This window comes from Pseudomonas oryzihabitans, assembly GCF_007665395.1.
GTDB lineage: Bacteria > Pseudomonadota > Gammaproteobacteria > Pseudomonadales > Pseudomonadaceae > Chryseomonas > Chryseomonas psychrotolerans_C.
Window position 1 is genome coordinate 616,765 of the sequence record NZ_VDND01000002.1, and the last position, 106,630, is coordinate 723,394.

The following is a 106,630-nucleotide window of genomic DNA, read 5'->3' on the forward strand; positions in this document are numbered from 1 at the left end:
ATAGCCCATCATCACCTGCAACAGGTTGTTGAAGTCGTGGGCGATACCGCCGGTGAGCTGGCCCAGCGCCTCCATCTTCTGCGCCTGGCGCAGGGCATCCTCGGCGTCGCGGCGACGGCTGACGTCCAGCTGGGAGGCGAAGAAATAGGTGAGTTCGCCGGCATCGTTGTAGACCGGCGAGACGAACAGCGCATTCCAGAAGGACGAGCCATCCTTGCGGTAGTTGATGATCTCTACCGAGATCTCGCGTTCCTGCTCGACCGCTTCGCGGATGTCGTTGACCACCGAGCGATCTGTCTCCGGCCCCTGCAGGAAGCGACAGTTGCGCCCGAGCAGTTCGTCCACCTGGTAGCCGGTCATGTCGACGAAGGCATTGTTGGCGAAGATGATCGGGTTGTCGGGTTGCGAAGGATCGGTGACCAGCATCGGCATGCGTGTGGTCTCCACCGCGGCGAAGAAGATATTCTTGCCCTGGTGGGAAATATCGCCGGTCGCCGAGTTGTCTACTCGCGCCTTGCGGGAGGGGGGCATCTGGCTCACGGGTGCGGGATCCTTGCGCCGGCAAAATTGCTGTCTTGAGACTCAGACAGCCAAGCGGCGGAAAAACTTCATCCACATCGCACTCGAGCGGGTCTAGAACAGCCCCTGGGCGCCGCCAAAGCCAGGCGCTGCCTGGCTTTGGCGGCCAGTTGCCAGCGTACCATTCACCCGCCCCGAGCGACCGTTAAGGAGGTTCGGGGAGAACCACCTGAGCATCCGCTGTCAGAGCTGCGATGAAGTCGAGAAGCCTTGAAATGCAAAGACAAATTCTGGTTCTGGAAGACGATCTGAGCCAGCGCGAGCTGCTGACCGAATTGCTCACCGAACAGGGGCTGGACGTGGTGGCCGTCGCCTCCAGCGACGACGCCCTGGCGCACATGGACAGCCGCGGCAGCGAGACCAAACTGGTCATCGCCGACGTCAACGTGCCCGGCATGCTCGACGGCCTGGCGTTCGCCCAGCTGGCCGCCGTGAGTTGGCCAACGGTGCCCTTCATCATCATTTCCGGCTACATCGACCAGGACCTCGCCGTGCTGCCGCGCCGCGCCGCCTTCCTGCCCAAGCCCTGGGGCGTCGCCGATCTTCGGCAACTGGTGGAAAGCCTCCTTCCTCGTCGCTGAGGCCCGAGCTCGCCCAGGGGCCCAGCTCCCTGCAAGGCTCCTGAGGCTTCTCCACGCCAAACCGTCTATACCGCGCTTTTATGCCGCTCGTCGGCCAATGCCAGGCGCACCTGGCAAAATGATATGACGTCCGTCGGCAGGGCCCGCGGGAAGGGAACCAAAGTCGCTGAACGCTATCAATGTGCCATCTATAAACGACTGGCAAGGAGCGCTTCATGGACGCAGTCATCACCCAGATCAACCAGATCTCCGATTGGGAATTCCTCATCGCGCTGGAGCGCAGCCTGGAAAGTCGCGGACGCCTGGACATGGCTGCCCGGAACGCCCTGGAGCGGCAGGGGCATCTGCTTTCCCGGCGTTACCTGCAACAGAAGTGCAAACTCGGCAGTGGCCCCTTCAGCCCCCTGGAAGATGAGATCCTCGAGGTGCTGACCACCGCCACCGCCGCGTTGCGGCGGAGTCGCCGGCTGCCCCATAACATCGTCAAGAGCGTGCGCGCTGGCGGCCTGATCGAGGCGGTCGAGCGCAACGTCTGCCACGCCGGCGCCTTGCTCTGCCGCACCGACTTCGAAGCCGACGGCATCCCGCGCGGTACGCTGGAGCGCATCGTCGATCGCCATTCCCACGCCTTCCAGATCGATGCGCGCCGCGCCGCAGCGCGTTACATCGCCGAGAACGAGCCGGCCTTCCGCGCCGCGGGCTGAGGGCTAACGCCAGGCTGCTCCAAGGCAGCCTGGCGGGTGGGGCCGGTCGGCATACCGTGCTAACGTTTCATCGTCCATGACGAAACGAGCCCCGCATGCCCCTCGCCGAGAATCTGCTGGCCTTCACCCTGGCCGCCTCGCTGCTGACCATCACCCCGGGCCTCGATACCGCCCTGGTGCTGCGTACCGCCGCCGTGGAAGGCCGCGCCCAGGCCTGGCGCGCGGCCTTGGGCATCAATGCCGGCTGCCTGCTCTGGGGCGCCGCCGTCGCCTTCGGCCTGGGCGCCCTGCTGGCCGTCTCGGAACTGGCCTACACCCTGCTCAAGTACTGCGGCGCCGCCTACCTCGCCTGGCTGGGGCTGAACCTGCTGCTGCACCCTCGCACCGGCTTCGCCAGCGACGGGGCGGAGCAGGACAACCCGTCCAACTGGTTCCTGAAGGGCATGCTGGGCAACGTCCTCAATCCCAAGGTCGGCATCTTCTACGTCTCCTTCCTGCCGCAATTCATTCCCCACGGCCAACCCCTGGTCGCCTGGACCTTCGGCCTGGTCGCCATCCACGTAGTGCTGGGCCTGCTCTGGTCGCTCACGCTGATCGGCGCCACCCGCTCACTGGGCGAGGCGCTGCGCAAGGCTGCGGTGATCCGCTGGCTGGATCGGACGACGGGGGTGGTCTTTCTGCTGTTCGCCGCGAAGCTGGCGTTGAGTCGGCGGTAGGGGGAGGCCTGCTTGCTTTTCGGATAGCCGAAGCGAACGCCAGAAACGACAAGGCCCGCACTAGGCGGGCCTTGGGGTGATCCTTGCGGATCCAATTGGTCGAGCGACTACGTCAATACAAGGCGCTGCAGCCCGCTCTGTACCTGAATTTCGTCAAGGATCAAGAACGCCAGCATACACGTAGGCATACATGGTCAAGCCAAGGTCGATTTGAGCGTTGGTATCTCTGTCGCTTCTTGCTCTACTCATATTTAAGGGGAAGATAGCCAAGGACGTATGCAGGTAAGGTAGTGATGGATCTCAGCCTCATTCGACAGGATTCTCGCAGGCGGAGCACTGGGCATAAGGAAATCAGACAGAGTGAGCTGTCTAATCACAAATTAACGGGTTGGCGATTTTGGCCTGCTGCCTTGTATAGGCGTCAAACTTATTGACTGGGCTATTGCGGTCGGCTGTATATAGTTTATGGCTACCAGTCTCTAAAGCTTGTGATATTTTCGAGGTGGTCAATCTCTACGTCAGTATTCAGTTTCTGGTGCCAAAACCATGCTCTCATCTGCTGGTTTCCATTGCCAGCCCATTCTATGATTTTGATTCTTTTTCCAGTGGCGTTGTTGGAAATGATCAGGTTGAGATGGTCATCGCAACCAGAATAACCGAAAAGTAAAATTTCATTAACTTCGGTTAGGCACTTAAAAAGATAGTTCCAATAGGTCGATAGGATTGGTGAGCTATTTATGACAGAGCTTTTATATTTAACATGCGTTAGAACTAGGTGAGATCCAAATCTATCCATGTTCAAATTTAATTCATGGCGTTGCAATTTATAGATTGTTTCTAGGTGCTCCATGAATAAGGGGGAGCCGTGAAGGTGTAAATAGTATCCAAAATCCCTGCCCCGTCGCCGCTCTAGATTTTCCTGCGCAAAACCGGAGTTTAAAATTCCGTCGACCAACGTTCCACTATATCCAGATAGAATTCCTGCGTCGATAAAATGGGAATAGATAAGTCTGTCGTAGTTGAGCGTGGCAATATGGCTGCGTGTGCTTCTTACAAAGTTTGCTAATGAATCAAAAAAGTCCCAGTTTGTGGGGCCGTCATAGTTATGAAGGCGGGTAGCAATTTTATGGATGAATTTTGATATTGCTTCCGGAAATTCCTGCCCTTCTGGAGATAGCCAGTGTATATCATTTGGCCCAATATCGTTTAGGACTTTGCATGCTGCGACCGCTTGATGGAGTATTCCGAGATCTTCTTCTCCTGCGGGATGCTGGTCTTGCTGTCCTGTACATCTGCAAATCAGTGTTTTCTGATGTTCGTTCAATACGTTAGGCATCCCCCAGACGTCACGGATGGCGTTAGTAAGATTGAAATGGATAGGGTCTGTCGCCATGCCCAATCCATTGCCAAAAATAATCAGCTTCCTTGGCATATTTGCGATCCTGTATTCCTTGAAATCTCTTGTGCAATCCTAAGTTTCGGGGCTCAATCCTTAGTGGATTCTTCGATTTAAAGCCGCTGAGTCTCTGGTGTGCAATAAGGATTTAGGGTTTCTTTGTGGGGGTTGCTGTTTTCAAACGATAGATTTGGTTGTAGTGTTTCTTGAAAGACGGCCGTGGTTGCTATTCGTTAAATTGTCAATCTTTGATCGAATAAATCCTTGAAAGCTTTTCGGCGATCTTGTTGTATATATCAAACGACTTAAGCGTTTTCGCAGTAGGACTTTGATTTTCGAAAAACATTTCCCCTTCCATGACTAAAACATGTTTCTCCATTCGGGCATTGTAGATTTCCATTCCCGGTATGAAGGAGGGGTCCGCTCGCAGCTCTTTGTTAGCAATTGCTATCAGTTCGTCTTTTGTTTTGAAATTTTTCACTCGTTTTTCCTTATACGCATCCTTCGGAAAGTTTGAAGGGTTCACCTTTCCGAAGCTTATCTAGGACGTTTACCGTTGCGTCGGAATACTTCCTTGTAAAGCTGTTGTCACCCTTTCCTGTCTTGAGCTTGAAGTGATATGGATTGTCCGACTCTTTCATGTCGAAGCCGGTCATTTCGCACAGAAGTTCAATTAGTTTGTTAGCCCTGTGCCAAGTCGGATAACCAAGCTTTTCAGCTACAAGTTGAAGGGTGTATGGGTACTGCGCGTTTATATTGGCAGCGCCGTCAAGTGTAGTAATACCAAGAATCTTGGCGAAATTCTCATCGCTATCAACAGCGTGCTCTAGGGTTTGAAAATTTACTTCAATTCTTTTTGTCGGAATATCCCGGCGTACTAGGTTTATCGTGCGGGCCATTAGAGCGCGTAGGAGTTTTACATTTATCTTGTCGATTGCTCCATTATTTCCGAAAGCTTCAAACACCCAGCTGAATGATTTTGCAGTAATACTTTTTATCCGAATATTCACGCCGTCAGCCACATTTAGGATTCGGTCCCTGGCGGGATAGCTCTCATCGGTGATAGAGTCGTCCCACTCAAGTATATAAATATTAGGCATTGTTTCTTGAGCGGCCTTGAACATTCGACTGACGTCGTAAAGCACACTTTTCACATTAGGATCATTTGCGCTATACCCTACAAAAAGTAAAGGGTGTTCAGCAAAGTAAGTCAGGAGCTTGGCACTGAGGTAACGTTTGTCTTTTTCGAAATCTAGATAGTCTTCAGCCGTAAGAACAATTGAGCTTGGCGTTGAGCTGCATCCATGTATCTTGAAAATCTCTCCCACAGAAAGGTACGGTTTCGTTAAGAGCTGTTGGCCTACGATCTTTTCATATTCGGGAAATAGGTGCTCAAGGGTCTGATCGTAATTGGTAGTTATAATGGCGTGAGGGCTCATCGCCCTAAGTGCTTGGAGCTCAGCCCGTAGGTTTTCTGCGCAGCTCTCGATGATATCTTTTGGCTCCAGCTCTGAGATTATCCGAGCGGTTTCATACTTTATGAAACTGTCAGCTGCATGTTGCTCTGAGTATAGCTCTTGTGGGAAGTTTTCCTTGCCGTCTGTCCATGCCCATTCTCTGTAACTTTCCGAATAAAGGGAGCCTATTTCAATGAAGGACATTCGCTTTTGTTTGTAATATGCAAAGTCTTGAACGATTAGTGGGCATCGCTGAGCTAGAGTCTTTAAGAGCTCTTCCCAGTTAGGGGCGCCTATGTATCTTTTTGAGAATCCCGAACCTACGAATAAGATTGGCTGGCAAGCGGCTTGACCAAAGACATTCAAAATGTCCGCTCTTACCTCATCTTGGTACTTGGTGTAACTCATGGCTTCCGTTCCTTTTGGCTTCGCGCGGTCAAAGTTAGATCGACAGAGGGCTATCAGGTGACAACAGTCAGCGAGCTGTGCTGCAGGGATCCGCAGGCTTTTCTCTGCACCGTTTCCTGTCATATCGGCCAGTCCTAGCACGGCTTTAACGGCAGTGCAGGGGTGCAGAAAAACCGACACATTTAGCCCGCAGGTGTGGCGGGGGGACAACGGCGCGCGCTGGGGTAAGAGGCCCGCAGCAGCCGGAGACGGACGGTTGGGAACGAATCCCTGCAAGTGGTATCAGATCGCCATCTTGGAACCACTTGCAGGGATAGCAGCTATGGATCGTGTCGTCGCCCAGATCTCCCAGGTTCTCGACTGGGAATACCTCATCGCGCTGGAAAGCAGCCTGACCGCTCGCGGTCTCATCAACGGAAAGGTGCAGGCTGAGCTGGATCGCCATGCCTATACCCTTGCCCGGCGCTATCTGCTGAAAAAGGCCAAGCTGGGCAACGGCCCGTTCTCCGCCGCGGAAGAAGAAATTCTCGAGGTCCTGGCCGGCGCTGTGACTGCGCTGCGGCGTTCACGGCAGTTGCCGCACAACATCATCAAGAGCCTGCGCGCTGGTGGCTTGATTGCTGCCGTACAGCGCAGCGTCTGCCACTCAGGTGTTCTTCAATGCCGCACCGACTTCGAGGCGGACGGCGTGGCGCGCGGCACCTTCGACGCCATCGTAAATCGCCATCCCAGCGAGTTCGACGCTGATACGGTGGCGATGGCCGGCCTGCAATCAGCTCTGCCCATGCAGCAGCCTTTGCAGGTGGCTAGCTGACTCGTACGTGTGGAAAGCAAAAGGCCTCCCGTAGGCGGCCTGTTGCTTGCCAGGGAAGAGCTAGGCGCTATGCCGCTGACCTTGCTGCTCAAGTAGCGCCTGCGCCTCGGCCCGCTGGCGGTTGAGCGCGATAGGGTTGGTTGCGCGGCCTCTCAATTCGTAGGCGGTTATGTCCAGGACCTGCAGGTCTTGCTCGAGTGGATCCACGTCGGCCGGCTCGGCGGTTGCTGCGGCCTCGTCGACCAGCGTTGCCAGGGCACGCTCCAGTCGTCCCCGCGCAGCCTGTTTTCGCTCAGTCTGGCCAGAGACGGTGTAACTGTCGCCAATAACGTCCTCGCTGATCACTGCCTGTAGATGCTTGGCCTCCTGGCGCTTAACCAGCCTTAGCCAGGTGCGCCCCTCAACCGTGGCGAACAGCGCCGCCGATGCGACGGCCAGGCGATAGTCGCCATAGATCCCCACGGCCTTCTCCTGGGCAATGTCATAGGCCCGACGCGCATAGGCCGTTTCCACCTGGGCGAGCAGATAGCTCGGCTCCAGTTCGCTCGCCAGTTCCTCGTAGCTCTCGGCCAGCTCGCGCTTGTCCAGCTCGGCGCGCTTCACCTTCAAGATCTCCGGCTTCGGCTCGCCATCTGCAGCGCGGAAGGCCGCTCGCCATTCGGTGCCGGCCGTCTCCGATTCGTGCCGGGCGGCGCTGGCTGCAGCACGATGCTTTTCCACCCGCTTGCCAAGGGCGGTCAGCGTCTCGCGCTGGGCCAGGTAGTCGGCTTTCAGCCGGTCATGATTGGCCAGGGCAGCGGCGACGTCTTCTGGGAGGGCGGTGGTGTGGGTTTCGGTACTCATGGGGTGTCTCTCGTTTGGGGTTGGGGTGCTCGGGACCGACCTTGCTCGAGCATGGGCAGCCGTCGCGGTTGGGTTTGGGTGGATCAAGTGAAGCGAGTGGCGTCAAGCACTTTGTGCCAGAACACCCTTGTTCGTGTCTGAAAACGCAAATCGACCGGGAACGTGGGCACGCGGACAAAACCGCTCTGGAATGCGGGTTTGCGAGTGGGAATTTGATCCCACCCTTTTTCGAGCGGGAACAAAGGGAGGAGGGAGGCTATTACTTGAACAGAGTTGTGTTCCCACATTCCCACTCTCGTAATTCAAATGGGAACGCTGCAACCCGCGTCGTTGCTGGCCTGTTCCCAAGTTCCCACTGTTCCCGCTGAAAACAGTCAGCAAGGGGTTATCTACTAAGAGATTCATGCTTGACTCTCTCCCTCGGTTTCCAAGCGCTCGGGGTCGATGACGTAGAACCGAGCATTGCCTCCGCCTGGCGTGCGATAGCGTTTCGTGCGCCGGGAGGTGCGGGCCTCTTCATCCACCTTGGCCAGCGCATTGGCTTCCACCAGGGCGCGCAGGATCCGCTCCTTGCCATAGCCGGCCGCCGCTTCGAGCAGTGCGGGCGCGTTGAATAGGTAGAGCCGGCGATCGTCGATCAGCTCGTAGAAGCCGGCCCGATCGCGCACGGTCGACGCCGCGTGCTCGGCGTGGATCCAGGAGAAGCGGCTGTCGCCGTGCAGGGCGATGAAATCGCCGATACCGCGCAGGATCTGGCGCTCCTCGGCGTTGCCATCACCCATCCTGGCGAGCCATTCGCCGAACAGCTGGCGGCAGGCATTACCCGCCGCGCCGACCGGCCAGCCCAGCAGGCTGCGTTCCGCCGCCAGTTCGCCGGCCAGGGCGAGCACGGCGAACCGATCTGCCACCCGGCCGGCCTGGGAGCTTTCCGTGCGGAAGGTGGCGCGCACCTGGCGAAAGCGCTCGAGCAAGTCTTCAGGCGTCTTGAGCAGGCTTTCCACGAATGCCGGCCCTAGGTGGCCATAGTCCTGGCCGACGGCATCGGTCAGCAGCCGGTGGAATTCCTGACCGGTGAGGCCATGCACGTCGTCGAACGCCCGAAAGGGGCGAGTACCGGCGTTCACGTCCACCATGCGCAGCTCCGCGCCGGCATGGGCGCCGTTACCGGCGATGGCGGCGTGCTCGGATAGCGAGCGCTCGCCGCTGGACAGCGCCAGGACCCGCCAGGTCAGCTTGGCCCGGCCCTCACGCTCGCGGGTCATGGTGCTCTTGCCCATGCCGTTGGCGATGGCGTAGGCCATCTCCTGGACGCGCTTGGGGTCGGCGCGCTTGATCTCGTCCAGGATCAGCACCGTATCATTGCGTGAGGCTGCCTCGATTTCCACGCCGCCCTTGGACACGTCCCAGGACGCGGCAAAGGTGCCGGGGTTGCCCCAGACCGACGCCGCGAGCAGCTGTGCCAGTGACTTGCCGCTCGAGGAATCGCCGACCAGGTGGATGCCGCCGCCGTTAATGCCCAGCTTGGCCAGAAGCGGCCCGGCCAGGGCGCAGCACACGGCCAGGATCAGCACCGGGTTGCCCAGGCAGTACGGCGCGATCTGCGCTTGCCAGTTGGCCAGCGTGCCCTTGCTGGTGAACAGGTTCACTGCCCGGCCGGAGTCCTGATAGCGCACGTTGTCACCGCCGATCACGCGCGACGGCAGGACGAAGGCGCCGGACTCATGCCAGCCTGGCTTGGTGGTGGTGGCGATCACCCGCGCCGGGGCGTGGTAGCTGGCGAGGTACGGCGCGACGTGGCGGCGCTGGTGGTACTCGATGGCCAGCCCCTGGCGCATGAGTGCCTTGAGCACCTCGTCGGCCTTGCCGGCCAGGGCTTCCATGGGCATGACCCACTCAATGCGCTTGCCGCGATAGCGGAAGCTGAGCAGGCGGCCAATGCTGCCGTCCTCGGTGTTCACCGTCTCGGCGTCGACGTGCAGTGGCGAGCAAATCCAGTAGTCGAAGGGCACCGGCTTGTCTTCCGGCCCGCTGTGCTTCACCCCGTGGTACCAGGTGCCTTCGCGGAATTGCTTGCCCTCCTTGAAGACAGGGCGGTCGTAGACGGCAAAGCACGGCCGGTCGAGGGTGTCGCGGTCCGGTGCCTTGGGTTCACCGACCAGGCTCAGGCCGCTTTTCGCTTCGGGTGCGCTCATGCCGGCACCTCCCAGCGTCCGCTTTGCCAGAGGTGCAGGTCGTTGAAGTCGGACAGCTCCGCCGGGCCGTCATAGGGCCAATCGGGGAAGACCACGAGGGCTTCCGCCGCGGCTGCCGCCCGGTTCGCCGCGGCGCGGCCGGGATTGCCCAGGGTGAGCCGGTCGTCGTCGCCAGCGATCACCAGCTCGACGCGCCGGCCGAAGCGCTCGCGCATGGCCAGAGCCACCGGCTTGAGGTTGCCGGCGTTGAGCGCGCAGACCACCGGCGCGCCGGTGTGGTGGTGCAGGGTCGCACCCGTGGCCCAGCCCTCGCAGATGTACAGCCGGGCGCCGTCCTGGACCTTGCCCAGCGGGCAATAGCAGCCCTGCACACGACCGCCGGCGAGGAAGCGCTTATTGCCCTGGCCATCGATGATCTGCAGGTTGACCAGGCGCCCGCCTAGGACCAGGGGCACCGCCAGCCGGCCGTGCGAAATCTGGCGCAGTCCGAACGGTTCTACCTGCTTCGCCTGCAAGTAGGTGTGCAGCCGATCCACTGACTTGCCGTGCTGCCAGAGCAAGGCCGCCTGACGCGCCGCAGCGGCCTGCTTGTCCTGCAGCTGGGCCTCCGCGTCGCGTTGTTGCTGCTCAAGGCGCTGGCGGGTGGCCTGGGCGTCGGCCGAGGGTTGGACATCCCCCCTGGCGAGCGCTTCGAACAGCCCCAGGCCGAGGCGTTGATCGATCTCCCGCGCCGCGTCGCCCTGACGGCAGCCGCGCAGGTAGGCCAGCAGCGACACCAGGTCGCCGCCGTGGGCGGCGCTGTCGGCGAAGTCGTTCCACTTGCCGCTGTCCAGGGAGACGCCGAAGGAACCGGCCTGGCGGTCGCCGCGAGCGGCGTTGGGCGCGACCCATTCGCGACCCTGGCGACTGCCCTTCGGCAGCCACTCGGGGAGCAGGGTGGTGGCGTTGGCCAGGGCGTGGAGCGCGGCCTGGCGGATGAGGTCGGGAATGCGGCTCTCAGACATTGGCCACCCCCTCGCGTACAGCAGCGGTACGGGCGGCGCGGTACAGGTCTGAGGCGTCGGCCAGCAGCACGCGGACGGCCTCGGCGACGTTGAGCAAGTCCTGGCTGGCGGCGTCCTTCATGGTCATGCAGGTGAGGCTATCGACCAGGCCGTAGGCGGCGCTCAGGCGCACGTCGGCGCACTCGGACAGCGCGGCAAAGGGTTGGCTGCTGTCGAGCAGCAGCACCGGGTTGTGGCTGGGGTTGGTCTTCAACGGAATCAGCTCACTCATGGCCGGCCCCCGTCTGCACCATGGCCAGCCGGAGGCGTAGCAGGGAGAGCGGCACCTGGCGGATGTGGAGCTGGCCAGCCTGCTCGGCGGCATGGACCTCGGCGCGCAGCTGGTCAGCGACTCCCGGTTGATGGTTCAGCGCGTCAACGGCATCGAGCATGGCTTCGAGGGCAGGGCGCGAAGGCGACTGGCCGGCTGGGTTGGCCAACTCGGTCAGCAGCTGGTGGAGAGCACCGATGGAATCAGCCATGGCGCACCTCCAGGACGGCGGTGGCCACCGGGGCGACGGCGGTAGGCGTGGCAGGGGAAACGGAGAGGGTGGTGTCGGTTGCAGCGGCAGCCGGCGCGAGAGCGGCCTCGAGGGCGCGAGCGCGCTGCATGTGGTGGTTGTAACGGGCGAGACGGGTGGAAAGACTGGAATTTGCGTGCAGGGCAGCTAAGGCCATGGCCTTGTGTGCGGCAACGCGGATGCAACGGGGGGACGGATTGAGAGCGTGCGAACGCTTCATGGGTGGGGCTCCTAGAGTTGGGGAGCTGCCACGAACCGTCGCCAAACGATTATGGGTGGCAGCCGTGCGCAGGTTGGCGAACCGGGACTCTAGGAACCCGGCAGACCTTTCGGTCTCCCGCGCACGGCCGCCATAACACGGCATTGCGAGCACAAAAAAAGCGCCTGCAATGGGATGGTGGGCGCCTGTGCGCCTAGAGTTGATCGGGTCGCCAAACCCGGTCGCGGATTTTGCCGCGACGACATGACTATAGGGCGTCTCAAGGAGGCTTGGCAAGGCTTGAGCGTGCTTTACCTGTAACAGGCCGTGCTGCACCGCAGCGCCTGCCACGCGGGACGAACGGCTGAAAACGCCCAGGGCTGTGGTAGCCTTGCGGGTGCGGATGGAATGGTTCTGAGCCCTGGCAGCGTTGGCGCGCTTGCCGGGGCTTTGTCTTTTCTGAGACATGCAAAACTCCTCTCCGCCGGGCAAGCCCGGCGGCGTATGCGTATGGATTCAGGAGGGGAAGCGGGGCGAATCAGCAGTCGGTCAGGATGACCGGGGCGTCGGTGGTCTGGCTGAAGGTCAGGGCGCCGCCTGGCAGGCTGCCGGCGGTGTGCTGGGCGCCGTTGCCAGTGCCGGACACGTTCAGGTCGATCTTGGCGCCGACGCGGCTCGGGCCGAGGTGGCGGAAGGTTTGCTCGCCAGGCTTACGCGCCGCGTCCAGGAGGGCGCTTTCGATGCTGGCGATATCTTCCACGGCGAAGGTGATGGACTGGTTGTCGATGGTCAGGGTGCAGCGGTTCATGGTGGATCTCCGAGGGTAGGAAACTGCTAGGCCTAGGGCGCAGCGCTGATGAGCTTTCGCTCGGCGAGGCGGTCGGCGATCCACTGATCGATCTCCGCTTCCAGCCACGCGACGCTGCTCCGGCCGATGGGGACCGGCTCCGGGAAGGTGCCGGCACGAATGTCGGCATAGATCGCAGCCCGGCTTTTGCCGGTCTTGAGTTCCACCTCGCGGCGCCGCAGCAGGCGATTGCCCAGGTTGATGCGCTCGATGGGGCGGAATGCGCTCTGTGCCGGCTTACTCATGCACGTTGCTCCCTGGCAGCGATGCGACCTTCAATCCAGGCCTGCACCTCGCCCAGGACGAAGCCGACAGGAGCGTTACGGGCGGTGCTGTCGCTGAGCTTGACCGGCTTGGGGAAGGTCGGATCGGTCTTCATCAGGCGATGCGCCGTGGTGCGGGAAAGGCAGGTCAAGGCGAGCAGCTCGGGCATACGCACGAACCGGAGCGATTCCTGGCTGAGGCTGACGGGTTGTTTGCTGGAGTTCGTGCTCACGCTGCACCTCCCTCTACCTGGCCGGGGCGAGCCGCTTCGGCATCCTGCTCGAGGTCGTCCAGTGCTGCTCGGCGAAGGGCGCTCGGCGCATAGGGAAGGGTGACATCAGGACTCGGCTGACTGGATGGGCTCAGGCGATGGGTGATCTCGTCGATGCCCAGGAAGGTCGCGCCGCAGACCGGGTTCCGACAGATGAGGAAGGTGCGCGACAGAAGCGGGTGCTTGCTCGTCGAGCTGCGTTTCACCAGGGAGGCACCGCAGTCGGGGCACCGGCGCCGCGGCGTGTTGTTTCGGGTGGATTTGGGAGTGTTGGTCATGGGAGGCACGCCTTGGATTCTGGACGTGCCAAGCTTCCCTTGGACTGCTGAGGAACGATATGCGGCGGATTTGTAGCGAGCGCTGCCACAAGTAGTCAGAGGGGAGAGCTCGGTTTGCCAGGGGCTGGAGAGGGTCATTCGGCACCTCCCTGGCGGCGAGACTCCAGCCAGCGGGCGACGTCCTGCTCGCGATAGCGCACCAGGCGCCCAACCTTGAGGAACGGCAGGTCATGGCGACCGGTACTGCGCCAGGTGGCCAGCGTGCGAAGGGAGACGCCCAGCGCCTGAGCTGCGCGACGGGGCGTCCAGAGGTCAGCGCAATGCGCTGTAGGTGAGGGATGGTGCATCTTCGTCTCCGTAATGCGTTCTCGATGACGGAGCGAAGGGTGCTGGATTGCGATGTATGGTCGGCGCTTTTTCCGAATTCCGAATTCGGAAACTCAGGGTTGCAGGTGCTTGAGCGCTGCGCTCAGCGTTTTGCTGAAGCCGTCGTCTTTCAGGTCGTAGTTGTGATCAGCGGCCACGCGGGCAAGCTCTTTCGCTATGGTTGAGCAGTTGGGTCTGCCGCCACATGAGAGCCCTCTCTTGCGATTTCCCGCATTCTCGAGCTGATCGAGCTTATCTCCCAGTTCTGCAATCAAATGCGCAGCGAAGCCAATCGTTCTGAGCAGCGGCTCCGGCCTTTTGGGCGCGGCGCTTCTATCTGGCCTCACGTTGCTCGCTTCTGGACCGCGAGAATCTGGATACGCCATCCACGGTACGGGGCTGTGGATGAAGGGGGTTCCCTCCGAGACGTCCTGGTCCGGTGCCTTAAGAAGGTTCAAGTTGCAAAGGCAAGGAGGGAGTTGCGGTTTATCGGGTAACGTTGCTGCCAACTGCTCCAGGTCACTGAGATGGATGAAGAAGTCATATAGCCCTTCCTTTAGGCTGACAGCTTTACCGTTATCATCAACTCTATAGCAGCCGCCCGCAATTATCGTCCCACTATCCAGCGGATTGATTTGAATTGTGATGCCAATAGGCTGTTTGTGTCCTGCTTTGCAGTTTTTGGCGAAAATCTGATAATGGGTAATCGGCACTGGCCCCTCAAAATGAACAAGGTACTCTGATTGTTCAAGCAGTACCGGTACCGGTGACTCAATGTAGCGCTCAAAGAAGGGAGGAAGCTTCTTCATCCTCTCTTCGTCAAAGACGATGCTGAATACGCCGAGGTCTGCGTCATCAGTAGGCCAATAGTGTGCGCGTACTATATTGTTGGTCGCAGCTCTATCAATAGCGTCCGCATCGAACTTTCTTCCGGTCTTATCAGAGAGGTAGGCGGCTGCCTCGGAGTAGTTGAGCCACTCTTTGAATTCATAAGACGACATTGAAATTATCCTTTGGCTTGAAAGTCGATTGTGACGACGTTGCCTTTTTCAAGTTTGTCCAAATGATCTGCATACCACTGCATCATCACTCGTCGCTGATCGAGATAGATGGCCTTGTTGTAAACGCCCGCTACGCCCTGCTCGGCATGAGCAAGTTGCGCTTCTACATGCTCACGAGGAAACCCATGCTCACGCAGGGTCGTCGAGGCGATGTGGCGGAAGCCGTGACCCGTCTGCCTGCCCTCGTAACCCATGCGTCTGAGCGCCATGTTGAAGGCCATGTTGCTTCGGGGCTTCTTGCGATCGTTGCGTCCTGGGAAAAGCAATGGATAGTGCCCATTCAGCTCCTGGATGCCCTTGAGCAGCTCGAGCGCCTGGCGAGACAAAGGCACCAGGTGATCGCGGCGCTTCTTCATGCGACCGGCCGGAATGTTCCAGATGGCTGCCTCCAGGTCGAACTCCGCCCAAGGTGCCTCCCGCAGTTCGCTCGGCCGTACCCCCGTCAGCATCAGCAGCTTCAGGCCGAGGCGGATGTCATGTGCGTGGGGATAGGCGCTCATCGCGCGTAAGAGGTCCGGCAGCTCTTGTTGGGAGACGTGAGCGTAGTTCTCGGCTGGCTTGGTCTGGAGGAATCTGTGCAGCCCTTCGAGCGGGTTGTGCGTGGCCCGCCCGGTGACCCTGGCAAGGTCGTAGATCTCCTTGCAGAAGCGGCGCACGTTGCCCATCTGGTCGATGATGCCCTTGCGCTCCATGCCCCTGAGAAACTCCATCCACTCGATGGGCATGATGTCGGTGAAGGGGCGCGGGCCGAAGGCCGGGAAAACATGCAGCTCGAGGGCGCCGATGATTCGTCGGGCGGTGCCATCCTCCCAGCGCGGTTTGCGTGCGTCGTACCACTCGCGAGCCAGCTTTTCGAAGGTGTTGGTCGCGGCCAGCGCCTCGGCGGCCTTGCGCTCACGTTTGGTCACCATAGGGCTTTTGCCGCTGGCGGCCTCGGCTTTCAACTCGGCGGCCTTGGCGCGGGCGGCGGCACCGGTTACGGCTGGGTAGGCGCCCAGACCGAGCCAGGACCATTTGCCGTCTGGCTTCTTGTAGCGAAGCTCCCAGCTTTTCTGGCCGTTGGGTTTGACGCGGAAGTAGAGGCCGTTGCCATCCTGCTCGCGGTAGACAGCGGCTTCAGGCTCGAGGCTGGAGAGGGTGGTATCAGATAGGGGGCGACGCTTGATGTCCTGGCGCTTCATCCTTGTATGCCTTTGGTTCGAATTTTACCGCGGCATACACATCGGCATACACGGTGCGGTGGAATGACCAGAGACTACATGGAACCACCAGAAACAACAAAGCCCGCACTGGGCGGGCTTTTGAGGCTGTTTTTGGTACCACTTGGGGCAACCAGAAACAAGGTAATGGTCGGAGCGACTGGATTCGAACCAGCGACCTTCTCGTCCCGAACGAGACGCGCTACCAAACTGCGCTACGCTCCGTGATGGATGGCGCGCATTCTACCTAAAACTCATGCAAGCACAAGGGGTTAGGTAAAAAAATCGCGCCGGATCAGGAATCAGAGTTCCTTGATGGTACGAACCTGGTCCTTGTTGATGCGGGTCGGCTTGCCGTCGAGCTGCTTGAAGCTATAGAAGCCCGAGTCCTCGTCGTATTTCGGCGTGTCGGTGGCCTGGATCTCGCGGCCATCGTTGAGGGTGATGACGCTGGGCGTGGAGCAGCCGGCGAGCAGGGCGCTGGCAACGACCAGCAGGCAGGCGGGGAGCAGGTGCTTGTTCATGGGGCAGTCTCCTTTCTTGGCAACCAAGCGGGCTTAGGACCGCGGGTACGGGAACGAGTTCGTCGCGGAACCGGGCGGTCACGGTGCTGGATGCTACGGCTTGGGCCCTTCAGCGCGGTCTTGCCAGCGCCGCGGGGTCGTTGAAGTTGGCCAGGCGCGGATCGTCGTCGGCGAACTCGACGGCGGTCAGCCCCAGGGGCAGCAGGGCGCCGCGCGGGCTGCGCTCGCCCATGGCCCAGGCCTGGCGCAACTCGGCTAGCAGGCGCCGGGGCAGGGCGGTGAACAAGGGCTGCCAATAGCCGCCCTGGTGGGCCATGACCGGTCCCTGGCTGGCCTGCGCCGCCGCCAGCAACTGCTGGACGAGCGCGGCATCCAGGCGCGGCGCGTCGCAGGGCAGCAGCAGTACCCAGTCATGCCGCGCCACGGCGAGGCCGGCGAGGATGCCGGCCAGGGGACCCGGATAGTCCGGCTCCTCATCGGCCACCAGTTGGTCGGCCCACTGGGCGTAGCGCTCGGCGTTGCGGTTGCAGGAGATGACCAGATCGTCGGTGAGCGCCCGGACCGCTGCCTGAACATGGGCCACCAGTGGCTGGCCTTGCCAGTCCACCAGGCCCTTGTCACGCCCGCCCAGGCGCTGGCCGCGACCACCGGCGAGGATGAGGATGGAGGCGGGCGGGAGCGGCATGCAGGGGGACCTCGGAGGGGCCGTAGGGCGAAGGCCCGGGGCGGAATAGGGCGCCCATCCTAACCCAGGGTGGCTGGCGGCGGAGGGCAGGACGGCGGGTTGGCCTGGGCGGATGGCTGGGCTAGACTCGGGCGCGCCTGCCTGGAATGGGCGCGCTAGACACCTTTGATCCCGTCCGCCCCGCGGGTGGGAGTCCCTGACCCGAAGGAGTTTGGAAACGATGAAGACGAAGCTGTTCTCGGTGCTGGCGATGGCCGCGCTGCCGGCCTTTGGTGCGGGGGGCGGCGAGCCACCCGCGGTGAAGGTCACCTTTGGCAAGCCGACCGTCCGCCAGAAGCTGTTCTACGAAAAGCTCTACGAGAAGAAGCCCTATCCCGACGCCACCCTCTATTACTACAGCAATGGCGTCTACAAGATCATCTCCCCCGGCGAGGAGCACTACGGCGTCTACGTGGTGCATGGCAAGCTGACCGACGACCAGTACCAGGTCGACTTCATTTCGTTGCCCTCCGCGGACTGGGGCGGCAAGACGGCCCGCCACTTCCTCAAGTTCGACCGCAAGGCCGGCACCTTCACCCAGCAGGCGACCTGGGAAGAAGACCCGAACATCGCCCCGCAGCACGGCCGCTTCAGCCAGGACGACAACGACATCGCCGACCCGCGTCCGATCAAGTGGGAGACCCACGCCGAAGGCGAACAGCGCCAGCGCTGAGCCAGGACCTAGGCGTCCCTGGCGGTTGAAGGGGCGCCGGTCTTTCCTCTAGGCTGTGCTCATCCAGACCTTGCGGAGCTGTCGCCGCGCCGCGCGGGCCGGCGCCGACCGCCGCGCCGGAGCGGTCGTCGTGCCGGCGACTGTCGGCCCGGCGGCAGCTGCTGCGGGAAACCCGCCGCCCGTGCCGGGGTCTTCCGCTGCACTCCTTCTTTCCTTGCCTACTTCGGAAACCCAAGCAGATGAGCCATAAAGCCGAGGCGGTGTTCGTACCGCTGAACATCGCCGTGCTGACGGTGAGCGATACCCGGACCTTCGACAACGATACCTCCGGACAGCTGTTCGTCGACCGCCTGGAGTCCGCCGGTCACTTCCTGGCCGCCCGCGTGCTGCTCAAGGACGACCTCTACAAGATCCGCGCCCAGGTCGCCCAGTGGATCGCCGATGAGCAGGTGCAGGTGGTGCTGGTCACTGGCGGTACCGGCTTCACCGGCCGCGACAGCACGCCCGAGGCGGTCGCCTGCCTGCTGGACAAGCAGGTGGATGGCTTCGGCGAGCTGTTCCGGCAGATCTCCGTGGCCGACATCGGTACCTCCACCGTGCAGTCCCGCGCCCTGGCCGGGCTGGCCAACGGCACCCTGGTCTGCTGCCTGCCGGGCTCCACCAATGCCTGTCGCACCGCCTGGGACGGCATCCTCGGTGAGCAGCTGGACAATCGCCATCGTCCCTGCAACTTCGTGCCGCACCTCAAGCAGGCCGAGCCCTGCGGGCCGCGCGGATGAGCCTGCTGTCGCTGGAAGAGGCCCTGGCGCGCCTGCTGGCCATGGCCGCCGAAGACGGTCCCTTGCCGCTGGAACGCGTTGCCCTGGGTGACGCCGATGGCCGCATCCTGGCCAGCCCGCTGATCGCCGACCTCGACCTGCCGCCCTGGGACAACAGCGCCATGGACGGCTATGCCCTGCGCCTGGACGACTGGCAGGGCGAGCCGCTGCGGGTGTCCCAGCGCATCTTCGCCGGCCAGGCACCCGCGCCACTGGAGCCGGGGACCTGCGCGCGCATCTTCACCGGCGCCCCGGTACCGGCGGGTGCCGACTGCGTGGAAATGCAGGAGAACGTCGAGGTGCTGGACGACGGTCGGGTGCGCTTCCTGGAAGCGCTGCGGCCCGGTCGCAATATCCGCCGGCGTGGCAACGAGGTGAAGGTGGGTGACGAGGTGCTGTCCGCCGGTACCGCCCTGGGTCCGGCGGAGCTGGGGGTCGCCGCGTCCCTCGGTCGCGCCCAGCTCGAGGTGTTCCGGCGGCCCAAGGTCGCGGTGCTGTCCACCGGTGACGAACTCGTCGCGCCGGGCCAGCCGCTCGGACCGGGGCAGATCTACAACAGCAATCGGGCCCTGCTCATCAGCTGGTTGCGGCGCCTGGGCTGCGAGGTGTCGGACCAGGGCATCCTGCCGGACGACCTGGCGGAAACCCGCGCCCGCCTGGCCTCGCTGCAGGCCGATCTGATCCTGTCCACGGGTGGGGTCTCGGTGGGCGAGGCCGATTACCTCGGCCAGGCCCTGCGGGAGGAGGGCGAGCTGACCCTCTGGAAGCTGGCGCTCAAGCCAGGCAAACCCCTGACCTGCGGCCGCTTCCGCGGCATCCCGCTGATCGGCTTGCCCGGCAACCCGGCCTCGACCCTGGTGACCTTCGGCCTGCTGGCGCGGCCCTATCTGCTGCGGCGTGCTGGCAAGGTCGAGGTGGCCCCCCTGAGCGTCGAGGTCCCGGCGGGTTTCGACTGGCCGAGGGCCGGCGCGCGCCGTGAATACCAGCGGGCGCGCCTGGAGGAGGGGCGGGCGGTGCCCCATCGCAACCAGGGCTCCAACGTGCTGCAGACCGCGGCCTGGGCCCATGGCCTGGTGGAGATCCGCGAGGACCGTACCTACACGGTGGGCGATCCGGTGCGCTTCATTCCGCTGTCCGAATTGCTCAAGGCGTAGCGAGTCGGCGCGCGGGACTGAACGTGGCCGTCGGGGCACAGTCCTAGTCTGCAGATTAGCCAGCCGGGCAGCGCCCGGCGCCTGACGCGGCATCTCGCCGCGCAGAGCCAACCTCGGACGATAGACATGACGACTACAGGCATCCTGGATGACGCGGCCCTGGTCATCCTCAATGGCAAGGAAACCGGTAACGAAGAGGTCCGCGCGGCGATCCTCGAACGGCGTGAAGCCGGTCATCGCATCGACGTACGGGTGACCTGGGAAGAAGAGGACGCCGCGCGCTTCGTCGAGCAGGCCACTCGCGACGGCTACGGCACCCTGGTCGCGGCCGGGGGCGACGGCACCCTGCGCGCGGTCGCCGAAGCCATGGCGCAGAACCATAGCCGGGCGCGCCTCGGCCTCCTGCCGCTGGGCACCGCCAACGATTTCGCCCGCGCGGCGGGCGTGCCGCTGGAGCCCGCCGCGGCGCTGGCCCTGCTCGATGGACCGACCAGTGCCATCGACCTGGTCGAGGCCGATGGCCAGCTGTTCCTCAACATGGCCACCGGTGGCTTCGGTTCCCAGGTCACCGCCAATACCCCGGGTGAACTCAAGCGCCTGCTCGGTGGCGCGGCCTATCTGCTCACCGGCCTGACCCGCTTCGCCGAGGTGCATTCCGCCAATGGCCGGTTCCGCGGACCGGATTTCGAGTGGGAAGGCGAATTCCTCGCCCTGGGTATCGGCAATGGCCGCCAGGCCGGCGGCGGCCATGTGCTGTGCCCCACCGCGGTGGTCAACGACGGTCTGCTCGACGTGGGTATCCTCCCTGCGTCCCAGGACGTGCTCGGCACCCTCGGCGAATTCCTCAGCAAGGGCTTCAGCACCGAGGAGATGTTCATCCGCGCGCGGCTGCCCTGGGTCGAGCTGGAAGCCGCCGAAGGGCTGGACATGAACCTCGACGGCGAACCAGTCAAACGGGACAGGGTGAGATTCGAGGTCCGACCGGGTATCCTGCAGGTCTGTCTGCCGGTGGATTCGCCCCTGCTGGGTGCCACCGCCGGCACCCTGGCGACGCCGCTGGCGACGTCCTGAGCGGGAGCGTGCGGAGGTACCGTTGGAGCTACTGATCAATGCGGGAATCGTGCTGGCCACCGTGGCCGGCATGGAAGCCTTCGCCTGGTGGTCGCACAAGTACATCATGCACGGTTGGGGCTGGGGCTGGCACGAGTCCCACCACCGCCCGCGTACCGGCTGGTTCGAGAAGAACGACCTCTATGCCGTCGTCTTCGCCGGCCTGGCCATCCTGCTGATCGCCCTAGGCAATGCCGGCTACTGGCGCCTGCAGTGGATCGGCGCGGGCATGACCCTCTATGGACTGCTCTACTTCATCGCCCACGACGGCCTGGTGCACCAGCGCTGGCCGTTCCGCTACATCCCCCGACACGGCTACCTGAAGCGGCTCTACCAGGCCCATCGCATGCACCACGCGGTGGACGGCAAGGACGGCTGCGTGTCCTTCGGCTTCCTGCTGGCGCCCACCACCCAGCAACTCAAGCAGCAATTGCGTGAGATACACGGTGGCGCCCTGGATTCCTCGCGCGAGCGCAAGGTGCGGGATCAGGTGCAGGAAGGCGCGGACTAGGCGGAAGAGGGGAGCGCCTCCTGGGAGGCGCTAACTAGGGTCAGGCGACGGCGGGAGCGTCGTAGGCGGCGAACAGGGAGTGGGCGTACTGGCTGCGCTCGCTTTCGTTACGCAGCAGGTCGATGAATTCCTTGGCCGGCGGATTCAGGGTGCCGGCTTCGGCAGCCATGACCACCTGGGCCTGCTCGCCAGCGGCCAGCTCGGCGAAGCCGGCGCCGAGACGCTCGGTGCAATAGGCGTCCACCACCGTCAGGCCATCGCGCAGCAGGTCACGCAGGTTGGCGCCCTGCTGGATCTGCGCCTGTTCATCGAAGGGATCGACGATGTTGGAGCGATCACCGTGGGCATAGGGGGTCAGCATGTGGCGATCGATGAATTCGGATAGGCGGGTATCGGCCTGAGCGCTGTCGGCCTGCAGGTGAGCGCAGAGGGCGACCAGCGTGCGCCACTGGGTGGCGTTGAAGAATTCGGGCTTGTAGCCGGATTGCGCGTTAGCGGAAAGGCCAAGGGCAAGTAGTGACGAGGAGGCAGCGAAGCGATCGTGCGAAACAGCCGTTTCCGTCTTGTGCATGTGCAAATCCCATACTCGTAGGCTGACTACCGGATGCGGCGCTCTGGCCCAGGCATCCATCCATCTGCGGCCCGTACAGGGTCGCCTTAATCCGACTCGTTTATCGCATAAAAGTTTGCTGCTGCGAATCCCCGAGGTTTGCACAAATGTGACCGAGGCGAGATCGCCGACGTCAGCGGCGCGGCCGCGTCCAGAGCGCGGCTGGGCGGGGTTCGTTGCGCTGGTGCCGCGAGAGCATGGCCCGTGCCGCGCCGCGGCAGACCAGCCGTAGCTTGTCGGCGGTGCTGGTGCTGACACGCTGGTCCCAGGCGTGGGCGCCCAGTTGCAGCACCTGCACACCGATCTCGCGATAGACGCCGCGGGCGGTGGCGATGGCCCAGGCCGAACGCAGGGGCAGGGCGGCGATGCCCTGGCGCGCCGAGTCGTAGTAGGGCTCGGCCAGGCGCACCAGGCGTTCGGCCAGTTGCGCCACGGCTTCGCGGTGCCGGGCGTCGGCCAGCTCGCCGACCGGTATGTTCAGCTCGTCAAGCCATTGCCGGGGCAGGTAGACGCGACCGATGCGGGCGTCCTCGACGATGTCGCGGGCGATGTTGGTGAGCTGGAAGGCCATGCCCAGGTCGCAGGCGCGATCCAGGGTCTCCTGGTCTTCGGCGCCCATGATGAGCGCCATCATCACCCCCACCACCCCGGCGACGTGGTAGCAGTACTCCAGAGTGTCTTCCAGCTCCACATAGACCCTTTCCTCCACGTCCATGCGGAAGCCGGCGAGGTGGTCCAGCGGCAGCGCCAGGGCGATGCCGTGGCGCCTGACCACCCGTTGGAAGGCGGCGAAGGCCGGGTCGTCCAGAGGGTCGTCGGCATAGGCCGCCCGGGTCAGCCGTTCCAGCTGCGCCAGGCGTTCGCGCCCGGCACCGCGGTCGCCGTCGACCTGGCCATGGCCCAGCTCCTGGCCGTCGATGACGTCGTCGCAATGGCGGCACCAGGCATAGAGCAGCACCGCGCTTTCACGGGTCTCGGGCGCGAACAGCTTAGCGGCGGCGGCAAAGCTCTTGGAGCCGACGGCGATGCTCTGTTCGGCGTGATCGACGACGTCCTGGGTAACTGGCATGGCTAACCGTGCTCCTCAAGGATGACGCTGGCGGTGGCCTTGGCCGAGCCGACCACGCCCGGCACGCCGGCGCCGGGGTGGGTCCCCGCGCCGACCAGGTAGAGGTTGGGAATGACAGTATCGCGATTGTGCGGGCGGAACCAGGCGCTCTGGGTGAGGATGGGCTCCAGGGAAAAGGCCGAGCCGAGGTGGGCGTTCAGCTCCTGGCGGAAATCGGCCGGGGTGAAGATGCGCGAGGTGACCAGGTGCGCGCGCAGGCCCGGCATGTAGCGCTCTTCCAGGTAGGCGAGGATCTTGTCCCTCAGGCGCGGGCCCTCGACGCTCCAGTCGACGTCGGCATTGCCCAGGTGCGGCACCGGCGCCAGCACGTAGTGGGAGCTGTGGCCGGGCGGCGCCAGAGAGGGATCGGTCACGCAGGGCGAGTGCAGGTAGAGCGAGAAGTCGTCGGGAACGCCGGGGCCCTTGAACAACTCGTCGATCAGGCCGCGGTAGCGCTGGCCGAAGCAGACCATGTGATGTTCCAGGCCCACCGGCGGTTGGCTCAGACCGAAGTGGATGACGAACAGCGACATGCTGTGTCTCTTGCGCTTGAGGCGATTGGCCTCGACCACCCCGTGGGTGTGGTGACCCAGCAGCTTGCGGTAGGTGTGCACCACGTCGGCGTTGGACGCCACCAGGTCGGCGTCGAGGCGGGTGCCGTCGGCCAGGCAGACGCCGGTGGCGCGATTGCCTTCGGTGAGGATGCGCTCCACCGGTGCATTCAATCGCAGCTCACCGCCGAGGTCGGCGAAGAGGTCGAGCAGCCCCAGGACCAGGGCATGGGTGCCGCCCTTGGCGAACCAGACGCCCCACTTGCGTTCCAGCGCATGGATCAGCGCATAGATCGAGGAGGTGGCGAAGGGGTTGCCGCCCACCAGCAGGGTATGGAACGACAGGGTCTGGCGCAGTTTTTCGTTCTTCACGAAGCGCGACACCTGGGTGTAGACGCTGCGCCAGGCGGTGAGCTGGGCCAGCTTGGGACCGGCGGCGAGCATGTCGCCGACCTTGAGGAAGGGCTTGGCGCCCAGGCGCAGATAGCCTTCCTCGAACACCGCCTGGGAATAGGCGAGGAAGCGCTGGTAGCCGGCCACGTCGTCCGGCTCCAGGGCGCGGATCTGCTCGTCCAGCCGGGCCTGGTCGTTGACGTAGTCGAAGCGGGTGCCGTCTTCCCAGCACAGCTGGTAGAAGGGGCTGACCGGCAGCAGCTCCACATAGTCGCTCATGCGTCGCCCGCTGAGGGCGAACAGCTCTTCCAGCGCCGAGGGATCGGTGATGACGGTGGGGCCGGCGTCGAAGGTGAAGCCGGCGTCGTGGTAGACGTAGGCGCGGCCGCCGGGCTTGTCGCGACCCTCGATGAGGGTGGTGGCGATGCCCGCCGACTGCAGGCGGATCGCCAGGGCGATACCGCCGAAGCCGGCACCGATGACGATGGCCCGCTTGGGCGCGTTACCTTGGGTCATGTGGCTTCCTTGAACTGAGGGGGACGGGCCAGGGCGGCATCCAGCGCTGGCTTCAGCGGGACCGGCGGTTTGCCGGAGAGGATGCGCAGCCGGTCGAAAGCGGTGAGGCGGCCCGCGTAGAACCTCTGGATCAGGGGTTCGCCGAGGCCGTAGAACCTTTGCATGACGCGCACCCGGTGCTCGGGGCGGCCGGCGAGAAAGAGCATGCGATTGAGCAGGCGGAAGAAGCCCTGGCCCTGCCAGCGGCCCTGGGCGTACTGCCGCAGGCTGTCGCGCAGCACGGCGCTGGAGGTGAAGGGCTGGGCGGCCAGGTGCTCGGCCAGGCGGACGGCCTCGGGCAGCGAGTAGCCGGTGGTGGGGTGGAAGAGTCCGGCGGCGAGGCCGATGGGGGCGCCGGCGGTGACCCTGTCCCAGTAGCGGTCGGGATCGCCGCCGAGGGTGATGGGCAGCACGCCCTGTTCCTCGCGCACCACCTCGGCGATCTCCCAGCCCTGCTGGCGGGCATAGTCGGCCAGGTGCTGGCGCAGACGCTCGACCGGCAGGCTCTCGCCGTCGGCATAGTAGGTGTCTTCGATCAGCAGCCGGTCCGGCGCCAGCGGCAGGCTGTAGACGAAGCGATAGCCGTCCAGCTGGTCGACGGTGGCGTCCATCACGATGGGTTCGGCCAGGCCGTGGGGGCGCGTCACCCGCACCTCCTGGCCGAGGAATTTCTGGTAGCCGAGCCAGAGCGCCGGATCGGGTCGCGGGCCGCGGGCATCGATCACCGCGCCGGCGGCCAGGGTGTAGCCATCGGCGAAGACCACGCCATCGTCCTGCAGGCGCAGCACCTCGCGCCCGAGCAGCAGCCGTTCGGCGGGCAGCCGCTCGCTCAATACCTGGTGGAAACGTTCGGCACTGATGCTGGCGTAGCCGCTGCCGAGGCGCCGTTGCCGCTGGGGAAAACGCACCTCGTAGCCCGGCCAGCGATGGGCGACCAGCGGGTCGATCCAGGCGTGCTGCGGCGCCGTGAGGTCCGGCTCATGGAAAGACCAGGTGTGGTTGCCGCCCAGGCGTGGGCCGGCCTCGACCAGGCGCCAGTCCAGTTCCGGGCGGGTCTCGGCCAGGCGCAGGGCGAGCAGGCCGCCGGCCAGGCCGCCGCCGACGATCAGTAGGTCAGGACGCACGCTCGAGTCCTCGCCGGGCCAGGCCATCCACCAGGCGAGCGGCGGTGGCGACGCCGCCTGCCGCTCTCGCGATGGGCACGAAGCGTTCGGCCGCCTGGCGATAGCTGGGATCGGCCAGCACGGCGCCCAGCGCCTGGGTGAGGCGGGCCGTGCTGGCGAGGCGCGGCGCCAGGCAGATGCCGGCACCGACCCGCTCCAGGCGCCGGGCGATACCCGGCTGGTCGAACACCATGGGCAGGGCGAGCATGGGCTTGCCGGCCGCCAGGGCGTCCAGCACGGTATTGAAGCCACCGTGGGTGATGACCGCGGCGGCGCGGGCGATGGCCGCTTCCTGGGGCGCGAAGTCGGTGACCCAGGTGGCGCCGTCGTCGAGCAGACGGCGTTCGGCACCGGCATCCAGACGTCCGCAGTGGGCGATCAGCAGCTGCACGCCGAGTTGGCGACAGGCCTGGGCGATGCGCCGGAACAGCGGCAGCCGGCCACCCTGCAGGGTACCGAAGGAAGCGAAGACGAACGGTCGGCGCGGATCGATCTCCAGGTCCAGCCGTTGCTCGCGCACCGCCGGCGAACGCAGCGGCCCTACCTCGTGGAAATGCGGCGGCGGGGCGTGACGCGGAAAGTCGAAGCCCGGCAGGCACTGGCTCAGCTGCAGGTACGGTGAGAAGCAGTCGTCGAGGGTACGCCGCTCGCCAAGGCCAAAGGCCTGGGCATGGCGCTGGATGACCTTGCCCTGGCCGCGCATCATCAGGTCGAACACCTGGGTCGCGCCCTGGACGATCTGCCGGTCGCGCTCGTTGGCGGGATAGGCGAAGGGCAGGGTGGGTAACGGCAGGTACGGCTCGCGATTCATCGGCACGGCGCAGGCCAGGGAGGCATAGGGCAGGCCGAGGTGCTCGCCGAGCAGACCGCCGGCGGGTTCCATCTGGTCGGCGATCAGGCAGTCCACCCCGAGGTCACTCAGGGCCGCTGGCCCCTCACGGCAGAACAGCTCGGTGTTGCGCCCCATGTCGGCGATCACGCCGAACACCGACCAGGGTTGGCGGCTGGCGGTGCGGGCGAGTACCGGCGCCAGGCTGCCGCGCGGATGGCTGGCCGCCCCTATCGCCTGGAATTCGATGCCCGCCGGGCGTGGGCGGTCGCCGACGTCGGCCTGGTGCAGCAGGGTGACGCGATGGCCAAGGCCGACCAGGGCCTCGCCCAGCACCATATGGGTGGACAGGTGGCTCGGCAGCGGCGGCGAGATCAGGGCGACATGCATGGCGGCGTCCGGTCGGGTGTCCGCCACTATGGGCACCTGGGCGCGGTGGCGTCCAGCAGCTCTGCCCGGCGCAGTTGGGCGAGATCCGCCGAACCGGTGCAGAAGCAGGCGATGCGCAGCTGCTCGATCACCACGCGAAAATGCGCGATCACCGCCTCGGTCGATTCGGTGGCCCCCGGCAGCGCGGCGGCGGCCTGGCCGGCCAGGTCGGCGCCGAGGCGAATGGCCTTGGCCACGTCGATGCCATCGCGAATGCCGCCCGAGGCGATCACCGTCGCCTCGGGGCAGGCGGCGCGCACCTGGCGCAGGCTTTCGGCGGTAGGAATGCCCCAGTCGGTGAAGGCGCGGGCGATGGCGCGCTGCTGGTCGTCGCGGGCGCGCTCGGCTTCCACCGCGGCCCAGCTGGTGCCGCCGGCGCCGGCTACATCCAGCACGGCCACACCGACCTCCAACAATTGGCGGGCGACAGGGCCCGACAGCCCCGCGCCGACCTCCTTGATCACGACCGGCACGGACAACTGTGTAACCATGTGTTCTAGCGCGGCCAGGATGCCGCGCCAGTTGCGGTCACCGCCTGCCTGCACGGCTTCCTGCAAGGGGTTGAGATGCACGATCAGGGCGTCCGCGGCGATCATCTCCACCGCGCGCCGCGCCTCGTCGAGGCCGTAGCCGGCCACCAGCTGGGCCGCGCCGAAGTTGGCCAGCAGGGGCACGTCCGGGGCCAGCCGGCGCAATTCGCCGGTCAGTCCCTGATCACCGCCCTGCTGCAGGGCGATACGCTGGGACCCGACGGCCAGGGCGATGCCCAGCGCCTGGGCGGCCTCGGCGAGATGGCGGTTGATGACCGCGGCCCGCTCCGGTCCGCCGGTCATGGAACTGATCAGCAGCGGGGCGGCCAGGCGGCGGTCGAACAGGCGGGTGCTCAGGTCGATCTCGTCGAGATCCTGCTCGGGCAGGGCGCAGTGCAGGAAGCGATAGGCGTCGAAACCGGTGGTGACGGCGCTGCGCGCCTTGTGCGGATCCAGCACGATGTCCAGATGATCGTTCTTGCGACTTGCCAGTTCCCAATCCACCATGTCTTCTAGGTTCCGCCCTGAGTGACCTTTCGTCGGTCGTTGTGGTCTGGTAGGGGACGACGGGTTCGCTTTGCGAAGGACCTAATCCACCGAGGTACAACCGTTCGTCGGTTCCTCATCTGGAGTATCTCGACTCATGGCGACCGTATTAGTGCCGAACGCGACAGACAATTTTGCCGCCACCCTGCAATGGCAGCGTACCCGCATCGACGAGCGTCTGGCACTACTGTTACCGGCCGGTGACGATCCGGTCGCCGAGGCCATTCGCAGTGGCGTCCTGGCACCGGGCAAGCGGCTGCGTCCGCTGCTGATGATCCTGACCGCCGAAGACCTGGGGCAGCCCGACACGGCGGTGCTGGATCTGGGCTGCGCGGTGGAAATGGTCCACGCCGCCTCGCTGTTCCTCGATGACCTGCCGTGCATGGACAACGCCCGCCTGAGGCGCGGCCGGCCGACGCTGCATGTGCAGTTCGGCGAAGACGTCGCCATGCTGGCGGCCGTGGCCCTGCTCAGCCACGCCCTGCGCCTGGTCGCCGGGCTGGAAGGGGTACCGGCGGAGACGCGCACCCTCATGGTCTGCCAGCTCGCCGATGCGGTTGGCACCGCCGGCCTGGTCTGTGGCCAGTACCATGACCTGCATGGCGGACGGCAGTCGCGCCCGGCCGATGCCATCGCCCTGACCAACCAGCTCAAGACCGGCGCGCTGTTTTCCGCGGCGTTGGGCATGGTTGGCGCCACCCTGGTCACCACCGCGCAGCAGCGCGAGGCCTTCCATCTGTTCGCCTGCCAGCTGGGCCTGGCCTTCCAGTTGCTCGACGATCTCGATGACGGCAAGGGCCTGGGCAAGGACGCCGGCAAGGACGGAGACAAATCTACCCTGGTCAGCCTGCTCGGCCGCGATCATGCCCAACGCCAGTTGCAGGGCCACCTGCAGCAGGCGCGCGCCGCGCTGGCCGAGGCGGATTGCGCCGCGGGCGCCCTGGCCGGCCTGCTCGATATCGTCTTTCGCCCGCGTTGAGGCGAATTCCCCGGCATCTCGCCGTCTAACCTCTCACCAGCCCCGTTCCGTGAGAGGAGCCTAGAGATGTCGAAGTGGAAAATCGCCTACAGCAACAGCGACGGTAATACCTCGGTGGTAGCCACCGAGGCCGAGCAGAAGCCCGACATGGAGCGCATCGCCCAGATCGTTCGCGACGATGCCCTGGAAGAGTACGACGACAGCGAAGTCCCGCGCGATTACGACGAACCCACCGTGGCCCTGCTGGAACGCCACGGCATCACCATCACCGGGATCACCGAAGAAGGCTGATCGCCCGCGGCATCGGCCCGAGGCCCTGTCTGAGAAGTAGTCGAGCGAAGGTCAGGCAGGGCAGACATTCGTGAGGAAGCGGATCGGACCCGCGCTCGCGTGTACGAGCGGTAAAGGCGCATTCCGCGGGGGCCACCTAGGCCGGACGGGCGACCCAGCGGATTTTGACGCCGAATGACCGAGCGCGGGCCTTTTCAGATAGGGCCTAGCGCAGGGGCCAGATGCCGCCGTCCCCCACCACGAAGATCCGCCGCGCCGGATCCGCTGCCAGCAGGTGCCCACCGGTGAAGTCACCGAAGGCCGGCAGGATCAGCACCTCTTCGTTCTCCAGGCAGAAGCAGGGCAGGCGCAGCGCCTGGCGTCCGCGGCCCTGCAGGCGAAAGGCCGGATGGATGTGGCCGGCCAGCACGGGCAAACGCGGATGGGGATCGGGTTCGTGCTGCAGTGACAGGCCGTCCAGCTCCAGGGGTTCACCCACCACCTCGATACCCAGTGTCGTCGGCGGATCGCCCGCGCGTCGGTCGTGGTTGCCGCGGATCAGCAGCATCCGTAACCGCCAGTGGTGCTCGCGCCAGCGTTCCAGGGTGTCCAGGGTCAGGGGCGCGCGAGATTCCGGGGCGTGCAGGAAGTCGCCGAGGAAGATGATCTCGCGACAGTCGTAGCGCTCCAGCAACCCGTCCAGCCGGGCGATGTTGCCCGCCGTGGTGCCATGGGGCACCGGCTGACCCAGGGCGCGGAAGGCCGCTGCCTTGCCGAAGTGGATATCGGCTACCAGCAGGGCTTGGCGCGCCGGCCAATAGATGGCCTTTTCCGCGAGCAGCCAGAGTTCGGTGTTGGCGAGGGTGAGGGGGTGATAGGCGGGCATGACGGTTCCGGCACTGGACTTCCAATCTGATGATGACGGTCGCTCAGGGTTCAGCTGCGTTGCGTCCGGCGCAACACAGGCGCCGCGATTCTCTATTGGTCGGCGCCGGGGGGCGCACCATACTCCTGCGAGGTCACCCAGGACGAACCCGGAGCGGAGTCTATGACAGCACTGTGGACACGGCTGTACCAACAGGCACACGACCAGGCGGCGCGGACGCCGCGACTGGCCGCCTATCTCGAGCGCCGCGTCCTGCGGCACGACTCCTTCGCCGCCGCTATGGCCGAGCGCCTGGCCCAGGGCCTGGCGCAACCTGCGGCCGGCGTCGAGCTGCAGGACTGGTTCGTCGAGCTGCTCGATGCGGACGTGCTCGGTGCTGCGACCGCCGACCTCGAACGCCTGGCGCGGATCAACCCCGCCTGCCCGGACGAACTCTGTGGCTTTCTCGAATTCCGTGGCTTCCTCGCCGTCCAGGTCCAGCGCCTGGCCCATCGGTTGTGGCTGGCCGGCGAACATCATCCGGCCGTGCTGCTGCAAAACTGGAGTGCCTCGGCCTGGGGGCTGGATCTGCATCCGGCCGCACGGCTGGGCGCTGGCCTGTTCGTCGACCATGGCCTGGGCCTGGTGATCGGCGAGACGGTGGTGGTGGAGGACGAGGTCAGCCTCTGGCACGGCGTGACCCTGGGCAGCACTCTCAACGAGAGCGGTGACCGCCATCCGAAGATTCGCCGGGGCGCCCTGATCTGCGCCGGGGCCACGGTGCTCGGCAATATCGAAGTGGGCGCCGGTGCCCTGGTGGCGGCCGGCGCCGTGGTCACCCGGCCCGTGCCGCCGGGGCGCGTGGTGGGCGGCGTTCCGGCGCGTGACCTGGGGCCAGTCCCTGCGGCGCTAGGCGCCCTGCAAGCCGTGGAGGAAAGCTGATGGCCCTGGCGCAACGACGATTCGGTATCGATCACCCCCTGGTCAGCGTGCGGGACCATGCCACAGCCCTGGCCAACTATCAGCGCCTGGGTTTCGCCCCATCGCCGGTCAGCTACCACCCCTGGGGCACCGTCACCAGCCTGATGATGTTTCCCAGCAACTTCATCGAATTGATCGGCGTGGCCGATCCCGCCCAGTTCGGTACCGGCGCGGTGAATGGCTTCTGCTTCGGGCGGAGTCTCGGTGACTTCCTGGCGCGGGAAGAGGGGGTGTCCCTGGTGGCGCTGCACAGCACCGATTGCGACGGTGACCATGCCGAGCTGGTCGCGCGGGGGCTCGCCAGCCAGGGCCGCATCGACTTCCGCCGTGCCATGCGTCTGCCCGATGGCAGCCCCGGCGAGGCGGTGGTCTCGCTCGGACTCTTCCTCGACGAGCAGTTGCCGGACGTATCCAACTTCATCTGCCACCAGCACCGCCCGGAACTCATCTGGGTACCGGGTTGGCAGCAGCATCCCAACGGTGCCCTGGGGATCGACGCCCTGACGTACGTGGCGGCGCAACCCGAGCGCCTGGCGGCGCGTTGGCGGTCGATCTACGGCGCCGAGGCGGTCGGCCAGGTCGAGGGCGTGCTCCAGGCCGACAGCGGCTGCGGCCTCTTGCGTGTTCTCACGCCAGACCAGGCGGCTGCCGAGTACGGGGCGGTCGGCCTGCCCCAGGCCCGAGCCGAGCGCCCCCACGCCATCGCCATCCGGGTGGCGGTAGCCAGCCTGGCGCGGGTGCGCGAGGTCCTGGCTGACGGTGGCCTCGCCGCGGTTGATCGCGGCGACCGCCTGCAGGTGGCGCCAGAGCACTGCGGCAACGTGATCCTGGAATTCGCCGAGCGTTGAGGGCAGCAGCAGCGAATCGCGGCCATGGGCCGCTCCTACAGGGGTATTCGTTTCGTGTAGGAGCGGCCCATGGCCGCGATCCGCTCAGCAGCGAGCCGAAACACAACCTATGGCCGCCATTGAGCCACGCAAGGTGCGCCATCGCCGGTAGCCCGGTAAACTGGTCGTTCCCTAGAGTCCGGAGCGACCCATGTCGACGTCCTTCGCCCAGATGCTGGAAAACATCACCCCCGATATCTACGAGGGCCTCAAGCTGGCCGTGGAAATCGGCAAATGGCCCGATGGCCGCAAGCTGAGCCGTGACCAGGTGGAGCTGTGCCTGCAGGCGGTGATCGCCTACGAGGCCAAGCACCTGCCCGAGGATCAGCGGACCGGCTACATGGGCCCCCAGGAATGCGCCTCCAAGTCGGTACCCATCGAGAACATCCTGTTCAAGTCCAACGCCATTCACTGATTGTCCGCGCATTGCCCGACGAGGTGCCCTTCGGTGACGAAGAGGCGCCTCGCGTTTTTTATAGACTAGAGAAACACCACCGTGATGACCGAACTGGGCCGTGGCGCCCTGCGCAAGATGGCCGTGACCCTGGCCGACCCCGTCAACTACGCCTTTCGCCTCGACGACCGCGAGGTGCCGGTTAATCCGCTGATCGGCCGCCGCGTACGGCTCGAATACCTGGGCGCCATCCACTGCACCCACTGCGGCCGCAAGACCCGCAAGAGCTTCAGCCAGGGCTACTGCTATCCCTGCTTCACCGCCCTGGCCCAGTGCGACAGCTGCATCGTCAGCCCGGAGAAGTGCCACTACGAACACGGCACCTGCCGCCAGCCGGAGTGGGGCGAGGCCCATTGCATGGTGCCCCACGTGGTCTACCTGGCCAATTCCTCGGGCCTCAAGGTGGGCATCACCCGTGCCACCCAGCTGCCCACCCGCTGGATCGACCAGGGCGCCTACCAAGCGCTGCCGATCCTCAGGGTCGCCACCCGCCAGCAGTCCGGCCTGGTGGAAGACGTGCTGCGCAGCCAGGTGGGCGACCGCACCAATTGGCGCGCCATGCTCAAGGGCGTGGCCGCGCCGGAAGACCTGGTGGCAGTGCGCGAGCGCATCTTCGATGCCTGTGCCCAGGGCCTGGACGATCTCCAGGGACGCTTCGGCCTGCAGGCGATCCAGCCGGTGGTCGACATGGCGCCCATCGAGATTCATTATCCGGTGACGGTCTATCCCACCAAGGTGGTCAGCCAGGACCTGGAAAAGACCCCCGTGGTGGAAGGCACGCTGCTGGGCATCAAGGGTCAATACCTGATGTTCGACACCGGCGTGATCAACATTCGCAAGTACACGGCCTACCAGCTGGCCGTGTCCGCCTCCGCAGCAGAGATGTAAGGACGTAAGCCATGCGCACCGACCAGCCCCAGACCATCTACCTCAAGGACTACCAGGCGCCCGAGTACCTCATAGAGGAAACCCGGCTGAGATTCGAGCTGCACGACGACCAGACCCTGGTGCATGCCGAGCTGCGCTTGCAGCGCAACCCCGCGCGTGGCACCGGCCTGCCGCCGCTGGTCCTGCACGGTGAGGAACTGGAGTTGCTGGCGGTGGCCTTCGACGACCAGGCACTGGCGGCGGGCGATTACCAGGTCGAGGCGGGCAGCCTCACCGTGCACCCCCGCGGCGACGCCTTCGTGCTCAAGACCTCGGTGCGTATCCATCCGGAAAGCAATACCGCCCTCGAAGGGCTGTACGTCTCCGGCACCATGTTCTGCACCCAGTGCGAGGCCGAGGGCTTCCGCAAGATCACCTACTACCTGGACCGGCCGGACGTGATGAGCGTCTTCACCACCACGGTGGAAGCCGACAAGGCCAAGTATCCGATCCTGCTCTCCAACGGCAATCCCGTGGCCAGCGGCGACGCCGAGGGCGGCCGGCACTGGGCCACCTGGGAAGATCCCTTCCCCAAGCCGGCCTACCTGTTCGCTCTGGTCGCCGGTGACCTCTGGTGCGTCGAAGACAGCTACCGTACCGGCAGCGGCCGCGACGTGGCCCTGCGCATCTATGTCGAGCCGGAGAACATCGGCAAGCTGCAGCACGCCATGGACAGCCTGAAGAAGTCCATGCGCTGGGACGAGGAGGTCTACGGCCGCGAATACGATCTGGACATCTTCATGATCGTCGCGGTGAACGACTTCAACATGGGCGCCATGGAGAACAAGGGCCTCAACATCTTCAACTCCAGCGCCGTGCTGGCCAGCCCACGTACCGCCACCGACGCCGCCCACCAGCGGGTCGAGGCCATCGTCGCCCACGAGTACTTCCACAACTGGTCGGGCAACCGGGTGACCTGCCGCGACTGGTTCCAGCTGTCGCTCAAAGAAGGCTTCACCGTGTTCCGCGATGCCGGCTTCAGCTCCGACATGAACTCGCCGACGGTCAAGCGCATCGAGGACGTGGCCTTCCTGCGCACCAACCAGTTCGCCGAGGATGCCGGCCCCATGGCCCACCCGGTGCGCCCGGACCACTTCATCGAGATCTCCAACTTCTACACCCTGACGGTGTACGAGAAGGGCGCCGAGGTGGTGCGGATGCTGCACACCCTGCTGGGCCCAGAGGGCTTCCGCAAGGGCACCGATCTCTACTTCGAGCGCCACGATGGCCAGGCGGTGACCTGCGACGACTTCATCAAGGCCCTGGAAGACGCCAACGGCGCCGACTTCAGCCAGTTCAAGCGCTGGTACAGCCAGTCCGGCACTCCGCGTCTGGCGGTCAGCGACAGCTATGACGCCGCGGCCAAGACCTATAGCCTGACCTTCCGCCAGAGCTGCCCGCCCACCCCGGGCCAGCCGACCAAGGAACCCTTCGTCATCCCGGTCCAGCTGGGCCTGCTGGATGGCCAGGGGCGCGAGCTGCCGCTGCGCCTGGCAGGCGAGGGCGCGGACCAGGGCACCGACCGGGTGCTGTCGGTCACCCAGGCCGAGCAGACCTTTACCTTCCTCGACATCCCCGAGCGACCGCTGCCGTCGCTGCTGCGTGGCTTCTCCGCGCCGGTCAAGCTCAGCTTCCCCTATAGCCGCGAGCAGCTGACCTTCCTCATGCAGCACGACAGCGACGGCTTCAACCGCTGGGACGCCGGCCAGCAATTGGCTGTGCAGGTGCTGCAGGACCTGATCGCCGGACAGCCGCTAGATACCCGCCTGGTGGAAGCCATGCGCACTGTCGCCGCGGACGAGTCCCTGGACCCGGCCATGGTCGCCGAGATGCTGTCGCTGCCGGCCGAGGCCTATCTGGTGGAGCTGGCCGAACAGGCCGATCCGAGCGCCATCCACGGCGCCCGTCGCCAGGCCCGCAAGGCCATCGCCGAGGCCCTGCGTGACGTGCTCTGGCAGCGTTATCGCAGTGCCCGGGAGGAGTCCCGCGCCACGCCCTACCAGGCCAGCGCTGACAATATCGCCCGCCGCAGCCTGCAGAACGCCGCCCTCGGCTACCTGATGCTGCTGGAAGAGCCGGCAGCCCGTGACGCCGCCCTGGAGCAGTTCGACAACGCCGACAACATGACCGAGCGCCTGGCTGCCCTGAGCGCCCTGGTCAATTCCGGTTTGGAGCAGGAAAAGGCCGACGTCCTGGCGCGCTTCTTCGAGGAGTTCAAGGCCGATCCGCTGGTGATGGACACCTGGCTGAGCGTCCAGGCGTCCAGCCCGCTGCCGGGCGGCCTGGCGCGGGTCCAGGCGCTGATGGAGCACCCGGTCTTCACCCTGAAGAATCCCAACAAGGTGCGGGCGCTGATCGGCGCCTTCGCCAACGCCAACCTGGTCAACTTCCACGCCGAGGACGGCAGCGGCTATCGCTTCCTGGCCGACCAGATCATCACCCTCAACCGCCTCAACCCGCAGATCGCCTCGCGGCTGCTCACCCCGCTGACGCGCTGGAGGAAGTATGGTCCCGCGCGCCAGGCGCTGATGCGCGCCGAATTGGAACGCATCCTCGCCAGCGGCGAGCTGTCCAGCGATGTCTACGAGGTAGTGAGCAAGAGCTTGGCGTGAGGCCGCTTGGGACTGCCCCTTGTCGGACTTCGACGAGGGTGCCGTCTCAACCCAGCCTGCCGGGGGTACCCGTAGGTTGGGTTGAGCACAGCGAAGCCCAACAGCCAACCGCCCGGAAGCTCACTCGCAGCATGGAGCCCTCACCCCAACCCTCTCCCAGAGGGAGAGGGGGCGTCAGCGCAGGCGGCTTACGTAGGTTGGGCTGAGCACAGCGAAGCCCTACAGCCAAACGCCCGGAAGCTCACTCGCAGCACAAAGCCCTCACCCCAACCCTCTCCCAGAGGGAGAGGGGGCGTAAGCGCAGGCGGCTTTTACGTAGGTTGGGCAGAGCACAGCGAAGCCCAACAGCCAAACGCCCGGAAGCTCACTCGCAGCACAAAGCTCTGATCCCAACCCTCTCCCAGAGGGACAGGGAGCGTCAGCGCAGGCGGCTTTTGCGTAGGTTGGGCTGAGCACAGCGAAGCCCAACAGCCAAACGCCCGAAAGCGCAATCGCAGCACAAAGCCCTCACCCCAACCCTCTCCCAGAGGGAGAGGGGGCGTCAGCGTCGGCGGCTTTTAAGTAGGTTGGGCTGAGCACAGCGAAGCCCAACACCCCGACCAGACCACGCCGCCGCCCCGAAGCCCTGCCATCAACACGACCTACCTAGCGCCCGCCTTTCCAGGTGTCGTCCGGCCCAAACGGATACCCTCGAGGCGGAAACGCTGCTGCCGTCGCTGCGGCGGGTCGAGCGGGAGCTGCCCTTGCCGACCACCTGCCAGGCTGGTCGTCCGCTGGAATTCGCCGTTCGGCTGGCGGAGGTGCTTGAGCGGTCTTTTTGGATTCAAATCGACCTGCGGCTGCGGTCGATCCCGTTACGCCGCCTTCACCCTGCCAGGTACCTGTCATGAACACCGCTACGCATCCCCGGGCAATGAACGGCAAGGCGTCCCTGTACCCCGGGAGGAAGCGCTGATGGACAGGGCGCGCCTGATGGACTGGGGCTTCTTCCTCATCACCCTGTGCAACATCCTGCTGATCGCCCTGGTCATCTTTCTGCTCTGGCAGCGCTACTTCGCGGGCAATGCCACGGCGACGGGGGAGGGCGATACCGAGGACAAGGGACCGGAGGTGCCGGACTCGGGCAAGGCCCTGCTCGCCGATGCCCAGCAGCAGCTGTTGCCCATCGGCCAGGCCCTGAGTAGCAGCCTCGATCTGGTCGAGGGCCTGGACGGGGTGGACGGTGAGAGTTACCCGGACTGGAAGAAGACCAACCAGCCCTACATCGACGAATTGCTGTCCCATCGCGAAGCCCTGGAACTCAAGGTCGACAACATGGCGGCCAAGCTGGCCCGGGCGCACAAGGTGGTTGCCGGGCTGCACGTCCAGAATCGCGAACTGCGCGCGGCCGAGGCGCTCGCGCAGCGCCTGCAGGCGGACCTGACGCGAACCCAGACTACCCTGAGCCAGGTCCGCCAGGAGCGTGACGCCCTGATGGTGGAAGTCCAGCACGTGCGCAAGCCGGAGTGAACGTCGCGCGAGTCGACGAAATTCCTGTGCCGACTTCGGCGTTCGCGCGCGCCACCGCGGACACTCGAGTCTTTCACTGCCAAACGTCCATGAGGCTGCAGATCCCCAGGTAGAGCGTCTCGCCGCGTTTAGGTGCCCGTCGGACGCCCAGGGCTCTGGATTAGCCCCATGCTTGCCTTGAATGATGACCTGACATCGTCAAAAGACAGCCTTTTGGCGGTTAATGGCCCTATGACATCGTCATTTCCGAGGCAAGAGCGGTGCGCTGGCGTATGCTCGCCGCGGGAATAACGTTGCGACATCAAGGAAGGGCCATGAAATTCCTCGTGGTAGACGACAGCCGGGCAGTCCAGACCATCATCAAGCGGATCCTGGTCAGTACCGGCTACAAGGACATCGAGTTGCGGGTGGCGTCGACGGGCGAAGAAGCCATGGCGCTGCTGGAGAGCTGGACGCCCAACCTGGTGCTGACCGACTGGCACATGCCCGGGATGACCGGCCTCGAACTCCTCCAGGCGATCCGCCAGAGTGGCGGTGGCGACATCCACGTGGGGTTCGTCACCACCGAGTCTTCGGCGCGTAACGTCGAGGAAGCCTATCGCAATGGCGCGGCCTTCGTCGTGACCAAGCCCTTCACCCAGGAAACGCTGCAGCAGGCGGTGCTCACCGTGTTGCAGGACGGTGCCAGCGCCGAACAGGCCATCGAAACCTCCGGGCGCGAGAGCCTGCCGATGCCGACGCGCTTCCGGCCCGATCCGCAGGTCATCCAGCGGCTGCTCGGGCTGTCCTCCATCGTCTGCCAGATCGAGCCCATGGCGCCGATCCCGGTGGATCGCCTGGCCTTGCCCTATGTGATCGGCATCTATGGCCCGCCGCAGAGCCGGGCGCTGGAGGCCGTGTGCCTGCTGGATCTCAATGCGGCCTGCATCCTCGGTGGTTCGCTGGCCGGCTTTTCCCCGGCGGCCATCCACGCCGCCATCGCCAGCGCGACCCTGAGCCGGGAGATCTACGAGAACGCGGCCGCCTTCCTGGCCGATCTCAGCGGCATGATCGCCACCGGCATGGGCGGGCAACCGCTGGTGCTCAGCACCAGCCATCTCGTGCAGAAACCCTTCGAAAAGCTCTATAGCCTGTGGCGGCAGAACAATGGGCGGGCGGATTTTAGCCTGTCCTTTCCCGGCCTCGGCGACGGCTTCATCGCCTTCCTGCTGAGCTAGGCGCCATGGTGGATTCCCGATTCGTCGAATGGGGCTTCCTGCTGGTCACCCTGGCCAACGTCCTACTCATCGGGCTGGTGCTGATCCTGCTCTGGCGCCGGCTCTTTCCGCGGACCGAAGAGGTAACCGAGGAGGACGTCGCTCCGGGCGCGGCGAGCCCGGCGCAGACGGCAGCAGGGCTGATCGAAGACGTCCAGCGGCAGGCGGTGCTGCCGCTGGAGCGGGCCATGAGCGACAGCCTCGCGCTGGTGGGCAGGCTCGACGAGGTCGATGGCGCGGCCTACCCGGATTGGAAAAAGACCCATCAGCCGCAGATCGACGAGTTGCTGTCCCACGGTGAGGACCTCGAGTTCAAGCTGGACGATCTCAAATCCAAGCTGGACCGGGCACACAAGCTGGTCACCAACCTGCACGGGCAGAATCGCGAACTGCGCGGCGCCGAAGCCAGGCTGCAGCGCCTGAGCCTCGACCACGACCGCCTGCAGGCCAGCCTGGTGGAGACGCGCCGGGAGCGCGACGAGCTCGGCGCGACGGCGGCACGCCTGGGCGAGGAACTGGCACGCCTCCGCCAGCCGCCGATCGGTCCGGCCGCTACCGCGCCGGCCGGCGCGGACGATCCCCTGCAACAGGAGCTGGAAACCCTGCGCGGGCGTCTCGAGGAAGAGCAGGCGAAATTGTCGCGCACCCTGGTGGAAAAGGAATTCATCGAGCAGGTGTTCATCGACACCGACGCCGTCACCGACGACTACCAGGCCCTGCAGCGCGAGCATGCCGCCCTGCAGGAGCAGTTGCGCGCCCTGCAGACCCGCCTGGCCAGCGATCAGTCCCGGTAGAGGGCGTCGCGGATGGCGTCGGGGAAGGGGCCCGTCATGCCGGCGATGGCGGTATTGGTGAGGATCACCACGCTCAGCTCGCGGGCGGGATCGATGAACCAGGCATTGCCGTAGACGCCGCCCCACTGCAGGGTACCGAGGCTCTGCGGGGTGTTCGCCAGCCGCGGATCGCGCAGCACTCCCGCTCCCAGGCTGAAGCCCCAGCCGGGTGCATCCTCGCGTTGCAGGTGCGGGATCTGGTCCTCCATGAACAGCCGCTGCTGGGCCGGCGACAGCAAGGTGCCCTGGCGCAGCGCTTCGAGGAAGGTCAGGTAATCGCTTGCGCTGCCCTGCATGCCGCCGCCACCGGAGGGAAAGGCGGTGGCCGCCAGGGCCCGCGCGGGTGAGTAGAGGATGCCGCCGGTGGGCATGGGCAGCAGGTAGGGCTCGCTCATCGGCTCGGGGCATGGATAGCCGTCGCGATAGGCGGTGGCCAGGCGCGTCGCGTCGGCCACGTGGAAGCTCAGATCCCGCAACCCCAGCGGCGTGGACACCTCGCGCTGGACCACCGCTGGCAGCGGCAGGCCGGTGGCGGCGGCGAGGACGCCCCCCATGACATCCAGGCCCAGCGAATAGCGCCAGGCACGGCCCGGCGCGAAGTCCAGCGGCACCCGGGCCAGGCGGCGCAGATTCTCGTCCAGGGTCTGGGGGACGCTATCGAGGCCATCGGACACGCCGGCGCGATGATAGGGCCCCTGCGCGTCCTCGCCGAAGCCATAGTGCAGGCCGGCGGTATGGCTAAGCAGCTGGGCCAGGGTGGGGGCGGCCGGGGTGCCGTCCGCCAGCGGGGGAGTGAAGTAGGGCAGGTAGCGGCTGACCGGCGCCTGCAGGTCCAGCTGGCCCTGGTCCGCCAGGCGCAAGGCGGTGACGGCGACCAGCGGCTTGGTCAGGGAAGCGAAGCGGAACAGCTGGTCTTCCTGCATGGGCCGGCCCGCTTCCCGGTCGGCGAAGCCCGCGGCCCGGTGATAGACCACCCGACCCTGGCGGGCGACCATCACCACGGTGCCGACGATCCGCTGCTGGGCGACGGCGCGGGCCAGGATCGGATCCAGGCGGGCGGCGAGCCGGGCATCCTCGGCCTGGGCGAGGGGCGTGCTCAGGCCGAGGCCGAGCGCACTGGCGAGCAGTAGGGAAGACATCTGGTTTAAGCTCCTGGCGAACGCCGGCGGCTTGGCCGGCCAAGGGAGGAATCCTCGCATGATTCGTGACATTTTGAAGATGGGTGATCCACGGCTGCTCCGGCTGGCGCCGCCCGTGGCCGCCGAGCGCTTCGGCTCCGCCGAGCTGCAGGAACTGATCCAGGACATGTTCGACACCATGGCCGCGGCCGGTGGCGTGGGCCTGGCCGCGCCGCAGATCGGCGAGGATCTGCAGCTCATGGTGTTCGGCTTCGAGCGCAATGCCCGCTATCCGGACGCACCCCCGGTGCCGCTGCAGGTGCTGATCAACCCGCGCATCGAGGTGCTGGATGCCACCTAGGAGCTGGGCTGGGAGGGTTGCCTGTCCATCCCGGGACTGCGCGGCGAGGTACCGCGTCCGCGGCGGATCCGCTACCAGGGCGTGGATGGCGACGGCCAACCGGTGCAGCAGGAAGCCGAAGGCTTCCACGCCCGGGTGGTGCTGCACGAATACGATCATCTGATCGGCCGGCTCTATCCGTCGCGGATCCAGGACTTCGCGCGGTTCGGCTTCACCGAGGTGCTCTTTCCCGACCTGGCGCCGGCGGCGCAACGCTAGGCGTCGGCCGTATCCAGCTGGGCCCGGACCGCTGCCGCCAGCTGGACGAAGGGCAGGGCACCGTCCAGGACCTGGGCGTCTTCGATGGGGGCCTGCGCCGACCTGAGCAACAGGGCAGGGACGGCGGTGATGCCGAGGGCCTCGGCGCGATCCTCGGCGTGCAGCACCACCTCGGTATGGTCGCCGCGGACGAGGCTGGCACGCAGCGCCTCGCCATCGAGCCCGCTGCGCCGCGCCAGCTCCAGCAGCACCTCCTGCTCGCCGATGTCGCGGCCCTCCTCGAAGAAGGCCTGGAAGACCGCCAGGTGGAAGGTGTCGAAGCGGTCGTGCTCACGGGCGAATTCCGCCGCTTCCAGGGCCAGGCGACTGCGCGGCTGCACCGGCGGCAGGCGCAGTGTCATGCCGTACTCCGCCGCCAGGGGGTAGACAGCCCGGTCCCAGGTCCGGCGCAGATAGTCACCGGCAGGATCGAGCGTGGGCGCGGGGTAGGGGCGCAGCTCGAAGGCATGCCACTCGATGGCGAGACGGTCGCCGAATTCCTCCTGCAGTCGCTCCAGTTGGGGCAGTTCCAGGTAGCAGAAGGGGCAGACGTAATCGCTCCAGACATCCAGACGAACGCGCGGGGTGGCGGTCATGGCAGTGCTCCGGAAGGGCATGGTGTGCGTCGGACCGCCGCGCGGCGCGGATGTTCGCCAGGCGGGGCCCCGATCGCCGCCACGCTGCCCGCCGGGCGAATGGCTGCTAGCCTGGATTTCATAACCTTTTCACATTCGGAAACCGAATAGTCGTTGGCCAGTTGTCAGGATTGCGCGGCGATCCGCGTTCCAGACGCCTGCGGTGAACCTGTCCCGGCAACCGGGGTTCGTATGCCTGCCTCTTTTCTTTCACGCGCTAAGGACTATCACCGTGGGTTATTTCCACCGCATCCTGACATTCCTTCGGCAAACCTTTACCTACGTCGGCTGGTCGGTCTTCTGGCTGCTGCTGTGGGATATCGCCGTCACCGCCGACTACATGCTGCTGGTCGAGAAACGGGCCGAGCTGCCCAACATTCCGCTGACCCTGATCGGCTCGGCGCTGATCGTACTGACCAGCTTTCGCAACACCAGCGCCTATCAGCGCTGGTGGGAGGCGCGCACCCTCTGGGGCGGCATGGTCAACAGTTCGCGTAGCTTCGCCCGCCAGGCGCTGACGCTCATCGACGACGGTGACGAGCATTTCAATGCCATCAAGACGGTGCTCATCGAGCGCCACCTCGCCTATGTCCGCTGCCTGGCCTGCCAGCTCAGCGGCGATCCGCTGCCCAAGGAGGTCCGCACCTACCTGGGCAAGGAGGAGTGGGCGATGCGCAAGGAGACCAACAACTTCGCCAACGCCATCCTCAGCGGCTCTTCCAGCCTCATCGCCCTGGAGTATCGGGCGGGTCGGCTGGACAGCATCCGCCTGGAGCGGCTCGAAGCCACCTTCGTCGACATGTCCAACTGGCAGGGCGGCATGGAGCGGATCGCCAATACGCCCTTGCCCTATCCCTATGTGAACTTTCCGCGGCTGTTCATCTTCCTGTTCTGCGTGCTGATGCCCATCGGCCTGGTGGAAAGCCTGCAGTGGTACACGCCGCTGGCCTCCACGGTGGTGGGCTTCATCTTCCTGGCGATGGAGAAGGTCGGTACCGACCTGCAGAATCCCTTCCAGCGCAGCCGGCACCAGATCACCATGGGGACCATCTGCAACACCATCGAAGGCAACTTGCGCACCATGCTGCGCGATGCGCGCGGGGGTTATGCCTCGGTCAGCGACATCGTCCGCGATTCCCGGTCGAATTCGCCGGAGCGGGATGCCGTCTGAGCCGGCATCGGCGGCCGTTGGCTGGCGCCAGTGGCCGCCGGGAGCGCGCTACTTGAAGTCCCACTGCATCTGTGCGGGGATGCTAATGTCCCGCGAGGAATGCACGCAGACATCCAGGTAGTCGGTGAAGCGCGGCGGGGCGGCGATGCCTTCTTCCAGCAGCCGCTGGTTGTCGAACAGGTAGTTCAGGTCGGCGAAGCCGCCGTACAGCTTCAGGGCGCGCAGTACCAGGCGCGGGTTGGCCGGGCCGATGCGCTCGTTGAAGTCCGCGGCCAGTTCCTTGAGGTCGGCGCTGGCCACCTGGCGATAGCGCTCGCCTACCGGGGCATCGCCCATGGCACCGGCGTAGGCTTCGTCGATCTCACCGAAGGTGCAGGCTCCCGCATGGCCGGCGGAGATGTGATACAGGCTGTGGCTCAGGGCTGGCTTGAGCGCCAGCTCGACCAGGGCTTCGGCGCAGTAGTCCACCGGGATGACGTCGATCTGCTCGTCGAGACCGCAGGTGAAGCGCTCCAGGGCGAAGCCCATGCGGAATACCCAGAAGATGCTGCCGGAGGCCTTGCAGCCCGAGCGACGATGGCCCACCACGATGGAGGGGCGCGCCACTACCAGCGGCAGCAGCGGCAGTTCGTTGCGCAGCTTCAGCTCGATGGCTGCCTTGGAGGCCGTGTAGTCCACCAGCTGCTGTTCCGGCTCCGGGAAATCCCAGGTCTCGGCCACCGGCGACTGGCGCTGCGGGCCGCAGGCCATGGCGGTGCTGACGTGCAGGAAGCGCTTCAGTCGCCGCGACTGGGCGCAGGCCTGGGCGAGGGCGAAGGTGCCTTCGACGTTCACCGGCCAGATCTTCGGATTGCGCGAGAAGGACGCCACCGCGGCGCAGTTGATGACCTCGTCCAGCGCCTGCAGCTGGGGCTTGGCCGCCTCTATCCAGTGGGTATCCAGCAGGTCGCCGCAGAGGATCTGCTCGGGCTGCAGCATGGCGGCCAGGCGTTCGTCGACATCGTGCACCCGCAGGTTCTGCAGCAGGCGTTCCAGGCCTTCCGCCTGGGAGGCGGCGCGCACGAGGAATCTCAGCCCTTCGACGTGACCCAGCTCCAGCAAGCGCAGGGTGACGGCGCCGCCGAGAAAGCCGGTGGCACCGGTGACGAGGATGCGGCGCGGGGCGGGATTGAACTGTATGGAGGAGACGGGGAGCGACATGGCGGTGGCCCTGAGTGGGGGAAACGTGGGTGCACCTTAAGCAAAGAGGATGAAGGATCCCTTAAGGCAGGGAACCCGTTGCGGTCGGCGCCTTTCTAGATAATCACCCTTAGCGAAAGACACTGCCAGGAGACCGCCATGGAACTTCCCGTTCACGACCTGACGACACTATTCGAACAACTGGGCCTGGACTCGGATCCAGCCAGCATCGATGCCTTCATCGACAGTCACTCGCCGCTGCCGGATGACGTGAAGGTGTCGGAGGCCGACTTCTGGTCGCCGTCGCAGAAAGCCTTCCTGAAAGGCGAAATCATGGAGGACGCCGACTGGGCACCGATCGTCGACGAGCTGAACGTCCGTCTGCATCGGCATGACTAACCTTTAGGCCGGTCTCGATCCGGCCACCCAGTCAGCCTCCGCCCTACCAGGAGAATCGCCATGAACGCCGTCCATGCCCAGCAAGCGCCGCAGGATCCGCCAGTCGCCGACGACGAAGACGAGGTCAGCGAAGAACAGCTCGACGAGTCCGTCGAGGAAACCTTCCCGGCCAGCGATCCCATCTCGCCCTGAAGCTTTATTGGCGCCGTTTCGACGGCGCCGTTGCTACCCCTGATCCCGCTTTCTTGCACATTCGTCGTCCGAAATCCCTCCCTCGATCAGCCTTCCGCCGGTCGCCTGCTAAGGTGATGGCGTCGCACACGCATCGCGACCTGGAGCGCGCAGGCGTTCCGACGGACAGTTCATCGCAGGGAATTCCATGATCAAGACCTTCTTCGCCACCCTGGCTGGCGCATTGCTGGTGCTGGCAGCGCCGCTCGCCCAGGCCGACCCCATCGTCATCAAGTTCGCCCATGTGGTGACGGACGACACCCCCAAGGGCCGGGGTGCGCTGCAATTCCAGCGGCTGGTAGAGGAGCGCCTGGCGGGCAAGGTCAAGGTCGAGGTCTATCCCAGCTCCAGCCTGGTGGGCGATGCCAACGAACTGGAGGCGCTGCGCAACAACCAGGTCCAGCTGCTGGCGCCCTCGGTGTCCAAGCTCAATGCCCTGTCCAAGCCGCTGCGGGTCTATGACTTGCCCTTCGTGTTCGACAGCATCGAGGCGGTGAAGCGCTTCCAGCGCCGCGACAAGAGCCGTGAACTCCTGGGCAGCCTGGTCAGCCATGGCATCACCGGGCTCGGCTACTGGAACAACGGCGGACGCCAGCTCTCCGCGACGCGGGACGTGCACGGCCCGGCCGATCTCAAGGGCCTGGCCGTTCGCGTGGAGGCCTCCGACGTCCTCGCCGCCTACTATCAGCAGCTCGGCGCCCAGGCGGTGAAGTTGCCCTTCGCCGAGGTCTACGACGCCTTGCGGACCGGCAAGGTGCAGGGGGCGGAGAACCCCTGGTCCAACCTGCTGGCGCAGAAGATCAATACCGTGCAGCCCTATATCGTCGAGGACAACCACAGTTTCCTGACCTACATGCTGATCACCAATACCGCCTTCTGGAACGGGCTGCCCTTCCAGATCCGTGGCGAGCTGGAGGCCATTCTCGACGAGGTGACCCAGTCGGTGAACCGCGACGCCGAGGCCATCAACGCCAAGGCCCGCGAGCGGGTGGTGGCGGCCAATACCAGCAAGATCCTGGTGCCGACGGCGGCCGAGCGGGAGGCCTGGCGCGCCGCGGTGGCCCCCCTGATCAAGAGATACGAGGGCGAGGTGGGCAGCGATGTCCTGCGCGCCGCCGAGGCGGCCAACCGCCGCTGAGATTGCACGGGCGTCCACCCGGGATTTGCGGCAAACTGGCGCGGCGTCATCCCGACAACAAGAGGAATAGCCGTGCAGCACGCGGTCATCAGCGGTAGTGGGCTGTATACGCCGCCCGAAAGCATTTCCAACGACGAGCTGGTTGCGTCCTTCAACCAGTGGGCGGGCCAGTGGAACGCCGAGCATGCCGAGGCCATCGCCCAGGGCAGCCTGGCGCCCCAGCCGGAGTCCAGCGCCGCCTTCATCGAAAAGGCCTCGGGCATCCGCAGCCGCCACGTGGTCGACAAGGCCGGCATCCTCGATCCGGCGCGCATGGTCCCGCACATTCCCGAGCGCGCCAACGACGAGCCGTCCATCCTCTGCGAGATGGGCGTCGCCGCGGCCCGCGAGGCGTTGGAACGCGCCGGCCGTACCGCCGCCGACATCGATGGCGTCATCGTCGCCTGCTCCAACCTGCAACGGCCCTATCCGGCGGTCGCCATCGAAGTCCAGGCCGCCCTGGGCATCCAGGGCTACGGTTTCGACATGAACGTGGCCTGTTCCTCGGCGACCTTCGGCCTGCAGACCGCCGCCAACGCCGTGCAACTGGGCCAGGCCCGCGCGGTACTGGTGATAGACCCGGAAATCTGCACCGGCCACCTGAATTTCCGCGACCGTGACAGCCACTTCATCTTCGGCGATGCCGCCACCGCGCTGGTGGTGGAACGCGCCGACCAGGCGACCTCCGCCCATCGCTTCGAGATCCTCGGTACCCGGCTGTTCACCCAGTTCTCCAACAACATCCGCAACAACTTCGGTTTCCTCAACCGCGCGGCGGAGGAGGGCATGACCAACCCGGACAAGCTGTTCGTCCAGGAAGGTCGCAAGGTGTTCAAGGAGGTCTGTCCGCTGGTGGCCGAGCTGATCGCCGAGCACCTGACTGAACTCGATATCCCCGTCGAGCGGGTATCGCGCTTCTGGCTGCACCAGGCGAACCTGGCGATGAACCAGCTCATCGTCAAGCGCCTGCTGGGGCGTGAGTCCACGCCCAGCGAAGCCCCGGTGATCCTGGATACCTACGGCAATACCAGCTCGGCCGGCTCGGTGATCGCCCTGCACCTGCACCACCAGGACCTGGCCAGTGGCAGCCTGGGCGTACTCAGCTCCTTCGGCGCGGGTTACTCCATCGGCAGCGTGGTACTGCGCAAGGTCTGATCGACGGCAGGAGTCTTCCCGGGACGACCGTTGTCGGACTTGGGAAGACATCAGCAGAAGAGGGAGGCCACGTGCAGCCAGGAAGCCTGCTCAGGGTACAGCTGCGTCAGCTGCGCCCGACCCAGCCCGCGATCGGCCATGACCAGGTGCTCTACAAGCTTGGCAAGTACGCCTGCGACCGGCGCAAGCTGTTCGACGACTATTGCGAAGCCAACGGCCAGCATCTCAGCGCCGGCTTCCAGCCGAGCACCAGCCTGCGCTCGGCCGGTGATGCCCTCGGCGTCCAGCCGCCCGGGACCTGTCCGGACGAGATGAAGACGGTGGTCATCGGGCCGGGGCAGCAACTCTACCTGACCGATGGGCACCACACCTTTTCCGCCTTCTGGGAGCATCCCGGCGGTGGCCCCGAGACCGCGGTCTGGGTCAGGGTCACCGATGATCTCAGTGCCTGCGCGAGCATGGCGGATTTCTGGATTCGCCTGCTCGATCAGCGCAAGGCCTGGCTCAAGGATCCCCAGGGCCGCCCCATCCTGCCCGAGCAGCTCCCGGCCTCCCTGGGGCTCGCCGCCATGGCCGACGACCCCTATCGCGCCCTGGTCTATTTCACCCGCCAGATCGGCTACGACAAGCCCCGCACGCCGGACGGACGGGTGCTGCCGTCGGAATTCCTCGAGTTCTACTGGGCCGAGTGGCTGCGCATGCTGCTGCCCTTGCATGGCTACGACCTCGATGACCGCAAGAGCTACGCCAAGGCGGTGGAGCAGGCGGCCCGGCTGATGGTCGCCAACCCTGGCATGGTGATCGGCAGTTCCGGACGTACCGCGCTGGAGATGGGCGCCTTCAAGGCAGTGGACAAGAAGGTGCTGCGTAAGCTCTCGTCCAGCGAGGGCAAGTTCACCTACCTGCTGGCGGCTCGTGCCCAGCGTACCGCCCTGTCCCGGGCGATTTGACCCAGCGAGGGCATAAGTGTCTGTTACTAGCAGCTTTTTTGCTTTTTGGTGTTGACAGTGGAGGCGAGGCCTCTTAACATGCGCCCCGTCCTGACCGACGGGGCTATAGCTCAGCTGGGAGAGCGCTTGCATGGCATGCAAGAGGTCGACGGTTCGATCCCGTCTAGCTCCACCAAATTTCGGTTTCGCCCACGGGGGAAATCGGTAGAAGGTTTCGTCCCCTTCGTCTAGTGGCCTAGGACACCGCCCTTTCACGGCGGTAACAGGGGTTCGAGTCCCCTAGGGGACGCCATATCAGTCACGTATCCCAGGCGTGGCGAACGTTGTACGCGGGGCTATAGCTCAGCTGGGAGAGCGCTTGCATGGCATGCAAGAGGTCGACGGTTCGATCCCGTCTAGCTCCACCAAATTCGCGGTCCGCAAGGGTCGCACCAGGGTAACGTCCCCTTCGTCTAGTGGCCTAGGACACCGCCCTTTCACGGCGGTAACAGGGGTTCGAGTCCCCTAGGGGACGCCATATCTGTCACGTATCCTAGACGTGGCACGACGCTGTACTTGGGGCTATAGCTCAGCTGGGAGAGCGCTTGCATGGCATGCAAGAGGTCGACGGTTCGATCCCGTCTAGCTCCACCAATTTCGTGATCCGCAAGGGTCGCACCCGGGTAACGTCCCCTTCGTCTAGTGGCCTAGGACACCGCCCTTTCACGGCGGTAACAGGGGTTCGAGTCCCCTAGGGGACGCCATATCGATGAAAACCGCCTCACGGCGGTTTTTTTTCGCCTGCACCAAAGCCATTCGCCAGGGTCTGTGCTCAGATGCCGCTGCGGCGTCCATCTGTGGTAGACCTGTACCGCGAGCCCAGGCTCTTTTCAGACAACGCCAAGCAAAAAAGCCAAGCAAAGGGGAGTGGGATGATCGTCGAATATCTCTACAGCCTGGCCCAGGTACCTGCGGCGCAATGGAACGCCCTGCTGGCGGATGACCAGCCCTTCCTGCGCCATGAATTCCTCGCCACCCTGGAAGACAGTGGCAGCCTCGGCCAGGGTACCGGCTGGCAGCCGGCACACCAGGTCCTCAAGGATGCCCAGGGCCAGCTGCTGGCGGCCATGCCGGCCTACCTCAAGCTGCACTCCTATGGCGAATACGTCTTCGACTGGGCCTGGGCCGATGCCTGTCGCCGCGCCGGCATCGACTACTACCCGAAGCTGCTGGCCGCCGTGCCCTTCTCGCCGGTGCAGGGCGCGCGCCTGCTGGGCGATCCAGGCGCCTGCGCGACCCTGCTCGACGCCACCACCGGCAGCCTGGCCGGCCTGGAGCTTTCCAGCCTGCACGTCAACTTCACCGATCCCCAGGCCGACGCCCTGCTGCAGGACCGCGACGGCTGGCTGGCCAGGATCGGCTGCCAGTTCCACTGGCACAACCGCGGCTACCGGGACTACGGGGACTTCCTCGCCGCCCTGACCTCGCGCAAACGCAAGCAGCTGCGCAAGGAGCGCGACCAGGTCGCCGGACTCGGCGTGACCTTCGAGTGGCGCAAGGGTGGCGAGCTGAGCGAGGCGGAGTGGGACTTCGTTTATGCCTGCTACGCCAACACCTACGAGGTCCGCGGCCAGGATCCCTATCTCACCCGCGCCTTCTTCAGCCTGCTGGCCGAGCGCCTGCCCGAGGCGATCCGGGTGGTGCTGGTGCGCCAGGGAAGTCGACCGGTGGCCATGGCCTTCTACCTGAGGGATGGCGATACCCTCTATGGCCGTTATTGGGGTTGCTTGCAGGAATTCGACCAGCTGCATTTCGAGACCTGCTTCTACCAGGGCATCGAGCATGCCATCGGCGAAGGGCTAGGGCGCTTCGATGCCGGGGCCCAGGGCGAGCACAAGCTGATCCGCGGCTTCGAGCCTACCCTGACGCACTCCTGGCATTACCTGGTGCATCCAGGGTTGCGAGCGGCAGTCGCGGAGTTTCTTGACCAGGAGCGGGCCGGGGTCCAGGCCTATGCACGCCAGGCGGCCGAGGCCTTGCCCTATCGCCAGAAGGACGGCGCGGCGCCATGCTGAACTACCTCTGGTTCCTGTTGGCCGCGCTGTTCGAGATCGCCGGCTGCTACGCCTTCTGGCTGTGGCTGCGGTTGGATCGCAGTCCCTGGTGGCTGGCGCCCGGGCTGGCCAGCCTGGTGCTCTTCGCCCTGCTGTTGACCCGCATCGAGGCGGCCTACGCCGGGCGCGCCTATGCGGCCTATGGCGGCATCTACGTGGTGGCGTCCCTGGGCTGGCTGGCCCTGGTGGAGCGGACCCGGCCGGCCTGGACGGACCTCGCCGGCGGCCTGCTCTGCGTGGCGGGGGCGCTGGTGATCCTGCTCGTGCCCCGGGGCAGCGCCTAGCCCGGCTGGCGTCTCAGTCCAGTAGCTCGGGCGGGACGTCGCGGCGCAAGACCAGCTGGCACAGCGCGCTGTCCGGATCGAAGAGAATCACCGCCTCACCGGTTTCTAGCGCCCGCCGCGCCCGCTGGGTACGGGTCGCCAGCGGCGTCTCGTCGCCATTGTCGGTACCGTCGCGGGTGACGAAGTCTTCCAGCAGGTTGTCCAGGGTCGCGGCGGCAAGTTGGTCGTGGGGGATGATCATGGCGGGGTGCTCGGGAAAAAGCGCCCAGGATACCCCAGGCGCGGGACGCGGCCCTTATTTGTTGCCGTCGCCGACGACTTCCTCCAGCGGCGGCAGCTGCGTCTGGTTGTCCAGATGGGTGTCCTCGGGCAGCAGCTGGTGGCCGAAGCGCTCCAGCGAGCTGTCGGCGGGCTGGGCATCGCTGTCGAACACCGGCGGACTGAGGATGTAGCCGGTGAGCAACTGGCTGAGCGCGGCCAGGCTGACGATATGGGTGCGCTCGTAGCCATGGGTGGCATCGCAGCCGAAGGCCAGCAGGGCGACCCGCACGTCCTGCCCCGAGCTGATCGCCGAATGGGCGTCGCTGTAGTAGTAGCGGAACAGGTCACGCCGCACCGGGATGTCGTTGAGCTGCGCCAGCCGCAGCAGATGCCGCGACAGGTGGTAGTCGTAGGGACCCGCCGAGTCCTGCATGGCCACGCTGACCCGGTGTTCGTCGGATCGCTGGCCCGGCGCGACCGGGGCGATGTCGATGCCGACGAATTCGCTGACGTCCCAGGGCAGGGCACCGGCCGCGCCCGACCCGACCTCTTCGGTGATGGTGAACAGCGGATGGCAATCGATCGGCGGGGTCTGGCCGCTCTCCTTGAGCATCTTCAGCGCGGTCAGCAGGGCGGCGACGCCGGCCTTGTCGTCGAGATGACGGGAGCTGATATAGCCGCTCTCGGTGAATTCCGGCAGCGGATCGAAGGCGATGAAGTCGCCGATCTGCACGCCCAGCTGTTCGGTCTCATGACGGCTCTTGGTCACCGCGTCCAGCCGCAGTTCGATGTGATCCCAGCTCACCGGCATCTTGTCGATCTCGGTGTTGAAGGCATGGCCGGAGGCCAGCAGCGGCAGCACGCTGCCCCTGAGGGTACCATCATCGGTGAACAGGCTGACCCGGCTGCCCTCGGCGAAGCGGCTCGACCAGTGGCCGACCGCCGCCAGCCCCAGGCGGCCATTGTCCTTGATCTCGCGGACGATGGCGCCGATGGTGTCCAGGTGCGCGGACACCGCGCGATCCGGGCTCTCCTTGTGCCCCTTGATCGTGGCGCGGATGGTGCCACGGCGGGTCAGCTCGAAGGGGATGTCGAGTTCGTTGAGCCGTTCGGCCACGTACATGACGATGGTGTCGGTGAAACCTGTGGGGCTGGGGATCGCCAGCAGATCCAGCAGCACCTTGCGCAGGTAATCCAGATCCGGTTCGGGTAGTCGAGTCATAGCGGAACCTCCCGGGAGAGCGGGAACAGCAGGTCGATGAAGCGCTCGGCGGTGGGGTGCGGCTCGTGATTGGCCAGCCCTGGCCGCTCATTGGCTTCGATGATCACGTAGTCGGGAGCATCGGCGGCGCTGACCAGCAGGTCCATGCCGGTCACCGGGATGTCCAGCGCCCGGGCGGCCTGGATGGACGCCTCGGCGAGCGTCGGATGCAGGCTGTCGGTGACGTCCTCGAGGATGCCGCCGGTGTGCAGGTTGGCGGTCTTGCGCACCGCCAGCCGGGTACCGGTGGGCAGTACGCTGTCCCAGTCGTAGCCGGCGCTGCGGATGGCGCGTTCGGTTTCCTCATCCACCGGGATGCGCGACTCGCCACCGGTGGCGGCCTGTCGCCGGCGACTCTGGGCTTCGATCAGGTCGCGGACGCTGTGCTGGCCGTTGCCGACGATCTCCGCCGGGCGGCGGATGGCGGCGGCCACCACCTCGTGGCCGATGACCACGACGCGCAGGTCGAGACCCTGGTGGAAGCTTTCCAGCAGCACGCGGTCGTCATGACGGCGGGCGGCCGCGATGGCCGCGGCGAGGTGCTCGGCATCGCGGATATCCACGGCCACGCCCTTGCCCTGCTCGCCATTCACCGGCTTGACCACCAGGGCGCCGTGTTTTTCCAGGAAGGCGGCGTTGTCTTCGTCGCTGCCCGTCAGGCGCTGCTCCGGTACCCGCAGCCCGGCCCGGGCCAGGGTGCGGCTGGTCAATACCTTGTCGGCGCAGAGGGTCATGGTCACCGCGGAGGTGAGGTCACTCAGGGATTCGCGGCAGCGGATGCGGCGGTTGCCCTGGATCAGGGTGAAGAGGCCGGCCTCGGCATCGTCCACCTGCACCTCGATGCCACGCCTCAGGGCTTCGTCGACGATGATCCGCGCATAGGGATTGAGGTCGGCGGCGGGGCCGGGGCCGAGGAACAGGGTCTGGTTGATGCCGTTCTTGCACTTGATGGCGAAGGTCTGCAGCGGCCGGAAGCCCAGCTTGTCGTAGAGCCGCTTGGCCTGCTGGTTGTCGTGCAGTACCGACAGGTCCAGGTAGGCGAGGCCGCGACTGGCATAGTGTTCGACCAGATGACGCACCAGCGCCTCGCCGACGCCCGGGCGGCTGCATTCGGGGGAGACCGCCAGGCACCACAGCGAGGAGCCGCCGTCGGGATCCTGGAAGGCCTTGACGTGGTTGAGGCCCATCACCGAGCCGATGACGGCGCCGCTGTCGTCGTCCTCGGCCAGCCAGTAGACCGGGCCGCCCTTGTGGCGCGGGGTCAGGCGCTCGGTGTCCACCGGGAGCATGTGGCGTTGCTGGTAGAGGCGGTTGATCTCGCTCCAGTCCTGGGCGGAACAGGCGCGACGGATGCGGAAGCCGCGATAGATCCGGCGCGCGGGGCGATAGTCGCTGAACCAGAGGCGCAAGGTGTCCGAAGGGTCGAGGAATAGCTGTTGGGGAGCCTGGGCCAGCACCTGGTGGGGCGCGGCCACATAGAGGGCGATGTCGCGCTCGCCGGGCGTCTCGGCCAGCAGCTCCTTGGCCAGGCTGGCGGGATCGGGGTAGGTGTGGCCAACGAGCAGCCGACCCCAGCCGCAGTGCAGGCAGAGCGGCTGGCAGTCGGGGTGATCACCTTCCGCGAGGCGCGCCTGCAGGCGTTCGTAGGACGGCGTCTGGGCGCGCTGGAGGCGCTGGTTGTAGCTGGTCGCTTTCATGCGTCTCGCGCCCTCACAGTCCGTGCTCGCTCAGCCAAAGGTTGAGCGCCGCCAGTTGCCAGAGCTTGGAGCCGCGCAGCGGCGTGATGCGGTCGGCCGGATTGGTCAGCAGGCGGTCGATCTCGGCGGTCTCGAACAGGCCGCGATCCTGGCTGGGGTCCAGCAGCAGTTCGCGTACCCAGGTCAGGGTATTGCCTTCCAGGTGCTTGAGGCCCGGTACCGGGAAATAGCCCTTGGGCCGGTCGATCACCTCGTGGGGGATGACCTTGCGCGCTGCCGCTTTCAATACCTGCTTGCCGCCATCACCCAGCTTGAATTCGGCCGGGATGCGCGCCGAGAGTTCGGCCAGGCGATAGTCGAGGAAGGGCACCCGGGCTTCCAGGCCCCAGGCCATGGTCATGTTATCGACCCGCTTGACCGGGTCGTCCACCAGCATCACGGTGCTGTCCAGGCGCAGGGCCTTGTCGACCCCGGCGCTGGCGCCAGGCTTGGCGAAGTGCTGGCGCACGAATGCCTCGGCGGCATCTTCCTCCAGGCGCACGCCAGCCTGCACGGTGGCGGCGTACTGGGCGTAGTCACGGTCGAAGAAGGCGGCACGATAGGCGGCGAAGGGGTCGGCGGCGCCGTGCACCTGGGGATACCAGTGGTAGCCGGCGAAGAGTTCGTCGGCACCCTGGCCGCTCTGCACCACCTTGCAGTGCTTGGAGACCTCGCGCGACAGCAGGTAGAAGGCGATGCAGTCGTGGCTCACCATGGGTTCGCTCATGGCGGCGAAGGCGCGCGGCAACTGCTGGATGATCTCGTCTTCGGCGATGCGCAGCTGTTGATGACGGGTGCCGTAGTGATTGGCGATCAGGTCGGAATACTGGAATTCATCGCCCCGTTCGCCGCCGGCATCCTCGAAGCCGATGGAGAAGGTCAGCAGGTCCTTGACCCCCGAGTCGTGCAGCAGGCCGACCAGCAGGCTGGAGTCGACGCCGCCGGAGAGCAGCACCCCCACTTCCCGCGCGGCACGCTGGCGGATCGCCACGGCGTCCTTCAGCCCGTGCAGCACGCGCTCGGCCCAGTCGTCCAGGGTGAAGCGGCGTTCGTCCTCGTGGGGACCGTAGTCCAGATTCCACCAGGTTTCCTGGTGCTGCTTGCCGGAGGCGTCCACGGTCATCCAGGTCGCCGGTGGCAGTTTCTGCACGCCCTGCAGGATGGTCCGCGGCGCCGGGACCACGGCGTGGAAATTCAGGTAATGGTTGAGGGCGACCGGATCGATGCGGGTGTCGATGTCCCCGGCCTCGAGCAGCGCGGGCAGGCTGGAGGCGAATCTGAGGCGCTTGTCGGTGAACGACAGGTACAGCGGCTTGATGCCGAGGCGGTCACGGGCGATGAACAGCCGGCCGCTGTCGCGCTCCCAGATGGCGAAGGCGAACATGCCATTGAGCTTGGGCAGCATGGCCTTGCCCCAGGCATGGTAGGCCTTGAGCAGAATCTCGGTATCGCCGCCGGAATGGAAGCGATAGCCCTTGGCTTCCAGCTCGCTGCGCAGTTCCGGGTAGTTGTAGATGGCGCCATTGAACACCATGGACAACCCCAGTTCCGGCTCGATCATCGGCTGGCCCGAGGCTTCCGCCAGATCCATGATCTTCAGCCGCCGATGGCCGAGGGCGACCGGGCCCTGGCTATGGAAGCCCCAGGCGTCGGGTCCGCGCTGTTCCAGGCGGTGGGTGATGCGCTCCACCGCGCTGATGGCTGCGGGTTGTTGATCGAAACGAAGCTCGCCGGCGATGCCGCACATGGTTCTGTGCCTCTTGAATCCTTGGGATGCGGCGCGGGGAGTTCACTCCTGAACCCAGCGTGCGCATCCAATGCGTGTGGACTTCTCGAGATCCCTGAAAAGCCAATGCAGGGCGCTGTGCGTGCAGGCGGGGGCCACGGAGGACAGTTCATCTGCCAGAAGGCGCCGACCCGGCCGCACGCATCGACCGGCGACGAGTCTCATGGAGAAGACGGGGACGCCTGCCGGTCAGGGCCTCAGGTTACGAGCCCCGAGCGCGGCGGATGGTTCCATGGCGATGTCGCGGTCTGCCTCGGCCGTCACAGGCATGGCTGACGGATTGCAATGTATATGTTATAATGTATCTTTGTCGACCGTTCGCGGATGTCCCGCACGGCGGTCCCAGAGCAGGAGACACCTCATGAAACCTGGTATCCACCCCAACTACCGTCCCGTGCTGTTCCACGACACCACCTCGGACACCTACTTCTTGATTCGCTCCACTGCCGAAAGCGATCGGACCCAGGAATACGAAGGCGAGACCTACCCCTATATCAGTCTCGACGTATCCAGTGCCTCCCACCCCATCTACACCGGTGAGCAGCGTCAGATGAAGGTCGAGGGTCGTGTCTCGAGCTTCAACAAGAGATTCGCCGGTTTCCCGGGTGGCAACAGCAAGTAGCGACCGCGGGGGTCAGCGTGCGCTGCTGACCCCTTCGAGCGTCGCGAACGAGGTGTCCTTCGCCGTCAGCAGGAAGTCCTGCATGAAGGGCGCCTCGAGCATGTCTTCGCGAATCGCCGCGTACAGCGTGGCATAGAGTCCCTTCTCTCCCAGTCGGCGCGCCGTGACATAGCCGCGCGAGCTGTATTCGTGGATCGCCCAGTTGGGCAGGCAGCAGACGCCACGCCCCGATGCCACCAGCTGCAACATCATCACCGTCATCTCCGCCGTGCGAATCGACAGCGGCTCGACATCGGCTGGGTCGAGGAAACGGGTGAAGATATCCAGGCGATCGCGTTCCACCGGATAGGTGATCTGAGTCTCCTGGGCCAGGTCCTCGGGCACGATGAAGGGACGCTGTGCCAGGGGGTGCTGGTTGGCCACGGCCAGCAGCGCTTCATAGGTGAACAGCGGCACATAGGTGACCCCTGAGAGGTCCACCGGATCGGCCGTCACCACCAGGTCGAGATCGCCGCGCGCCAGCGCCGGCAGGGGGGCGAAGGAGAAGCCGGAGGCCAGGTCCAGCTCCACTTCCGGCCAGGAGTCGCGAAATTGATCGATGGTCGGCATCAGCCACTGGAAACAGCTGTGGCATTCGATGGCCATGTGCAGCCGTCCCGCCGTTCCGCCCACCAAGCGCGCCAGGTCCCGTTCCGCACTGCGGAGATGGGGCAATACCGCATCCGCGGTCTGCAACAGGCGCAGGCCGGCGCTGGTGAAGCGAATGGGTTTGGTCTTGCGGATGAACAGCGGGGTACCCAGGCGCTCTTCCAGTTCCTTGAACTGATGGGAGAGGGCGGACTGGGTCAGGTGCAGGCGTTCCGCGGCTTCCACCAGGCTGGAGGATTCGCGTAGCGCGTGCAGGGTTTTCAGGTGGCGGAGTTCGAACATGGCGGGGCACTGAGGACAAAGGCCCATCATGAAGGTATTTCATGATGCTGCCTATGCCCATGTCAGGCTGCCGACCCCACTAAGCCGTCGCCAGGGCCGCTCGCGGCAAGCCCTGGCGGCGCGTACCTCAGGCGGCGTCGCTGTCCTTGGCCGAGGGCGCACGCCCGGCCTGCGCCAGGAGCTGTTCCAGGGCGGCCCTTTCGGCCTCGCTGAACACCAGGCCCAGCTTGGTCCGGCGCCAGAGCACGTCGTCGGCGCTGGTCACCCATTCATGGCGTTGCAGGTACTCCACCTCGCGCAGGTGCAGGTCGGCACCAACTACCGGTCCCAACTCGTCCACCGAACGGGAGTCGCCCAGCAGCGTCCACACCCGGCTGCCATAGGTGGTGGCCCAGCGCTGCGCCAGGGCCGGGGTCAGGCCGCTGACCTTGTCCAGCAACTCGCGGGTGAGCGCTTGCGGCGTGGTCATCTGTTCCCCACCGGGGAGCGGCGCGGTGGCGGTCCAGCTGCCGCCGAGCTGGGGGAAGAAGGGCTGCAGTTGCGCCATCGCCGACTCGGCGAGCTTGCGATAGGTGGTCAGCTTGCCACCGAAGACCGACAGCAGCGGCGCGCCCTGCTCCTCGGCCAGCGACAGGGTGTAGTCGCGAGTAATGGCCGAGGGGTTGTCCGATTCGTCGTCGCACAGCGGGCGCACGCCGGAGAAGCTGTGCAGCACGTCGTCCCGGCTGAGCTGCTTGCGGAAGTGGGCATTGGCCACGCCCAGCACGTAGTCCATTTCCTGCTCGGTGATGGCTACCTTCGCCGGATCACCCTGGTACTCGCGATCCGTGGTGCCGACCATGGTGTACTGGCCGAGGTAGGGGATGGCGAAGACGATGCGGCGATCCTCGTTCTGCATGATGTAGGCCTGCTCGCCTTCGTACAGCTTGGGCACGATGACGTGGCTGCCCTGGATCAGGCGAATGCCGTAGGGCGACTTCTGCTGCAGGTCCTGGCGGATGAAGCTGGCGACCCAGGGGCCCGCGGCATTCACCAGCGCCTTGGCGCGGATCTGCCGACGACCCTGCGGACCCTCGACCTCGACTTCCCAGTGGCCATCGACGCGGCGTGCGCTGACGCAACGGGTCCGGGTCAGGATGTCGGCGCCCTTGTCCCGCGCCTGCATGGCGTTCAGCACCACCAGGCGGGCATCGTCCACCCAGCAATCGGAATATTCGAAACCGCGCTTGATCTCGGCCTTCAGCGGGCCGTGGGCGTCGAACCTGAGACCACGGGAGCCCGGCAGCTTCTCGCGCTTGCCCAGGTGGTCATAGAGGAAGAGGCCGGCGCGGATCATCCAGGCCGGACGCAGGTGCGGACGGTGCGGCAATACGAAGCGCATCGGCTTGACGATATGGGGGGCCTTGGCCAGCAGCACCTCGCGCTCCGCCAGGGCCTCGCGCACCAGGCGGAACTCGTGGTGTTCCAGGTAGCGCAGGCCACCATGGATCAGCTTGCTGCTGGCGGAAGAAGTGTGGCTGGCCAGGTCGTCGCGTTCACAGAGAAACACCGACAGTCCACGACCCGCCGCGTCGGCCGCGATGCCGACGCCGTTGATGCCACCGCCTATGACGGCGAGATCGTAAGTCCGGGGAGTTGCAGTAGGTGCCTGGGCCATGATGCCTCCTGTGAAACGAACATAATTATTCGGTTTCGAACATGATAGCCCAGCAAAATGACAGGTTCTAGCCAGGTCTAGGGCTTAGGACCGCTAAAACGAAAAAAAACGAATATAGACAGAGGCGAGGCGACGAATGGTCGTCGCCGTTGGGCGATCAGCGCGAGCGCGCCACTTCCACCTTGACCTGCCATTCCTGCAGGCAGCGGGCGAAGGCGGGCGAGGGCTCCCGCTCGGTGAACAGCTGGTCGATCTGCTCGAGGCTGCCCAGGCGGATCATGGCGTTGCGGCCGAACTTGCTGGAGTCGGCGGCGAGGAATACCTGGCGGGCATTGTGGATGATCGCCTGGGAGACACAGACTTCCTGGTAATCGAAGTCCAGCAGGGTGCCGTCCTCGTCGATGCCGCTGATGCCGACCACCGCATAGTCGACCTTGAATTGCTTGATGAAGTCGGCCGTCGCCTGGCCGACCACGCCGCCGTCGCTGCGCACCTTGCCGCTGGCGATGAGCACGTCGAAGTCGTCCTTGGCGCTGAGGATGTTGGCCACGTGCAGGTTGTTGGTGATGATCTTCAGGCTGCGATGCCCGAGCAGGGCATGGGCGATGGCTTCGGTGGTGGTGCCGATGTTGATGAACAGCGAGGCATGGTCGGGCACGGCGGCGGCCACGGCTTCGGCGATGAGGCGCTTTTCCTCGCGCATCTGCCCGGCCCTCATGCTGTATTCGGTGTTTTCCACGCTGGAGTCGTGGGCAGCGCCGCCGTGGTAACGACGCAGCAGGCCGGCTTCGGCGAGCTGGTTGATGTCGCGGCGGATCGTCTGCGGGGTCACGGAGAAATGCTGGGCCAGCTCTTCGATACTGACGTAGCCGCGCTCGCGGACCAGTTCGAGAATCTGCTGTTGGCGAGGCGCCAGGCTCATTACGGCTTCCTTGAGGTGATCGACTACATTCACAGAGGATGCCGCAGGTGATGGATGGTGGAAAGCGCTTGTCGCGCAAAGCAAGACCGGCGTCGAGCGACGCCGGTCGTTTCGCCGTCAGTCGAGCGCCCAGCCGCGGGTGCGCTCCACCGCCTTCTTCCAGCCCTTGTAGAGGTGGTCGCGCTTGGTGTTGTCACAGGCCGGCTCGAACACCCGCTCTATGGTGCTCTTGCTGCGTAACTCGTCCAGGCTGCTCCAGAAGCCGGTGGCCAGGCCGGCCAGGTAGGCCGCGCCCAGGGCGGTGGTCTCCTTCATTTCCGGCCGCTCCACGCGGGTGCCGAGCACGTCCGACTGGAACTGCATGAGGAAGTTGTTGGCGGTGGCGCCACCGTCCACGCGCAGCGACTTCAGGGCTTCGCCGGCGTCCTGCTGCATGGCGTCCAGCACATCACGGGTCTGGAAGGCGATGGACTCCAGGGTGGCACGGATGATGTGGTCCACCTTGACGCCGCGGGTCAGGCCGAACAGGGCGCCGCGAGCGTAGGGATCCCAGTAGGGCGCGCCCAGGCCGGTGAAGGCCGGCACCAGGTAGACGCCATTGCTGTCGGTCACCTTGGTGGCGAAGTACTCGGAGTCCAGGGAATCGTTGATCACCTTGAGTTCGTCGCGCAGCCACTGCACGGTGGACCCGCCGTTGAAGATGGCGCCTTCCAGGGCGTAGTTGACCTCGCCGCGGGGACCGCAGGCGATGGTGGTCAGCAGGCCGTGCTGGGATTGGACCGCCTTCTCGCCAGTGTTCATCAGCAGGAAGCAGCCGGTGCCATAGGTGTTCTTGGCCTGGCCGGGCTCCACGCACATCTGGCCGAACAGGGCGGCCTGTTGGTCGCCGGCGATACCGGCGATGGGGATGCCGGTGGTCTGGCCGCTGCCGAGGTGCGCCTGGCCGTAGACCTCGGAGGAGGACTTCACTTCCGGCAGCATCTCGCGGGGGATATCCAGCACCTCGAGCAGGGTAGCGTCCCACTCGCGCTTGTGGATATCGAACAGCAGGGTGCGCGAGGCGTTGGTGTAGTCGGTGACATGGGCCTTGCCCTGGGTCATCTTCCAGATCAGCCAGGTGTCCACGGTGCCGAACAGCAGCTCGCCGCGCCGGGCGCGTTCACGGCTGCCCTCGACGTGGTCGAGGATCCACTTGATCTTGGTGCCGGAGAAATAGGGGTCGATCACCAGGCCGGTGGTCTTGCGGATGTGGTCTTCCATGCCATCGCGCTTGAGCTGGTCGCAGATCGCGGTGCTCTGGCGGCTCTGCCAGACGATGGCGTTGTAGATGGGGCGACCGGTGGTCTTGTCCCAGACGATAGCGGTTTCGCGCTGGTTGGTGATGCCGATGGCGGCGATCTGCTCGTTGGTGATGCTGGCCTGGGCCAGGGCCTCGACGAAGACAGCGCTCTGGGTGGCCCAGATTTCCATCGGATCGTGTTCCACCCAGCCGGCCTGGGGATAGATCTGGGCGAATTCGCGCTGGGCGATGGTCACCACGTTGGCGTTGCGGTCGAGGACGATGGCCCGGGAGCTGGTGGTGCCCTGGTCGAGCGCGACGATGTACTGCTTGTTCTGGTCGGTCATGGTCGTATTCCTTATTGTGATTCGTGGCGATCAGGACGCTTTGGATGCCGAGGTGACCTCGGCGCGAGCCGGTTCCTCGGCCTTGGCGGGCACGTCGCAAGCACCGGACAGGCCGGGCAGGTGGCGGCAGATCAGCGCCTTGTAGCCGGCGGCGCCCAGGCAGGCACCGACGATGGGGGCGACGATGGGCACCAGGAAGTAGGGGATGTCACGCCCACCGGTGAAGGCGATCTCGCCCCAGCCGGCGAAGAAGGTCATCAGCTTCGGCCCGAAATCCCGCGCCGGGTTCATGGCGAAGCCGGTCAGCGGGCCCATGGAGCCACCGATCACGGCGATCAGCAGGCCAATCAGCAGGGGCGCCAGCGGACCGCGGGGCAGGCCGTTGCCGTCGTCGGTGAGGGCCATGATCATGGCCAGCAGGATGGCTGTGATGACGGCTTCGACCAGGAAGGCCTGGCCGATGGACAGCGAAGGGTGGGGATAGGTGGAGAACACCCCGGCCAGCTCCAGGCTCGCCTGGCTGCCACGGACGATGTGGTGGGCTTGTTCGTAATCGAAAAACAGGCTGCTGTAGAGGCCGTAGACCAGGGCCGCACCGCAGAAGGCGCCGGCCACCTGGGCGACGATGTAGGCCGGGACCTTGCGTCGCTCGAAGCCACCGAACAGCCAGAGCGCGATGGTGACGGCCGGGCTCAGGTGCGCGCCGGAGACCCCGGCGGACAGGTAGACGGCCATGCTCACGCCGACGCCCCAGATGATACTGATCTCCCAAAGGCCAAGCGTGGCGCCGCCGACCTTCGCCGCCGCCACGCAACCGGTACCGAAGAAGATGAGCAGGGCAGTGCCGAGGAACTCGGCGATACATTGACCGCGTAGGGTTGGAGCGAGAAGAGTACTCATGGGGAGCCTCGTGGTTGTTGTATTTATAGGTGGCCGGTGAGCCATTTGTTCGCAACCGAAAATCTAATTTCAAATATGAAAACTGTCAAAGCTCCTGAGCGCAAAAACAGTGACGACGTTCCACAATTCATTGCCGATGCGACGGCGCCTGCTATTTTGGTCAGAAGGGCCCAGGCGACAACCTGCCCGTTATCAGGTCTGACCTTGTAAGCGTCGTTGCCGGGACGGTGAGAGCCGGGTACCGCAAGGGCGCGAGGCTTGCTGTTTATTCTCTTCTGCCCAGGTAGCGCGCATGCCCCTAGCATTTCACCAGGTCGACGCCTTCACCGATCAGTTCTTTCGCGGCAATCCCGCCGCCGTGTACCGCTTGGAGAGCTGGCCCGCCGACGAGCTGCTGCAGCGCATCGCCACCGAACACAATCTGTCTGAAACCGCCTTCGTGGTGCGGGAGGCCGAGACCTGGCGGATCCGCTGGTTCACCCCCAGGGTAGAGGTGCCCCTCTGCGGCCATGCCACCCTGGCGGCGGCCCATGTGCTCTTCGAGGTCTATGGCGAGGCCGGGGACCGCCTGGAGTTCATCAGCCAGGCCGGTGTGTTGCGGGTGTTCCGCGAGCCGGGCGGGCTGCTGGCCCTTGATTTCCCGGCGCTGGTGCCTTCCGAACTGGGGGTGACGCCCGAGCTGGAGCGGGCGCTGCGGATGTCGCCGGTGGATGCGCTGGCGGCGGACAAGTTGCTGGTGCTGCTCGAATCGGAGCAGGCGGTGCGCGAGTGCAAGCCGGACCTGGCAGCCATCGCCCGGCTGCCCTGGCAGGGGGTGATCGTCACCGCACGCGGCCAGGACGTCGACTTCGTCTCCCGCTTCTTCGCGCCGGGCGTGGGGGTCGATGAAGATCCCGTGACCGGCTCGGCCCATTGCAGCCTGATTCCCTACTGGTCGCGGCGACTGGCCAAGCGGATGCTCACCGCCCAGCAGCTCTCGGCGCGCGGTGGCCAGCTGTGGTGTCGACTGGAGGGGGATCGCGTCAGCATCGCCGGGCGCGCCGTGACGGTGTTCAGCGGCAGCCTGTTGCTCTGAGTATGGGGTGGGCGCGGGCGCCGGAGCCGCCCGCGCGCGGGGAGATCAGGCGTGCAGGGGCGGCTTGATGAGGAATTCCAGCAGCGCCTTCTGCGCGTGCAGCCGGTTCTCGGCTTCGTCCCAGACCACGGCGCGCGGATCTTCCAGCAGCGTATGGCTGATCTCTTCACCGCGGTGGGCGGGCAGGCAGTGCATGAACAGCACGTCCGGGGCCGCGCCGTCGAGCAACTCGGCGGTGACCTGGTAGGGCTTGAACGCCGCCAGGCGCAGGCGGGTTTCTTCTTCCTGGCCCATGGAGGTCCAGACATCGGTGCTCACCAGGTGCGCCTGGGCCACCGCTTCGCGGGGATCCCGAGTCAGCTGGACCCGGTCGCCGGCGCGTTCGAGAAAGCGCGGGTTGGGTTCGTAGCCTTCCGGGCAGGCGATGCGCAGGGTGAAGTCGAGCTGTTCGGCCGCCTCGATGTAGCTGTTGCACATGTTGTTGCCATCGCCGATCCAGGCCACGGTCTTGCCCTGGATGTCACCGCGGTGCTCGAAAAAGGTCTGCATGTCGGCCAGCAGCTGGCAGGGATGCAGATCGTCCGACAGGCCATTGATCACCGGAACGCGGGAATGGGCGGCGAAGGTGGTGAGCATCTCGTGGGCATAGGTACGGATCATCACCCCATCGAGCATGCTGGACATGACCCGGGCGCTGTCCGGCACCGGCTCGCCGCGGCCGAGCTGGGTGTCGCGGGAGGAGAGGAAGATCGCCTGGCCACCGAGCTGGATCATGCCGGCCTCGAAGGAGAGGCGGGTACGGGTGGAGGCCTTCTCGAAGATCATGCCCAGCACGCGATTGCGCAGGGGCTCGTGCAGCACACCCTGGTTGCGCAGCGCCTTGAGTTCGATGCCGCGTGCGATGAGCTGCCGGAGCTCCGCGGGGGAACAATCCATGAAAGAGAGGAAGTGGCGAACCGTCATTTCGTTACCCTAGCGTCCCGTCCCGGTAACGGCCGCCCGTGGCGGGCGTGGCGAACCTGAGAGCATGCCGTTTCACACGGCGGAAAGACCAAAGGCGAAATGGTATAAGTTCATGTCGCATTTTACCACCATCGCAGGGGGCTCCCTTCATTCGGGGCAGCCGCTGCGACAGCGGGTGGGATACCGGGCAGCTCGCCGAGCCGCCCGGCTCGGTCTTACAGCAGGTCGGCGGGAACGTTGCCGCCGTTGGCGGCCAGCTTCTGCAGGACGGCCTTGTGCAGCCACATGTTCATCTGGGCGGAGTCACCCAGCTTGTCGGCCGGGCAGTTCAGTTCCTTGGCCAGCTCCTGGCGGGCGCTCAGGCTGCTGTCCAGGTCGAGCAGCTTGAGCAGATCGACGATCGAGGTCTTCCAGTTCAGCTGTTCGCCCTTCTGCGCGGCCAGGGCATCGAGCTTGGCGGCGACGTCCACCTGGCTGATGGGCGCGGCCCCGGGCGTAGTGGCGGTGCTGCCCGCGGGAGCGGCGGTCTCGGTCGCGCCGCTGGTGGGGGCGGCGGCCGGGGTATCCGCGTGGGCTTCGCCGATGCCGAGCTTGGAAAGAATCGTGTTGAACAGGCTCATGGAATTCTCCTGGGTCTTGGAACAGGCGCACCGAGCGGCGCCTACCCTTAACCTGACCACCACCGCCCCGCCAAAGTTTGCTCGGCGTGGTGCGGGATCGCAGGTACCCCGGCGAACGGCACTGTCGGAGCGTGGTCGATTGGCAGGTCGAGCCGCGCCCGTTCCGGGCTGGACGTCGCGGAAATCCCGGCGTTCCACCGGCCTTTCCGTTACAATCGTCCCACCGTATTAGCGAGGTGCATCGTGGACATCATCGATACCATCAAAGACCAGATTGCCAACAATCCCGTGCTGCTCTACATGAAGGGTTCGCCGAACGCGCCTCAGTGTGGCTTCTCGTCCCGCGCCGCCCAGGTGCTGATGGCCTGCGGCGAAAAGTTCGCCTACGTCGACATCCTGCAGAATCCTGAAATCCGCGCCAACCTGCCGAAGTACGCCAACTGGCCGACCTTCCCCCAGCTGTGGGTCGGTGGCGAGCTGGTCGGCGGCAGCGATATCCTGGCCGAGCTGTACGAGAAGGGCGAATTGCAGACCCTGATCAAGCAAGCCGTGGAAACCAAGGACGCCTAAGTCCTTGGCCCATAAAAAAAGCCCGCACGCTGCGGGCTTTTTTTATGGGCGTCTGCCGGATTAATCGTCGTCGTCGTGCATCTGCGACTGGATGTAGTTCTCGATCCCGACGCTGGCGATCAGGGTGAGCTGGGTTTCCAGCCAATCGATGTGCTCTTCCTCGGATTCGAGGATGTCCTTGAGCATGTCGCGGCTCACGTAGTCCCGCACGGTCTCGCAATAGGTGATGGCCTCACGCAGGTCGGCGACGGCGCCGATCTCCAGGCGCAGGTCGCACTGGATCATCTCCTGGGTGTTCTCGCCTATCATCAGCTTGCCCAGGTCCTGCAGGTTGGGCAGGCCTTCCAGGAACAGGATCCGCTCGATCAGGCGATCGGCATGCTTCATCTCGTCGATGGATTCCTTGTACTCGTGGTGACCGAGCTTGCGGATACCCCAGTCGTTGTACATCCGCGAGTGCAGGAAATACTGGTTGATGGCCACCAGTTCATTGCCGAGGATCTTGTTCAAATGCTGGATGACGGTGATATCGCCTTTCATGGCCGGACCTGCGAAGGGGGTGGGATTGCCGGCAGTCTGAGCGTCGAAAAGGCCTTTGTCAAAAGCTTAAGTTGTTGAAAAATCGACGAAAATCGAACGGTAATCGAAAGCTTTTCCATCCTTTCCGTAAGCGTTTGATTAGACAATAAAAAAGCCGGACCCAGGGTCCGGCTTATTTTGCAGAATTTTCGGCTAGGCGCGGGGCATGTCCAGGGCGTAGGCGAGTTGCTGGGCGCCGTGGAGTTCGCCGAGGGTTTCCTTGACCACCTGCTTGGCCAGGCAGGCGCACTTGCCGCACTGGGTGGCGCAACCGGTGCTCTCCCGCACTTCCCGATAACTGCAGCAGCCGTCATAGATGGCTTCACGGATCTGCTTGTCGGTCACGCCACGGCAAAGACACACGTACATGGATCGCCTGCTGTATGAGTGGAGGTGCCGCCAAAGCTAATGACAATGAGAATGATTGTCAAAGTTGAAAGCGGCAAAATCTCATCAAAGGCGTCTTGTACGACGAACGGTCGTCTGCTCAGTCCAGGTCGACCCAGCCGCCCATTTCCCGCCAGCGATTGACGATGCCGCAGAACAGCTCGGCGGTCTTCTCGGTGTCGTAGCGGGCCGAGTGGGCTTCGCGATTGTCGAACTCGATCCCGGCCGCCTGGCAGGCCTTGGCCAGCACTGTCTGGCCGTAGGCCAGGCCGGCGAGGGTGGCGGTGTCGAAGCTGGAGAAGGGGTGGAAGGGATTGCGCTTCAGGCCGCAGCGCAGCACCGCGGCGTTGAGGAAGCCCAGGTCGAAGCTGCTGTTGTGGCCGACCAGGATGGCTCTCTTGCAGCCGCTGGCCTTGAGTGACTTGCGCACGCCCTTGAAGATCTCGCCGAGTGCATGCTCCTCGCCCACCGCCATGCGCAGCGGGTGGTCGAGCTTGATCCCGGTGAATTCCAGCGCCGCCGGCTCGATGTTGGCACCGGCGAAGGGTTCGACGCGGAAGAAGTAGGTGTGGTCCGGATAGAGCACTCCCTCATCGTCCATGGCCACCGTGGTGGCGGCGATTTCCAGCAGGGCGTCGGTGGCGGCGTTGAAGCCACCGGTCTCGACGTCCACCACCACCGGCAGGTAGCCGCGGAAGCGCCGCGCCATGGGGATGCGCGAGTCGGACATCGGCTGGCTGGCGTCCAGTTCGTCGCTGAAGGTCTCGTCCATGCTCATGCGCCCACCTCCAGCCGCCAGCGCAGGGTTTCGCCGGCACGCAGCGGGATCACCTCGTGATCGCCGAAGGGCAGGGTGGCCGGGGCCTGCCAGTCCTCACGCACCAGGGTGACGGTCTCGGTGTTGCGCGGCAGGCCGTAGAAGTCCGCGCCGAAGTGGCTGGCGAAGCCCTCCAGGCGCGCCAGGGCGTCGCGGCTCTCGAAGGCCTCGGCATAAAGCTCCAGGGCGCCATAGGCGGTGTAGCAGCCGGCGCAGCCACAGGCGGCTTCCTTGGCATGACGGGCATGGGGCGCCGAGTCGGTGCCGAGGAAGAACTTGGGATTGCCGCTGGTGGCGGCGTCGAGCAGGGCGCTCTGGTGGGTGTTGCGCTTAAGGATGGGCAGGCAATAGAAGTGCGGCCGGATCCCGCCCACCAGCATGTGGTTACGGTTGTACAGCAGGTGATGGACGGTGATGGTGGCGCCCACGTTGGCCGGGGCCTCGCGCACGAAGGCGGCGGCGTCGCCGGTGGTGATGTGCTCGAACACCACCTTCAGCGTCGGGAAGCGCTGGACGATGCGCACCAGGTGCTCGTCGATGAATTTCTTCTCGCGGTCGAAGACGTCCACCTCGGCATGGGTGACCTCGCCGTGGATCAGCAGCGGCAGGCCGACGTCGGCCATGGCTTCCAGGGTCGGGAAGAGATTGTCCAGCGAGGTGACACCGGAATCGGAGTTGGTGGTGGCGCCGGCCGGATACAGCTTGGCGGCATGCACGAAGCCGCTGGCCTTGGCGGTGCGGACGTCTTCCGGACTGGTGCGGTCGGTGAGATAGAGCACCATCAGCGGCTCGAAGCGGCTGCCGGCGGGGCGGGCGGCGAGGATGCGCTCGCGGTAGGCGGCGGCCTGCTCGGTATTGCGCACCGGCGGGACCAGGTTCGGCATGACGATGGCGCGACCGAATTCGCGGGCGGCGTCGGCGACGGTCTGCGGCAGGGCGGCGCCGTCGCGCAGGTGAATGTGCCAGTCGTCGGGACGGGCGAGGGTGATCCGGTCGGTCATGCGGGATTCCAGGCTGCGGGAAAGTAGGGAAATGCTACCGGAAAAGGGGGTAGCCGGCACCCGTGCGGCAGGACCGCGCTCAAGTTTTCCGCGCCCTTGACCGATATGAAGCCCAGGTACCTTTCTTTCCCGGAGTCCGACGTGCGCCCGCGTTACCTCTTCCTGTCCTCTCTGCTGCTCGCCGTGCCGGCCTGGGGGATGACCTTCCAGAGCCGGCTCGAGAGCGTGGAATGGAAGGTGGAGGGCGATATCTTCGCCTGTCGGCTGCTGCAGCCCATCCCGCGCTTCGGCAGCGGCGGCTTCCTGCGCCGCGCCGGCGAGGCGACGGTCTTCGAGCTGCGCCCCACTGGTCAGTGGCTGCCCGCCGGCAGCGCCAGCCTGCGCGCGGCGGCGGCGCCCTGGCGGCCTGGCCTCGGCGACATCAACCTCGGTTCGGTCCAGGTGGTGGAGGGCGAGCAGGCCCTGGCGACCACGGCGCAGCAGGCCCAGCGCCTGCTCGCGGGGCTGATGGAAGGGCGCATGCCGCAGGTCAGCCGCCCCGGCGCCCTGAACGACAGGGTCGAGGTGCGGCTGCTGCCGGTCCGCTTCGAGCCGGCCTACCAGCAGTTCCAGGCCTGTACCCAGAAGCTGCTGGCGGTCAACTTCGAGCAGATCCGCCATTCCCAGATCAATTTCCCGGGCGGTGGCGACACCCTGGACGACGTCGGCAAGGCCAAGCTCGACCTGATCGACGAGTACCTGAACGCCGATCCGACGGTGAATCACGTCATCGTCTCCGGCTACAGCGACAACCAGGGCACCCGCCTCGACAACCGCCAGGAGTCACGGCTGCGCGCCATCGCCGTGATGGAGTACCTCAAGGCCAAGGGCTTCGCCGCCGAGCAGATCGAACTGCGCTTCTTCGGCGAGCAGTACCCGGTGGCGCCCAACACCAGCAAGGCCAACCGCGCGCTCAACCGGCGGGTGACCCTGGTGTTCTCGCGGGCACCCGCGAGCGCCGCGCCGCCCGCGGCACCGGTCACCAATACCGCCGCCAATCCGCCCACGCCGCCCGCGCCGACCCCCGCACCGCCGGCCAAACCCAAGGGCTAGTGGTCGGCTGGGGATGTCGCCCAGGCATCAGAGTGCGTCGCGCCCCTGTAAAAGCGGCGATACGACCAGTAGAATTGCCGCTTTCCGACTCAACGCAACACACGGGAGCGAACGGCATGGCGGATGTGAAGAAGGTAGTCCTGGCGTATTCCGGCGGCCTGGACACCTCGGTGATCCTCAAGTGGCTGCAGGATACCTATAACTGCGAAGTGGTGACCTTCACCGCTGACCTCGGCCAGGGCGAGGAAGTCGAACCGGCACGCGCCAAGGCCCAGGCCATGGGCGTCAAGGAAATCTACATCGACGACCTGCGCGAAGAATTCGTCCGCGACTTCGTCTTCCCGATGTTCCGTGCCAACACCGTCTACGAAGGCGAGTACCTGCTGGGTACCTCCATCGCCCGTCCGCTGATCGCCAAGCGCCTGATCGAGATCGCCAACGAGACCGGCGCCGACGCCATCTCCCACGGCGCCACCGGCAAGGGCAACGACCAGGTGCGCTTCGAGCTGGGCGCCTATGCGCTCAAGCCGGGCGTCAAGGTGATCGCCCCCTGGCGCGAGTGGGACCTGCTCTCCCGCGAGAAGCTGATGGACTACGCCGAAAAGCACCAGATCCCGATCGAGCGCCACGGCAAGAAGAAATCCCCGTATTCCATGGACGCCAACCTGCTGCACATCTCCTACGAGGGCGGCGTGCTGGAAGACACCTGGACCGAGCACGAAGAGGACATGTGGCGCTGGACCAAGTCCCCGGAAGCCGCGCCGGACACTCCCACCTACCTGGAGCTGACCTACCGCAACGGTGACATCGTCGCCCTCGATGGCAAGGAACTGAGCCCGGCCACCGTGCTGGCCGAACTCAACCGCATCGGCGGCGAGAACGGCATCGGTCGCCTGGACATCGTCGAGAACCGCTACGTGGGCATGAAGTCCCGTGGCTGCTACGAGACCCCCGGCGGCACCATCATGCTCAAGGCCCACCGCGCCATCGAGTCCATCACCCTCGACCGTGAAGTGGCGCACCTCAAGGACGAGCTGATGCCCAAGTACGCCAGCCTGATCTACACCGGCTACTGGTGGAGCCCTGAGCGCCTGATGCTGCAGCAGCTGATCGACGCCTCCCAGGCCAACGTCAACGGCGTGGTGCGGCTGAAGCTGTACAAGGGCAACGTCATCGTCGTCGGCCGCAAGTCCGACGAGTCGCTGTTCGACGCCAACATCGCCACCTTCGAAGAGGACGGCGGCGCCTACAACCAGGCGGACGCGGCAGGCTTCATCAAGCTCAACGCCCTGCGCATGCGCATCGCCGCGGGCAAGGGCCGTACCCTGTTGTAAGGGTCGCCCGGCAACGCAAAACCCCAGCCTAGGCTGGGGTTTTTCATGGCCTACAGATCGAAGTCGTACTCGGAGATCTGCCGCTTCAGGCGGCGCTCTTCGAGCATGTTGTCGATCAGCCGCCGCTTGGTCAGGTTGGTCTTGCTCACCACGGGCTCGACGGTATCGGGTGCCTCGCCATCGCCCTCGAAGTCTTCGTCTACATCGATATCGCTTTTGTCTTCGGCCATTGGTAACTCCTGCAAGGCTGGACAGGGTCACACGCCAGTCATCGACAGGGCTGCGGGACCTTTTCGCGCACCTTATAGCGACAAAGCAGGGGCCGGTAAAAAAGATTTTTTCAATCGTCGCAGGGCGTTGATGCGCCCTTTTTCAATCGTCCGAAGTTTTCGCCTTGTATTCGCAGAGGTCTTCGATGCGGCAGCTGCCACAGCGCGGCTTGCGCGCCTGGCAGACGTATCGGCCGTGCAGGATCAGCCAGTGATGGGCATCCAGCAGAAAGTCCTTCGGCACCACCTTGAGCAGCTTCAGTTCGACTTCGACCACGTTCTTGCCAGGCGCCAGGTTGGTCCTGTTGCTGACGCGGAAGATGTGGGTGTCCACGGCCATGGCGAGCTGGCGGAAGGCCGTGTTGAGCACCACGTTGGCGGTCTTGCGACCGACGCCGGGCAGGGCCTCGAGTGCTTCGCGAGTCTGGGGCACCTCGCCACCGTGGCGCTCCAGCAGCAGCCGGCAGGTCTCGATGACGTTCTTGGCCTTGCTGTTGTAGAGGCCGATGGTCTTGATGTAGTCCGACAGCCCCTCCACGCCCAGGTCGAGGATGGCCTGGGGCGTATTGGCCACCGGGTAGAGGCGGGCAGTGGCCTTGTTGACGCTGACGTCGGTGGCCTGGGCGGAGAGGATCACGGCGATCAGCAGTTCGAACGGCGAGGCATAGGCCAATTCCGTCTTGGGATCGGGATTGTCCTCGTGCAGGCGGCGGAAGATCTCCAGGCGTTTGGCGGCGTTCATGGGGTGTTTCCCGACTCCAGGGCGGCGAGGTGGTGGGCGGCCCGCTGAGCGGCGGTGCGCAGGACGTCGAGCTGCGCCTGCTGTTCGAGAGAGGGCGTGATGCCAAAGGCCCGCTCGGCCTTGGTCAGCTGGGCGCGAGCCAGGGTGGCGGCGATCCGCGCCGGCTTGAGCGCGGCGGGATCCGCCATGGGGGGCGACACGGCGGTGGCGGCCGCGCTGGCCACCGGTGCCGGCTGCGCCTGGTCCAGCGCGGCCTGGGCCTGCTCGGCCGCCGCGCGCAGCTGCTGCACCTGGGCCTCCAGCGCGGCCTGGGCCTGCTCGGCCGCCGCGCGCAGCTGCTGCACCTGGGCCTCCAGCGCGGCCGTGCCGTACTGGGCCAGTTGCCGCTCGGCCTTCTGCAAGGCGACGCGGGCCATGGCGGCGGCGATTTTCAGCGGCTTGAGCGAAACCTCCGCCGCTGCGGATGACGCCGGGATCGCGGTGTTGGCCACGGGCGCCTGCCGCCGCTGGCGCTCGGCCTCCAGGCGCTCGCGCTCGCGCTGCAGGCGGACCTGGCGGGCGTCGAACCGCCGACGATAGTAGCGGGCACGCTCACGTTCCGCAGCGCGGTCGATTGGCTCCGGGGCAGCCACCAGGTCGATGCAGTCCACCGGGCAGGGCGCCAGGCAGAGTTCGCACCCGCTGCATTCGCTGGCGATCACCGTGTGCATCAGCTTGGCCGCGCCGAGGATGGCGTCGGTGGGGCAGACCTGGATGCACTTGGTGCAGCCGATGCACTCCGCCTCCCGGATCACCGCGCGTTGGCTGGGCGTCACCGGGTAGGGCGAATCCAGTGGCAGCGCGGGGCGCTGGAGCAGGGTCGACAGCTCGAGAATGGTGGCCGTGCCCCCGGGCGGGCACTTGTTATGAGCTTCGCCCGCGGCGATGCCGGCCGCATAGGGCTGGCAACCGGGATGCCCGCACTTGCCGCACTGGGTCTGCGGCAGCAGGGCGTCGATGGCGGTGATCAGATTGGCTTGGGCGTTCATGGCTTACACAGGAAAGGACGGCGCCCTGGGGCGCCGTCGCTATCACATCACCCGCTGGCCGGGCTTGGCGCCGCTGTCAGGGCTGAGCAGGTGGATTTCGCTGCCGCCGGGGCCGGCGGCCAGCACCATGCCTTCGGAGATGCCGAACTTCATTTTGCGCGGCGCCAGGTTGGCGACGTACAGGGTCAGGCGGCCTTCGAGCTGGCTCGGCTCCGGGTAGGCGCTTTTGATGCCGGAGAAGACGTTGCGCTTGGCATCGCCGATGTCCAGGGTCAGGCGCAGCAGCTTGTCGGCGCCCTCGACGAACTCGGCCTTCTCGATCAGGGCGATGCGCAGATCGACCTTGGAAAAGGTATCGAAGTCGATGGTCTCGGCCAGCGGGGCCTTGGCCAGTTCGCCATTGCCGGCGGGCTGGGGCGCGGCCTGGGCGGCCAGGTCTTCCTTGGAAGCGTCGATCATGGTCTGCACCTTGGCGGGTTCGATGCGGGTGAGCAGGGGTTGGAAGGCGTTGAGCTGGTGATTGGCCAGGCGCGATTCGAGGTCGGCCCAGGTCAGGGGGGCGACATTGAGGAAGCTCTCGGCGGCGGCGACCAGGTTGGGCAGTACCGGCTTGAGCAGGATCGCCAGCTGGCGGAACAGCTCGATGCCCTGGGCGCAGATGGCCTGGACCTCGTCCTGCTTGCCGTCCTGCTTGGCCAGGCTCCAGGGCGCCTTATCGGCGATCCAGGCGTTGGCGCGGTCGGCCAGGGCCATGATTTCGCGCATGGCGCGGCCGAAATCGCGGGTCTCGTAGGCCTCGGCGATGCTCGGCGCGGCGGCGCGGAAGGCGGCTTCCAGCTCGGGCGCAGCCTGGGCGTCCACCAGCAGGCCGGCGTTGCCCTTGTGGATGAAGCCGGCGCAGCGGCTGGCGATGTTGACCACCTTGCCCACCAGGTCGGAATTGACCTTCTGCACGAAGTCCTCGAGGTTCAGGTCGATGTCCTCGACATGGCGCGAGAGCTTGGCGGCGAAGTAGTAGCGCAGGTACTCGGGATTCAGGTGATCCAGGTAGGTGCGCGCCTTGATGAAGGTGCCCCGCGACTTGGACATCTTCTGGCCATCGACGGTGAGGAAGCCGTGGACGTTCAGCGCGGTCGGCTTGCGGTAGCCGGCGCCTTCGAGCATGGCCGGCCAGAACAGCGCGTGGAAGTTGACGATGTCCTTGCCGATGAAGTGGTACAGCTCGGCGCTGCTGTCCTGGTTCCAGAAGGCGTCGAAATCCAGGTCGTCGCGGCGGGCGCACAGATTCTTGAAGCTGGCCATGTAGCCGATGGGCGCATCCAGCCAGACGTAGAAGTACTTGCCCGGAGCGTCGGGGATCTCGAAGCCGAAGTAGGGCGCATCGCGGGAGATGTCCCACTCCTGCAGGCCGGCGTCCAGCCATTCGGCGATCTTGTTGGCGACCGATTCCTGCAGGGCGCCGCCCCGGGTCCAGCCCTTGAGCATGTCGCTGAAATCAGGGAGCTTGAAGAAGAAGTGCTCGGACTCGCGCAGCACCGGGGTCGCGCCGGAAATGGCCGACTTGGGGTCCTTCAACTCGGTGGGCGCATAGGTGGCGCCGCACTTCTCGCAGTTGTCGCCGTACTGGTCGGCGCTGCCGCACTTGGGGCAGGTGCCCTTGATGAAGCGGTCGGCGAGGAACATCTGCTTGTCCGGGTCGAAGTACTGGGTGACCGGACGGGTGGCGATATGGCCGTTTTCCCGCAGCTTGAGGTAGATGGCGCGCGACAGCTCGCGATTCTCTTCCGCGTGGGTGGAGTGGAAGTTGTCGAAGGCCACGCCGAAGTCGGCGAAGTCGGCGCTGTGCTCGCGCTTGACGTTGTCGATCAGCTGTTCGGGCGTGATGCCTTCGCGCTCGGCGCGCAGCATGATGGCCGAGCCGTGGGCGTCGTCGGCGCAGACGTAGAGGCACTGGTTGCCGCGCAGCCGCTGGAAGCGCGCCCAGATGTCGGTCTGGATGTACTCGACCATGTGGCCGAGATGGATGGAGCCGTTGGCGTAGGGCAGGGCGCTGGTGACGAGAATCTTGCGGGGCTCGGTCATGGTCTTGGCTGGATCGCGACGCTGATAAGGTGACCGACCATCATAGCGAAATGGCCGGTCGGTTTCATCCGTGGGGGATGGGTGAAGGCGGGAGCCGACCTAGAGATCGGCCAGCTGCCAATACAGCGCACTGACCATGGCGGCACCCAGGGCCGCACTGCGGGCACCGTTCCAGCCGACGTCCGGACGCGGATCGTTGGCGTTGTCCTTGAACGGCAGCTCCAGGGTCAGGGCCAGGCACCCATGGGTATGGCCGACGTACTTGGTGGCGAGCTTCAGCGTCTCGCTGCCGAAGTGGCCGCGGGGATAGCCGTACTGGGTCTGGAAATCCGGGCTGGCGCGCTGGAAGCGCTGCAGGAAGGCCCGTTGCTCCGCCTCTTCGCGCTCGCCGAAGTTGGGCAGGCCGTGGCAGCCGTCGACGAAGACATAGGGCAGGGCCTCGTCGCCGTGGATGTCGAGGAAGAGATCGCAACCGGTCGCGGCGATGGCGCGGCGTACCGCCAGCACCTCGGGACTGCGCTGTTCGTCCGGCTCCAGCCATTCCCGGTTGAGGTTGGCGCCCGCGGCGTTGGTCCTCAGGTTGCCCAGCGCCGAGCCATCCGGGTTCATGTTCGGCACCACGTGCAGCACCGCCCGTTCCAGCAGCTTGGCGCCCACCGGATCGCCCTGGTGTTCGCCCAGGCCGAGCAGCCGGCGCAACAGGCCTTCGACGAACCATTCCGCCATGGGCTCGCCGGGGTGTTGGCGGGCGATGATCCAGAGGTTCTTCTTGCCCGCGCCCGGGGTGCCGATGCGGAGCAGGTCCAGCGACCGCCCCAGCAGCGAACGGCCGACGGTTTCCAGACGGACGGCGGCATGTTGCTGCGCCTCGCCCATGAAGGCCAGGTGACGGCTTTCCGGATAGGGCTCGAAATAGGCGAAGAACAGGCTGTCGTGGTCCGGCGTCACTTCCCAGCTCAGCGTCTTGCCGTCATAGCGGGCGGGGATGCGGAACCACCGCTGGCCGCAATAGCTGGCCACCACGCCATAGTCGCGCCAGCCCTCGGGGTAAGCGCACTCGCCAGCGTTCTCGAAGCTCAGCCGGCAGGCCTGGCCGCGGGCGCCTTCCAGGCGGAAATGGAACCACTGGGTGAAGGGCGAGGCGCTGTCGGGGCGGATACGCAGGCGGATGTCGGCGGGGTCGGCCAGGGACAGCACCTCCACGGCGCCGCTTTCGAAGGTGGAACTGATGTGCAGGGAAGAGGCGTTCACGCAGGGCTCCGCGAGCGAGGGATAAGCCGGGAGTGTAGCGCCGCGTGGATAGGCTTTAGCAAGGACAGTGGGTAGCATAGGCCGCAACTGCTTTTCTCATCCGTCGTTTCCGGGAGTCTGCATGACCGCTCCGACTCGCGAGGCCATCGAGGCCGCGCTGCGCCAGTACCAAGATCCCTATCTCGAACAGGACCTGCTCAGTGCCGGCGCCCTGCGCGACCTCGCCCTGGATGGCGGTCGCGTGCGCGCCCGCTTCGAGCTGGGCTATGCCGCCGGACTGTTCAAGGGCGGCCTGGCCCAGGTGCTCAAGACCGCGCTGGAGAACGTCCCCGGGGTCGAGACCGCCGAGATCCAGATCGATTGCATAATCGCGCCCCACGCCGCCCAGCCGCAGCTGGACGCCATGGGCAACGTCAAGAACATCATCGCCGTGGCTTCGGGCAAGGGCGGCGTGGGCAAGTCCACCACCGCCGCCAACCTGGCGCTGGCACTGGCCCGCGAAGGCGCCCGGGTCGGGGTGCTGGACGCCGACATCTATGGCCCCAGCCAGGGCATCATGTTCGGCTTCGCCGAGGGCACCCGTCCCGAGGTGCGCGACGAGAAGTGGTTCATCCCGCTGCAGGCCCATGGCGTCGAGGTCATGTCCATGGCCTTCCTGACCAACGACAAGACCCCGGTCGCCTGGCGCGGCCCGATGGTGTCCGGTGCCCTGATCCAGCTGATCACGCAAACCGCCTGGAATGACCTCGACTACCTGATGATCGACATGCCCCCCGGCACCGGCGACATCCAGCTGACCCTGGCGCAGAAGGTGCCGGTGGCCGGCGCGGTGGTGGTCACCACGCCCCAGGACCTGGCCCTGCTGGACGCCAAGAAGGGCGTGGAGATGTTCCAGAAGGTCAACATCCCGGTGCTCGGGGTGGTGGAGAACATGGCGGTGCACATCTGCTCCAACTGCGGCCACGCCGAGCACCTGTTTGGCGAAGGCGGCGGCAGCAAGCTGGCCGAGCAGTACGGCGTCGACCTGCTGGCCTCGCTGCCGCTGGCCATGGCCATCCGCGAGCAGGCCGATGCCGGGCGACCCACCGCCATCGCCGATCCCGACAGCCAGATCGCGCTGATCTACCAGGAACTGGCGCGCAAGGTCGGGGCGCGCATCGCCCTGAGCGGTCAGGCGGGTGGCGGGATGCCCACCATCACCGTCAGCGACGACTGATTTCGTCCGTTCGCCTTTGAGACCGCGCCGCTATCCTCTAGAATGCGCGGTCATTTTTTTCGCCCCGGAGCCAGACCCGCCATGAGCATCAAATCGGACAAGTGGATTCGCCGCATGGCCCAGGAGCACGGCATGATCGAGCCCTTCGTCGAGCGCCAGATGCGCGGCGCGGACGACAGCCGGGTGATCTCCTACGGGGTGTCCAGCTACGGCTACGACGTGCGCTGCGCCAACGAATTCAAGGTGTTCACCAACATCCATTCGGCGGTGGTGGACCCGAAGAACTTCGACGACAAGAGCTTCGTCGACGTGGTCAGCGACGTCTGCATCATCCCGCCGAACTCCTTCGCCCTGGCGCGCACCGTGGAATACTTCCGCATCCCGCGCGACGTCCTGACCATCTGCCTGGGCAAGAGCACCTACGCCCGCTGCGGCATCATCGTCAACGTCACCCCGCTGGAACCCGAGTGGGAAGGCCACGTGACCCTGGAGTTCTCCAACACCACCACCCTGCCGGCGAAGATCTACGCCAACGAGGGCGTGGCCCATATGCTGTTCCTGCAGTCCGACGAGGCCTGCGAGGTCTCCTACAAGGATCGCGGTGGCAAGTACCAGGGCCAGCGTGGCGTGACCCTGCCACGCGCCTGACCCGCCGGAGTCGAGCGAAGCCGCCTGCTGGGCGGCTTCGTTGTTTTTCGACCTCAAGACCTGGCGTGCGCGGCCGATAGCCTGTCACCTGACTTATCTTTTTGGAGTGGATTTTCCATGGCCGGCATTCTCGACACCGTCGATCAACGCACCCAGCTGGTTGGCGAGAATCGCCTGGAAATTCTCATGTTCCAGCTGTCCAGCCGGCAGATGTTCGCCATCAACGTGTTCAAGGTGCAGGAAGTCCTCAAGCTGCCGCGGCTGACCCAGATGCCGAAGCGGCACCCGATGGTCTGTGGCGTCGTCCACCTGCGTGGCCAGACCCTGCCGGTGATCGACTTGGCCGCCGCCATCGGCATGCGGCCCATCACCCCCAACGAAAACAGCACCATCATCGTCACCGAGTACAACCGCTCGGTGCAGGCGTTTCTGGTCGGCAGCGTGGACCGCATCATCAACCTCAACTGGGACAGCATCCAGGCCCCGCCGGGCGGCGCCGGACGCCAGCACTACCTGACCGCCATCACCCGCATCGACGACAAGCTGGTGGAGGTGATCGACGTGGAGAAGGTGCTGGCGGAGATCGCGCCCTACAACGTCAAGGTGTCCCAGGAGCGCCTGGCCGATCCGTTGCTGGCCAAGGCCCGCGGCCGCGAGGTGCTGCTGGTGGACGACTCCAGCACCGCCATCGGCCAGCTGCGTGACACCCTGGTGCAGCTGGACCTGAAATTCCACGTCGCCACCGACGGCCTGCAGGCCCTGCGCAAGCTCAAGGCCTGGGCCGACGAGGGCTTGGTGCTGACCGACAAGTTGCTGATGGTGCTGACCGATGCCGAGATGCCGGAAATGGACGGCTACCGGCTGACCACCGAGATCCGCCAGGATCCGCGCCTTGCCGACCTTTATGTAGTGCTGCACACCTCGCTGTCGGGCAGTTTCAACGAGGCCATGGTGAAGAAGGTGGGCTGCAACGCCTTCCTCTCCAAGTTCCAGCCGGACCTGCTGGTCGAGGAAGTCCGCCGGCGCCTGGCGCTGACCGAGGCCTGATTCCCCGCGGTTTCGCTGGCCTGGCGCCTCCCTTACACTGGCGGCCTTCGTTCGCCGCCAGGAAGCCGCGCCCATGTCGCACCTCAGTGCCCTCTATCGTTATCCGGTCAAGTCGACGGCCGTGGAATCCCTGCCGCGGGCCGAGGTGGATGCCCTGGGCCTGGTGGGGGATCGCCGCTGGATGGTGGTGGATGCCGACACCGGTCGCTTCCTGACCCTGCGTCAGCTGGCGAAGATGAATCACATCGAGGCCCGCTGGCTAAGCGAGGAGCGACTGCGCCTGAGCGCGCCGGGTCACACCCCCATCGAGGTAGCGGTGCCGGATGCCGCCAGCGAACGCCTGGGCGTGACCATCTGGCGCGACACTCTGCAGGCGCCCGTCGCCGCAGCGGCCGATGCCTGGCTCAGTGACTTCCTCGGGCGCCGCTGCCGGCTGGTACACATCGCCGAAAGCCATGCCCGGCAGATCAATACCGACTTCGCCGAGCCCGGGCAGAAGGTGCATTTCGCCGACGGCTTCCCGCTGCTGCTGACCAGCGAGGCCTCCCTGGCCGATCTAGTGGCGCGGGTGGGCAAGCCGCTGGAGATGCTGCGCTTTCGGCCCAACCTGGTGGTCGAGGGGACGCCGGCCTATGCCGAGGATGGCTGGAAGCGCATGCGTATCGGCACGGTGGACTTCGCCGTGGCCTGTCCCTGTGCCCGCTGCATCGTCACCACCCAGGATCCGCTGACCGGCGAGAAGGATCCCGATCGACAACCCCTCACCGCCCTGCGCGAATACCGCTTCGACGACAATCGCATGCTGTTCGGCATGAACGTCATCCCGCTGGGGCGTGGCGTCATCGAAGCCGGCATGCCACTGGAGGTGCTGGAATGAACGCGCTGCGACGGGTAGCGCTGGTCAGCCCGGCGGGTGCGGTCAAGGCGGAGCTGGTCACGGCGGCAATGGAGCGGCTGCAGGCCGCCGGAATCGAGCCGGTGCTGGGCGAGCAGGCGCTCAAGCGGCATCGTTATCTGGCCGGCACCGCCGAGGAGCGCGCCGCGGATCTGCACTGGGCCTTCAGCCAGGCGGACGTGGATGCGGTCTGGTGCCTGCGGGGCGGCTACGGTTCCGCCCAGCTGTTGCCCTGGCTGGACTGGTCGCGACTGTCCAGCAGCAAGGGTCGGCCGCTGATCGGCTATTCCGACCTCACCGTCCTGCTGGAGGCCTTCCACCGGCGCGGCCTGACCGCCATCCATGGCCCCGGCGCCCTGGACTGGGGACGCCAGGACGAGGATCCCGCGACCCAGGCCGCCCGCACCCGCTCACTTGAGTCGGTGCGGGAGCTCTGCGCCGGCGCGCGTCCGGCCTGGCAGCTGGAGCGCCTGGCCGGTCCGGCCCAGGTACCGGCCGGCGAGCTGATCGGCGGCAACCTGACCACCCTGGCCAGCGTGGTCGGCACCGCCGCGGCGCTGCGCCCCCACGACGGCGCCATCCTCATGCTGGAAGACGTCGGCGAGCCCTACTACCGCCTGGAGCGCAGTCTCTGCCAGTTGCTCGGCAACCTCACCGAGCACCGCATCGGCGCCGTCTGCCTCGGCACCTTCACCGACTGCCCGCAGCGCAACGTCGAGCAGTCGCTGGAAGAGATCTTCGCCGAATGGCTGACGCCGCGTGGCATCGCCCTCTATCGCGGCCTGCCCAGTGGCCATGGCCCGCAGAATGAGGCCTGGCCCTATGGCGCCCGGGTCCGGCTGGAGGCCGAGCGCCTGCAGGTGCTCTAGCGGCGAGCCTCGCCCGGGTCGGACGGCTCCGGCCAGGGCGAGGCCAGTTCCAGCTTGCGCAGCAGCTGGCGCTTCTTGCTGTGATAAGCCTGCATCCGCACCAGCAGTTCATCCAGGGTGGCCACCGCCTTGAGGATGTGCGGCCCCTTGTTCAGCATCACGCACTCGGCGCGGACGCCGGTGGCCGCATCGGTGATCTCGGCGCGCGAGGGTGAACCCTTCTTGGCCAGGTTCTCCAGTACCTGGGTCGCCCAGATCACCGGCACATGGGCCGCCTCGCACAGGCAGAGGATGTCTTCCTGCAGCGCCGCCAGGCGTTCGAAGCCGCCTTCCACCGCCAGGTCGCCACGGGCGATCATGACGCCGAAACCGCCGCGCTGCATGCCCGCCAGCAGGAGCGCGGGAAGGTTGTCGCAGCCCCGGCGGGTTTCTATCTTCAGCACCACGCCCAGGTGGTCCGCCTGCAGCCGGGCCAGCTCAGCGAGCAGCGCCTGGACATCGGCGGCGCTGTTCACGAAGGACATCTCGATGCCATCGGCATGCTGGGCGGCGAAGGCCAGGGCCGCCAGGTCCTGCTCGCCCAAGGCGTCGAGCCGCAGGGTGCTCCGGGGCAGGTTGATGCCCTTGTCGCCCTTGAGCTTGGCGCCGCCGGGTGCGTGGGTGATGCGGACGAGCAATTCGTCCTGGTCGGCGTGCTCCACCACGCCGCCGATCTTGCCATCGTCGAACCAGAGGGGCTCGCCGCTCCGCACGTCGGCGAAGACCTGGGGCAGGGTGCAGCCGAGGGTGGCCGGGGTCAGCAGGCGACCGCTGCGGTCGTGGCTGGCGGGGCGCCCGGGAGACTGGTCGGCGGTCAGGGTAAGCAGCGCTCCTTCCGCCAGGCGCAGGGCGCCGGGTTGTGCGGGGAAGTCGCCGAGTCGGCTGTGCCGGCGACGCCCGTCGCGCTCGACGGTCAGGCGCAGGCCAGGCGCGAAATAGGTGGTCTTGTGCAGTTCCACCCAGCAGCCCTTGCCGGTCACCTCGACGACCTTCAGCCGCCGCCGGGCCTGGCGCGTATCCTCCATTTGGATAAGTTCGCCCTGGCGGAGGTCGCCGAGCCAGCGCTCGCCCACCTGGAGGGTCGCGCTCGCCGCTGAGGGTGCCGGCCGGGGTCGGCGCCTACCGGTCAGCCAGACCCGCGCCGGCTGGCGCACCCGGCCGTTGGCGTCCCGTCCGGGTTTCACCTTGCACACGGCTTCGCCCGGGGCGATGGGGCCGGTGCGCAACTTGGGCCCGGGCAGGTCCATGAAGACCTTGCAGGGCTGGCCGACCTCCTCGCTGGCGCGGCGCACATGTTCGATCATCCGCGCCCAGATGGCCGGCTCGTCGTGGGCGCAGTTGATCCGCGCGCAATCCATGCGTGACGCCAGCAGGTCACGTACCAGCGAGTACTGCTCCGCTGCCTCGCGGGGCAGGGTCACCATGATGCGTACCTCCCGCTCGCGCGGCGGGGCGCCGAACAGCGCCTGGGCATGGCGGGCCAGCGGGTTGGTGGCCTTGGCCGGCTTCTACGGCGACGGCGACGGCGACGGCGTACGACCCAGCAGCCGCTCCAGGGTGCCGAGAAGAGTCGCCAGCGAGGGCAGCACCTCGGCCTCGGAGCGTCCCAGGGAAGAAAGGCCCAGTGCGGACAGCCGTCGTTGCAACCCGTGCCGGTTGTGCGCCCGCAAGGCCAGGTAGGCGAGCAGGTTGTGGGCGCTGGCGCGGTAGGCAGGATCGAGCGCCTGGCGTTCGAGGCGCGGATCAGCGGTGGCCCGTTCCAGGGCGCCATGCAGCTCGCGCACCTCGTCGAGCAGGCTGGTGAGGTCGGCAGTGGGGGAGTGGGCAGGCGAGGTCGAACGGGGCGGCACGAAAGCTCTCCGGAAAGGCTGCCGGGCGAGACGCTCGCCCGGCATTCCTGTCTGGGACCCGCCGCCGCGGCAGAAGTGAAAAGCCAAGTGTTGCCAGACATTAGCGGCAGATGGCCAGTCTTGAGCGCGGATCGCCCGCGCTGGCCATAGGGCGTCGGCGAGGATGCTGCTATGATTCGCCGCCTTGACGATCCTCGTTTTCAGGTACCCGCCATGGCGCAGATTTCCGAACGTCTCCTGGTCCAGGCCCATCTGGCCGCCAAGCAGCCCAAGGCGCTCGGGCCGGACGAGATCGCGGCCTACAAGACCGCCATCGCCCGCGAGCTCAAGGCGCAGAACGCGGTGCTGCTGGCCCATTACTACACCGATCCGCTGATCCAGGCCCTGGCCGAGGAAACCGGCGGTTGCGTCGCCGATTCCCTGGAGATGGCCCGCTTCGGCAATCGCCATCCGGCGTCCACGGTGGTGGTGGCCGGGGTCAAGTTCATGGGCGAGACGGCGAAGATCCTCAATCCGGAAAAGCGGGTGCTGATGCCCACCCTGGAGGCTACGTGCTCCCTGGATCTGGGCTGTCCGATAGAGGAATTCTCCGCCTTCTGCGACCAGCACCCCGAACGCACCGTGGTGGTCTATGCCAACACCTCCGCCGCGGTGAAGGCGCGGGCGGACTGGGTCGTCACCTCCGGCTGCGCCCTGGACATCGTCGAACACCTGATGGACAACGACGAGACCATCCTCTGGGCACCCGACCGGCACCTGGGTCGCTACATCCAGCGCGAGACCGGGGCGGACATGCTGCTCTGGGAGGGCTCCTGCATCGTCCACGAGGAATTCAAGGCCAGCCAGCTGGAAGACCTCAAGCGGCTCTATCCGGAGGCGGCCATTCTGGTCCACCCGGAGTCGCCCGAGGCGGTGATCGAGCTGGCCGACCACGTCGGCTCCACCAGCCAGATGATCAAGGCCGCCCAGACCCTGCCCAACCGGCAATTCATCGTCGCCACCGATCGCGGCATCTTCTACAAGATGCAGCAGGCCTGCCCGGACAAGGTCTTCATCGAGGCGCCCACCGCCGGCAACGGCGCCGCCTGTCGCAGTTGTGCCCACTGCCCGTGGATGGCGATGAATACCCTGGAGCGCACCCTCAACTGCCTGCTGGATGGCACCGGCGAGGTACTGGTCGATCCGGCGCTCATCCCCCGGGCGGTCAAGCCGCTCAAGCGGATGCTCGACTTCACCCAGGCGCTGCAGCTAAGGGTCAAGGGCAACGCCTGAGCGCGCTGCCTGCCACTCAGCGCAGGATCTCTTCGCTCAGCTTGCGCTGGGCGATCAGCTCCTGCTGGCGGGCATCGATCCGTGCGGCCAGTTGGTAGTTGCTGGCCGCGCGCTGCTTGGCGAAGCCCAGCTGCTGGATGGCCTGGTTGTAGTCGCCGGTGAGGGCGAAGTACTCGGCCCGCGCCTGGTGCACGCCGACCAGATCACCCGCCTGGCCGCGGATGTCCGCCGCCTGGTTCCACAGGTCCGGATCGATCGGACGCGCCTTCAGCAGCTTGTCCAGCAGTTGGCTGGCGTCCTTGGACTTGTTGGTGCGATTGAGCAGATCCACCTGGGCAAGGCTAACCGCCAGGTCATCCGGGTAGAGCTCCACCAGGCGCTGCACCCGCTTCTGGGCGTCCGGCAGCCGATTGGCCGTGATATCCAGGTCGACCTGGGCCAGGTTGTAGCTGATGTCGTCCGGTGCCTTGCGCAGCAGGGGCGCCAGGGTGTCACGCGCCTCGTTGAGCTGGCCCTGGCGGGTCAGACCCATGGCCAGGCCGTAACGGACGGGGTCATTGTCCGGATTTTCCTGCAGCTGGGCCCGGTAGCGCTTCACCAGCAGGCCAGCCGTTTCCTCGAAATATATCTGGGTACGCACCTTAATCAGCTGGAAGCGCTTGCTGTCCTCGACGCCGCCCTTGGGAAAGCGCTCGGCGCGCGCCTGGGTATCGGCGATCCGGCTGTCGGTGACCGGGTGGGTCAGCAGGAATTCCGGCGGGGTGCGGTCATAGCGATACTGGCGGGCGAGGCGACCGAACATTTCCGGCATGGCGCGCGGATCGTAGCCGGCGCGCTCCAGGTTGACGATGCCGACGCGGTCGGCCTCCTGCTCGTTGAGCCGGGAGAAGCGCAGCTGGCTCTGGATCGCCGCCGCCTGGGTCGAGGCGATGGCGGCGATCCCGGCATCGCCACCGCCCGCGGCGGCCGCCACGATGCCGGCGAGCAAGGCCGCCATCAGCGGCAGCTGCATGCGCTGCTGGTTCTCCACGTTGCGGGCGAAGTGCCGCTGGATCAGGTGCCCCAGCTCGTGGGCCATGACCGCTGCGTACTCGGCCTCGGTTTCCGACTTGAGGAACAGCCCGCCATTCACCCCGATGACGCCGCCAGGCGCGGCGAAGGCGTTGATCTCGGGGTCCTTGATCAGGATGAAGACCAACCGGTGATCCTGCAGGTCGCTGGTCTCGGCGAGCTTGTAGACGGTCTGTTCGACGAACTGCTTGAGTTGCGGATCGTTGATGGTCGGCACCTGGCCGCGCAGCATGCTCAGCCAGGCGCGACCCATCTGAAACTCCTGCTCGGGCGAGACGATCGAAGAGCTGGCATCGCCCAGCGACGGCAGGTCGTTCGCCCCATGCGCCAGGAACGGCGTGGCGAACAGCGCCAGGGACAGCAGGGCGGGGCGCAGGACTTTCATGAAATGACTCTTGGCCGCAAAGCCGTTACTTTAGCGGCCCCTCGTCCGAGTGCCTAGCGAGCGCGGGCACTGTCGTATCCCGTACCGGAGAATCCCATGGCCGATCTGAGCCAACCCTACACCGGCGCCGTCACCGCCCATCTCGATGCCAGCGGCCTGAGCTGCCCCATGCCGCTGCTCAAGGCCAAGCTCGAACTCAACCGGCTCGCGGCGGGCGAGGTGCTCGCCGTGGTGGCCACCGACGCCGGCTCCCAGCGGGACTTCCGCACCTTCGCCAAGCTGTCGGGCCATGCCCTGGTCGGCGAGGAAGTGGCCGGGGAAACCTTCCGCTACTGGCTGCGCAAGGCCTGATCAGGCCCCGTTCAGCGCCTGGGCGGCGGCCAGCACCTCGGCCGCATGACCAGGGACCTTCACGCCGCGCCAGACCTGGCGTACCACGCCTTCGCGATCGATGAGGAAGGTGCTGCGATCCACGCCGATGTACTCCTTGCCATAGAGCTTCTTCGGCTGCAGCACCTCGAACAGGTTGCACAGCGTCTCGTCCTTGTCGCTGATCAGCTCGAAGGGAAAGCCCTGCTTGGCACGGAAGTTCTCGTGGGTGCGTAGGCTGTCGCGGGAGATGCCCAGGATCTCGGTGTCGGCCGCCTGGAATTGCTCGTGCAGGTCGCGAAAGCCCTGGCCCTGGGTGGTGCAGCCGGAGGTGTTGTCCTTCGGATAGAAGTACAGCACCACCTGGCGGCCGCGCAGGCTGTCCGGCGAGACCTCGAGGCCGCTGGTGGCCTGGGCCTGGAAGGTCGGAAGCGGTTGGTCGAGGGTCACGCTCATGGACAGCTCCTCCAGTGGTGTCTTTGGCTCAGTTGCTCTGCGGGCGCCAGGGCTCGATCAGCGCATCGAGGTTCAGGGCGTCGGCGAAATCGAGGAATTGGTCACGCAGCCAGCTGATCTGGGTGCCGGCCGGCAGGGTGACGGTGATGGTGGCATTGAGCATGGTGCCGCCGGTCTGGGGCGCCTGGTAGGAATCGCAGACCAGGTTCTCCACTTCGATCTTGTGGTCGGCGAAGAACTGGCACAGCTCGTTGAGGATGTCGGGCCGATAGGCGGCACTGACATAGACGACGTACGGCAGCGCCTGCGGACGATTTTCCAGCGCGGCGCTGCGGGTGACGCCCACGGTGAAGCCGTGCCGCTTGCCGAGGCCGGCGAGGCCGCCTTCCAGGCGCGCGAGGCCATCCCAGTTGCCGGAGACCTGCAGGATCAACGCGCTGTATTCCCCGTGTCGGCTCAGGCGGCTGCTGACCACCGCGCAACGGTTATCCATGCAGCTGCGGTAGAGCACATTGGTCAGCTCCATCGGATTGGCGCCCAGCGCACTGATGACGAGAAATTGTTCGCGAATCGGGGGGGTGGCGGACATTAGGGTTCCTGGCAGGGGAAGATACGACTGGGTTCTACAAGAAAAACGGCTGTGCTCGGTGATGCTTCGTTGAAAAAGGCTGCGGAATGCTCGTTTAACGCTCGTAAACTCCGCTTCCTCAGCCTTTTTCGCCGCGCCCGACCTTCGCTCGCCAACTTTTCGTACAGAACCTGACAAAGGCGAGAGGGTAGCGAAAAGCGCTCGCGGGGGGAATGCCCGTTGGGGGCGCGTTGCTTGTGCTGGCGCAGAGGCGTCAGTACCATTACCGCTCTCTTTTTCCGGCAGGAGCGGTTGCATGATTGCGGGGAGCATGGTGGCGCTGGTCACCCCTATGGACGCCCAGGGGCGTATCGACTGGGATAACCTGACCAAGCTGGTGGACTTCCATCTCGCCGAAGGCACCGACGCCATCGTTGCGGTGGGCACCTCGGGCGAATCCGCCACGGTCGACGTCGACGAGCACGTCGCCGTGATCCGTCATGTGGTCGAGCAGGTCAAGGGACGCATCCCGGTGATCGCCGGCACCGGCGGCAATTCCACGCGCGAGGCCATCGACCTCACGCAAGCCGCCAAGGACGCCGGCGCCGATGCCTGCCTGCTGGTCGTGCCCTACTACAACAAGCCGACCCAGGAAGGCCTGTACCAGCACTTCCGCATGATCGCCGAAACCGTCGCCATCCCGCAGATCCTCTACAACGTGCCGGGCCGTACCGCCTGCGACATGCTGGCCGAGACCGTCGAGCGGCTGGCCAAGGTGCCGAACATCATCGGCATCAAGGAAGCCACCGGCGACCTGGCCCGGGCCCGCGACATCCTCTCCCGGGTCGGCAAGGACTTCCTGGTCTATTCCGGTGACGACGCCACCGCGGCCGAGCTCATGCTGCTGGGCGGCAAGGGCAACATCTCGGTGACCGCCAACGTCGCCCCCCAGGCGATGAGCGACCTCTGCGCCGCCGCGATGAAGGGCGACGCCGACACCGCGCGTGCGCTGAACGAAAAGCTGATGCCGCTGCACAAGAATCTGTTCATCGAATCGAATCCGATCCCGGTGAAGTGGGCCCTGCATGAAATGGGCATGATCGACGCCGGTATCCGCCTGCCGCTGACCTGGCTCAGCTCGCGCTGCCACGAAGTGGTACGTCAGGCCCTGCGTCAGGCGGGAGTGCTGGCGTGATTAGGAAGCAGTCGATGAAACGTGTTCTGGGATTGACGACGCTGGGTCTGGCCGTGGCCACCGCCAGCGGCTGTAGCTGGGTGTGGGGCGAGCACGGGTATTTCCGTGATCGCGGCAACGACTACCTGGAATCCCGCGAGACGGGACCGATGCAGGTACCGACCGACGTCAAGGCCAAGCCGCTGGATCCGTTGCTGCCGATCCCGGCCAACGTGGCCGACACCCAGAATCGCTCCTATGGCTTCGAGGTCCCGCGGCCCCAGGCGCTGAGCGCCCAGGGCGGTGGCAGCGAGCAGTACAGCGTGCAGCGCAGCGGCAATGCCCGCTGGCTGGCGGCGCAGAAGGTCCCCGCCAGCGTCTGGCCGGTGGCTCGCCAGTACCTGACCGACAACGGCTTCCGCATCGCCGAAGAGCGGCCGCAGACCGGCGAGCTCATCACCGCCTGGCAGTCGCCCACCGACTTGTCGACGCCGCTGGCCCGCAGCCTCAGCACCAACGGTCGCCTGCAGCCTGGCAACGAACTGCGTACCCGCGTGCGCATCGAGCCGGGCGTGCAGTCCGGCAGCAGCGAAATCTTCGTCCAGACCCAGACCCGCAGCCAGGGCAGTACCAGCGACCCGTCCTGGGCGAGCAGCCAGAACAGCTCGGCCCTCGACGACGCCCTGCTGAATCAGGTCCTCGCCGGCCTGGATCGCAGCGAGGAGGGCAGTGGCTCGGTCTCCCTGCTCGCCGCCGGCGGCTACGACACCCCCGAGCGCGTGACCTACGAGGTCGATGGCAGCGGGGTGCCCATGCTGGTGCTGGAAAGCGACCTGAACCGTGCCTGGTCCAGCGTCGGCCGCGCCATCGAAGGCGCCGACATCCGCGTCGACGACATGGATCGCAGCCTGGGCGTCTACTACGTCAACCTCGCCGAGGGCGCGCAGAAGCCCGAGGAGCGCAAGCCGGGCTTCTTCGGCCGCCTGTTCGGCAAGGGCGAGACCAAGGAAGAGGAAGACGCCCGGGCGCGGCGCTTCCAGGTACGCCTCACCTCGGTGGGCAACGCCGTCCAGGTCACCCTGGACAAGACCATCAATACCGCAGCACCCCAGGATATCGCCGAAGGCGTGCTGAAAAAGCTTCAGACGAGCATGCAGTATGCGCTTCGCAATCCTGGGCAGCGGCAGTCGGGGCAACTCGACCCTGGTGCACAGCCATAACAGCTATGTCCTGATCGACTGCGGCTTCTCCTTGCGGGAAGCCGAACGTCGCCTGGCCCGGCTGGGCGTGGTACCCGCCCAGCTGGACGCCGTCCTGGTCACCCACGAACATTCCGATCATGTGCAGGGCGTCGAGTTGCTGGCGCGCAAGCATGGCGTGCCGGTGTACTACAGCGCCGGTACCGGGCGCGGCCTGCGCAAGCCGGTCGCTGCCCAAGGGCTGCTGGTGGATGGCGAGCGCCTGGTCCTGGACGCGCTGGAAGTGACCGTGGTGCAGGTGTCCCACGACGCCCTGGAGCCGACGCAATTCGTCTTCGACGATGGCCGCAAGCGCCTGGGCGTGCTGACCGATCTCGGCGAGGCCACCCCCGGCGTCCTGACCCATTACCGCGGTCTCGATGCCCTGGTGATCGAGGCCAACCACGACAGCGCCATGCTCGCCTCCGGGCCCTATCCCTATCACCTCAAGGCGCGTGTCGGCGGGGTGCGGGGACACTTGAACAACCGCCAGGCGGCCGACCTGGTGCTGGAGCTGGCTTGCCCAGGCCTGCAGCACCTGGTCCTGGCCCACCTGAGCGAAAAGAACAACAATCCCTGGCTGGCGCGGGCCTGTTTCACGAACGTCCTGGGCTGCGACGCGGATTGGCTGCACGTCGCCGATCAGCAACAGGGGCTGGAATGGCAGGCCATCGCCTAGGTGCCGGCCAGGCATTTGTTTGACGGCCAGGCTTCGCGGCACGGCCAAAACCTCCACGATCCTATGTAAACTGCGCTTCCCGGCTGTACTCGTCCCGAACCTGTCGTCCCCTGGCGTTCGTCCACAGCCTGCAAGCCATTCGAACCGGAGTCCAAGATGGAAAAACGCGCAGAACTCTACCGTGGCAAGGCCAAGTCGGTATTCACCACCGACGATCCCGACCGCCTAGTCCTGTTGTTCCGCAACGACACCTCTGCCTTCGATGGCGAGCGTATCGAGCAACTCGAGCGCAAGGGCATGGTGAACAACAAGTTCAACGCCTTCGTCATGCAGAAGCTGGAAGCCGCCGGCATCCCGACCCAGTTCGAGCAGCTGTTGGGCGACAACGAGTGCCTGGTCAAGAAGCTCGAGATGATTCCAGTGGAGTGCGTGGTGCGCAACTTCGCCGCCGGCAGCCTGGTGCGCCGCCTGGGCGTGGAAGAGGGCCTGGAGCTGACCCCGCCGACCTTCGAACTCTTCCTCAAGAACGACGCCCTGCACGATCCCATGGTCAACGAAAGCCACGTCCAGGCCTTCGGCTGGGCCACCCTCGACCAACTGGCCGAGATGAAGGCGCTGACCTTCCGTATCAACGACATCCTCAAGCAGCTGTTCGACGACGCCGGCCTGCTGCTGGTCGACTTCAAGCTGGAATTCGGCCTGTTCCACGGCAAGGTGGTGCTGGGCGATGAATTCAGCCCGGACGGCAGCCGCCTGTGGGACAAGGCCACCCGCAAGAAAATGGACAAGGATCGCTTCCGCCAGGGCCTGGGCGGCGTGATCGAGGCCTACGAAGAGGTCGCCCAGCGCCTGGGCGTCCCGCTCTAAACGCAAGCCGCTGATACCAGAGCTTTTTTTGCAATTGCTTGTTCGCTTTTGCGCGCATGGCTGGTATCATGCGCCGCGTTGGAGAGATGCCGGAGTGGTCGAACGGGACGGATTCGAAATCCGTTGAGTCAGCAATGGCTCCTAGGGTTCAAATCCCTATCTCTCCGCCATTATTTCGCCAAGAAGCCCGTCCTAGACGGGTTTTTTGCTTTATAGCTTCCGTAGCTCACCATCTAACCCACCATCTGTTGATTTTCGGTAGGCTTCCGGCAAGTTCGTGAAGCGACGAACGGTAGCTGGATTTGGTGATAGCCCTCAGTCCCTTCCGGCTACATTGCTTCCGAATGCTAGCTTGCACAGCTCAGTCCAGCCCTGTTCGTTCAAACGGTACAGATTGGTTAATGCGTATTGGTAGACCGGATAATCCGAGTCGAGATAGTCCATTAGCTCTCGGTCGTCCAGCATCGCTTTGGCTGCTTCTATACCATGCTTCCGAACCACTTTCCGGAGTCGCTCCTCAGGAATGTGATGGCCAGCGAAGCACGATCCTGCTGTCTGAAGGGCGAAAACTTTCTGCGGTCTATCACGTAGCTGTGATGCATGATCCAGAGCTGCTAGAACATATTGCTCCTGCATCTTCGATTGATAGGCCTCCACTGCTTCGCGGTAGGGGCCTGAAGAGGCTGGCGTGCTGACTGCCAAGCTTGCAGCAAAAGCGAAGGCTGCAAATCCATTTTTCATATGTCGTTCCTTCTAATTAAACCTACTTTAGACGTCTGCCCCAATCCGCTGAGCCATTCCTGATCGCCCAGCAACGACGAGAGCAACGTGGTTTCCTTTGATAGCCCTCTGGGCGAAGCCTTGGCCACTAGGCTCGTAACGAGCCATATAGCCTGCGGAAAGCTCTCTCTTACCGGCGATGATATCGATGATGGCCTGGGCATCCCAAACCCACAGGTCACCCCGTAGCTGCCCTGTATCGGAATCGAACCAGGCATCTGACACGATTCCTATAGCGAGACGATCTAGGGCGCCGCGGCTTACCAACTCGCCAGGGTGGTCACTAGTAAGAGGGACATTGCGAAAGGTGGAGGCGCTCCGGCGCACCTCGGCTCTGCCACGCTCCACCCGGATAACGCGGTTAGGGTCGCCATCTAGATCTAACTCGTGTGCCAGGTACTCCTGCATGCCTACACGGGCGAAGGGAACAGCCCTGAATAGCCGTACCTCGGCCATCATCTGATACCTGCAAGGAAGGCGGCATAGGCATCGCTGCCCGCCTCACGTTTGGAATCTAGAGACTGCTTGGCTTTCTCAAAGCGTTGGCGAGCGATTGGGTCGGCTTCAATTCGAGCGCGTACAGCATCTGTAACGCGGATGCGGGGCAGGGGAGCACCATCCATGACTTTGAACGAACGCGCCTTAAGTCTTCCAAGTTCATCGTCCGTCATCTCCACTATCTCAGAGGTAAGCGGCTCTAGATGCTGATTTGCGAGTGTGGCGGCGTCAGTAAAGTAAGCTCTGTTCATTTGCTATAATCCTGCGCGCGTACGCGCGCGTAGTGTTCCGGAAATCATCAAAATCCCTTTTTACGGTTCCCGAAAATCATCGTTAGTAGATTCCCTGAAGCCGTAATTCAGCGTCTTTACGGGCTAGATCGTCTTTGAGATACCGGTTGCATTCGATCTGCGTCTCCCATTGATCACCATGCGTATCGCCAACGTGGGAGTAGCGCATTACGCGATATACGCCTTCGCCAATGCTGCGCGGCACCTCGTTCCAGTACGCCCCAGAGAACTCGAAACGAGCGGCTTCAGATTGGATTTGCACCACGCGCCCGACCTGAAGCGCCGCATTTAGAACCATCCGAATATTCACCGAGGTGTCAGTCACCGCCGGGCTAGCGATCATTCCGGTGCGGGCCGATATCTTGAATGTCTCGCCCCCTTGCGCAGCACCTTCCTTTACGATCATCAAGTTGTCTTCGGTAATGAACCAATCGAATCGGAAGGATTTGGCTAGCTTGTTGAGGGCCGCCTTCGTGCTGCCGTTGAGGATGTAACCGCGGAGGCATTTCGGAAGATGGCTGAAGTCGCCAAGGAAGATAACGGGCTTGCCGAACTTGGCCGCACAGGCACGGATGATCTCGGTGTACGGCGTATTGGGGCCTAGCGTGATATTCACGAAGCTTTCGTCCATTTCCTGCGCGCCGCTGCGGCAGAACAGTTTTACGCTGCGATCGACGCCATTGGGGCCGCTGCGCTCGCTTTGAATGTTGACGATCTGCCCGCGGAAGATAGGCCCGTACAGCTCTTGGTATCCAGCCTGCAAGGTGATTGATCGATACTTATCGTAGATCCGTGCTTCGCTTTCGCGGGTGAGACCGTAGATACTGATCTCGGCATAGGTGGGGGTTTGGCCATATCCGTGTACTACGGAGAATGCAACGCGCAGGGACGGGCCATCGTTTTGGTTGGTGATTCGTAAGAACTCTCCCGAATTGCCAACCAATATCTCTAAGCGGCGCTTCCATATCCTAGCCACCGTGGACCTCCTTATCTCTCGCCAGCTTCTCTTCTACAGCGAGCCGTACAAACTCAGCGCGGTTGCGCTTGGCCGGATGACGCCATTTGATCAAGCGATCAATAGCGTCAACTGTCTCAGGATGAACGTTGACTATCAGGCGAACTGGGACAATGCCCGTGGCCTTGAACTTGCGAGGATTTGTGCTCATCACGTCAGCTCGGTTGGTGAGACGGGGTCATTACGATGCGACTATTAAGCACGGCCCCGCGCTGGCGCTCAGCGTGACTAGAGAGACCGCCAAGCTTTTCCAGGCTTCGTATCAGCACACCAAATTCCCGGTAAGTGGTGCCTCGCAGAGAATGAATTTTTTCCCCTGACTGAGATGCAAGGTCATAGAGTTCATGCAGCTCGTTATCGGCGATCAGGTTATCTACCCTCTTCCGTAGGCGTTCGATGTCCCCGGTCACCTTGTCCAGTTCGCTATCGAAGGCCGTCGTGATGGCATTGAAGCGCTCGGCGGCTTGCTTCTGCTTCTGCAGGATATGCGCCCGTTGCTCCTCCAGCAGGATCGACTGAAGAGCCCTATAGCGCTTTGTTTTGTTCTCCTTATCGCTGGTCAGGTGATGCAGACGAATCTCCAATTGCGGGTCGCCGTTCTCATGCTCGGCGAAGGAAGCGTCATAGGCGCGCTGGACTTCGGGCAGCTCTCGCTCGATTGCGTCCAGGCGATCTTTCGTCTCTTTGATTTTTGCGGAAGTGTCAGACATGGTTCTGCGCTCTCTGTAGTTGGGATTTCTTGGTTTTAAACTCGGATCGAACCATCCCCAGTAACTTGAGAGCGGTCGATTTCCTGGTGATGTTTGCGCTCGCAACCAGATCCAGCATCACGATTGCTGCGTCATAGTGGGATAGGGCAATGCGGAAGGAGGGCGCGTGCTTGAGAGCGTCTATTCGATTGCCGATAGACTCCAGAGCAGATTGCGAATCTGCATCCGGCTCGTCTTCATAATATTTTGCCACGGCGTAAGTCTCGTTGATTCAATACGCCTAAATTATATGATGACTAAGTCACGCTCCCAATGAGCCTGTAGTTTCTCTTGATTAAGTGTCAGTAAAAGAGTTTGAGAGTCTCTGCTTCCGATTTTTCATACCTGTACCACTCCTGTACCACTGCTCCCCCTTCTAGGGGGAGAGCGGTACGGTACAAGGGTGCCGTACCATAAGTTGTACCGCCTGAAAGCACCGTGCTGGGCGGGTTTGGAGCGGTTCGTGTACCGCGGTACATACCGGTACAGCGAAGTAGGGCGGTACAGAGGACGGTACGCATGCAACGTTTGGTGCAAGGAACACCTTGGTGCGTCGTTGGGCCGGTTTATCGGCTACAGCCTTGATCCTCCGCCCGGCGGAGTGATGCGGAGGTGCTACCTATGAATTATCTTGCAATCCTCCATGCATTACTGTATATAACTACAGGTTAAGTTGCTCGTTCGTATGACGTTTAGCAACTCTGCTATGCTGAAGGTAGGGCGTTACCAGCGCCCTTGAAACAGCCAAAATTTCCTCCATATCAGTTTTATCATTCATAGTTTGGAGGTTCATCATGGGCAAGAACGCACTTGCGGTAGCCCAGAAAATACTGGACGTAAGTCATGAGTTGGGCGACCCGTCTGTCACCCCTATGCAGCTTCTTAAGCTCGTCTATATTGCTCACGGCTATATGCTTGGGAAGCACAGTACTCCTTTGTTGGACAAGCCTGTTCAAGCTTGGCAGTACGGACCAGTAGAGCCGTCTGTATATGATGCGGTTAGGAAATATCGCTCAATGCCGGTTCAGGAAGTAGCTAATGCGCCGCGGCTTGAATTTTCTGAAGACGAGTTGGATGTAATACGCACTGTGGTGCGTAAATACGGAAAAGTAGACGGATTAACGCTTTCAGCAGCGACGCATCAGTCAGGAACGCCATGGTCTGTTACTTGGGGTCTGAACGGTAGAAATTCTGAAATATCAAATGATCTCATTGAAAACTTTTATCGGCGCCTCTTGAGTCAGCCTCGGCATTCTTCGCTATGAATGGTGAGATGGATAGCTTCTTTGATGTGGAAGCTGTTTACGCGCCAGATGCTCCGCTTCTCTTATTGGAGCAAAGAGCTTTTGTTGAGAATGAAGATCAAAAAAGAAGGCATGAAGAAGATCTTCATGACCTAAGAAAAAAACACACGGCTCTCCTTTTTAGACTTACCTTTATTTGGGTAGCAGTGGTTTGGTTTGTTGTGCTGCTGCAGGGGTTTGGGAGATGGTTTTTACCATTCTTCCTGGAAGGGTATCGTTACATACCATTCAAACTCTCTGATTCGGTTCTTATAGCGTTCATAACCTCCACTACTGCTACCGTACTTGGCCTTTACGGTGTTGCCGCGTATTGGCTTTTTGGCAAGCAAAGAGCTAAAGAAGAGAAGAAGAAAGAAGGCGCCTAGCGTAGCGCCTTGATTTACGGCTATGGAATCAGCTTTCCGCAGGGGGCGGTTTTTCAGAGGAAGAAGGTAGCGGGGTCTCGGATTGGATCTTCGCTATCTCAGCCTGCAGCTTCTGTATCTGTAGTTCTGCTAGCTGATCATCGCGGCGCTGGATGGTCCGGTGCCATTGCATTGCTCCGGAGCCGCTCAGGCATAAGCCTACGGCGATGATTATCCCGAAAGCGATGTTCGCCAAATTCTCATTCTGCTTGGTTACGTCTATCAGCAGCCTGTTCAGCCTGAGGTTCTCCTCCTCTTGCTTCGTTCGCTCGGCCTTTGACTCAAGCGCTATCACTGCTTGCACATAGACGATTTTTCTTTCTAGCGAACTGCTGTAAACAGATGCGAAAGCTATGACGGCTGACACTATCAGCACGAGGCCAAACAGGCAGGAGAATTTATAGATATTGTCTGTCGGTACAGGGAGGGATGGCTGCATTTGGTCATTGCCTTGTCGTGTGAGTGTCACCAGCGTAGCAACGAATTTCAGGTAAAAAAAAGCCAGCTAGCTGCTGGCGTTTGAGGGCGCGATCCGTCATTTCGGCTTCGGCCTATACTCATTGCCGGACAGGCACTCAATCAGGTCGCGTTCCTTCAGCTTATCCCGCTCACGTCTGCCATTCTTGATCCCTGCATCAGTCATTGCCAGGCTCCAGTCCTCCCATGTCACTGCAGGGTTAGCGAACGGCTTGCCTCCCAGCTCAAGCCTATCCCGTTGTACGTCGAAGCACTCCTGCAGGACGTCGAGCGCACGTTTCCACATAGGCTGTCCTTCTGATGTTGGCTGAGAGCCTGATCTCTCCGCCTGGACTGCCATCAGGGAGAAGACTTCGCGACCTTCCTGGTCCGCCAAGCCCTTAAGCATCACCGGTGTCATGCCAACGTGTACAGGTTTGAATGGCTCGCCGTCCTTGCACTTGTGGGATGAGATGCAGGTGCGCAGATTGTCTCCGTCGCGCTTAACGGTGAATGCGTAATCCACGTCATTGGTGAAGTTTGACGCTCCCCGGAAGCCGCGGTCGGCATCCTTACCAAAGTGGTGCACGATGAGGCTAGAAGCCCCGACAGAGCGGCAGGTCTCTTTGATGCGGCGTAGCACAGGGCCGACCTCGCTAGGGCTGTTCTCATCCGTCCCGCCACATAGGCTAGCGAAGGTGTCGAACATGACTATCTGTGGCTGCAGCTGTTTCAGCTGCTCACCGAAATCGGCCATATGGATAGGGTCATCGATACGCAGCGCGCCAGGTACAACGAATAGCGTTCCTTGTGGGATATCACCCAGCTCCTGCGCCAGTGCCCTCAGGCGCCGCGCTATGCCGCCTTCACCCTCACCGCAGACGTAGACAACCTTTCCGGGGTGATACACCTTGCAGCTCATAAAGGGCAGACCGGTGCAGATGCTGTAGGCGATACGTAGGGCAATGAAGGATTTGAACGTCATGGATGCGCCGCCCATGATCCCGTGCGCATCCTTCTCGATCATCCCTTCGACAAGGTATTCAGGTGCACGCGCGGTACCCTCGAGTGCGGACGCATCTATCAGCGTGAAGCGATCCTCGTTAGCCGGCATAGCGTCATCAAGCTTAGCCAGCTGGCCTTCGATCTTTCTGACGTCCACTTCGGCCTGTGCCGCAACCAATAGATCCTCGTCGCTCAACGTGCTGATGTTGGCCTGCGCAAGGTCCCGCAGTAGCTGTGCATGCGAGCGTGCCGCCTCAAGGCTGCGACACTGGTACTGCAGTCGCTGATCAACGCTTAGTCCGTTGGGAAAGAGATCCTTCAGGTCCAGCCCGATGGCGCCCAGCACGTCACGCGTCTCACAGCCGGCGAAGCAATGCACTAGAGCTTTGCCGTCGTCGCTCTCAGAGACGCTCAGGCTGGGCGATCTGTCTTCATGCGCAGGGCAGCAAGCAATCCAGTGCTTTCCGCTCTTCTTGGGCCTCTCTAGGCGCGATAGCACTACGTCCAGTGGCGAGATGGCGCCAGCAAGGGAAGTCATTCCGCACCCCGGCCGTCCATGCTGTCGCCAGCTAGGTTGATAAGAACGTATTTGCCGATGCGAGGATGTCTGCGGCCGTTACTATCGTGGGCGACAATTCGATAAGTCAGAATATTATGGCCTGCGTCGCGTAGCTCGTGGATGCGCGCTGGTGCTCTTAGTACATTCAGCTCTTCTGCAGCTTCGAGAGTTGTTAGCGGTCCACTTTTAAGACGCTCTAGAATGCGTGCGCGCTGTGCTGGGCAACTGGTATTATTAACGTCCGCTTCTGTGCCTTGGCTGACTTTCGAGTTGGCCTTTTTTTTGTCCATGGTTAGCCCTCCTGGCGTCCAGCAATCCATGCGTCTAACTCGCATTTCTTGTAGCCGACCGCCTTGCCCGTAAGCTTCACCTTGCGAGGGAATTCGGGGCGTTTTGAAAGACGCCAAAGAGTTACTAGTGAGATTCCGCCAAGATAGGCTGCGGCCTGTTTAGGGCGAAGGATGTTGTTTAGAGAAGTGATCATATAGGCTCCGAAATCGTGTGAACTTTCGGAGTCCTATTTTCCGCATGGGGAGAGCGGCGAGTATTCCGTCTAGGGGGTAGACGGTATGGTTATTTCTGTGGGCTCGGCTCTGGCGTATTTAGAAGCCAGCTTCTCGCGGTCTCCTCATTTCGGAATCCAAGTCTTTGCCAGGTAGACTTCGCACAGTGGTTTTTGGAGCTATAGCCTCCAGTCGCCCAGGCCTGCTGTATCAATTCTCCACGGGCATGATCGGCCGCATGAGCTTTTTGTGCTCCGTCCGAGCCAGCTTTTCTAGCTGACTCTTCGTGCTCTGAAATAGCTTGTGATCTGGCCTTTGAGATCAATGCGAGAATGGTCAGATGGTCGACCTGACCGATCTCGGTGTCAAGGAACTGCGCTAAGGGCATCCCGCCAGCGTTTTTAAGGATGCGCTCGGCATTAGCTTCCGCCTGCTCATTGGCTTGAACAAAACCATGCAGGTCCGGAAGAGTAGCGGTACCAGCGGCGCGTTCGAACTCGGATTCTGCGCGAACAAATTCTGGGTCAGCTCGCAGAGCGGTCATCTGCTCCGATACGGCTTTCACCATCTGGTTGTACTGGTCATGCCTTTTTCTTTTGCTAGGAGAAAGCTTTTGTTTGGCCATCACGCGCGCCCCCTCAGCTGAACGACGTTGGTAGCCGGCTGTGTCTCAACGTAGTCGGCCCAGGCCTGCATCATTGCCCTGCGTTTTTCTAAAAGATCGCCGCGGCGGTACGCAGCTTCGACTGCGCTGCCAACCGTATGGGCCAGCGCCATTTCAGCGACCATGTTCGGAAAGGCTGTCTCTTCGGCTGCCCAGTCTCGGAACGAGGAGCGGAAGCCGTGGACGGTAAGGTGCCCGAGATCCATGCGTCGAAGGAGCATCAACATGGCCAGATTCGAGAGCGGGCGACCTTCCTTCATGCCGGGAAAGACGAAAGGGTTATCCTGCACTCTCGCTAGGCGCTCCAGGACTGCCACTGCAGCATTAGACAGAGGGACCTTGTGTTCGCGCCTGGCCTTCATCCGGCTAGCTGGAATCGTCCAAAGCGCCGAGTCCAGATCCATCTCGCTCCACTGCGCATTCAATACCTCGCTGGTACGGCACGCAGTAAGGATGGTGAATTGCAACGCCTTCGCCGCCATGCCCTCAGCGGTCTCTAGGCTTCGCCAGAACGTAGGTAGCTGGCTGTAGGGTAGGGCGGCATGGTGCTCGACCTGAGCAACCTGCTTGCGCTTGGCTAGCAGCTTATCCAGATGGCCTTTCCACTGTGCAGGGTTCTCGCCCTCAAAGCGTTTACGGGCCTTGGCTGCTGCAATGATCAGCTCGATGCGGTTGCGTACCCGACTGGCAGTCTCGTTTTTGCTGGCCCAGATCGGCTTCAAGATGGTGAGCACATCGTCTGTGGCTACAGCGCTGACCGGCTTATCCCCAATGAAAGGGTAAGCGTAGGTGGAGAGGGTGTTCTCCCACTGCTGGGCATGCTTGGTGCTCTTCCAACTGCTCCTGTGCGCATCGATGTATTCCGCTGCGCACTGCTGGAAGGTGAGCGCCTTGTTCTGTGCGGCCTTTGCTGCGAGCTGAGCGTGCTCTTTGGCCTCAATCGGATCGATGCCGTCTGCCACTTGCTTGCGAGCATTGGCAGCTCGCTCGCGGGCCTGCGCCAGTGACACCTCTGGATGCTTGCCTAACCCCATGGCTCGACGGCTGCCGTTGAGTTGGAAGCGATAGAGCCAGCTAAGCCCCCCAGTCTTTCCTACCTGCAGGTACAAGCCCCCACCATCGCCTATTAGGCCCGGCGACGCCTCTTTGATGAGTTTATCCAGCGATCTAGCGGTTAGCTTGTGCATGTGTCCCCCTGACCCACCACCAGACTCACCATTTGAGCGGGGCAGCGTGCGAAATCATGGGAACGATTATGAACTAAATATATGGCTTAGAGCTAGGCAGAGCGCGGCTTGTAGCTTAACCACGTGAGGGGATCTGAAATTGATTGAAACTAGGATATGGCGGACTATCTCTCCGCCATCTATAGAAAAGCCCTCTAAATCAATGGTTTAGGGGGCTTTTTGCTTTCTGGGTTTACCACTCAGTTTTACTACTCAAATTCTGCTTGTAAAGAATGTCTCTCCTAGCGAGGAGGGCTCATCCTGTCGCCCGAATTATGAATTCCAGGGTGCCTTAACGGTGCGCTGGGAGCAGGCCAACCGACCTGCTTTCATAATTTGAGGGTTTGACCATGCAAGCACGATTCAGTCGCCAACGTCGACGTAACGTCCCACGCTCCAGACCTGTCTACGTTAGCAGCTACCGCCGCTACCGCCTTGGGCGATGGGAAAATGTGCGTTGGCATCTACGCAGCCGCCCTGTCTCAGCTACGCTTTGGTCTCCACAACAGGAGGTTGAGCCAATGGTTAACGATCTGGGCACTGTAATCGGTAAGGAGCTGGGCGGTATCGCTGTGGGCGTTATCTATGTTGTAAAGGCACTGAAAAACCAGCCAGGGTTTGACAACGCTGAGTTTGAGAAGGAGATCCAGTATTATGTTGATAACCTTGGTGATGATAAGGAATCTACAAAGGCATTCCTGAAAGCGTTGATAGACTAAAAATGAGGGAGGTGATGAGCCTCCCTTTCTTCAAGCAGTAAACGTTGTTGCTATATCCCCGCCACAAAGCTCGTTCAGAGCGAATAGAAATTTCTCCTCATCTCTCTCCTTTGCTGCCTGTTCTGCCATGAACAAGAGGCATCCTTGTTCCCATAGCTCGTCAGGAACGTCTTTATCTTCGTTCTGATAAGCCTTGATAGTGACAGCGAGTTGATTCTTTAGGTATTCTAACATTTCTTAATTTCCTCTAATTTGATTAACGTAAAACTGCTGTAGCCCTTGGTATATCTACGTTTGAGCATGATACTGTTATATAAAATATATAAGCGGGCGTGCTACTGATTAGTGTTTTGTTGAGACTGTCCGCTGGTGCGGAAGCCCTGTTGGCCGTTCATAATGACAGTTGGACGGCGTTCAAGATTATCAACACGCTCTTTCAGGATTCTGAACGCTCGATCATTGTTGATTTTGTCCTCATCGATCTGTCCGCGTAGCTGGTTAAATTTACTTTCCAACTGAGACTGGATGCTATAAAGAGTTCGTTCTGTCTTGGTTTGAAAGGTCTCAAGCTGACCAAGAATTTCGGTGCGAGTATTCTGGTTCTGATATAGCTGAGCGCATACAAGGATAGATAAAATAATCTGCGGAACTGCAAGGTAGCGGTTAAATGTTTCGAGTTTCATACCAATACCTCGATTAGCTTAGCAAGAACAAAGGATGATCCAACATGACCAACCTTTTCATCTTTTAAAATCTTGGTGATGAAGCGGCCAATACTTTGATTGGGATATTTCTCATTGAAGAGTTGAACAAGCTTCTCAGGAAGCTCGATTGAGCTACGATGCCCTTTGAATTGATAGTTAGCGAATACGCGCATTAGATACCTCGGATAACGTTAATTTAGTGTTTTAAATACAGTGTTTATAGGGGCTGTAGAGGTGTAAAAAGTGGTATCCAGTACCTTAGTATCAACCACCACTTTTAAGGCCCTGCAAACCGCACTCTGTGGCGTTATAGCCACTTATCTAAGTAGGCCTTGGCCGCTACCACACCACACCCGAATTGCTCGTGTAGGTCATGCTCATCAGCCTTAGGATGTACTGCAATCCAAGATGAGATGATAGCTTCACGACTGGGCAGGAAAGACTCCCTCTCTTTACGTGGAAATGTATCCTGTAGGGAATGGCACTGAGGGTTAAGAGTGTCTTTAAGGTAACTTGATTTCTTAATCAGCTCCCCAAGGTCAGGACAAACATCTTTGTGTTTCTGCATCCACTTAAGATAAACATTCAACACCTTGTCATTAGCAAGGATAAACTTATAGTCGTTAGATTTAGCTGGTGGAACTGAAGCCGATAGAATACCGGCAACGAGGTTTGACCCTCGATGAAGAACAAAGTAATTCATTTATTTTTACGTCTCAGAAAGTAAAAAGCCCTCTCGGGGAGGGCCTATAGATTGTTGTTTAAGTTAACGTCCTACAGATGGATATTGAATTCGGGCATCTTGATAGTCGTTGAATTGAGAGCGGCGAGCGATATCTTGGATACCAGTCTGCATCTTCAATAGAAGATCATCAGGAGAGAGGTTGCTACCTTCGATCACTACAGCGCCAGCAGCGATGTTAACGCTATTATCAATCTGACGATTGTCGTTGTTATTGTAGTTTTGTTCTAAACGTTGCTGCATCTGCTGCTGAATACGATCAGGATAGTCAATGGCGGGACTTGATCCAAACTGAGGTGCACGCAGAGGTTCAATGCTTGGATTACTCACCCAATCTGGAACTTTGAAGTCATTGATTGGTTGCCCATAACGAAGAGAGCTTTCTCGATATTTCTGGTTAAAGTCAGGAGTAAACCGATTACCAGGGGTTCCCCATGCAGGAGCACCAAAAAGATTCGCTACCTTATTAGTGATGATGTCCCAAGCTTCACCTAACGAGCCAACAGAATTATATTTCTTAGGTGTTAAGAATCCAGGTTGTGGGTCATCAGGGCTGGCGCCAGGAATTGGTACTGTACCGTGTGATACTGTACCTGGCGGAATCTTCTCAGCAGCGTTGATGCTTGCCGTAGTGGCGTTTGTCATCCACGTTGCAAACTTAATACCTTCCGTTGCCACTTGATAGAGCATATCCCGCGTAGGCTTTAGAGCGTCATAAAGCTCTTTCTCTGCATGCGTGCGCTCTCTCATAGCATCAGTGAGAGGGCCTTCTGTACGTTCTAGATTCTCAGCCCATTTAACATTGTCTAAACGAGCTTGAGCACCTTGAATAGAGTTAGAAAGCTCTTCAACACGAGTTGCGGCGTTCTTTGCAGAAAGCTCATATCCTTTCAATACATCATCAACTGATACTTTGCGTTTGGATAAGTCTTTGAGAAATTTCTCAGTGCCTTGACTATCATTTCCTTTGAAACCAACACGATCAAGATAAGCTTTTTGAATGTACGATTTGATTGCGGGATTCGAGTCTGCGAGCTGTTGGTTAAGTTCCTCCCCTCGAAGATACCCAAGCCCCAACACCTGTTGCAGGGCGTAAGCTTGGCGCTCGATGCTCTGCTGATCACCGCCATTACCACGTGTGCTGACAGCCATATCGCGGTATAGGCCGATAGCTTGTCTTGCACCTAGTCCTGACTGCGTAGCTTGCTTCTCGAACCGGGTGTAGCCTGCCACCTGATCTTCAGCACGAGTGCCGGTGTAATCACTGATATCCCGTAGCGCCTGGATGTTGTTCTTGCGGCGTACCTCACTGCCGCCGACTGCTGCACCCAATTGCAGACGTTGCATCTGCTGCTCACCAATACGATTCTGGAACTCATCCATCTGGTTTTGGAAGCTTTGGACAGCTTGCACGCCAACGTACCCAGCGACACCCGCAATACCAGCTCTGGAAGCCCCTACGAGGCCCGCCACACCCCCTCCTTGGAAACCAGCAGCAGCAAGACCAGCTTCGTGTTGTTTCGCTACAGAGCGCGTGGATTGGCCGATGCTTGACCTGTCTGCGATAGCCCTGATCTTCACCGAGCTAGCACCGAACTGGGCACGCTTGATAGCACTCTCAAGACTGCTGGTTAGACGAGTAGCATCTACGTTGAATTTATCAAGCTTCAGTGAAGTTAACCGACCGACCTGATTCAAGCTTGTCTGAATTTGCTTCTGAAGCTGGAGAGTGTTTAGCTGAATCTTTGGCTTGATGTTTAGACTTGCATTGTACTTCTTGAAACCTTCCATCGTGGCTTGGATATTCTTAAGCATCCTCTCTGCTTGAGCAAAAGAACGTTGATCAACCTTGATCCCAAGGGATGCAAAGAAACTCGCTACGGAACTCATATTATTCATTATAATTTACCTCAGCGGGAATAATATTCAGTTGCAGATTGAGATTTCGGTTTGAGTACACCGTATAGCTCATCTTTCTGATCGATCTCTTGAGTCGTTTTCTTGCTGTTGATGGTGCCTTTGTTCTGCTTGACTGTTGACTTTTTCTTAAGGCCATCAACAACATCCTTAGGAAGGGCACTGGTACGAAGCTTCACGAATTTCACCTTTTCGAACGTTAGATCGCAGACCAGACTGTCTCCCGTGCTTTCATCTTCCTTGACTGAATACGATGTCAGAACCAAATCTTTATGAAGCTTTATAATTGCACCCAAAGCGTCAAATTCATATAACGTGTTGGTCCGCATAGCTGTCCGCATACGACCTGTAGCTTCGTCCAGAACTTCACCAGACATCAGACGTTGAAGAATTACATCTACAAAATCTTTATAGTTGGTGCGGGCACTATCCATTGATACGTTTGCATTGGATTGTGGTAGGAACTGACTGATTGATGAAGGAATAAGGTTGGTAAGGGTGGAAGAGCTTTCGTTCACCTTAACAGCACTTGGTTGTTCGATAACGTTATCTGCAATGCCCCCATCCTCATCCCGGAACAAAGTACTGTTGCCAAGATCGGCATAGCTAATAACACCAGTGAATGAGAACGTTGGATTCTCGGCAGTGAAATTCGAAGTTACTGAACTCCCTGCGATAGGGTTTTTGGTAACCTGGCCTGTCAGGCTTTTAGAATAGGTGATGACAGTATCGAACAGAAGAAACTGTGACTCGTCGTCGATATTGGTAGAAATTTTAAGTCCAAACAAAATGATTACTCCTTAGAATAGCCGTCCTTGGCTTTGGGACGTTATTTAGATTTATTATATTCAGCTTTGAAACTATTATCTTTGAGCATATCTTTCAAAGATACCTTGCCGTGGTATTTCTCTACCAGTTTGTAATGAAGCATTGAAATCCCGTTCGCTTCGATTACCGTGCACCCAACAGTCTTGAGTATAGGAGCAGCGTCTAAAGACATCTTAACGGTGGTAATTCGATCATCTGAACTAATCAGGAAACAATCTACCATCGGGGAGAAGACCTTTGCCTTCGTAATGCCGGCTTCCTCAAGAAGTCGCCTAGTCTTGGCAAGGGACTCAGGACTGGATTTAAGTTCGAGATCCTTGGTTGGTTTTGTCTTAAGGACCAAATGCTCGATACGATTATTAGAGAGAAGTTTTTCGGCCCGTGAGCGTTCGGAGTCTTTAGGAAAGAGTTTTGACTTAAGCATCATTTTGTCTCCTGTAGTTGTTTTTCGAGAGCGGCAATAGCTTCTTTTTCAAGCTTCTCCATTCGGCTTTGTTCCTTCCTGGCCTGCTCCTCAGCATCCTTACGACGAGCTTCCAGGAGCGCAGCTTGGATTAGACGATTTTTCTCGGCTTCGTAGTTCTCAAATACCTTCTGCTCATACACCTCAGTAAGCTTGTCTTCGATGAATTGGATATCTTCAGCTTGGAGAGCAGGGGATTTCTTGAGGTAGATGTAGCAGCTACCCACCATCCCGGAATGTGGCGCTTTCCAATCGGTAAAAGTCCAGCCTTCGTTGAGGAGTTCAGAAGCCTTAGTGATTAGTTCAGGTAGGATCTGAGCGTTAATCCGCTCTTGGCACCCCATCCCAGATTTATAGAAATCCACCCGATGTGAGATAGCAGCATCAAGGCTGGCTTGGTTGAATTTGATGTCAGTGGTGGTTAGGGCTGCGTTGAATTGGTTTTGAAAAGTGTTGATCATTTTATAACTCCATATATGATTTTAGGTTTATTTAGGGCGTAAGGTGCCCAAGCCATTTAGTCAGAATAGACTGAATACTTTACGATTAATTGGTTGAAGCGTAGGTATGACGCGGGATAGAGGCTTGCAGTGAACTATGTTTAATATAAGCGGGTCGTGTTAGAACGGGTACCAAAGGTCCAGACGAATCAGAGCTTCTTGCAAGTAGACAGGAGGCAGAACGTCGCCAAACTCCTCATACCATTCCATTGCCAAAACATTCTCTTCCGCTTCCTGCCGCTTCAGTTGGGTAGCTTGGAAAGCCACCTCCTCAGCAGTGGACGGACGATAGATGCAGCCGGGCATTCCGTGCTTATCTACAAGGTACTGCTCCAGACGATGAGAAATTACTACTTGATGAGGGGTACGCTCTGGGACAGTGAAGCAATCAGCGAGAGTACGACCATCATAAACCCACTCGATTTTTTCTTTATGCAAATCCCTTGTTAGCTGCTCGGCTACGTGGTCTTCGATACTGATCTGATCCAAGACAGTGCCGCCGAGACCACGACTTCCATGTACACGAAGAAAGAACGTCTTTACGTTGTAAGGCGCATTGC

The 106,630-nt window shown here is 63.4% G+C and carries 120 protein-coding genes, 8 tRNA genes and 2 pseudogenes (2 of these 130 running past the window's edge); 54 read left to right on the forward strand and 76 right to left on the reverse strand.

Going from position 1 to position 106,630, the window contains the following annotated elements:
• Positions 1-531: the start of a histidine kinase famiy protein gene (locus tag FSV73_RS06755; RefSeq protein WP_145006211.1), read on the reverse strand. It extends 1,074 nt beyond the left edge of the window; 531 of the gene's 1,605 nt are visible here — the first part of the coding sequence; its start codon is at positions 529-531; its stop codon lies beyond the left edge, outside the window.
• A 263-nt stretch (positions 532-794) separates the two neighbouring features.
• On the opposite strand from FSV73_RS06755, the gene FSV73_RS06760 reads away from it, so the two are divergent.
• From FSV73_RS06760 to FSV73_RS06770, 3 genes are all read left to right on the forward strand, one after another.
• A complete protein-coding gene (locus FSV73_RS06760; RefSeq protein ID WP_186309170.1) occupies positions 795-1,160 on the forward strand; it encodes a response regulator in 366 nt (121 codons plus the stop codon).
• 215 nt (positions 1,161-1,375) lie between these two features.
• Positions 1,376-1,864, forward strand: a complete 489-nt coding sequence (locus tag FSV73_RS06765) for a hypothetical protein (protein WP_145005721.1) — start codon at positions 1,376-1,378, stop codon at positions 1,862-1,864.
• Between the two features lie 95 nt (positions 1,865-1,959).
• The gene (locus FSV73_RS06770) at positions 1,960-2,580 is read left to right on the forward strand and encodes a LysE family translocator (RefSeq protein ID WP_145005724.1); all 621 of its coding nucleotides are present in this window, start codon (positions 1,960-1,962) and stop codon (positions 2,578-2,580) included.
• A 469-nt stretch (positions 2,581-3,049) separates the two neighbouring features.
• On the opposite strand, the gene FSV73_RS06775 is transcribed toward FSV73_RS06770, so the two are convergent.
• From FSV73_RS06775 to FSV73_RS06785, 3 genes are all read right to left on the reverse strand, one after another.
• Complete coding sequence (locus FSV73_RS06775) at positions 3,050-4,012, reverse strand: SIR2 family protein (RefSeq protein ID WP_145005727.1); 963 nt, start codon at positions 4,010-4,012, stop codon at positions 3,050-3,052.
• A gap of 205 nt (positions 4,013-4,217) precedes the next feature.
• Positions 4,218-4,457 carry a DUF2498 family protein gene (locus FSV73_RS06780; RefSeq protein ID WP_186309171.1) on the reverse strand — a complete coding sequence of 80 codons (240 nt, stop codon included), beginning with the start codon at positions 4,455-4,457 and terminating at the stop codon, positions 4,218-4,220.
• Between the two features lie 10 nt (positions 4,458-4,467).
• A complete protein-coding gene (locus tag FSV73_RS06785; protein WP_145005734.1) occupies positions 4,468-5,841 on the reverse strand; it encodes an SIR2 family protein in 1,374 nt (457 codons plus the stop codon).
• Positions 5,842-6,163: 322 nt separating this feature from the next.
• On the opposite strand from FSV73_RS06785, the gene FSV73_RS06790 reads away from it, so the two are divergent.
• Entirely contained in the window at positions 6,164-6,655 is a 492-nt protein-coding gene (locus FSV73_RS06790) for a hypothetical protein (RefSeq protein ID WP_145005737.1), read from the forward strand.
• A 60-nt stretch (positions 6,656-6,715) separates the two neighbouring features.
• Here FSV73_RS06790 and FSV73_RS06795 read toward each other — a convergent pair whose 3' ends face one another.
• From FSV73_RS06795 to mobA, 16 genes are all read right to left on the reverse strand, one after another.
• Positions 6,716-7,498: a hypothetical protein gene (locus FSV73_RS06795; protein WP_145005740.1), complete on the reverse strand. Its 783-nt coding sequence runs from the start codon at positions 7,496-7,498 to the stop codon at positions 6,716-6,718.
• 401 nt (positions 7,499-7,899) lie between these two features.
• Positions 7,900-9,690 (reverse strand): DUF927 domain-containing protein, encoded by a 1,791-nt coding sequence (locus tag FSV73_RS06800; RefSeq protein ID WP_145005743.1) that lies wholly within the window; start codon positions 9,688-9,690, stop codon positions 7,900-7,902.
• Positions 9,687-10,694, reverse strand: coding sequence for a toprim domain-containing protein (locus FSV73_RS06805; protein WP_145005746.1), 1,008 nt, complete (start codon positions 10,692-10,694; stop codon positions 9,687-9,689). The genes FSV73_RS06800 and FSV73_RS06805 overlap by 4 nt, the downstream gene beginning before the upstream one ends.
• Entirely contained in the window at positions 10,687-10,965 is a 279-nt protein-coding gene (locus FSV73_RS06810) for a hypothetical protein (RefSeq protein ID WP_145005749.1), read from the reverse strand. Before FSV73_RS06810 ends, FSV73_RS06805 begins: the two co-directional genes overlap by 8 nt.
• On the reverse strand, positions 10,958-11,215 hold the full coding sequence (locus FSV73_RS06815; protein WP_145005752.1) for a hypothetical protein: 258 nt from the start codon (positions 11,213-11,215) through the stop codon (positions 10,958-10,960). The genes FSV73_RS06810 and FSV73_RS06815 overlap by 8 nt, the downstream gene beginning before the upstream one ends.
• Positions 11,208-11,474 (reverse strand): hypothetical protein, encoded by a 267-nt coding sequence (locus FSV73_RS06820; protein ID WP_145005755.1) that lies wholly within the window; start codon positions 11,472-11,474, stop codon positions 11,208-11,210. The genes FSV73_RS06815 and FSV73_RS06820 overlap by 8 nt, the downstream gene beginning before the upstream one ends.
• Positions 11,475-11,991: 517 nt before the next feature.
• Positions 11,992-12,261 (reverse strand): hypothetical protein, encoded by a 270-nt coding sequence (locus tag FSV73_RS06825; RefSeq protein WP_145005758.1) that lies wholly within the window; start codon positions 12,259-12,261, stop codon positions 11,992-11,994.
• 32 nt (positions 12,262-12,293) lie between these two features.
• A complete protein-coding gene (locus FSV73_RS06830) occupies positions 12,294-12,545 on the reverse strand; it encodes a helix-turn-helix transcriptional regulator (protein ID WP_028700272.1) in 252 nt (83 codons plus the stop codon).
• On the reverse strand, positions 12,542-12,796 hold the full coding sequence (locus FSV73_RS06835; protein ID WP_231500967.1) for a helix-turn-helix transcriptional regulator: 255 nt from the start codon (positions 12,794-12,796) through the stop codon (positions 12,542-12,544). Before FSV73_RS06835 ends, FSV73_RS06830 begins: the two co-directional genes overlap by 4 nt.
• A complete protein-coding gene (locus FSV73_RS06840) occupies positions 12,793-13,113 on the reverse strand; it encodes an ogr/Delta-like zinc finger family protein (RefSeq protein WP_145005761.1) in 321 nt (106 codons plus the stop codon). Before FSV73_RS06840 ends, FSV73_RS06835 begins: the two co-directional genes overlap by 4 nt.
• 134 nt (positions 13,114-13,247) lie before the next feature.
• Positions 13,248-13,460 (reverse strand): helix-turn-helix domain-containing protein, encoded by a 213-nt coding sequence (locus FSV73_RS06845; protein WP_027602814.1) that lies wholly within the window; start codon positions 13,458-13,460, stop codon positions 13,248-13,250.
• A 93-nt stretch (positions 13,461-13,553) separates the two neighbouring features.
• Positions 13,554-14,480, reverse strand: a complete 927-nt coding sequence (locus tag FSV73_RS06850) for a hypothetical protein (protein ID WP_145005764.1) — start codon at positions 14,478-14,480, stop codon at positions 13,554-13,556.
• Positions 14,481-14,485: 5 nt separating this feature from the next.
• Positions 14,486-15,721, reverse strand: a complete 1,236-nt coding sequence (locus FSV73_RS06855) for a tyrosine-type recombinase/integrase (protein ID WP_145005767.1) — start codon at positions 15,719-15,721, stop codon at positions 14,486-14,488.
• Positions 15,722-15,887: 166 nt separating this feature from the next.
• A tRNA-Pro gene (locus FSV73_RS06860) sits at positions 15,888-15,964 on the reverse strand.
• A gap of 77 nt (positions 15,965-16,041) precedes the next feature.
• The gene (locus FSV73_RS06865; RefSeq protein ID WP_145005770.1) at positions 16,042-16,263 is read right to left on the reverse strand and encodes a YgdI/YgdR family lipoprotein; all 222 of its coding nucleotides are present in this window, start codon (positions 16,261-16,263) and stop codon (positions 16,042-16,044) included.
• Positions 16,264-16,372: 109 nt separating this feature from the next.
• Complete coding sequence (gene mobA, locus FSV73_RS06870; RefSeq protein ID WP_145005773.1) at positions 16,373-16,948, reverse strand: molybdenum cofactor guanylyltransferase MobA; 576 nt, start codon at positions 16,946-16,948, stop codon at positions 16,373-16,375.
• A gap of 220 nt (positions 16,949-17,168) precedes the next feature.
• Between mobA and FSV73_RS06875 the strand changes: the two genes are divergently transcribed.
• The 5 genes from FSV73_RS06875 (at position 17,169) to FSV73_RS06895 (ending at position 21,253) form a co-directional block, all read left to right on the forward strand.
• Complete coding sequence (locus FSV73_RS06875) at positions 17,169-17,660, forward strand: hypothetical protein (protein WP_145005776.1); 492 nt, start codon at positions 17,169-17,171, stop codon at positions 17,658-17,660.
• Between the two features lie 239 nt (positions 17,661-17,899).
• Positions 17,900-18,439 carry a molybdenum cofactor biosynthesis protein B gene (gene moaB / locus FSV73_RS06880; RefSeq protein ID WP_145005779.1) on the forward strand — a complete coding sequence of 180 codons (540 nt, stop codon included), beginning with the start codon at positions 17,900-17,902 and terminating at the stop codon, positions 18,437-18,439.
• Positions 18,436-19,632 carry a molybdopterin molybdotransferase MoeA gene (locus tag FSV73_RS06885; RefSeq protein WP_145005782.1) on the forward strand — a complete coding sequence of 399 codons (1,197 nt, stop codon included), beginning with the start codon at positions 18,436-18,438 and terminating at the stop codon, positions 19,630-19,632. Before moaB ends, FSV73_RS06885 begins: the two co-directional genes overlap by 4 nt.
• A 126-nt stretch (positions 19,633-19,758) precedes the next feature.
• Complete coding sequence (gene yegS, locus FSV73_RS06890) at positions 19,759-20,703, forward strand: lipid kinase YegS (RefSeq protein WP_145005785.1); 945 nt, start codon at positions 19,759-19,761, stop codon at positions 20,701-20,703.
• A gap of 22 nt (positions 20,704-20,725) precedes the next feature.
• The gene (locus FSV73_RS06895; RefSeq protein ID WP_145005788.1) at positions 20,726-21,253 is read left to right on the forward strand and encodes a sterol desaturase family protein; all 528 of its coding nucleotides are present in this window, start codon (positions 20,726-20,728) and stop codon (positions 21,251-21,253) included.
• Between the two features lie 40 nt (positions 21,254-21,293).
• On the opposite strand, the gene FSV73_RS06900 is transcribed toward FSV73_RS06895, so the two are convergent.
• The 6 genes from FSV73_RS06900 to fni all read right to left on the reverse strand — a co-directional run bounded on the left by FSV73_RS06900 (position 21,294) and on the right by fni (position 27,928).
• Entirely contained in the window at positions 21,294-21,824 is a 531-nt protein-coding gene (locus tag FSV73_RS06900; protein WP_145005791.1) for a gluconate 2-dehydrogenase subunit 3 family protein, read from the reverse strand.
• Positions 21,825-21,996: 172 nt separating this feature from the next.
• Entirely contained in the window at positions 21,997-22,932 is a 936-nt protein-coding gene (locus FSV73_RS06905) for a phytoene/squalene synthase family protein (RefSeq protein ID WP_145005794.1), read from the reverse strand.
• Between the two features lie 2 nt (positions 22,933-22,934).
• Positions 22,935-24,431 carry a phytoene desaturase gene (locus tag FSV73_RS06910; protein ID WP_145005797.1) on the reverse strand — a complete coding sequence of 499 codons (1,497 nt, stop codon included), beginning with the start codon at positions 24,429-24,431 and terminating at the stop codon, positions 22,935-22,937.
• A complete protein-coding gene (gene crtY / locus FSV73_RS06915; RefSeq protein WP_145005800.1) occupies positions 24,428-25,621 on the reverse strand; it encodes a lycopene beta-cyclase CrtY in 1,194 nt (397 codons plus the stop codon). Before crtY ends, FSV73_RS06910 begins: the two co-directional genes overlap by 4 nt.
• The gene (locus FSV73_RS06920; RefSeq protein WP_260856030.1) at positions 25,584-26,852 is read right to left on the reverse strand and encodes a nucleotide disphospho-sugar-binding domain-containing protein; all 1,269 of its coding nucleotides are present in this window, start codon (positions 26,850-26,852) and stop codon (positions 25,584-25,586) included. Before FSV73_RS06920 ends, crtY begins: the two co-directional genes overlap by 38 nt.
• 26 nt (positions 26,853-26,878) lie before the next feature.
• On the reverse strand, positions 26,879-27,928 hold the full coding sequence (gene fni / locus FSV73_RS06925; RefSeq protein WP_145005806.1) for a type 2 isopentenyl-diphosphate Delta-isomerase: 1,050 nt from the start codon (positions 27,926-27,928) through the stop codon (positions 26,879-26,881).
• Between the two features lie 136 nt (positions 27,929-28,064).
• Between fni and FSV73_RS06930 the strand changes: the two genes are divergently transcribed.
• Together FSV73_RS06930 and FSV73_RS06935 are read left to right on the forward strand one after the other, a co-directional pair.
• A complete protein-coding gene (locus FSV73_RS06930; RefSeq protein ID WP_145005809.1) occupies positions 28,065-28,946 on the forward strand; it encodes a polyprenyl synthetase family protein in 882 nt (293 codons plus the stop codon).
• Between the two features lie 66 nt (positions 28,947-29,012).
• Entirely contained in the window at positions 29,013-29,237 is a 225-nt protein-coding gene (locus tag FSV73_RS06935; RefSeq protein WP_145005812.1) for a hypothetical protein, read from the forward strand.
• Positions 29,238-29,442: 205 nt separating this feature from the next.
• Here the strand turns inward: FSV73_RS06935 and pdeM are convergent, their stop codons facing one another.
• Positions 29,443-30,102 carry a ligase-associated DNA damage response endonuclease PdeM gene (pdeM, locus tag FSV73_RS06940; RefSeq protein WP_145005815.1) on the reverse strand — a complete coding sequence of 220 codons (660 nt, stop codon included), beginning with the start codon at positions 30,100-30,102 and terminating at the stop codon, positions 29,443-29,445.
• Between the two features lie 162 nt (positions 30,103-30,264).
• Between pdeM and FSV73_RS06945 the strand changes: the two genes are divergently transcribed.
• From FSV73_RS06945 to FSV73_RS06980, 8 genes are all read left to right on the forward strand, one after another.
• A complete protein-coding gene (locus tag FSV73_RS06945) occupies positions 30,265-31,023 on the forward strand; it encodes a serine O-acetyltransferase (protein WP_145005818.1) in 759 nt (252 codons plus the stop codon).
• The gene (locus tag FSV73_RS06950) at positions 31,020-31,910 is read left to right on the forward strand and encodes a VOC family protein (RefSeq protein WP_145005821.1); all 891 of its coding nucleotides are present in this window, start codon (positions 31,020-31,022) and stop codon (positions 31,908-31,910) included. Before FSV73_RS06945 ends, FSV73_RS06950 begins: the two co-directional genes overlap by 4 nt.
• 190 nt (positions 31,911-32,100) lie before the next feature.
• The gene (locus FSV73_RS06955; protein WP_145005824.1) at positions 32,101-32,364 is read left to right on the forward strand and encodes a YeaC family protein; all 264 of its coding nucleotides are present in this window, start codon (positions 32,101-32,103) and stop codon (positions 32,362-32,364) included.
• Between the two features lie 84 nt (positions 32,365-32,448).
• On the forward strand, positions 32,449-33,291 hold the full coding sequence (locus FSV73_RS06960; protein WP_145006214.1) for a DUF2797 domain-containing protein: 843 nt from the start codon (positions 32,449-32,451) through the stop codon (positions 33,289-33,291).
• An 11-nt stretch (positions 33,292-33,302) separates the two neighbouring features.
• On the forward strand, positions 33,303-35,942 hold the full coding sequence (gene pepN / locus FSV73_RS06965) for an aminopeptidase N (protein WP_145005826.1): 2,640 nt from the start codon (positions 33,303-33,305) through the stop codon (positions 35,940-35,942).
• A gap of 954 nt (positions 35,943-36,896) precedes the next feature.
• Entirely contained in the window at positions 36,897-37,451 is a 555-nt protein-coding gene (locus tag FSV73_RS06970) for a hypothetical protein (protein WP_145005829.1), read from the forward strand.
• Between the two features lie 314 nt (positions 37,452-37,765).
• Entirely contained in the window at positions 37,766-38,668 is a 903-nt protein-coding gene (locus FSV73_RS06975; protein ID WP_186309172.1) for a response regulator, read from the forward strand.
• 5 nt (positions 38,669-38,673) lie between these two features.
• The gene (locus FSV73_RS06980) at positions 38,674-39,501 is read left to right on the forward strand and encodes a hypothetical protein (RefSeq protein ID WP_145005835.1); all 828 of its coding nucleotides are present in this window, start codon (positions 38,674-38,676) and stop codon (positions 39,499-39,501) included.
• Here the strand turns inward: FSV73_RS06980 and FSV73_RS06985 are convergent.
• Positions 39,489-40,679, reverse strand: coding sequence for a serine hydrolase domain-containing protein (locus FSV73_RS06985; protein WP_145005838.1), 1,191 nt, complete (start codon positions 40,677-40,679; stop codon positions 39,489-39,491). The genes FSV73_RS06980 and FSV73_RS06985 overlap by 13 nt on opposite strands.
• A 58-nt stretch (positions 40,680-40,737) precedes the next feature.
• On the opposite strand from FSV73_RS06985, the pseudogene def reads away from it, so the two are divergent.
• Positions 40,738-41,277, forward strand: a pseudogene (def, locus tag FSV73_RS06990) (peptide deformylase).
• On the opposite strand, the gene FSV73_RS06995 reads toward def, so the two are convergent.
• Positions 41,274-41,912 (reverse strand): DsbA family oxidoreductase, encoded by a 639-nt coding sequence (locus FSV73_RS06995; RefSeq protein ID WP_145005841.1) that lies wholly within the window; start codon positions 41,910-41,912, stop codon positions 41,274-41,276. The pseudogene def and the gene FSV73_RS06995 sit on opposite strands and share 4 nt — an antisense overlap.
• Before the next feature lie 271 nt (positions 41,913-42,183).
• Between FSV73_RS06995 and FSV73_RS07000 the strand changes: the two genes are divergently transcribed.
• On the forward strand, positions 42,184-43,122 hold the full coding sequence (locus tag FSV73_RS07000) for a bestrophin family protein (RefSeq protein WP_145005843.1): 939 nt from the start codon (positions 42,184-42,186) through the stop codon (positions 43,120-43,122).
• A gap of 48 nt (positions 43,123-43,170) precedes the next feature.
• Here FSV73_RS07000 and cprA read toward each other — a convergent pair whose 3' ends face one another.
• Positions 43,171-44,322, reverse strand: a complete 1,152-nt coding sequence (gene cprA / locus FSV73_RS07005) for a cationic peptide resistance protein CprA (RefSeq protein WP_145005846.1) — start codon at positions 44,320-44,322, stop codon at positions 43,171-43,173.
• 138 nt (positions 44,323-44,460) lie between these two features.
• Between cprA and FSV73_RS07010 the strand changes: the two genes are divergently transcribed.
• The 13 genes from FSV73_RS07010 to FSV73_RS07065 all read left to right on the forward strand — a co-directional run bounded on the left by FSV73_RS07010 (position 44,461) and on the right by FSV73_RS07065 (position 50,590).
• Positions 44,461-44,700 (forward strand): DUF2789 domain-containing protein, encoded by a 240-nt coding sequence (locus FSV73_RS07010; protein WP_145005849.1) that lies wholly within the window; start codon positions 44,461-44,463, stop codon positions 44,698-44,700.
• 60 nt (positions 44,701-44,760) lie between these two features.
• Positions 44,761-44,892 (forward strand): hypothetical protein, encoded by a 132-nt coding sequence (locus tag FSV73_RS25755; protein WP_260856031.1) that lies wholly within the window; start codon positions 44,761-44,763, stop codon positions 44,890-44,892.
• A gap of 187 nt (positions 44,893-45,079) precedes the next feature.
• Complete coding sequence (locus FSV73_RS07015) at positions 45,080-46,069, forward strand: DctP family TRAP transporter solute-binding subunit (RefSeq protein WP_145005852.1); 990 nt, start codon at positions 45,080-45,082, stop codon at positions 46,067-46,069.
• Between the two features lie 72 nt (positions 46,070-46,141).
• Positions 46,142-47,263 carry a beta-ketoacyl-ACP synthase III gene (locus FSV73_RS07020; protein ID WP_145005855.1) on the forward strand — a complete coding sequence of 374 codons (1,122 nt, stop codon included), beginning with the start codon at positions 46,142-46,144 and terminating at the stop codon, positions 47,261-47,263.
• A gap of 71 nt (positions 47,264-47,334) precedes the next feature.
• Positions 47,335-48,213 carry a ParB/Srx family N-terminal domain-containing protein gene (locus FSV73_RS07025; protein ID WP_145005858.1) on the forward strand — a complete coding sequence of 293 codons (879 nt, stop codon included), beginning with the start codon at positions 47,335-47,337 and terminating at the stop codon, positions 48,211-48,213.
• 99 nt (positions 48,214-48,312) lie between these two features.
• Positions 48,313-48,388 (forward strand) — tRNA-Ala (locus FSV73_RS07030).
• A gap of 41 nt (positions 48,389-48,429) precedes the next feature.
• Positions 48,430-48,505: transfer RNA gene (locus FSV73_RS07035), tRNA-Glu, on the forward strand.
• Positions 48,506-48,544: 39 nt separating this feature from the next.
• Positions 48,545-48,620: transfer RNA gene (locus FSV73_RS07040), tRNA-Ala, on the forward strand.
• Between the two features lie 34 nt (positions 48,621-48,654).
• A tRNA-Glu gene (locus tag FSV73_RS07045) sits at positions 48,655-48,730 on the forward strand.
• A gap of 40 nt (positions 48,731-48,770) precedes the next feature.
• Positions 48,771-48,846, forward strand: a tRNA-Ala gene (locus tag FSV73_RS07050).
• Between the two features lie 34 nt (positions 48,847-48,880).
• Positions 48,881-48,956 (forward strand) — tRNA-Glu (locus tag FSV73_RS07055).
• Positions 48,957-49,124: 168 nt separating this feature from the next.
• Positions 49,125-50,267 carry a GNAT family N-acetyltransferase gene (locus tag FSV73_RS07060; protein WP_145005861.1) on the forward strand — a complete coding sequence of 381 codons (1,143 nt, stop codon included), beginning with the start codon at positions 49,125-49,127 and terminating at the stop codon, positions 50,265-50,267.
• The gene (locus FSV73_RS07065) at positions 50,261-50,590 is read left to right on the forward strand and encodes a YnfA family protein (protein WP_145005864.1); all 330 of its coding nucleotides are present in this window, start codon (positions 50,261-50,263) and stop codon (positions 50,588-50,590) included. Before FSV73_RS07060 ends, FSV73_RS07065 begins: the two co-directional genes overlap by 7 nt.
• 13 nt (positions 50,591-50,603) lie before the next feature.
• Here FSV73_RS07065 and FSV73_RS07070 read toward each other — a convergent pair whose 3' ends face one another.
• From FSV73_RS07070 to FSV73_RS07085, 4 genes are read right to left on the reverse strand one after another with little or no spacing between them, the layout of a single operon-like run.
• A complete protein-coding gene (locus FSV73_RS07070; RefSeq protein WP_145005867.1) occupies positions 50,604-50,831 on the reverse strand; it encodes a YheU family protein in 228 nt (75 codons plus the stop codon).
• A 54-nt stretch (positions 50,832-50,885) separates the two neighbouring features.
• Positions 50,886-52,073 carry an osmoprotectant NAGGN system M42 family peptidase gene (locus FSV73_RS07075; protein WP_145005870.1) on the reverse strand — a complete coding sequence of 396 codons (1,188 nt, stop codon included), beginning with the start codon at positions 52,071-52,073 and terminating at the stop codon, positions 50,886-50,888.
• The gene (gene ngg / locus FSV73_RS07080) at positions 52,070-53,809 is read right to left on the reverse strand and encodes an N-acetylglutaminylglutamine synthetase (RefSeq protein ID WP_145005873.1); all 1,740 of its coding nucleotides are present in this window, start codon (positions 53,807-53,809) and stop codon (positions 52,070-52,072) included. Before ngg ends, FSV73_RS07075 begins: the two co-directional genes overlap by 4 nt.
• A gap of 13 nt (positions 53,810-53,822) precedes the next feature.
• Complete coding sequence (locus FSV73_RS07085; protein WP_145005876.1) at positions 53,823-55,595, reverse strand: N-acetylglutaminylglutamine amidotransferase; 1,773 nt, start codon at positions 55,593-55,595, stop codon at positions 53,823-53,825.
• Between the two features lie 400 nt (positions 55,596-55,995).
• On the opposite strand from FSV73_RS07085, the gene FSV73_RS07090 reads away from it, so the two are divergent.
• Positions 55,996-56,256 (forward strand): type B 50S ribosomal protein L31, encoded by a 261-nt coding sequence (locus tag FSV73_RS07090; protein WP_145005879.1) that lies wholly within the window; start codon positions 55,996-55,998, stop codon positions 56,254-56,256.
• A 12-nt stretch (positions 56,257-56,268) separates the two neighbouring features.
• Here the strand turns inward: FSV73_RS07090 and metR are convergent, their stop codons facing one another.
• From metR to FSV73_RS07115, 5 genes are all read right to left on the reverse strand, one after another.
• Entirely contained in the window at positions 56,269-57,186 is a 918-nt protein-coding gene (gene metR / locus FSV73_RS07095) for a transcriptional regulator MetR (RefSeq protein WP_145005882.1), read from the reverse strand.
• A 127-nt stretch (positions 57,187-57,313) separates the two neighbouring features.
• Positions 57,314-58,843: a glycerol-3-phosphate dehydrogenase gene (glpD, locus tag FSV73_RS07100; protein WP_145005885.1), complete on the reverse strand. Its 1,530-nt coding sequence runs from the start codon at positions 58,841-58,843 to the stop codon at positions 57,314-57,316.
• Positions 58,844-59,000: 157 nt separating this feature from the next.
• Entirely contained in the window at positions 59,001-59,765 is a 765-nt protein-coding gene (locus FSV73_RS07105; RefSeq protein WP_145005887.1) for a DeoR/GlpR family DNA-binding transcription regulator, read from the reverse strand.
• A 117-nt stretch (positions 59,766-59,882) separates the two neighbouring features.
• Positions 59,883-61,391 (reverse strand): glycerol kinase GlpK, encoded by a 1,509-nt coding sequence (glpK, locus tag FSV73_RS07110; protein WP_145005890.1) that lies wholly within the window; start codon positions 61,389-61,391, stop codon positions 59,883-59,885.
• Positions 61,392-61,421: 30 nt separating this feature from the next.
• Positions 61,422-62,291: an MIP/aquaporin family protein gene (locus tag FSV73_RS07115; protein WP_145005893.1), complete on the reverse strand. Its 870-nt coding sequence runs from the start codon at positions 62,289-62,291 to the stop codon at positions 61,422-61,424.
• A gap of 292 nt (positions 62,292-62,583) precedes the next feature.
• Between FSV73_RS07115 and FSV73_RS07120 the strand changes: the two genes are divergently transcribed.
• Positions 62,584-63,366: a PhzF family phenazine biosynthesis protein gene (locus tag FSV73_RS07120; RefSeq protein ID WP_145005896.1), complete on the forward strand. Its 783-nt coding sequence runs from the start codon at positions 62,584-62,586 to the stop codon at positions 63,364-63,366.
• Positions 63,367-63,411: 45 nt separating this feature from the next.
• On the opposite strand, the gene argF is transcribed toward FSV73_RS07120, so the two are convergent.
• Positions 63,412-64,329, reverse strand: a complete 918-nt coding sequence (gene argF / locus FSV73_RS07125; RefSeq protein ID WP_145005898.1) for an ornithine carbamoyltransferase — start codon at positions 64,327-64,329, stop codon at positions 63,412-63,414.
• Between the two features lie 215 nt (positions 64,330-64,544).
• Entirely contained in the window at positions 64,545-64,949 is a 405-nt protein-coding gene (locus FSV73_RS07130; RefSeq protein ID WP_145005901.1) for a DUF3597 domain-containing protein, read from the reverse strand.
• 243 nt (positions 64,950-65,192) lie between these two features.
• On the opposite strand from FSV73_RS07130, the gene grxD reads away from it, so the two are divergent.
• Entirely contained in the window at positions 65,193-65,519 is a 327-nt protein-coding gene (gene grxD / locus FSV73_RS07135; protein ID WP_007162748.1) for a Grx4 family monothiol glutaredoxin, read from the forward strand.
• A gap of 60 nt (positions 65,520-65,579) precedes the next feature.
• On the opposite strand, the gene bfr is transcribed toward grxD, so the two are convergent.
• The 4 genes from bfr to pyrC form a co-directional block, all read right to left on the reverse strand.
• Positions 65,580-66,059 carry a bacterioferritin gene (bfr, locus tag FSV73_RS07140; RefSeq protein WP_145005904.1) on the reverse strand — a complete coding sequence of 160 codons (480 nt, stop codon included), beginning with the start codon at positions 66,057-66,059 and terminating at the stop codon, positions 65,580-65,582.
• 192 nt (positions 66,060-66,251) lie between these two features.
• A complete protein-coding gene (locus FSV73_RS07145) occupies positions 66,252-66,467 on the reverse strand; it encodes a bacterioferritin-associated ferredoxin (protein ID WP_145005908.1) in 216 nt (71 codons plus the stop codon).
• A gap of 118 nt (positions 66,468-66,585) precedes the next feature.
• Positions 66,586-67,257, reverse strand: a complete 672-nt coding sequence (gene rnt, locus FSV73_RS07150) for a ribonuclease T (protein ID WP_186309181.1) — start codon at positions 67,255-67,257, stop codon at positions 66,586-66,588.
• A gap of 2 nt (positions 67,258-67,259) precedes the next feature.
• Positions 67,260-68,303: a dihydroorotase gene (pyrC, locus tag FSV73_RS07155; protein ID WP_145005914.1), complete on the reverse strand. Its 1,044-nt coding sequence runs from the start codon at positions 68,301-68,303 to the stop codon at positions 67,260-67,262.
• Between the two features lie 141 nt (positions 68,304-68,444).
• Between pyrC and FSV73_RS07160 the strand changes: the two genes are divergently transcribed.
• Complete coding sequence (locus tag FSV73_RS07160) at positions 68,445-69,395, forward strand: flagellar protein MotY (protein ID WP_145005917.1); 951 nt, start codon at positions 68,445-68,447, stop codon at positions 69,393-69,395.
• A gap of 116 nt (positions 69,396-69,511) precedes the next feature.
• The gene (locus FSV73_RS07165) at positions 69,512-70,729 is read left to right on the forward strand and encodes an argininosuccinate synthase (protein ID WP_145005920.1); all 1,218 of its coding nucleotides are present in this window, start codon (positions 69,512-69,514) and stop codon (positions 70,727-70,729) included.
• 50 nt (positions 70,730-70,779) lie between these two features.
• On the opposite strand, the gene FSV73_RS07170 is transcribed toward FSV73_RS07165, so the two are convergent.
• From FSV73_RS07170 to FSV73_RS07190, 5 genes are all read right to left on the reverse strand, one after another.
• On the reverse strand, positions 70,780-70,959 hold the full coding sequence (locus tag FSV73_RS07170) for a PA3496 family putative envelope integrity protein (RefSeq protein WP_145005923.1): 180 nt from the start codon (positions 70,957-70,959) through the stop codon (positions 70,780-70,782).
• 142 nt (positions 70,960-71,101) lie between these two features.
• Entirely contained in the window at positions 71,102-71,740 is a 639-nt protein-coding gene (nth, locus tag FSV73_RS07175) for an endonuclease III (protein WP_145005926.1), read from the reverse strand.
• On the reverse strand, positions 71,737-72,768 hold the full coding sequence (locus FSV73_RS07180) for an RnfABCDGE type electron transport complex subunit B (protein WP_145005929.1): 1,032 nt from the start codon (positions 72,766-72,768) through the stop codon (positions 71,737-71,739). The genes nth and FSV73_RS07180 overlap by 4 nt, the downstream gene beginning before the upstream one ends.
• Before the next feature lie 42 nt (positions 72,769-72,810).
• The gene (gene metG, locus FSV73_RS07185; protein ID WP_145005932.1) at positions 72,811-74,850 is read right to left on the reverse strand and encodes a methionine--tRNA ligase; all 2,040 of its coding nucleotides are present in this window, start codon (positions 74,848-74,850) and stop codon (positions 72,811-72,813) included.
• A 99-nt stretch (positions 74,851-74,949) separates the two neighbouring features.
• Positions 74,950-76,101 (reverse strand): M14 family metallopeptidase, encoded by a 1,152-nt coding sequence (locus FSV73_RS07190; protein WP_145005935.1) that lies wholly within the window; start codon positions 76,099-76,101, stop codon positions 74,950-74,952.
• Between the two features lie 121 nt (positions 76,102-76,222).
• On the opposite strand from FSV73_RS07190, the gene apbC reads away from it, so the two are divergent.
• The 5 genes from apbC (at position 76,223) to FSV73_RS07215 (ending at position 80,776) form a co-directional block, all read left to right on the forward strand.
• Positions 76,223-77,317, forward strand: a complete 1,095-nt coding sequence (gene apbC / locus FSV73_RS07195) for an iron-sulfur cluster carrier protein ApbC (protein WP_145005938.1) — start codon at positions 76,223-76,225, stop codon at positions 77,315-77,317.
• An 81-nt stretch (positions 77,318-77,398) separates the two neighbouring features.
• Positions 77,399-77,965 carry a dCTP deaminase gene (dcd, locus tag FSV73_RS07200; protein ID WP_145005941.1) on the forward strand — a complete coding sequence of 189 codons (567 nt, stop codon included), beginning with the start codon at positions 77,399-77,401 and terminating at the stop codon, positions 77,963-77,965.
• A gap of 117 nt (positions 77,966-78,082) precedes the next feature.
• Positions 78,083-79,012 (forward strand): chemotaxis protein CheV, encoded by a 930-nt coding sequence (locus FSV73_RS07205; protein ID WP_145005944.1) that lies wholly within the window; start codon positions 78,083-78,085, stop codon positions 79,010-79,012.
• A gap of 73 nt (positions 79,013-79,085) precedes the next feature.
• Positions 79,086-79,889 carry an MOSC domain-containing protein gene (locus tag FSV73_RS07210; protein WP_145005946.1) on the forward strand — a complete coding sequence of 268 codons (804 nt, stop codon included), beginning with the start codon at positions 79,086-79,088 and terminating at the stop codon, positions 79,887-79,889.
• Positions 79,886-80,776: a S66 peptidase family protein gene (locus tag FSV73_RS07215; protein ID WP_145005949.1), complete on the forward strand. Its 891-nt coding sequence runs from the start codon at positions 79,886-79,888 to the stop codon at positions 80,774-80,776. The genes FSV73_RS07210 and FSV73_RS07215 overlap by 4 nt, the downstream gene beginning before the upstream one ends.
• Here the strand turns inward: FSV73_RS07215 and FSV73_RS07220 are convergent.
• Positions 80,773-82,305: pseudogene (locus FSV73_RS07220) on the reverse strand (pyruvate kinase); the annotation flags it as partial. The gene FSV73_RS07215 and the pseudogene FSV73_RS07220 sit on opposite strands and share 4 nt — an antisense overlap.
• A gap of 18 nt (positions 82,306-82,323) precedes the next feature.
• Positions 82,324-82,665, reverse strand: coding sequence for a hypothetical protein (locus tag FSV73_RS25760; RefSeq protein WP_260856032.1), 342 nt, complete (start codon positions 82,663-82,665; stop codon positions 82,324-82,326).
• 213 nt (positions 82,666-82,878) lie between these two features.
• Between FSV73_RS25760 and nadA the strand changes: the two genes are divergently transcribed.
• Positions 82,879-83,937 carry a quinolinate synthase NadA gene (nadA, locus tag FSV73_RS07225; protein ID WP_145006216.1) on the forward strand — a complete coding sequence of 353 codons (1,059 nt, stop codon included), beginning with the start codon at positions 82,879-82,881 and terminating at the stop codon, positions 83,935-83,937.
• A gap of 16 nt (positions 83,938-83,953) precedes the next feature.
• Here the strand turns inward: nadA and FSV73_RS07230 are convergent, their stop codons facing one another.
• Positions 83,954-85,393, reverse strand: coding sequence for a M48 family metalloprotease (locus tag FSV73_RS07230; protein WP_145005952.1), 1,440 nt, complete (start codon positions 85,391-85,393; stop codon positions 83,954-83,956).
• A 96-nt stretch (positions 85,394-85,489) separates the two neighbouring features.
• Between FSV73_RS07230 and FSV73_RS07235 the strand changes: the two genes are divergently transcribed.
• Entirely contained in the window at positions 85,490-85,744 is a 255-nt protein-coding gene (locus FSV73_RS07235) for a sulfurtransferase TusA family protein (protein ID WP_145005955.1), read from the forward strand.
• On the opposite strand, the gene FSV73_RS07240 is transcribed toward FSV73_RS07235, so the two are convergent.
• Both FSV73_RS07240 and FSV73_RS07245 read right to left on the reverse strand, forming a co-directional pair.
• Complete coding sequence (locus tag FSV73_RS07240; RefSeq protein WP_145005958.1) at positions 85,745-86,218, reverse strand: peroxiredoxin; 474 nt, start codon at positions 86,216-86,218, stop codon at positions 85,745-85,747.
• 28 nt (positions 86,219-86,246) lie between these two features.
• A complete protein-coding gene (locus FSV73_RS07245; protein ID WP_007162770.1) occupies positions 86,247-86,807 on the reverse strand; it encodes a glycine cleavage system protein R in 561 nt (186 codons plus the stop codon).
• A 295-nt stretch (positions 86,808-87,102) separates the two neighbouring features.
• On the opposite strand from FSV73_RS07245, the gene dapA reads away from it, so the two are divergent.
• The 5 genes from dapA to FSV73_RS07270 all read left to right on the forward strand — a co-directional run bounded on the left by dapA (position 87,103) and on the right by FSV73_RS07270 (position 90,914).
• Positions 87,103-87,981 (forward strand): 4-hydroxy-tetrahydrodipicolinate synthase, encoded by an 879-nt coding sequence (dapA, locus tag FSV73_RS07250; RefSeq protein ID WP_145005961.1) that lies wholly within the window; start codon positions 87,103-87,105, stop codon positions 87,979-87,981.
• Positions 87,982-87,995: 14 nt separating this feature from the next.
• Complete coding sequence (bamC, locus tag FSV73_RS07255; protein ID WP_145005964.1) at positions 87,996-89,180, forward strand: outer membrane protein assembly factor BamC; 1,185 nt, start codon at positions 87,996-87,998, stop codon at positions 89,178-89,180.
• Complete coding sequence (locus FSV73_RS07260; protein WP_145005967.1) at positions 89,119-89,877, forward strand: MBL fold metallo-hydrolase; 759 nt, start codon at positions 89,119-89,121, stop codon at positions 89,875-89,877. Before bamC ends, FSV73_RS07260 begins: the two co-directional genes overlap by 62 nt.
• 156 nt (positions 89,878-90,033) lie before the next feature.
• Positions 90,034-90,744: a phosphoribosylaminoimidazolesuccinocarboxamide synthase gene (purC, locus tag FSV73_RS07265; RefSeq protein ID WP_145005970.1), complete on the forward strand. Its 711-nt coding sequence runs from the start codon at positions 90,034-90,036 to the stop codon at positions 90,742-90,744.
• 80 nt (positions 90,745-90,824) lie between these two features.
• Positions 90,825-90,914, forward strand: a tRNA-Ser gene (locus FSV73_RS07270).
• A gap of 145 nt (positions 90,915-91,059) precedes the next feature.
• On the opposite strand, the gene FSV73_RS07275 is transcribed toward FSV73_RS07270, so the two are convergent.
• The 6 genes from FSV73_RS07275 to FSV73_RS07305 all read right to left on the reverse strand — a co-directional run bounded on the left by FSV73_RS07275 (position 91,060) and on the right by FSV73_RS07305 (position 94,290).
• Positions 91,060-91,485: a hypothetical protein gene (locus tag FSV73_RS07275; RefSeq protein ID WP_145005973.1), complete on the reverse strand. Its 426-nt coding sequence runs from the start codon at positions 91,483-91,485 to the stop codon at positions 91,060-91,062.
• A 27-nt stretch (positions 91,486-91,512) separates the two neighbouring features.
• Positions 91,513-91,983, reverse strand: coding sequence for a DUF2213 domain-containing protein (locus FSV73_RS25970; protein WP_145005976.1), 471 nt, complete (start codon positions 91,981-91,983; stop codon positions 91,513-91,515).
• On the reverse strand, positions 91,980-92,273 hold the full coding sequence (locus FSV73_RS07285; RefSeq protein WP_145005979.1) for a hypothetical protein: 294 nt from the start codon (positions 92,271-92,273) through the stop codon (positions 91,980-91,982). The genes FSV73_RS25970 and FSV73_RS07285 overlap by 4 nt, the downstream gene beginning before the upstream one ends.
• Positions 92,274-92,355: 82 nt before the next feature.
• Positions 92,356-93,288, reverse strand: coding sequence for a phage protein (locus FSV73_RS07290; RefSeq protein WP_145005982.1), 933 nt, complete (start codon positions 93,286-93,288; stop codon positions 92,356-92,358).
• Positions 93,289-93,482: 194 nt separating this feature from the next.
• A complete protein-coding gene (locus FSV73_RS07300) occupies positions 93,483-94,037 on the reverse strand; it encodes a hypothetical protein (RefSeq protein WP_145005988.1) in 555 nt (184 codons plus the stop codon).
• Positions 94,030-94,290 carry a hypothetical protein gene (locus FSV73_RS07305; protein ID WP_145005991.1) on the reverse strand — a complete coding sequence of 87 codons (261 nt, stop codon included), beginning with the start codon at positions 94,288-94,290 and terminating at the stop codon, positions 94,030-94,032. The genes FSV73_RS07300 and FSV73_RS07305 overlap by 8 nt, the downstream gene beginning before the upstream one ends.
• Before the next feature lie 580 nt (positions 94,291-94,870).
• On the opposite strand from FSV73_RS07305, the gene FSV73_RS07310 reads away from it, so the two are divergent.
• Entirely contained in the window at positions 94,871-95,341 is a 471-nt protein-coding gene (locus FSV73_RS07310; RefSeq protein ID WP_145005994.1) for a Panacea domain-containing protein, read from the forward strand.
• 8 nt (positions 95,342-95,349) lie between these two features.
• A complete protein-coding gene (locus tag FSV73_RS07315) occupies positions 95,350-95,745 on the forward strand; it encodes a hypothetical protein (RefSeq protein WP_145005996.1) in 396 nt (131 codons plus the stop codon).
• 28 nt (positions 95,746-95,773) lie between these two features.
• On the opposite strand, the gene FSV73_RS07320 is transcribed toward FSV73_RS07315, so the two are convergent.
• The 6 genes from FSV73_RS07320 to FSV73_RS07345 form a co-directional block, all read right to left on the reverse strand.
• Complete coding sequence (locus tag FSV73_RS07320; protein WP_145005999.1) at positions 95,774-96,223, reverse strand: hypothetical protein; 450 nt, start codon at positions 96,221-96,223, stop codon at positions 95,774-95,776.
• A 96-nt stretch (positions 96,224-96,319) separates the two neighbouring features.
• Positions 96,320-97,783 carry an AAA family ATPase gene (locus FSV73_RS07325; RefSeq protein ID WP_145006002.1) on the reverse strand — a complete coding sequence of 488 codons (1,464 nt, stop codon included), beginning with the start codon at positions 97,781-97,783 and terminating at the stop codon, positions 96,320-96,322.
• The gene (locus FSV73_RS07330; RefSeq protein WP_145006005.1) at positions 97,780-98,094 is read right to left on the reverse strand and encodes a helix-turn-helix domain-containing protein; all 315 of its coding nucleotides are present in this window, start codon (positions 98,092-98,094) and stop codon (positions 97,780-97,782) included. The genes FSV73_RS07325 and FSV73_RS07330 overlap by 4 nt, the downstream gene beginning before the upstream one ends.
• Before the next feature lie 2 nt (positions 98,095-98,096).
• Positions 98,097-98,288 carry a helix-turn-helix transcriptional regulator gene (locus FSV73_RS25975; protein WP_145006008.1) on the reverse strand — a complete coding sequence of 64 codons (192 nt, stop codon included), beginning with the start codon at positions 98,286-98,288 and terminating at the stop codon, positions 98,097-98,099.
• Positions 98,289-98,377: 89 nt separating this feature from the next.
• A complete protein-coding gene (locus FSV73_RS07340) occupies positions 98,378-98,935 on the reverse strand; it encodes a hypothetical protein (RefSeq protein WP_145006011.1) in 558 nt (185 codons plus the stop codon).
• Positions 98,932-100,158, reverse strand: coding sequence for a tyrosine-type recombinase/integrase (locus tag FSV73_RS07345; protein WP_145006014.1), 1,227 nt, complete (start codon positions 100,156-100,158; stop codon positions 98,932-98,934). The genes FSV73_RS07340 and FSV73_RS07345 overlap by 4 nt, the downstream gene beginning before the upstream one ends.
• Before the next feature lie 560 nt (positions 100,159-100,718).
• Here FSV73_RS07345 and FSV73_RS25535 point away from each other — a divergent pair.
• The gene (locus tag FSV73_RS25535) at positions 100,719-100,916 is read left to right on the forward strand and encodes a hypothetical protein (RefSeq protein WP_186309174.1); all 198 of its coding nucleotides are present in this window, start codon (positions 100,719-100,721) and stop codon (positions 100,914-100,916) included.
• A 30-nt stretch (positions 100,917-100,946) separates the two neighbouring features.
• Here FSV73_RS25535 and FSV73_RS07355 read toward each other — a convergent pair whose 3' ends face one another.
• From FSV73_RS07355 to FSV73_RS07395, 9 genes are all read right to left on the reverse strand, one after another.
• The gene (locus FSV73_RS07355; RefSeq protein ID WP_145006020.1) at positions 100,947-101,150 is read right to left on the reverse strand and encodes a hypothetical protein; all 204 of its coding nucleotides are present in this window, start codon (positions 101,148-101,150) and stop codon (positions 100,947-100,949) included.
• 101 nt (positions 101,151-101,251) lie between these two features.
• Positions 101,252-101,599 (reverse strand): hypothetical protein, encoded by a 348-nt coding sequence (locus tag FSV73_RS07360; protein ID WP_145006023.1) that lies wholly within the window; start codon positions 101,597-101,599, stop codon positions 101,252-101,254.
• Positions 101,596-101,793 carry a hypothetical protein gene (locus FSV73_RS07365; RefSeq protein WP_145006025.1) on the reverse strand — a complete coding sequence of 66 codons (198 nt, stop codon included), beginning with the start codon at positions 101,791-101,793 and terminating at the stop codon, positions 101,596-101,598. The genes FSV73_RS07360 and FSV73_RS07365 overlap by 4 nt, the downstream gene beginning before the upstream one ends.
• A gap of 134 nt (positions 101,794-101,927) precedes the next feature.
• Complete coding sequence (locus FSV73_RS07370) at positions 101,928-102,323, reverse strand: hypothetical protein (RefSeq protein ID WP_145006028.1); 396 nt, start codon at positions 102,321-102,323, stop codon at positions 101,928-101,930.
• Between the two features lie 63 nt (positions 102,324-102,386).
• Positions 102,387-104,261: a tape measure protein gene (locus FSV73_RS07375; protein WP_145006031.1), complete on the reverse strand. Its 1,875-nt coding sequence runs from the start codon at positions 104,259-104,261 to the stop codon at positions 102,387-102,389.
• An 11-nt stretch (positions 104,262-104,272) separates the two neighbouring features.
• A complete protein-coding gene (locus FSV73_RS07380; protein WP_145006035.1) occupies positions 104,273-105,067 on the reverse strand; it encodes a phage baseplate protein in 795 nt (264 codons plus the stop codon).
• 41 nt (positions 105,068-105,108) lie between these two features.
• Positions 105,109-105,534: a hypothetical protein gene (locus tag FSV73_RS07385; RefSeq protein WP_145006038.1), complete on the reverse strand. Its 426-nt coding sequence runs from the start codon at positions 105,532-105,534 to the stop codon at positions 105,109-105,111.
• Complete coding sequence (locus tag FSV73_RS07390) at positions 105,531-106,031, reverse strand: hypothetical protein (protein ID WP_145006041.1); 501 nt, start codon at positions 106,029-106,031, stop codon at positions 105,531-105,533. The genes FSV73_RS07385 and FSV73_RS07390 overlap by 4 nt, the downstream gene beginning before the upstream one ends.
• 159 nt (positions 106,032-106,190) lie before the next feature.
• A protein-coding gene (locus FSV73_RS07395) for a hypothetical protein (protein WP_145006044.1) crosses the window boundary here: on the reverse strand, positions 106,191-106,630 show its final stretch. 886 nt of this gene lie beyond the right edge of the window; the window shows 440 of its 1,326 coding nt (coding positions 887-1,326); its start codon lies off the right edge, out of view; it ends in the stop codon at positions 106,191-106,193.

What these genes read in the sequence shown, in the direction of transcription:
- FSV73_RS07285 (WP_145005979.1), bottom strand. Translation starts at nt 92,273, where the DNA reads ATGAACAGAGCTTACTTTACTGACGCCGCCACACTCGCAAATCAGCAT.
- FSV73_RS07365 (WP_145006025.1), bottom strand. Translation starts at nt 101,793, where the DNA reads ATGCGCGTATTCGCTAACTATCAATTCAAAGGGCATCGTAGCTCAATC.
- FSV73_RS06815 (WP_145005752.1), bottom strand. Translation starts at nt 11,215, where the DNA reads ATGGCTGATTCCATCGGTGCTCTCCACCAGCTGCTGACCGAGTTGGCC.
- FSV73_RS06760 (WP_186309170.1), top strand. Translation starts at nt 795, where the DNA reads ATGCAAAGACAAATTCTGGTTCTGGAAGACGATCTGAGCCAGCGCGAG.
- FSV73_RS07215 (WP_145005949.1), top strand. Translation starts at nt 79,886, where the DNA reads ATGAACGCGCTGCGACGGGTAGCGCTGGTCAGCCCGGCGGGTGCGGTC.
- mobA (WP_145005773.1), bottom strand. Translation starts at nt 16,948, where the DNA reads ATGCCGCTCCCGCCCGCCTCCATCCTCATCCTCGCCGGTGGTCGCGGC.
- purC (WP_145005970.1), top strand. Translation starts at nt 90,034, where the DNA reads ATGGAAAAACGCGCAGAACTCTACCGTGGCAAGGCCAAGTCGGTATTC.
- FSV73_RS06935 (WP_145005812.1), top strand. Translation starts at nt 29,013, where the DNA reads ATGTCGAAGTGGAAAATCGCCTACAGCAACAGCGACGGTAATACCTCG.
- FSV73_RS07115 (WP_145005893.1), bottom strand. Translation starts at nt 62,291, where the DNA reads ATGAGTACTCTTCTCGCTCCAACCCTACGCGGTCAATGTATCGCCGAG.
- FSV73_RS25535 (WP_186309174.1), top strand. Translation starts at nt 100,719, where the DNA reads ATGGTTAACGATCTGGGCACTGTAATCGGTAAGGAGCTGGGCGGTATC.
- FSV73_RS07245 (WP_007162770.1), bottom strand. Translation starts at nt 86,807, where the DNA reads ATGTCCGCCACCCCCCCGATTCGCGAACAATTTCTCGTCATCAGTGCG.
- fni (WP_145005806.1), bottom strand. Translation starts at nt 27,928, where the DNA reads ATGGTGGATTGGGAACTGGCAAGTCGCAAGAACGATCATCTGGACATC.
- FSV73_RS06800 (WP_145005743.1), bottom strand. Translation starts at nt 9,690, where the DNA reads ATGAGCGCACCCGAAGCGAAAAGCGGCCTGAGCCTGGTCGGTGAACCC.
- FSV73_RS06765 (WP_145005721.1), top strand. Translation starts at nt 1,376, where the DNA reads ATGGACGCAGTCATCACCCAGATCAACCAGATCTCCGATTGGGAATTC.
- FSV73_RS06770 (WP_145005724.1), top strand. Translation starts at nt 1,960, where the DNA reads ATGCCCCTCGCCGAGAATCTGCTGGCCTTCACCCTGGCCGCCTCGCTG.
- FSV73_RS06910 (WP_145005797.1), bottom strand. Translation starts at nt 24,431, where the DNA reads ATGACCCAAGGTAACGCGCCCAAGCGGGCCATCGTCATCGGTGCCGGC.
- glpK (WP_145005890.1), bottom strand. Translation starts at nt 61,391, where the DNA reads ATGACCGACCAGAACAAGCAGTACATCGTCGCGCTCGACCAGGGCACC.
- FSV73_RS07210 (WP_145005946.1), top strand. Translation starts at nt 79,086, where the DNA reads ATGTCGCACCTCAGTGCCCTCTATCGTTATCCGGTCAAGTCGACGGCC.
- FSV73_RS07375 (WP_145006031.1), bottom strand. Translation starts at nt 104,261, where the DNA reads ATGAATAATATGAGTTCCGTAGCGAGTTTCTTTGCATCCCTTGGGATC.
- FSV73_RS07315 (WP_145005996.1), top strand. Translation starts at nt 95,350, where the DNA reads ATGGATAGCTTCTTTGATGTGGAAGCTGTTTACGCGCCAGATGCTCCG.
- FSV73_RS06820 (WP_145005755.1), bottom strand. Translation starts at nt 11,474, where the DNA reads ATGAAGCGTTCGCACGCTCTCAATCCGTCCCCCCGTTGCATCCGCGTT.
- FSV73_RS07085 (WP_145005876.1), bottom strand. Translation starts at nt 55,595, where the DNA reads ATGTGCGGCATCGCCGGCGAGCTTCGTTTCGATCAACAACCCGCAGCC.
- FSV73_RS07260 (WP_145005967.1), top strand. Translation starts at nt 89,119, where the DNA reads ATGCGCTTCGCAATCCTGGGCAGCGGCAGTCGGGGCAACTCGACCCTG.
- FSV73_RS06960 (WP_145006214.1), top strand. Translation starts at nt 32,449, where the DNA reads ATGACCGAACTGGGCCGTGGCGCCCTGCGCAAGATGGCCGTGACCCTG.
- yegS (WP_145005785.1), top strand. Translation starts at nt 19,759, where the DNA reads ATGACGACTACAGGCATCCTGGATGACGCGGCCCTGGTCATCCTCAAT.
- FSV73_RS07275 (WP_145005973.1), bottom strand. Translation starts at nt 91,485, where the DNA reads ATGAAAAATGGATTTGCAGCCTTCGCTTTTGCTGCAAGCTTGGCAGTC.
- FSV73_RS07010 (WP_145005849.1), top strand. Translation starts at nt 44,461, where the DNA reads ATGGAACTTCCCGTTCACGACCTGACGACACTATTCGAACAACTGGGC.
- metG (WP_145005932.1), bottom strand. Translation starts at nt 74,850, where the DNA reads ATGACCGAGCCCCGCAAGATTCTCGTCACCAGCGCCCTGCCCTACGCC.
- FSV73_RS07330 (WP_145006005.1), bottom strand. Translation starts at nt 98,094, where the DNA reads ATGGACAAAAAAAAGGCCAACTCGAAAGTCAGCCAAGGCACAGAAGCG.
- FSV73_RS06805 (WP_145005746.1), bottom strand. Translation starts at nt 10,694, where the DNA reads ATGTCTGAGAGCCGCATTCCCGACCTCATCCGCCAGGCCGCGCTCCAC.
- FSV73_RS07370 (WP_145006028.1), bottom strand. Translation starts at nt 102,323, where the DNA reads ATGAATTACTTTGTTCTTCATCGAGGGTCAAACCTCGTTGCCGGTATT.
- FSV73_RS06810 (WP_145005749.1), bottom strand. Translation starts at nt 10,965, where the DNA reads ATGAGTGAGCTGATTCCGTTGAAGACCAACCCCAGCCACAACCCGGTG.
- FSV73_RS07090 (WP_145005879.1), top strand. Translation starts at nt 55,996, where the DNA reads ATGAAACCTGGTATCCACCCCAACTACCGTCCCGTGCTGTTCCACGAC.
- FSV73_RS06830 (WP_028700272.1), bottom strand. Translation starts at nt 12,545, where the DNA reads ATGAGTAAGCCGGCACAGAGCGCATTCCGCCCCATCGAGCGCATCAAC.
- FSV73_RS07240 (WP_145005958.1), bottom strand. Translation starts at nt 86,218, where the DNA reads ATGAGCGTGACCCTCGACCAACCGCTTCCGACCTTCCAGGCCCAGGCC.
- FSV73_RS07145 (WP_145005908.1), bottom strand. Translation starts at nt 66,467, where the DNA reads ATGTACGTGTGTCTTTGCCGTGGCGTGACCGACAAGCAGATCCGTGAA.
- FSV73_RS06875 (WP_145005776.1), top strand. Translation starts at nt 17,169, where the DNA reads ATGAAGACGAAGCTGTTCTCGGTGCTGGCGATGGCCGCGCTGCCGGCC.
- FSV73_RS07065 (WP_145005864.1), top strand. Translation starts at nt 50,261, where the DNA reads ATGCTGAACTACCTCTGGTTCCTGTTGGCCGCGCTGTTCGAGATCGCC.
- FSV73_RS07105 (WP_145005887.1), bottom strand. Translation starts at nt 59,765, where the DNA reads ATGAGCCTGGCGCCTCGCCAACAGCAGATTCTCGAACTGGTCCGCGAG.
- bamC (WP_145005964.1), top strand. Translation starts at nt 87,996, where the DNA reads ATGAAACGTGTTCTGGGATTGACGACGCTGGGTCTGGCCGTGGCCACC.
- dcd (WP_145005941.1), top strand. Translation starts at nt 77,399, where the DNA reads ATGAGCATCAAATCGGACAAGTGGATTCGCCGCATGGCCCAGGAGCAC.
- FSV73_RS07180 (WP_145005929.1), bottom strand. Translation starts at nt 72,768, where the DNA reads ATGAACGCCCAAGCCAATCTGATCACCGCCATCGACGCCCTGCTGCCG.
- FSV73_RS07390 (WP_145006041.1), bottom strand. Translation starts at nt 106,031, where the DNA reads ATGATCAACACTTTTCAAAACCAATTCAACGCAGCCCTAACCACCACT.
- FSV73_RS07385 (WP_145006038.1), bottom strand. Translation starts at nt 105,534, where the DNA reads ATGATGCTTAAGTCAAAACTCTTTCCTAAAGACTCCGAACGCTCACGG.
- FSV73_RS06905 (WP_145005794.1), bottom strand. Translation starts at nt 22,932, where the DNA reads ATGCCAGTTACCCAGGACGTCGTCGATCACGCCGAACAGAGCATCGCC.
- metR (WP_145005882.1), bottom strand. Translation starts at nt 57,186, where the DNA reads ATGTTCGAACTCCGCCACCTGAAAACCCTGCACGCGCTACGCGAATCC.
- FSV73_RS25975 (WP_145006008.1), bottom strand. Translation starts at nt 98,288, where the DNA reads ATGATCACTTCTCTAAACAACATCCTTCGCCCTAAACAGGCCGCAGCC.
- FSV73_RS06945 (WP_145005818.1), top strand. Translation starts at nt 30,265, where the DNA reads ATGACAGCACTGTGGACACGGCTGTACCAACAGGCACACGACCAGGCG.
- FSV73_RS07235 (WP_145005955.1), top strand. Translation starts at nt 85,490, where the DNA reads ATGGCCGATCTGAGCCAACCCTACACCGGCGCCGTCACCGCCCATCTC.
- FSV73_RS06785 (WP_145005734.1), bottom strand. Translation starts at nt 5,841, where the DNA reads ATGAGTTACACCAAGTACCAAGATGAGGTAAGAGCGGACATTTTGAAT.
- FSV73_RS07360 (WP_145006023.1), bottom strand. Translation starts at nt 101,599, where the DNA reads ATGAAACTCGAAACATTTAACCGCTACCTTGCAGTTCCGCAGATTATT.
- FSV73_RS06985 (WP_145005838.1), bottom strand. Translation starts at nt 40,679, where the DNA reads ATGTCTTCCCTACTGCTCGCCAGTGCGCTCGGCCTCGGCCTGAGCACG.
- FSV73_RS06790 (WP_145005737.1), top strand. Translation starts at nt 6,164, where the DNA reads ATGGATCGTGTCGTCGCCCAGATCTCCCAGGTTCTCGACTGGGAATAC.
- FSV73_RS07060 (WP_145005861.1), top strand. Translation starts at nt 49,125, where the DNA reads ATGATCGTCGAATATCTCTACAGCCTGGCCCAGGTACCTGCGGCGCAA.
- FSV73_RS07170 (WP_145005923.1), bottom strand. Translation starts at nt 70,959, where the DNA reads ATGGCCGAAGACAAAAGCGATATCGATGTAGACGAAGACTTCGAGGGC.
- FSV73_RS07165 (WP_145005920.1), top strand. Translation starts at nt 69,512, where the DNA reads ATGGCGGATGTGAAGAAGGTAGTCCTGGCGTATTCCGGCGGCCTGGAC.
- FSV73_RS07075 (WP_145005870.1), bottom strand. Translation starts at nt 52,073, where the DNA reads ATGACTCGACTACCCGAACCGGATCTGGATTACCTGCGCAAGGTGCTG.
- FSV73_RS06855 (WP_145005767.1), bottom strand. Translation starts at nt 15,721, where the DNA reads ATGAAGCGCCAGGACATCAAGCGTCGCCCCCTATCTGATACCACCCTC.
- FSV73_RS07015 (WP_145005852.1), top strand. Translation starts at nt 45,080, where the DNA reads ATGATCAAGACCTTCTTCGCCACCCTGGCTGGCGCATTGCTGGTGCTG.
- FSV73_RS06930 (WP_145005809.1), top strand. Translation starts at nt 28,065, where the DNA reads ATGGCGACCGTATTAGTGCCGAACGCGACAGACAATTTTGCCGCCACC.
- FSV73_RS06955 (WP_145005824.1), top strand. Translation starts at nt 32,101, where the DNA reads ATGTCGACGTCCTTCGCCCAGATGCTGGAAAACATCACCCCCGATATC.
- FSV73_RS06865 (WP_145005770.1), bottom strand. Translation starts at nt 16,263, where the DNA reads ATGAACAAGCACCTGCTCCCCGCCTGCCTGCTGGTCGTTGCCAGCGCC.
- FSV73_RS07070 (WP_145005867.1), bottom strand. Translation starts at nt 50,831, where the DNA reads ATGATCATCCCCCACGACCAACTTGCCGCCGCGACCCTGGACAACCTG.
- FSV73_RS06885 (WP_145005782.1), top strand. Translation starts at nt 18,436, where the DNA reads ATGAGCCTGCTGTCGCTGGAAGAGGCCCTGGCGCGCCTGCTGGCCATG.
- rnt (WP_186309181.1), bottom strand. Translation starts at nt 67,257, where the DNA reads ATGGACGAGACCTTCAGCGACGAACTGGACGCCAGCCAGCCGATGTCC.
- FSV73_RS25755 (WP_260856031.1), top strand. Translation starts at nt 44,761, where the DNA reads ATGAACGCCGTCCATGCCCAGCAAGCGCCGCAGGATCCGCCAGTCGCC.
- FSV73_RS07300 (WP_145005988.1), bottom strand. Translation starts at nt 94,037, where the DNA reads ATGTCTGACACTTCCGCAAAAATCAAAGAGACGAAAGATCGCCTGGAC.
- FSV73_RS07230 (WP_145005952.1), bottom strand. Translation starts at nt 85,393, where the DNA reads ATGAAAGTCCTGCGCCCCGCCCTGCTGTCCCTGGCGCTGTTCGCCACG.
- nth (WP_145005926.1), bottom strand. Translation starts at nt 71,740, where the DNA reads ATGAACGCCGCCAAACGCCTGGAGATCTTCCGCCGCCTGCACGAGGAC.
- FSV73_RS25970 (WP_145005976.1), bottom strand. Translation starts at nt 91,983, where the DNA reads ATGATGGCCGAGGTACGGCTATTCAGGGCTGTTCCCTTCGCCCGTGTA.
- FSV73_RS06825 (WP_145005758.1), bottom strand. Translation starts at nt 12,261, where the DNA reads ATGAACCGCTGCACCCTGACCATCGACAACCAGTCCATCACCTTCGCC.
- dapA (WP_145005961.1), top strand. Translation starts at nt 87,103, where the DNA reads ATGATTGCGGGGAGCATGGTGGCGCTGGTCACCCCTATGGACGCCCAG.
- FSV73_RS06840 (WP_145005761.1), bottom strand. Translation starts at nt 13,113, where the DNA reads ATGACCAACACTCCCAAATCCACCCGAAACAACACGCCGCGGCGCCGG.
- FSV73_RS06970 (WP_145005829.1), top strand. Translation starts at nt 36,897, where the DNA reads ATGGACAGGGCGCGCCTGATGGACTGGGGCTTCTTCCTCATCACCCTG.
- FSV73_RS07355 (WP_145006020.1), bottom strand. Translation starts at nt 101,150, where the DNA reads ATGTTAGAATACCTAAAGAATCAACTCGCTGTCACTATCAAGGCTTAT.
- FSV73_RS07310 (WP_145005994.1), top strand. Translation starts at nt 94,871, where the DNA reads ATGGGCAAGAACGCACTTGCGGTAGCCCAGAAAATACTGGACGTAAGT.
- pepN (WP_145005826.1), top strand. Translation starts at nt 33,303, where the DNA reads ATGCGCACCGACCAGCCCCAGACCATCTACCTCAAGGACTACCAGGCG.
- FSV73_RS06920 (WP_260856030.1), bottom strand. Translation starts at nt 26,852, where the DNA reads ATGCATGTCGCCCTGATCTCGCCGCCGCTGCCGAGCCACCTGTCCACC.
- FSV73_RS06900 (WP_145005791.1), bottom strand. Translation starts at nt 21,824, where the DNA reads ATGCACAAGACGGAAACGGCTGTTTCGCACGATCGCTTCGCTGCCTCC.
- FSV73_RS06850 (WP_145005764.1), bottom strand. Translation starts at nt 14,480, where the DNA reads ATGTCGTCTTATGAATTCAAAGAGTGGCTCAACTACTCCGAGGCAGCC.
- bfr (WP_145005904.1), bottom strand. Translation starts at nt 66,059, where the DNA reads ATGAAAGGCGATATCACCGTCATCCAGCATTTGAACAAGATCCTCGGC.
- apbC (WP_145005938.1), top strand. Translation starts at nt 76,223, where the DNA reads ATGACCGCTCCGACTCGCGAGGCCATCGAGGCCGCGCTGCGCCAGTAC.
- FSV73_RS07320 (WP_145005999.1), bottom strand. Translation starts at nt 96,223, where the DNA reads ATGCAGCCATCCCTCCCTGTACCGACAGACAATATCTATAAATTCTCC.
- nadA (WP_145006216.1), top strand. Translation starts at nt 82,879, where the DNA reads ATGGCGCAGATTTCCGAACGTCTCCTGGTCCAGGCCCATCTGGCCGCC.
- FSV73_RS07325 (WP_145006002.1), bottom strand. Translation starts at nt 97,783, where the DNA reads ATGACTTCCCTTGCTGGCGCCATCTCGCCACTGGACGTAGTGCTATCG.
- pyrC (WP_145005914.1), bottom strand. Translation starts at nt 68,303, where the DNA reads ATGACCGACCGGATCACCCTCGCCCGTCCCGACGACTGGCACATTCAC.
- FSV73_RS06980 (WP_145005835.1), top strand. Translation starts at nt 38,674, where the DNA reads ATGGTGGATTCCCGATTCGTCGAATGGGGCTTCCTGCTGGTCACCCTG.
- ngg (WP_145005873.1), bottom strand. Translation starts at nt 53,809, where the DNA reads ATGAAAGCGACCAGCTACAACCAGCGCCTCCAGCGCGCCCAGACGCCG.
- FSV73_RS07345 (WP_145006014.1), bottom strand. Translation starts at nt 100,158, where the DNA reads ATGCACAAGCTAACCGCTAGATCGCTGGATAAACTCATCAAAGAGGCG.
- FSV73_RS06975 (WP_186309172.1), top strand. Translation starts at nt 37,766, where the DNA reads ATGAAATTCCTCGTGGTAGACGACAGCCGGGCAGTCCAGACCATCATC.
- FSV73_RS06775 (WP_145005727.1), bottom strand. Translation starts at nt 4,012, where the DNA reads ATGCCAAGGAAGCTGATTATTTTTGGCAATGGATTGGGCATGGCGACA.
- glpD (WP_145005885.1), bottom strand. Translation starts at nt 58,843, where the DNA reads ATGGCCCAGGCACCTACTGCAACTCCCCGGACTTACGATCTCGCCGTC.
- FSV73_RS07120 (WP_145005896.1), top strand. Translation starts at nt 62,584, where the DNA reads ATGCCCCTAGCATTTCACCAGGTCGACGCCTTCACCGATCAGTTCTTT.
- crtY (WP_145005800.1), bottom strand. Translation starts at nt 25,621, where the DNA reads ATGGCCTGGCCCGGCGAGGACTCGAGCGTGCGTCCTGACCTACTGATC.
- pdeM (WP_145005815.1), bottom strand. Translation starts at nt 30,102, where the DNA reads ATGCCCGCCTATCACCCCCTCACCCTCGCCAACACCGAACTCTGGCTG.
- FSV73_RS07205 (WP_145005944.1), top strand. Translation starts at nt 78,083, where the DNA reads ATGGCCGGCATTCTCGACACCGTCGATCAACGCACCCAGCTGGTTGGC.
- argF (WP_145005898.1), bottom strand. Translation starts at nt 64,329, where the DNA reads ATGACGGTTCGCCACTTCCTCTCTTTCATGGATTGTTCCCCCGCGGAG.
- FSV73_RS06795 (WP_145005740.1), bottom strand. Translation starts at nt 7,498, where the DNA reads ATGAGTACCGAAACCCACACCACCGCCCTCCCAGAAGACGTCGCCGCT.
- cprA (WP_145005846.1), bottom strand. Translation starts at nt 44,322, where the DNA reads ATGTCGCTCCCCGTCTCCTCCATACAGTTCAATCCCGCCCCGCGCCGC.
- FSV73_RS06995 (WP_145005841.1), bottom strand. Translation starts at nt 41,912, where the DNA reads ATGACCGCCACCCCGCGCGTTCGTCTGGATGTCTGGAGCGATTACGTC.
- FSV73_RS06845 (WP_027602814.1), bottom strand. Translation starts at nt 13,460, where the DNA reads ATGCACCATCCCTCACCTACAGCGCATTGCGCTGACCTCTGGACGCCC.
- FSV73_RS07130 (WP_145005901.1), bottom strand. Translation starts at nt 64,949, where the DNA reads ATGAGCCTGTTCAACACGATTCTTTCCAAGCTCGGCATCGGCGAAGCC.
- moaB (WP_145005779.1), top strand. Translation starts at nt 17,900, where the DNA reads ATGAGCCATAAAGCCGAGGCGGTGTTCGTACCGCTGAACATCGCCGTG.